We start from the raw sequence: 115,343 nt of genomic DNA on the forward strand, positions 1-115,343 counted from the left end.
AACAATAATTTTTCATTGAGTTTTTGTAAGTTTAGTTGATATTTTCCGTTTTCATTTTCCTTATAAACAGACGCATCGTCAAATCCAGCAAGAGCTGCTTTCACTTCGCTTATTACTCTGTCATCCACTTCATAACAGCAATCACCAATGGAAGGGCCAATCGCAGCTTGTATGGTTTGAACATCAGCATTTTCTTTTTCACACCATGTCTCAACCATCTTTGGGCCGATCTTAGCTACAGTTCCTTTCCAGCCGGCATGTGCAAGTCCTACTAATTTTTCATTAGGTGCGTAAAAATAAAGAGGTACGCAGTCCGCATATAAGGATGTTAAAAGAAGGTCTTCATCAGCAGTGTACAAACCATCTGTATCCGGAATAGCACTTTCAAAATCTAAAGAACCTGCTCCGCGAACATTCTTAGTTACCTTTACAATGTTTGCTCCATGAACTTGTTTAGAACCGACCCAGTTTTGAACGGGGAAATGAATCGTCTCCGCAAATTGAATTCGGTTTTTTTGAACCATTATTGGGTCATCATTGACATGAAAGCCCATGTTTAAGGATTGAAAGGGCATTGAACTATTCCCGCATTCACGTGTTGTGAAACCCGCTACAAGATTAGGATTTTGAACCTGCCATTTCTGTAAGCTTAAATGCTTTCCAGTTTGTTTAAAAGTGTGCATGGTATGTATTCCTCCTGGAAAGTTTTATCTTTATTTTACCACATTTTCTGATGAGAAAGAAAAAAAGAACCGTTATTTCAGCTGATCAAACGGTTCTTTTACATATTCATTTAATTCGCTTGTTTCCATATGTCTCACTAGTATGACGTCAGCACCTATCTTTACGATATTTCGCCAAGGAATTATGATGTCATTCTCTCTTGCAAAAAAACCAAGCATCTTGCCAGCACCAGGGATAATAATCGCATCTATCTTACCTGTATTCAAGTTAATCTCAAGATCTGCTATGTGTCCAAGCTTTTTCCCATTTGCTACATTTACAACATCTTTCACTTGGAAGTCTGATATCTTATTCATACTGAAATCCCCGCCCTTCTGTTTCCATTATATGAGGGACAAAGCTGTTTCATGTTTATCTAAAGAAATAAAAAAACCCGTATTATAACGGGTTTTAACTGCTTTGAATATTTTTATTCATTTGTGAGATCGCTGCTTTTTCCAGTCTGGAAACTTGCGCTTGTGAGATCCCGATCTCATCTGCCACTTCCATTTGCGTTTTGCCTTGGAAAAAACGCATGGTCAGGATCATTTTTTCTCTGTCATTTAGACGGCGCATTCCTTCTTTTAATGCTATTTCTTCAATCCATTGCATATCTTTCGCCTTATCATCACTGATTTGATCCATTACAAAAATTGGATCTCCGCCATCATTATAGATCGGTTCAAATAATGAAACAGGGTCTTGGATCGCATCCAGTGCAAACACAACTTCTTCTTTTGGAACATCAAGCGCTTCTGCAATTTGTTGTGCTGTTGGCTCCCGAGATAGTTTGTTCATAAGCTGGTCACGAACCTGCAATGCTTTATACGCGATATCCCTTAAGCTTCTTGACACACGAATAGGATTATTGTCTCGAAGATATCGGCGAATTTCTCCGATTATCATTGGCACTGCATAGGTAGAAAACTTAACATTCTGACCTAGATCAAAATTGTCAATAGACTTCATAAGTCCAATACAACCTACTTGAAATAAATCATCTACATGCTCTCCGCGGTTGTTGAATCGCTGAATCACGCTCAGTACCAGCCTGAGGTTTCCGTTAACCAGAGTTTCGCGTGCATCTGGGTCACCCTTATGCATTTTATCGAAAAGAATACGCATCTCTGGATTTTTTAAAACAGGAAGCTTTGATGTGTCAACTCCGCAAATCTCAACTTTATTTCTTGTCAAGTCTTTTCCCTCCTGCCGGGAGCTAATTTCAAATTAAGTATCACCGAACAGAGGGAAAATTATGCAATTGTCAATTTAGAGAAATATGGAAATAATTCTCAAAACCATTATAAATACGTGCTAAACCATCTTATTAAATTCTTTTTGAAGTCTCTTTATAATCCTTTTTTCCAGCCTTGAAATATAGGATTGGGAGATGCCTAGCATGTCAGCAACATCTTTTTGTGTTTTTTCTTCTCCTCCAGAAAGTCCAAAGCGAAGTTCCATAATTTGTTTTTCACGGTCATTAAGCGTAAATAAAGCTTTTAATAATAGTTTGCGATCAACATTCGCCTCAATACGGCGAGTGATGATATCGTCATCCGTTCCAAGGACATCAGAAAGCAATAGTTCATTTCCATCCCAGTCGACATTGAGAGGCTCATCAAACGAGACTTCTGACCTTGTTTTATTATTGCGCCGCAGATACATTAATATTTCATTTTCGATACATCTAGATGCGTACGTTGCCAGTTTGATCTTCTTTTCTGGGTTAAAGGTATTGACCGCTTTAATAAGTCCGATCGTTCCAATACTGATTAAATCTTCAATGTTAATTCCTGTATTCTCAAATTTACGTGCAATATAGACAACAAGGCGAAGGTTTCGTTCGATTAAAAGAGATTTTGCAGCTTGGTCACCGGAAGGAAGCTTTTCCAGCAGAATCGCTTCTTCTTCTTTGCTTAATGGCGGAGGAAGTGCTTCATTCCCGCCAATATAATAAATTTCATCCGACTTTAAACCGAGCTTAAATAATAGCTTATACCAATACATCGTTAACTTAAGACGCCACTTGTTGAACATATGAACTCCCCTTTCACCTTATCATGATTTCTATGACGCTTGTACATGTTGAAGGTACATCTTCGGGTGCACAATCGCATCAAATTGACCTTCACTTGATAACACCGTCCAGCTTAAACCGATTAAACTTTGCGGTGATACTTCTGTCGTTCCATCCTTCTCGATCTCGATTCGATCTGGTTTTAAACAAGCTAAAAATTGCTGATGTCCAACTGCACGATAAGGAACGATACGAAGCCGGTTAAGCCATGGGTGTTCATTTTCTTCCGTACCAATTGACATTACATCCTTAGCTGCAGATTGAATGACTTCTGGAAATGATTCCGCATGCATGTTCATATCGAGAATCATCACGGGCATTTTTGAAATTGGATCGTATAATTTATTTCCGGTATCAATAAGTCCAATTGCAGAAATAATGACTTCGCCTATAGAGATCTTCACAGTGACAAGACTGTTGGAATCCATTTTTTCCACAGAAATGTCATCCACTCTCTTTTTAGAAAAATACCAGAGAACAGGAACACCCGCCACAACGAACAGCCAGCTTACAGGATCTCCCATACCTGAACTTTTTGTTGAGATCACACCATTCATAATCGCAACATCACTCTGCATAAAATAATGAAGGGCAAAGATTCCTCCACCCGTTACAAAAGAAACAAAATAAAACATAGCCGTATTTTTGAGGATAAATCGAAATCGTTTAAAGCCAAATGCGACGATCATGATCACAATAGATAATAGAAATTTTATGACAGGCTGTGAGAATATCATTAGTTCTGGGTACACCACTAAAAACACATAACTGGATGCTAGCAGAGAAGCAAGAAGGATTCTTGTTTTCGATGCATTGCGCTTTAGTACATACGCTGTTAACGAGATCAACACATAATCAATGCAGAAATTAAGAAACCAAATGACATCCAAATAAAGGGTCATTGGTTTTCTCCTTTCTTAATTTTGAAAATAGTATACCGTATAGGTTGTTTGAAAGTCTGTCAGTTTATGAGAGAAGTATTGTTCTTATTTTCTCTTTTTTTGTCAAAAAAACTTATATGTTAAATATACGCTTTAAGGACAAGGATATGACAACTTTAAGCAAGGAGGGGCTAAATCCCGCTACAGGATGCTCGCTTGCCGCGGGCGTGCGGTGATCCTCCTCGGCGCTTAGCGCCTGCGGTGTCTCGCACCTTCCGCTCTAATCAGATTCTTCACCAACGGGTTGTTTTGAAAAACATATTTAAAAACCACAATCTTTTAGAAAAAAGCCAAAACAAAAAAGCATCCTCTCCAAGTAGGAGAACATGCTTTTATAGTTGCTCTTATCTTCTTCTATTACGACTGCGGTTACGCAGGAACGTTGGAATATCCAGCGTATCTGAATCAGCGTTTGTGTAAGATGTGCTTCTTGATTCTGATTGGCTCTCTTCACGAGACTTTCCTTGAGACTGACTTTGTGGTTGCGATTGGTTTTGTGAAGAATGAGACTGGTTAGATGCAGGAGACTGCTGCATTCTCGGACGCTCAGCTCTCTGTTGATTGTTCACCATTTTTTCAGTTTCATCGAATCCAGTCGCGATAACTGTTACTAAAATTTCGTCTTTTAGTTCTTCGTTAATTACGGAACCAAAGATCATGTTTACTTCAGGGTCTGATGCAGAAGAAACGATGTCAGCAGCCTCATTAACCTCATAAAGGCTTAAGTTAGCTCCACCCGTAATATTCATCAATACACCCTTTGCTCCATCAATAGAAGTTTCAAGAAGTGGAGATGAAATAGCTTTCTTCGCAGCTTCTGCAGCACGGTTTTCACCTGTACCTACTCCTATACCCATAAGTGCAGATCCGCGTTCAGTCATAATCGTCTTTACATCTGCAAAGTCAAGGTTGATCAACCCTGGTACAGCGATCAAATCAGAGATACCTTGTACACCTTGACGAAGTACGTTATCAGCTTCACGGAAAGCTTCAAGCATCGGTGTATTTTTATCAACGATCTCAAGCAAACGATCGTTTGGAATTACAATAAGCGTATCTACTTTTTCTTTAAAAACTGAGATCCCGCCTACAGCTTGTGTAGAACGTTTACGACCTTCAAACGTAAAAGGCCTTGTTACAACACCAACCGTTAGGGCGCCTAGGTCTTTAGCGATCTCGGCTACTACTGGTGCAGCACCTGTTCCAGTACCGCCGCCCATTCCAGCTGTTACGAAGACCATATCCGCACCGCTAAGTGCTTCTTCAATCTGCTCACGGCTTTCTTCTGCAGCTTTCTTCCCGATATCAGGATTTGCACCTGCACCTAATCCTCTGGTTAATTTCGTACCGATCTGCATTTTCACAGGTGCTTTTGAAAGGTTAAGTGCTTGAGCATCTGTGTTTACACAAATGAACTCAACCCCTTGTACACCGTGTTCGATCATTCGGTTAACCGCGTTGCTTCCTCCGCCGCCAACACCAATTACTTTGATTGTAGCCAATTGATCCATATTCATATCAAACTCTAACATGAGCGTTCCTCCTAATGACTAGTTCCTTACTGTTATTCGAAAAATAAACCGAACCAGTCTTTGACTTTTGATTTCATGCCGCCGGATTGTTTTTCTTGTGCCGGCTTTTGGCTGGATTGTTGTTTCTTTTTAGGCAAAGGTTCCCCTGCATTTTCAGCTAATGCAGAAGCAACTTCTTTTCCTTGTACTTTAATATTCTTGTGAGTGAATTGAATCAAGCCAACTCCTGCTGTGAATTTCGGCTCTCTAACTCCGATATAGTCCGGCAATGATACTCTGACATTTTGCTGAAAAATATCTTGAGCTAGTTCCAGTACTCCTGGAATAGCAGCAACCCCACCTGTAATTACAAAACCGCCAGGAAGCTCGGAATATCCGCTCTGATGCAATTCATCGTCAATCATCTCGAAAATCTCAGCCATTCTGGCTTCAATGATTAAAGACAGTTCGTATTGAGATATTTCCTGTTCCTGCGAAGATCCAATTTGAGAAACGGTAAACGTTTCATCTTTTGAAGCATAATCCACGAATGAATGACCGTGTTTCAGCTTGATTTTCTCTGCATCTTCAGCAGAAGTCCTTAATCCGATCGATATATCTTTTGTAATAAAATCTCCGCCGATTGGAAGAACAGATGTTAGTTGCATCGTACCTTGATCAAAAACAGAAAGTGTCGTCGAACCTCCGCCAATATCGATCAGTGCCACTCCAAGTTCCATTTCATCTCGTGAAAGGGCGATCGATGACGTAGCCAATGGCTCTAAACAAATATCGGCTACCGTTAATCCTGCTCTTTCAACGCAACGCAGTAAGTTATGTAAGATTGTTTTGGATCCAGTAATTACTGTCCCTTCCATCTCTAAACGTACACCTAACATGCCTCTAGGATCAATAATCTCATCTGTTCCATCGACAATAAATTGTCGTGGAATTACGTCAATAATTTCTCGTTCTGGCGGCACAGACATCACTTGAGCTGCCTCTATTACTCTAGCAATATCATCATCACCGATTTCTCGGTCCTCTCTTGATACTGCTACTACGCCATGACATGGCTGAAGTTGTATATGGTTTCCTTTCACTCCTACAATAACAGCGTTAATCGGAATGCCTAACATTCTTTCTGCCTGTTCTACGGCTTTTCGTATGGAACGAACAGTTTCATCAATATCTACAATGGAACCTTTTCTGATTCCAGCTGATTTTGCATGGCCAACACCAATAACATTAAAGGACTCACTGGTCATTTCTCCAATGATTACTTTAATATTGGATGTACCGATGTCTAAACTTACATAAATTTCATTGCTGTTCATTCTGTGGCACCTCCTAACCTTTCATCCATTAAATCTTTACCTTATAAGTTGAACTAATTCCTTGATTCTCGCTTAATTATGGAATAAATTCCACAAACAACGGGTTATCCCTCTTTTTTTTTACCGTTTTTTCAAATTTTTAGGCCTTTTTGCGTGAATCTGACCATTTTGAGATGATTAAACGTCTAATAACAGCAATATTATTAAACAACCTTACCCCAAACGCAAAAATTGCAGCTAAATACAGGTCGATACCGAGATGTACACCTAAATATGCGAGCCCGGCAGCCAGTAAAATATTAAAGAAAAAACCTGTAATGAAAACTTTATCTTCAAAGCTGCCTTGCAAGTGGGCACGTATACCACCAAAGAGGGTATCAAGTGCTGCCAAGACAGCTATCGATAAATAATTTGAGTATTCAGGAGGGACCCGGATATCAGACATGAAACCCAATAAAAGGCCTAGCAGCAGTCCAAGTACCGGTAACCACATCTTATGTTTCCTCCTTTGCCGGTTTCATAAACTTCACTTTCATATCTTTATCAAAAGCTGGCAAGATTACTTTCGCTGAAGGAGTCGATTCTACGAGGAAATTTTCACGTACAAATTCTTCTACAGCTGGTGAAGCGATAATCTTTTGATGCAATTTTTCATTGTTTTTTGCCAACACTCTGATTTCGATTGGAAACGAGGAAACTGGCTCATTGTTTATATAAATGTTTCCATTTACTTCCCGGATCGGTGTTTTAGAAACGATACGCTGATCATCAATACTGATTTCTTTTGCATCGTATCTGTTTAATTCATTAACAAGTCTTCTCATCATATCTGGGTCAATCGTTGGCAGAGGGCGATCTACTCCAATTAGCTCGTTATTAAAAGGTTCGATCGTTATTACGATTCCTTGTCCGCTAACAGTCGTTAATCCTGCCTGTTTTTTTAAATCTGCCAGTGCTTTTTCCATTGCTTGGATTTTTTCATCTTTTCCTTCTGTTTGGTATTGATCCAGAAGTTCACTATAACGTTCAAGTTCCTCATTAAGCTCCTGCTGACGCTGTTTTTCTTTTTCCAAATCAGCTCTTAATTCCCATAGATCTCTTGTATCCCGAACGATAGGATTATTAGTGGTCTCAAATTGTATCGCCAGCATTCCGCCTATTATGAGGGCTATTGTTGCAAACATGAATTGTCTTTCTTTCAACTAACTCATCCCTCTTCTGTAATAAATGGCTCCATCTCGATCGCGCTTTCCTTTTCCACCCTTACTTCAACACCATCATTGACGATCTTGTTTACTAAATATAGATTCAAAGATTTTTCCAATGTGAAGGAGTTACCAATAGCGGTTATGACAAACGGAGCTGGATATTGGTTTCCATCTACAGAAACAACAGGACCGATACAGGCTATATATGTGTCATGAGAGATTCTCTGACCGTTAATAGCGATCGCTTCTGCCCCAGAAACGTGAAGTTCATCTATAACACTTCTAATATGTTCTTCATGGACAATATAATCGTTAGGGTTCTCCCCTTCCGGTATATAAGAGGAGTCTTGAAGGGTTACTTCAACACCCTCCCCTTTCACTTTTACGTTTCCTACTACCATTCTGAGCTCTTTTAAATCTTCTACAAGTTTAGAAGATATCTCTTCTTGATCAGCCAGATTGTTTTCCTTGCTCTCAACATTTTGCTGCAAGCCTTGAAGCTCGCTTGCTAATTCACGATTTGTTTTCTGAAGCCTTAAAATCTGACTCCGTAAAGAATCTTCCTTCTTCCATTCATCGGTTTGAACCGCATCTTGCTTTTCAATCTGTGCTCTTTGATAGGAGAAAGATAAAATGAACCCGGTGACGAGAAGGATTAAAGACAGAAAAAGATGCTTCCCTTTAATTTTGCTCATTCTTTTCCTCCGTAACTGCTCGGTTGTATCTTTCAAAATGCGTGCTGACTCCTAAATAAAACGTTCCTTTTTCATCCGGCTTCAACTTATCAACTAATGAAGGATAAATAGAAAGCCTCTCAGAAAACTTAGAGATAGCTGTAACTACTTTGTTCCCATCTGTCATGAACAAGGTCAGCTGATTCGTGTTGTTTCCATTGGGAGTATGTGTTATTTCCGATATCCGATGGATGATTCCCTCAGGCAGCTTCTGCAGTTCTTGTGCCATAGTCTCCAGCTGTTCGGGATCCTTCCAGCTTACAATAACAGGTGCATTTACAGGTCTTTCATTCTTTTTAAGTGGTTCAAGCATCTTTCCATTTTGCAGCATCGGATAATATGTACTATCTTTCCTAAAATAGCCGACACGCTGAAATTCTTTAACCTCTATCACAACATGATTAAAGAACTTCTTTTCAATAGATACAGAACTGATCTCAGTAATGTCATCTAATCTCTTGACAATTTCATCCTCTGAGACATTTAAGTATTTAGTCTTTGTTGAAACCATACTCTTCTCAAGAATTTCATTATCGGTCACAAAATAGTTACCAGAAACCGTGATCTTTTTTACATGGCTTAGATCGGATTGAAAATAAACAACGACCATCAATAACAGGAAGAAAAAGGACAAGTAAAAAATAAGACGGCGATTTGCTTTTTGTTTACGGTGTTCTTTCAGCTTCGGAATTCGGTCCTCAATCTTGACAACCTTTACCTTGTCCATCCTCTTCCTCCGATTTATAAATATAGTACAAGAAAACTTTTAGCCTCTGACAGAAAGAAAAGAACTTGGCTGTAAGACGCCAAGTCTTCATTAAAGGCACTTTTAACAGCCCGGCTATCAGAAGATAACGAAATCAATAGTCCGTTTTAGAACGTCATTAGATAATTTTTTCTTGTTCTCTGTATTATAGCACGGATAAGTACCAATTCAGCATTATTTATCCAATTTTTTGTTAATCATTTCGGCCAATGATCTCAACTTCCGTATGAAGGTCAACACCATGCTTCTCTTTTATCGTTTTTTGGATAAAACTGATAAGTTCCAAGACATCTTTAGCTTCGGCATCTCCCGTGTTCACAATAAAATTAGCATGCATCTCAGAGATTTGAGCGCCTCCAATCTGTGTACCCTTAAGACCGGATGATTCAATAAGCTGTCCTGCATAGTTTGGCAATGGATTACGGAACACACTTCCACAGCATGGGAAGTTCCAAGGCTGCGTATTTCTTCTGTAGTCCTTATTTTTCTTGAGCTCTGCCATGATCGTTTCTTTATCACCTTTTTCTAGAACAAGAACGGCTTCTACGCAGATGCCCCCTTTTTCTTGAAGGATGGACGTTCGGTAAGAAAAACCAAGTTCTTCAGTTGATAGCCATTTTAACTCACCATCTGGAAATAGGATCAAAGCTTTTTCAACGATTTTGGACATATCCGAACCATGTGCTCCTGCGTTCATAAATACAGCACCGCCTACAGAACCAGGAATACCAGCTGCAAATTCAAGACCAGTAAATGCTTCACGAGACATTAAAGTCGCTAGGGTGATGAGAGAATATCCTCCCCCTACCCTGATCGTGTTATCATTTTTTTCTAGGTGGTTAAGCCCCTCCCCTACTTTGATAACAACCCCTTCAATGCCTCCGTCGGCGACAAGCAGGTTTGATCCTCTTCCGATCGCACGAATCGGAACGTTGACTTCATTTATATACGATAATGCTGTTTTCAGACTTTCAATGTTTTTAGGTTCATAATAAAGATCGGCAGGACCACCAATTTTTAAAGTGGTGTGATTCTTTAATGGTTCATTTAATAATACGGTTCCTAAATCTTCATCTTTTAATTTTTCCGCTAATTGGTTAAGCATCTTAAAACCCCCTACGTTCATACGCACCATTCTATTTATATGCTATGCGTTAATCTTTTCCATGTTTAATCGATCCATAAACATCGACTAAGTAGTATTCGAATAAAATATACTTTTTTTATCTATTATTTGAAAAAGAAAAAGAAGATACCCTGCCATAATTGACAGGGTAACGTCTTAAAATCGCTATTTTTAGAATAAGAGAAATTCCTTTTAAACTCAAGTATTAATACCTTGCATAACGGCTAATATTCAAAATTACTCCAATTGAAGCAAGCATCAAGGTTAGCGATGACCCTCCATAGCTTAAAAAAGGAAGTGTTATTCCTGTTACCGGCATCAATCCTGTTACTACTCCAATATTGATCATGACTTGAATCGCAACCATACCGATGATGCCAATCGCTAAAAAACTGCCAAAAAGGTCAGGAGCTCCAAGGGCAATCCTGATGCCTCTCCATAACAGCAAACTAAACAGAATGAGTACAAAAACAGCTCCTATAAATCCTAGCTCTTCAGAGAGAATCGCAAATATAAAATCGGTTTGAGGTTCAGGCAAATAACCAAACTTTTGTCTGCTCTGACCGAGCCCTAATCCAAGTAGGCCTCCTGGTCCTAATGCATAAAGCGACTGGATAATCTGAAATCCGCTGCCCAAAGGGTCACTCCACGGATCAAGAAAAGACGTGATCCTTTTAATACGATACGGTGCAGAAATGATTAATGCTGCAAGTCCAGCAAGTCCGATCAATCCCATCCCTACAAAATGAGAAATTCTTGCACCTGCTACAAATACCATAACAATACTGGTACCCACCATGACAGCACCCGTACCTAAATCGGGCTGAAGCATGATCATGCCGAACGCTACCATTACAAGTCCAAGAGTAGGCAACAAGCCCTTCTTCAATGATGTGATCTTCTTTTGATGCTCTGATAAGTATTTTGCCAAAAAGGTTATCATAGCGAGTTTCATAAATTCGGAAGGCTGAATGGAGAAAGCTCCAACACCGATCCAGCTTCTCGCACCACCGCGAACCATACCTATGCCAGGAATCAGCACAGCGATTAACAAAACAAAACATATGATCAAGAGAATTTTAGACCATACTCTCCATGTCATATAATTTATGTTCATGATAAAAAACATCGCTGCAATTCCTACGCCGGCAAATAATAGCTGCCTTTTAGCAAAAAAGAATGAATCATCAAATTTGTATAGCCCCAAATCAGCACTAGCGCTATAGACCATGATAATTCCGATGGATAACAACAAAAGCGTTACAACAATCATGATAATATCAGGGGTTGATCTCGTTGCAGGCAAAGGGAAACACCTCAACTCTTATTATTTGTACAAACCTTATTTAAGTTTATGCACGGAGTTGATAAACATGTCCCCTCTTTGTTCAAAAGTCTTATATTGATCCCAGCTTGCACATGCAGGAGAAAGCAATATAACGTCTTCATCTTCTGAAAGGCCGTATGCCAAGGGAACAGCTTCTTCCACATTATCAGCACGTTTAATCGTTTCTATTCCTGCTTGTTTTCCTGCTTCAGCCATTTTTTCTGCTGTCTGCCCAAACGTAACAAGAGCTTTAACATTTTTTAAGGAAGGGATTAATTCGTCAAACGAATTTCCCCGATCAAGTCCTCCTGCTAATAGAATAACAGGCGTTTCAAAAGCTGAGAGTGCTGCATTTGTCGCTAGTATGTTCGTAGCTTTAGAGTCGTTATAAAAACGTCTGCCGTTGACATCCCCCACATATTGAAGGCGATGTTTCACACCAGGAAATGTTGTTAAGACTTGATTAATCTGCTCTAATTTAGCACCTGCTAAAAGTGAAGCGGCGACTGCAGCCATAATATTTGAGAGATTATGTTTTCCAGGAAGGACTATATCTTTTAGATCGATCACTTTTTGCTGTTTAAAATATAGAACCTCTTCTTTTATGTATGCTCCTTCTTCACACTCTTCCTTAACAGAAAAGGGAATATGCTGTGCTTTAGAGCTCTTCATTAAAGCTGTAACCTGATGGTCATCAGCATTATAGATCACAAAATCAGATGAATCTTGGTTCTCTGTAATCTTTGCTTTTGCTTTTCCGTATTCATCTAATGAACCGTGGTAATCCAGATGAGCTTCAAACAGATTGAGGAACACAGAGATCTGCGGCTTGAAACGCTCAGTTCCCATAAGCTGAAAGCTCGATAATTCTGCAACTAAAATATCTTCTTCTGTAGACTCAGCAGCAACTTCAGAGAAAACCGTTCCGATATTACCTGCAACAATTGGAGTTTTGTTACTATTTTTCAGCATTTCACCAATCAATGTAGTGGTTGTTGTCTTACCATTAGATCCAGTTATCGCTATGATAGATGCCTCTGAGATCATGCCAGCAATTTCAACTTCCGTATAAATTGGAATGTTACGCTTAACTGCTTCATCAATTAATGGATTGTGATAAGGAATACCAGGATTCTTAACAATAAAATCAAGATTGTTATTGAGTAAACTTAATGGATGACTGCCGCAAACAACCTCCATTCCCAGCTTTTCAAGTTTCTCTGCTTCCATATTTCCTTCTCTGGGGCTTTTATCATTTACGAAACAATGTGCACCAAAAGAATGAAGCAGTTTTGCTGCAGCAAAACCGCTTTTGGCTAAACCAACAATCAGTATATTCTTACCTTTAAAGAAATCAGTGTTTTTCATTTAAACCCACACCTCTAAATAAATTCCTAAAGCTGCAAAAACAAGTCCCACAAGCCAGAACGTCACAACGATACGCCATTCGCTCCAGCCTGAAAGTTCGTAATGATGGTGAAGAGGACTCATCTTAAACACACGTTTCCCTGTCAGTTTAAAAGACGCTACTTGAATCATAACGGAGAGTGTTTCAATAACGAAAACTCCTCCAATGATAACAAGAAGAATCTCAAGTTTTGTTAAAATGGCAACTGCACTTATCGCTCCTCCAAGAGCGAGTGAGCCTGTATCACCCATAAACACTTTTGCGGGGTGTGCGTTGAATACTAAGAAACCAAGAACTGCACCAACTACCGCAACACAGAAAACGGCAGCTTCAAACTGAAGAATCGTTGAAGATAATACAGCAAATGCTCCAAAAGCAATAGCAGATGTACCTGCGAGCAGTCCATCTAATCCATCCGTAAGGTTTACTGCGTTAGAAGCACCAATAAGCATGAATACAACCAAAACGGGATAGAACCAGCCCAGGTCGAACTTAAACTCAGTTCCTGGAACAAAAATTTCAGTTGAGAAATCGATTGCTCTTAAACCTAAGAAAAATAGTGCAGCGATAATCAGCTGCCCTACGAGCTTTTGCTTAGATGTTAATCCTAAGTTTCTCTTTTTTACTACTTTAATAAAATCATCTAAAAATCCTATTAGTCCATATCCTAAAGTTACAAGAATAAGCAGGTGCGTTTCTGCAGTAACAGCGAAAAACTTGGCAGTCATCGCGTATGTAGCAATCACTAGAGCCAGCACGATAACGATTCCGCCCATCGTAGGTGTTCCTTGTTTCTTTTGGTGAGATTTCGGGCCTTCATCACGAATGCTCTGCCCAAATTTTAGCCTTCTTAAAAACGGAATAAAAAAAGGTGAACTTAATACCGCGATTAAGAAGGATGCAATTAATGTAAATAATAAGACTTGCTCAATCATTTTTTCGACTCCTGTTCTTCTTCTATGAATGTAGATATAAGGGTTTCTAGAGCCATCCCTCTTGATGCTTTAAAAAGAATAGCAGTGTCTTTCGATAACAATCTTTCAATTGGTGTTTCCGCTTCTTCTTTTGTTAGACATTGAACAACCTCAAGGTCTATACGCTTTTGCTTCTTTAATTCGTCTGCAATCCAAGAACCTTTTTGACCTACACAGATAACATGATTGATAGAGCTGTCCACATGGTTTGCGATGGATCTATGCATTTCTTCTTCATTAGGCCCGAGTTCATACATATCTCCAAGGACTGCTGCTTTTCTGGAATAATCCTTTAATTCAGCCAGAGTTTCAAGAGCTGCAATCATACTTGTCGGACTTGCATTGTAAGCATCATTTATAAGCAGTGTTTCCTTCCTGCCTCTTTTCATCTCCAGTCTCATGGATGTTACATTTAAGTTCTCGAGCCCTTCTAGAATTTTATTTTCTTCTATATTCAAATAATGCCCAACAGCAATAGCATATGCAGCATTTTTAATATTATGGCGACCAAGCATTGGAATTTGGTAGACTGTCGTTCCCTCTTCTAGTGTAAAAGAGACACCTTGTGTATCCGTTTTGATGTTTGATAACTTTAGAGTTGAATCATCACCAAAACCTACTTTTAGGACGTTTTCTCCCTTAACATGAGAAAGAAGCGGTTCGTCTCCATCAATGATGAACAGTCCGCCTTGCTTTAAACCATCTGCAATCTCTAGCTTAGCCTTTGCTATTCCTTCACGGCTGCCAAGCTGTTCCAAGTGGCTTTCGCCGATATTTGTTATAACGGCTACATCAGGTTCTGCAATCTTACTTAAAAGTGAGATTTCGTTAAAATTACTCATCCCCATCTCAAGGATCAAGACTTCTGTAGTTTCATCCATTGCCAGAATTGTTAAAGGCATTCCGATATGATTGTTGTAGTTCCCTTGTGTTTTAAAGGTTTTAAAATTAGCAGAAGACACGCATTCTATCATATCTTTTGTTGTTGTCTTACCGTTACTTCCTGTTACTGCAACTACGACGGGATTGACCTTTTTTAAATAGTATTTAGAAATTTTCTGTAAAAATTCAATTGTATCAGAAGTGAAAAGTACCGGGAAATCTTCAGGCAATCCCACTGGAAGTTTTTTTCCTTCTTGCCATATCGTTGCTGTACAACCTTGTTTTATCGCATCTAACAAGAAGTCATGACCATCAAAACGTTCACCGGCAATCGGCAAGTAAAGAGCATTTACACTTTTTTTTCTGGTATCCTTTGAGACCCCATCTAAAAGTAAATTTTCTCTTTTTCCTGTTGAGCGGTCTGCTAATGAGACCAGTTCCTTTATATCTAGTTTCATTTTTTCACCGCCTTAATTGCTTCCTTTGCAACAATCCTATCATCAAATTCGAAGACGTCTTTACCTATGATCTGGTAGGTTTCATGCCCTTTACCGGCAATCAGTATTACATCATCTGTTTTTGCACGTTCTACTGCATATTCAATCGCCTTCTTACGATCTGGTATGGTTACATAATTTCCTTCATCAGTTCCTTCTTCCATATCTTTTAAGATTTGAAGAGGATCTTCTGTACGAGGGTTATCGCTTGTGAAAATTGCTGTATCTGCCAGGTCGGCTGCAATTCCAGCCATCAACGGTCGTTTTGTTTTATCACGGTCACCGCCGCATCCCACGATAGCTGTTATCTTTCCTTTCGCAAACTCTTTGATGGTTCTTAAGACATTCTCTAAACTGTCTGGTGTGTGCGCGTAGTCTACGATAACTGTATAATCCTGGCCTGCTAGTACAGGTTCAAATCTGCCAGAAACACCTGTCACTTCCTGCAGTGAAGAAATGATCTCATCAAGCTCCAAACCTGATAATAAACAAGCAGTTATGGCTGCCAGCACATTGTATACGGAGAACTTACCAATCAGCTTAAGTGTAACTTCTCTTGACCCTCTAGGTGTTTGGAGTGTAAATGACGTTCCCTGTGAACCAATTGTTATGTTTGTTGCGCGAATATCACTCTCATGATCAATGCCATAAGAGATCACTTGTGCAGATGTCACTCTCTCAAACATCTTAGAAGCAGGATCATCATTATTCAAAACAGCTACTTTTCTGTCTGTTTTATGATAAGTATTTCCCATTTGAGAGAACAAAAGACTTTTTGCAAACTGGTACTCTTCCATATTTTTATGGTAGTCCAGGTGATCTTGTGTAAGGTTTGTAAATACCGCGATATCAAAATCACATCCCCACACTCTCCCTTGATCCAGTGCATGCGAAGACACTTCCATTACAGCTGCATCTACGTTTTCTTCCGTCATTTGATAAAACGCGTTCTGCAAAAATAATGAATCTGGTGTCGTGTTCGCTACTTTAAATTTGCGATCTTTAATTCTCATCTCAATAGTGCCGATCATACCTGTGCTTTTACCTGCATCCCGAAACACTTTTTCAATTAAATGAGATGTTGTTGTCTTTCCGTTAGTACCTGTAATACCTATCAAATGCAATTTTTGTGAAGGATGTCCGTAAAATGCATCAGCTAAAACAGCGAGTGCTTTTTTTGTGTTTTTAACTTTTATCACGGGAACGTTAACATCAATATCTTTTTCGGCTAAAATGGCTGCTGCACCATTATTGGCAACAGTTTGCGCAAAGTCGTGACCATCAAAGATCAGTCCTTCCATACAAACAAAAAGACAGCCAATACCCGCTTTCCTGGAATCCATTTCAATGGAGGTAATTTCAGGATTGGCTTCAATATCCATTTCATAGTTCACTAAATATGTAAGCAGTTCTCTTAATTCCATTAATCCTGATCTCTCCTCTAATCATCGTTCAAAATTACTTTTAAGAAAAATAAGCCAAGGCAAGATTCCGCGCTTGGCTATTTGTACATCCTTTATTTTAATCCTCTACTTCTTTTTTGTCACCCAAAAATAAACGGATTGTCTTGCCTGCTTCAAGCTTCACCCCAGCCTGAGGGGCTTGTTGAACAATGTAATTCCCCTCACCGGATGTTTCAATTTTTAAATTGTACAGCATATTGGTTAAATCTTTTGTTTTCTTTCCAACTAGATCCGGAACCATAACTTCAGGTGCATCCAGCCACGTTTTTTCCTTTTCAATCTGACCGTTTTGCTTCTTAACTCCCATAGCAGAAAGACTGTCTTCTATAATATTACCAACGATTGGCGCGGCTACGATACCACCAAATTGAAGGGTTTCTTTTGGATTATCAATTGCCACATACACCACGATCTCAGGATTATTGGCGGGTGCCATTCCGATAAAAGAAACAATATGGTTATTCTTCAAGTAAACGCCACCCTCAGCTTTTTGAGCAGTTCCCGTTTTCCCTCCAACACGATAACCATCTACAAATGCATTCTTCCCTGTTCCTTGTGCTACTACACTTTCTAAAGCACGTCTGACTTCCTTTGAAGTTTCTTCTGAGATCACTTTTCTTTTTAATTTAGGTGTCTGTTTACTAACCACTTTTCCTGTGATCGGATCTACAAGTTCTTTAGCTATATATGGTTCGTATAAATACCCCCCATTTACGGCCGCAGATACGGCTGCTACTTGCTGAATCGGGGTAACGGAAACCCCTTGGCCGAATGCAGTTGTCGCAAGTTCAAGTGGACCTACGCGATCTAACGGGAATAAAATACCCTTTCCTTCTCCTGCAAGATCTACACCTGTTTTCTCCCCAAAACCGAAGTCTTTTATATATTCAAAAAGCTTATCTTTTCCTAAACGCTGACCTAATATTACGAAACCAGGGTTACAGGAATTTTGTACGCCTTCAAGGAAAGACTGACTTCCGTGTCCACCGGCTTTCCAGCACTTTAACTTCCGGCCAGCAACTTCAATAGAACCTGGATCATGGAAGTGGTCTTTATCTAGATCCACTTTCCCTTCTTCTAATGCTGCTGCAAGAGTAATAATCTTAAATGTAGAACCTGGCTCATACTGTGCCCAAACCGGCAGATTCCGATTGTATACCTCTGGTGAGACGCGCTTATACTCTTCCGGATCAAAATCAGGTCTCGAGCTCATCCCCAAAATCTCTCCAGTGTTAGGGTTCATTGCGATGGCTATAGCACCATCTGGATTGTATGTGGCTTGAGCAATATCCAATTCCCTTTCTATGATCGTCTGAACGCGGGAATCTGTCGTTAAACGCAGATCATACCCATCTTTTGGTTTTTCATATTTATCAGACAGAGATGGCATCCTGCGCCCACGTGCATCCGAGAAGAACGATATGTGTCCCTTCTCGCCGTTTAACTGTTCATCATAATACAACTCCAACCCTGTCAGACCTTGGCTGTCGATACCTGCAAAACCTAGTACATGAGAAAGATAAGAGCCATAGGGGTAATGCCGCTTGCTGTCCTCAGCAACAAATACTCCCGGCAGGTTGAGAGCTTCCACTTCTTTCGCTTTAGAATTGCTTATTTTGCGTCCACCATTGTCAATCCTTACGATCGACTCTCTTTTGGTAATCCTTTTATAAACATCTGTTTTTGAAATATTTAGCAACGCAGCAAGTTTTTCAGCAGTTTCTTCGGGTTCCTTCACTTGTCGAGGTACAACAAACACTGTTGGAGCACTAATGTTTGTGGCAAGAACTACGTCGTTTCTGTCTAAAATCTTACCTCTCTTCGGTTCAAAAGGTATGTCACGGCTCCACGAATCAAGTGCTTGATCAGTAAGCATATTACCAAGCACAAATTGAACATAACCGAGTCTCACGGAAATGACAAAAAAGAAAGCCAGTCCAAAAACAAGAACAAAAATTAAGCGCCTGCGTACTGTAACATTTGAAACTCGCACACACAATACCTCCCCTGTATGGTTCGTTTCAAATATATGCTTGTACACAGGCGCATAGAACATTTAGTCTGTTACTGTCACATCTTCTTCTAAATTCTCCTCAGAGTCCTCTTCAGCAGTACCATCCGATTCTTCTTCACTGTTATTCTCTTCAGGTTCTGGTTCAGTCTCTTTTGGCGGTTCTAGCTGAACCACGAGGAAGTCACCTTCTTTGACGGGATTTCCAGGCTTGATACTTTGCTTAACCGCAAAACCGCTGCCTGTAATCGTTTCTTTTAACCCCAGCAGCTTGCTGATCCTTAAAATATCCATGTAAGACCAGTCTTTTATATCGGGCATCTTAACATCTCCAGAAGTCTTGAGGATAACCCGCTCACCTTTCATTACATAAGCTCCCTCATAGGGCTCTTGCTTCGTCACATCATCTCCAGACCCAAGTATGGAAACTTGCATACCTAATTTTTCCAACTCGGTCTTAGCTTGTTCTGCAGATTGACCTGTATAATCAGGCAATTCTTTTCCGTATGTTTTCTTAGCTTTTTCAGTACTCTTCATTCCCTTTGCCTCTGGCTGAATGTTCAAGTACTGTAAACTGCTTTTCATGACGCTTGTGAAAATATTTGCTGTCGGAGTCGAACCCATTTCTGGAAACTCAACTTTAGGCCGTTCTACCGCAACATATACCAATAGTTTCGGATCATCTTTTGGTGCCATACCAATAAAAGAAAAAACGTTCTCTCCCCAGCCTGAAATGTACTTTCCATCTTTTCCTGGAATCTGTGCTGTTCCTGTCTTACCTGCCACGCTGTACCCGTCAATCGAGTAAGACTTACCCGTCCCATCTGTAACGACTGTTTCTAATATATCTCTTACTTGCTTAGCTGTTTTTTCAGAAATTGGGTTACCCTTAATTTTTGGCTCATTCGAAACAACTGTTTTCTTTGTTTCAGGATCCATGATCTTGTCGATGACATAAGGCTGCATCATCTTACCGTTGTTCGCAATAGCAGTTGCTGCCTGAATCTGTTGAATCGGTGTAATCGTAGATCCTTGCCCAAATGCAGTTGTTACTTTTTCAATTTCATAGTTATAGAGAATGGAACCGTTCTTCTCGTTTGGAAGATCAATATTCGTCTTTTGATCTAATCCAAATTTGGAAATATAGTTTCTGAATTTCTCATAACCTAGTTTTTCTCGTACCAGCTTTGAAAAAGCAACGTTAGAAGAGTTCTGAACACCTTCGTCGTACGTAATAGTTCCCCAGCCTCTACGATTGTGGTCATAAATCGGTCTTCCGATATTCGGTAGCTTGTATGAACCAGATTGGAACGCTTCATTACCGTTATAAACACCCTCTTCAATCGCCGCAGCCAGAGTAAAGATCTTCATCGTAGATCCTGGCTCAAACGGATATGAAACAGCAAAGTTTGTATAGTTATCAATCTCTTTTTGGTTCGGATTAAAACTTGGGTAGTTGCTCATCGCTAAAATTCTTCCTGTTTTAGGATCCGCTACAATACCAGTTATCTTTTCGGGTTCGTACTTTTTAGCTGCCTCCTGGATCGCCTCGTCCAAATATAGCTGTACCTTCTCATCTAATGTTAGGTAAACCTCCTTGCCATGCTTTGGAGGAGTAATGGACTCTTTGTTGGCAGGAATTGCGCGGCTGAATGCATCACCTAGGAATGTTACCTTCCCATCCTTTTCCTGCAAATATTTATCAAGGGATTTTTCTAATCCCATCAGTCCAGTTTGAACACCATCTTCTCCCTTTCCCGTATAACCTAATACATGAGCGGCAAAGGTTTGATTCGGATAATATCGTCTGGACTCCCTTAGGAAATCGATACCAGGGATATTCAACTTTTCAATCTGTTCTTTTTTACGATAGGATACTTTTCTTCCAGACGGTATCTCTACTTGAAATCTTCCTTCTTTACTTAGCAGAGCTTCTAGATCGCCTTTGTCAGTTTTTAAAACCTCAGAAAGCTGTTCAGCGGCTTCTTCTGGATCCTTAATATGGTTAGGATAGTTTTTGTCCAAGATGGCAATTACACTATATGAAGGGATATCTTGTGCGATCACTTCACCGTTTCGATCAAACATCGTTCCTCGTTTAGCGTCCAAAACATCACTTTTTAACCATTTTCTTTTTCCGTACTCGATCAAATCCACCCCTTCTGCCGACTGAGAAGAGGCAACAACAAAAAACTTACTCGTTAATATAAAAAAGAGCACGGTAAACAAAATCATCAGGATACCTGCTCCAACATTTTTTCTTTTTAATTTCATAACAACACCTGCTTTTTAGTCCTGAACCACTTTTACGTTCTTATCATCAAAGATAAATCCTTGTTTCTTTGCCAATTTCATGATGCGTTCTGGATTGCTAAGTTCGGTTACCTGGAGATGATAGTCTTCGACAATCTTTGTTTCAGCCGAGATGTCTTTTTGAATGGTTTCAACTTTAGCGGTTGCTTGGTATACGGATGCATAAAGAGAAATGAGCCAAATTAATCCGGCTATTAACACAACCCCCATCGCTCCCCATAATACCACTTCACCTTTAGTAAATAATTTACGGGACGGCTGCTGTACCGGTTTAGGACTTCTAGCTGGCTGTGATTGAATTTGTTGTTTTTGTACTTGATAGGCTAAATTGCTCACATTAGCTCTCCTCTCTATTTTTGTTTTTCAGCAATTCTCAGTTTTGCTGAGCGTGATCTTCTGTTTTCTTCAAGCTCGTTTTCTGTTGGTACGATAGGTTTTCTTGTAATGAGCTGTAATTCGGGTTTGTATTCTTCTGGTATAACCGGCAGTCCCGGAGGGAGTTCCGGACCTGTACTTGCTTTTTTGAGTATATTTTTACACGCACGATCTTCTAATGAATGAAACGTAATGACTGCAATTCTTCCACCGATATTCAATAATTCTATAGAATCATGCAATGCATCTTCAAAGGCGTTCAGTTCATCATTTACAGCAATACGTATGGCTTGAAATGTCCGTTTTGCCGGATGGCCGCCTGTTCTTCTTGCAGGAGCTGGAATTGCCTCCTTTATTATTTCGACAAGTTCACCCGTAGTTTGAATCTCTTTTTTCTCTCTCGCCGCTTCGATCTTACGGGCGATCTGTTTAGCGAACTTCTCTTCGCCGTATCTCGAGATAATCTTCATCAACTCATTAAACGACCATTCATTAACCACTTCTTTTGCTGTAAGTTCGCCTGACTGATCCATTCGCATATCAAGTTCAGCATCGTGCTGATAACTAAACCCTCTATCCGCTTCATCCAGCTGTGGGGATGACACACCTAAATCAAAAAGAATACCATCCACCTTATGTACGCCGCGTTTAGAAAGCTCTTCCTTTATGTAGCGGAAATTGCTGCGAATAATCGTAAACTTACCTTCATGTTCCTTCAGCACCTGACGTGCATTTTCAATGGCTTTGTCATCTTGATCAAAAGCATATAAATGACCCGTTTCTAATTGAGACAGAATTAGCGCACTGTGGCCTGCTCCACCCAACGTACAATCAACATAAATACCATCTGGTTTAACGTGTAAACCATCTACAGATTCTTGTTTTAAAACAGTTATATGGTCAAACATGGAAAATTCCTTTCTGCTGTAAACTTAAGGGTTTATAAATCAAAATCCATAAGACTTTCTGCAATTTCACCAAAAGAGTCTTCAGACTTTGAGAAGTATTCTTCCCAAATTGATTTGCTCCAAATTTCAATTCTATTCGACACACCTATAACTACGCAATCCTTTTCTAGTTTTGCATAATCTCTGAGCGGTGATGCAATGTTAACTCTTCCCTGTTTATCCAGCTGACATTCCGCTGCACCTGAAAAGAAAAAACGGGTAAAAGCTCGTGCGTCCTTCTTCGTAAATGGCAAGCTCTTGAGTTTTTCTTCAATTACTTTCCATTCACTTAAAGGATAGCCGAATACACATTGATCCAACCCGCGAGTCAAAATAAACTCTGTGCCTAGTTCTTCACGAAATTTAGAGGGGATGATCATACGTCCTTTTTCGTCGATGCTGTGCTGATACTCTCCCATGAACATATGATCACCCCACTTTCTCCCCTAAATCTACCACAACGCTCCACTTTTCACCACTACAAGTATTATTCGTGTACAAAAAAAAAAATCCTGCTGTCTCACAGGATTTTTCCAAAATTATTTTAGTGTTTTTATAAATATAATATCTTATGTTTCTCATTAAATTCATAAGGGTATTGTACTAGTTGATTTATAAGATCAGGACCATTTTCATTCGTAAATTGATAGATGTTCCAGACTCTTTCTTGCAAGATGTTGATGGGTTTTAATTGAAGCATAATCTCATCAAATTCAGCTAAGGGTTCTTTTACTTTTCTTCGAACACGCTGCTCCATTTTTTTTTCGATATAATCGATCTCCGAAATGATTCGATTAAGATTTTGTTCAGCAACAGGCAGCAGCTTTTTATCAATTTCCTCTGCAAGCTGCAACAGCTTCCCGTATGAATTTGTGAACTCTGCTTTTACAGTTTCAATTGACTCATTTGTTTCAATCGGTCTGTTTTCTGAGAACCACTCTCTTTTGTATTTATCCGTTCCATCTGTTAAAACTTGTTCTATTGTTAACCCTTTAGAAAGTACTAGCTGATTAATCCGATCTGAAACAAGTGTAAAAGAAAGCCTTGGTGTTAAAATAGGCATTTTTCTTTCAAAATGGTTAAAGACCTTCCCAAGAACTGCCCAATAAGCGATCTCACCAGGTCCCGCAATAAAGGAAAGAACAGGCAATAAGAACTCTTGCATCAATGGACGTGTCACTACATTGTTACTGAATCTTTCAGGATGTTGAGCTGCTTCTGTTAACAGATCAGCCTCGGATATAGAAAAATCTTTTTCTTTTGATGAAAAACCGTTACCATTACGATACAAAAGAATTCTTTCATTATCTTTCGTAAAAAACAAATGTGCGTTATCTTTTTGAACTTCAATCGGGTCTTGGAATCCGATATTGTTTAACTCTGTCGTTTGAGCGATAAAAGCTTTATCTATATCTTTATTGTTTGTTATCATTTTCTTTAAGATTTCTGATTGTAGCCTTTTAAATTCAGGATCACCTGAATCCAGCAGTATGAGGCCTTCATCAGAAAACCACTTAGAAAGAAGCTTTGCAAAGAAAGTGACAATAGAATCGGATTGATCAAGAATCCGCTCAGTTTCCACAAGAAAATCACTCGTATATGCCGTTTCTCCAAAAGAACGGAATACTTCTTTTAACCATGGTTTAACATCTTCCGTTTTCCATTGCCATAAAGATGCCGAAGATTTAACAGCTGAAGCGGCTTTCAGTGATATTTTTTTAGCTGTATTATTCTTCGGTACCATAACATGATTAATTTCATCCATATCATGATCTTCGCCAGCGATCCAAAATATGGGTACGACAGGTACGTTTAATTCTTTTTGAGCTTTCTTAGCCAACTGTATTGTGCTGATGCACTTGTAGATGACTAAAAGCGGTCCGCTTAATAAACCCGCTTGCTGTCCGCCAACAACTGCTAAACTCTCTGGCATAGATAATTTCTGTATGTTTTCCATCGTATTGGACGAAGAGCCTATCTTGTGATTATACGAAGACAAATATTCCGTAAGTCCCTGCCTCGGAAATGAATAACGCTTCAGTTCCTGCTGTCTTTTTGTCCATTCACGCTTATCATAAGGTGCTTTATATTCAAAAAACCGGACAACATCCGTATCTCCTTTGGAATACCTTTCAAGAAAAGGTGAAGTATGAAGCTGCATTTCCTCCAGTCTCATTTATGTACTTCCTTTCTGCATATCGATTACATCCTTAACGAGTATAGCAAAGAACTGTTAAAGACCATAAGAGATTTGCTCTAAGCATCAAAAATACGTGAAATTACTCCATACGTAATTAAGGAAAAATAACCAATGGAGAGAATTAAAAACTGAAGACGCCAGTTTAGCCTAAGGATTTTGCTTATAGACAATTCCAGATCTTTTTTCCAGATGACGTATGTAAATAATATGCAGCCTCCCAAAAACAATAGAAGGAGGATCCAATAATAAGATTGGCCCCAAATTTCAATTGTCATTCTCTCAATAGCAAGAAATAAAAAGAAGGTCGTACTATCTGTTCCCGCCTTAATTGCCTTACTTTTCTTTTTTGTAAGTTTATATATACTCTTGTTCACAAGAAAATAGACGATATAAGGAACGGTTATTAACGTAGCAATAAACGCACCTATAACATTTAACAATCATTCATCCTCTCCAATCCAATGCTTTAACAGCTTCATAGACAAACCTTGAATAGGGAATCTGTATAGATTTAAGATTCGCACGATTAATAATCTCCCCTGTTATGCTGTCAATTTCGGTTTGCTGTCCGCTCTCAACACTCTTAAGCATTGAGGAACGGTTCAACGAAGTATTTCTGCATAGGATTAGCAATTCCTTCCATAGTTCATCTTGTCTATCAGCCATATTTAGAGCTGTTATTGTTTCTTCAAATAATCGTTTCATTAATCTAAATGCATGTTCATTTGAAAGCAATTCCCCGTTTGTTAGCTTTAAAATAGCTGTTAGCGGATTAATAGAAGCATTCATAATCAGTTTTTCGAATAGCATCTTTTCCCAGTTCGTTTCTGATTGAATAGGAAAACGTTCTGAGTGGAGCAGCGTCTCCCAAGCATGAAGAGAATCTCCGCGATAGGAAGATAGCTTTATTCTGCCTTCTCCTAGATGATGAACAGTCGAATAACCTTCTTTTAGAGCACCATGTTCGACCACTCCAACACATACCTGATTGTTGGGTAAATTATCAATAAATGAAAGGTGACTGATCCCGTTCTGAAGAAAAAGACAAGAAACTTCACTAAGAGCTTTTAACTTGTTTAATTCTTTTATTGCTGTTTGTTTAACAGCTATCACGGAAAAAGGTTCATCACCTTTAAAAGTTTCTATGGGTTTTACTTCAACTGAAAAAGTAGCTTTATACCCCTTCATATTTACATATGTAAGTCCTGACTTCTTAATATTCTCAGCTTGTTCAATGGTTCTTGTATATATAACAGGTTCATTTCCATTACTTTGAAGAATATAGGAAACTAATAAACCGATCGCTCCTCCGCCAATCACACTGACTCTCATGGTTACCCCCATAGTTTTTATTAGATAGATATTACCATATTCTTTTGGCCAATCAAAAAAACCTCCCTATTAAAGGGAGGAGATTCTTATACTGGGTATACCGGATGTTTTCGTTCGCTGAAAACCATTTCTTTGTTTTCATAGAACGCAAAACGATTCATCAGTTCGTCTCTTAATGATGAAGGTGATACGATATCGTCAATGATCATCTCAGATGCAAGCTTGTAAATATCAATATGCTCTTTGTATTCTTGTTGCTTCTGCTGCACAAATTGAATACGTTCTTTCACGTCTTCGATCTCATTGATCTTGTTGGAGTATACTGCATTTACTGCCGCTTCTGGACCCATAACAGCAATTTGCGCTGTCGGTAAAGCGATACAGCAATCAGGCTCAAATGCAGGACCAGCCATCGCATAAAGTCCTGCACCATATGCTTTACGAACGATGACAGAAATTTTTGGAACAGTAACATCACTCATAGCAGCAATCAATTTAGCCCCATGCCGGATGATTCCAGCTCGTTCTACTTTCGTACCAATCATAAAACCTGGTACGTCCGATAAGAAAAGAAGCGGTATTGAGAAAGCATCACATAACGTAATAAAACGAGCTGCTTTATCTGCAGAGTCTACAAACAATACGCCGCCCTTGACCTTAGGCTGGTTAGCAATGATTCCAACAGGCTTTCCATTAATACGCCCAAATCCAGTAACGATCTCTTGAGCAAAAAGCTTTTTCATCTCAAAAAAACTTTCTTCATCAATAAGCCCATCAATAAATTCATACATATCAAAAGGCACGTTTTGATTTTCAGGGACGATTGCTTCTAGCTCTCTTCCTGCTTTAGGTGACAACGCTTCTGCAGCAGGGGCTTTTTCTTTGTAGTTGCTTGGGAAATAAGACAGATAACGACGTGCTTCTTCAATTGCTTCAGTTTCATTAGCGGCTAAAACATCACCACATCCACTTACAGAGCAGTGCATTCTTGCTCCGCCCATCTCCTCGAGCGTTACTTTCTCGCCGATTACTTTCTCTGCCATTCTCGGGCTTCCTAAATACATCGAAGCATTCTGATCCACCATGATTACGATATCACAAAACGCTGGAATATAGGCACCTCCAGCTGCTGATGGTCCAAACAAAATACACACTTGCGGTATCATACCAGACATTTTTACTTGGTTGTAAAAAATCTTTCCTGCTCCACGCCGGTTTGGAAACATATCAATCTGATCAGTTATTCTAGCACCCGCGGAGTCCACCAAATAAAGCATCGGTACTTTTAATTTTTGTGCCGTCTCTTGAATGCGGATGATTTTTTCTACTGTACGTGCTCCCCACGACCCAGCTTTTACAGTGGAATCATTGGCCATGACACACACTGTTTTCCCGCCTAACTTTCCGATTGCTGTTACGACTCCATCTGCAGGCAGATCGCCTGCTTGGTTGTTAGCAAATTTAGCATCTTCTACTGTATATTCACCATCATCAAAAAGCAGTTTTAGGCGATCACGTACAAACATCTTATTCTGCGCGCTGTTTTTTTCGTGATATTTTTGTGCACCGCCTGCTTCGATCTTATCGATTTTTTCCTTTAACTGATTCTCTAATTTCGCAACCATCGTATACCTCCTTCAAGAGAGTGAGCGCTCGCTCAGATTATGTGCAGACTTCTTATTTTAATGTAACGAGCACATCGCCCTCATTAACAAAGTCTCCAGACGCAAACTTAATACTTTCAACAGTTCCAGCGTCTGTAGCATCAACCGGAATCTCCATCTTCATAGATTCTAAGACGATAACCGTTTGCCCTGCTGTTACTTCATCACCTTCACCTACTAATACTTGCCATACTGTGCCTGCCATAGATGCTGTAATTTCTTTCATTTCTCTCTCTCCCTTTTATTTTACGATTTACTTGCGGATCTTTTGCTTAAATAATCTGTGGTGTAGTCACCTTTTACAAAGTCTTCTTCTTCTAACAATCTTTGAAATAAAGGAACGTTTGTTTTTAGCCCTTTTATTTCGAGACTTCCAAAGAATTTTAGTGCGGTTTTAATACACTCTTCACGATTGGAATCGCTTACAATTATCTTTGCGATCATAGGATCGTAAAACGGTGTAACCGCATTTCCACTTTCATATCCAGAATCAATTCGTACATTCGTTATTTCTGGCCAGTTCAGCTCTTCAATTTTACCTGGTGAAGGAAAGAAGGTTACTGGATCTTCTGCATATAATCTAAACTCCACAGCATGACCATTGCTTAAAATCTCGTTTTGCATGAGAGGCAACCTTTCACCTTTAGCAATTTGTATTTGCCATCTTACTAGATCAAGCCCTGTAATACTTTCAGTTACGGGATGCTCAACTTGAAGTCTTGTATTCATTTCCAGGAAGTAATAGTCACCATTTTCACTGACGACAAACTCAACAGTCCCTGCATTTACATAGTTTACGGCTTTAGCAGCTTTTACTGCTGAAGCTGTAATCTTTGAACGGAGACTTTCCGTTAAAAAAGGCGAAGGAGACTCTTCAACTACCTTTTGATTTCTGCGCTGAACACTGCAATCACGTTCGTATAAATGAACGATATTTCCGTGTGTGTCACCCATAACCTGAACTTCTATATGTCTTGCATTCTCGATACATTTTTCAATAAACATTCTGCCTGAACCAAAGTAATTCTTAGCACGCTGTTGAGAAGAAACAAAATGCTTACTCAGATCATCTCTGTTTTCGCATTTTACCATTCCTATCCCGCCACCCCCGCTGCTCGCTTTAAGCATGACAGGATATCCGATCTGTTCAGCAAGCTTGATACCTTCTTCAACATCTTCAATAGGCTCTATGGTTCCTGGAACGATAGGAACTCCAGCTTGCTGCATCGTTTTACGAGCCTTGATTTTATCGCCCATCCACTCAATAGTCTGAGGAGAAGGTCCGATAAATGTTATTCCAGCTTCCTCTATCCTTTTTGCAAAGTCATCATTTTCAGAGAGAAGACCATATCCAGGGTGGATACCGTCCACCTTATGTTCGATTGCTGCTTTTAAGATTTCTTCACTCTTTAGATAGGATTTAGCAACTGGCGGTTCTCCAATATGTACGGCCTCATCCGCAGCTTTTACAAAAGGGAGGTCTTTATCTGCTTCAGAATATACAGCTACTGTTCCAATGTTCATCTCTTTGCACGTTTGAATGATGCGCAGTGCAATTTCCCCACGGTTGGCGATTAAGATTTTTTTCATAGTTCCATCCTCCTTCCTGTTGTCAACGTTACGTTTTTCGACAAAAAAGCGAAAAATCCTTTTTTGTAAGCGTAAACTAAACGAATATTTTATTTTTAAAGAATTTTTAGCCTAATTAGTATATACTATAACTATAGAGAAAAGTACAGAACGACTGGGGGAGAGAAGATGTCAAAGTATGAAGTGAAAAAATTGTTAGTTAATTATAAAACGCTCGAAGAGTTTAAGCAGTTCAAAGAGTATGGTGTACAAGAACTGTCAATGCTCGAGGATCTTCAAGAAAATATGATTGAAAATGACAGTGAATCTCCATTCTATGGCATTTACTATGGTGATAAACTTGTAGCACGTATGAGTTTATATCGAATCGAGGCTGCATATGATCAGTATTTCGATCCGCCGCAAGATTACCTTGAACTTTGGAAACTAGAAGTACTTCCTCATCATCAAACAAAAGGTCTTGGCAGAGCGTTGGTAGAGTTTGCAAAGACATTTTCGTTGCCGATTAAGACGAACGGCAGACAACAATCTGGAAGTTTCTGGGAAAAGATGGACTTTGAAGCTGTAACATATAATCAAGATCGTGACCGCGGTCAAAACCCTTATGTCTGGTATCCAACAGGTGTTAGTGAACAGCGCCTGGCTTAAATTCCAAAAGGAAAAAAGATGGCTAATTAGCCATCTTTTTTAATTTCTCACAGGTACTTCAACGAGTTTCCTCGCTCTATCCATAATCTGCAGAACTTCTTTATAGTCGCGGTAAACTGTTTCATACTCTTTGTTTACCTTACTTAGCTTAGTCTTTAACGATCCGTTTTCCTTTTTCAGATGCTGCAGTCTGGATAATAATGCTTTATTTTCTTCTTCTAGGTTTTTTGCAGAAGGTTCTTCAGATTGCAGGTGCTGCAAGAATAATATGATTTCGTTTAGAGTAAGTGGCTTCTCACTTTGATAACTGCTCTCGTAGTCATTTTTTTGAATGATAATATTATCTTCTGTTAGAGAAACTTGCGGTTTGATTTTTCTTTTATTACGATCTTTGCGTACTTTTTTAGCTTCTGATATAGCTTTTTCATATTGCTTTCGAATCAGTGAATTCCATCTGAATCCACAGGCTGCAGGCGTTCTCGAGAGTTTTTCTCCTACTTCTTCAAAAGCAACCAGCTGGGTGCTTCCTTCACGGATATGCCGGAGTGTAACCTCTGCAAGAATGGCATCTTCGTCTTTAGTCCAGGCATCCTGGCGCAAATTTGTCATTTAGATCCCCCCATTTTAGTGGTTTGTAATATGAATATGCTAGTGCTAGAAAAGATAGACTGTTTATTCTACTAAAATGAGGGAAATACTTATTTCTTTAAAAATTCCTCTACTCTTCTATGATGATCATCAGACGCCCAGAGCTTTGCACACCTTTTAATCTCGAGCTGTACATTATTCTTGATCTTCTGTTGATCATATCTTTGAAGCTGGAGGGTTTTATATGATGATATGACTCCCAAAGGCTGCATTGTATAGCGTTGCAAGTAACGTTCAGCCTCTTTTTTGCCGCTGCTTTTGATCACATATTGTATAAACCCGCGATCCATTCCTTGTTTTGCAGTAACAGGAGTTGAACTGTACAAAAGATCCATGGCTTCGGTCTGGCCAATCCTCTCTAGCAGATAAGTTCCCCCGCCCCAGCCTGTTGTAATTCCTAATCTCCCTTGAATGAAACCTACTTTTGCCTCTGCCCGTGCAAGTCTAATATCACAGGCAGCTGCAATCTCACACCCTCCACCTACTGCTGAACCATTTAAAAGCGCAACGGTAGGCTTTGGAAAGAAGAATATATCCTGAAGGATTGATCCCATTTGAGAAAGCATTACATAGGCTTGTTCTTCTGTCTTAAGAGAATGAAAGGCAGTCAGGTCCCCTCCTGAGCAAAAAGCTTTTGGACCTGTTCCTGTTATAACAAGCACTTTTATTTCCTCATCACTCTTGGCATGATCCAAAAAAAAGGATAATTTTTTCATCACATCATAGTTTATAGCATTTCTTACTTCTGGCCGATTTAACGTAATCCAGCCGATCCCATTCTTTTTTTCCCAAATTACAGGTTGTTCACTCACTATCTACACCTCCGGGTCAAAGAAAACGCTTTATTTATGTATATGAAAAAACAGGAAGCCTATAGCTCCCTGTTTTTCATTACTTGCTTACTACTTCTTTACCTTTGTAAGATCCACACTCACGGCAAACGCGGTGAGATAACTTGTATTCTCCGCACTGTGGACACTTTACCATACCAGGCATGGAAAGCTTGTAGTGTGTACGACGCTTCGCTTGGCGAGTTTGAGAAGTTCTGCGAAAAGGTACTGCCATTTTGTATCCACCTCCTTAAAGGTCTTGAAAGAATCATTATAACCCATTCTTTCACTATTTGTCTTCGTCAAAAAATTTAGCCAGACCTGCTAAACGGGGATCAACCCGGTTATTTCGGTCTTCATCCGTAACCCTCTGCCATCCTTTTCCTTCATTTGGAGCAGGACTGTCTGTCACATCAGCAGCCGTAATTTTCAACGGTTTTTCAAGCAAAATATGCTCTTCGATGACAGGCAGAAGGTCAACGTAATGTCCTTCAACTTTATGAAGGCTTTCTTCATCTTCGTATTCCGTATAGTTCGGATCGAAAATAAAAATTTCCGTCGTTTTTACCGAGAATGGAAATTCCACATCCACCAATGTGTTTGCACAAGGCAACACCATTTTTCCTTTTATATTTAAGTAAAAAGTGGCTTTCTGTTGGGTTACATCTGCATGACCCTCAACGTGCACGGGTTCAACGCTTCTGATTTCCGGGTCTTTTTCCATCACACCGCTCGCATCAACATTTTGTTCAAACGTTAACGGTTTACGGTAAAAATTTTTTAATTCTTGTAGTGACCATTTCATGTCATTATCACCTCAAGGCAACAGTAGTAATTATATCGGTCAAAATATAAAATGTCAATATATTATCTTTACAGTGACACTTTTGATTCTAAACTCTTTTTAGTACAATGTAAACAAGTATATCACTGCATGTAAGGGAGTGGAACTGTTGAAAGCAACAGGAGTTGTTGTAGAATATAATCCGTTTCACAATGGACATTACTATCATTTGCAGGAAACTAAAAACGTTTCAGGAGCAGACTGCGTAATCGCTGTTATGAGCGGTAATTTTCTTCAACGAGGAGAACCCGCACTTCTATCTAAATGGAAACGGACAAAAATGGCCCTTTTGGGAGGTGCTGACCTTGTTATAGAACTTCCCTATTCTTTTGCAACAAGTCATGCACCACGCTTTGCGTATGGCAGCATTTATTTGCTGCAATCTCTTGGTGCAGAATCTTTTTGTTTCGGAAGTGAATCAGGTGATGGAGCTTTATTTAACGAGACACATGACCTGGTGAACTCACAAAATTATACCTATCAAGCAAAGCTTCGTGAATTCATAGATACAGGGTTGTCTTACCCTTCAGCTGCTGCAAGAGCCTATGAAGCGTTAGAAACACCACTCGCACTTGATCTAAGCAAGCCAAACAACATTCTAGGCTTTGAATATGTTCGAGCAAGCCGTGAGCTCGGATTCCGCATTAAACCACTTACGATAAAAAGAAAAAATGCAGATTATCATGATGTTCTGCTAGGAAAAGGAGATATCGCAAGTGCTACAGCCATAAGAGAAGCTGTTTTTTCAAGTGATATACGGAAAGCCAAACATTATATGCCTTCTTTCACGTTTGATTTACTGGCTGAAGAGCAATCTGTGAAAGGCACATTGATGAACTGGGAGCGGTTATACCCATTGCTTCGTTACCAACTATTATCTTCAAGTCCTAGCGAAATAAACACATTTTATGAGGTTGAAGAAGGATTAGAGTACCGAATGATTGATGCCATGAGGTCATGTGATTCGTTTGAATCCTTTATGAAGCAGTTAAAAACCAAAAGGTATACCTGGACAAGACTGCAGCGTGCATGCCTCCATGTTCTAAATAAAATTCGTAAAGAAGACATGTTAGCTCTATTGGAATCACCTCCAGGCTATATACGTGTTTTAGGCATGACTGGGAAAGGACGGGAATATTTAAGATCCGTTAAAAAATCAATAGATCTTCCTTTGGTAACAACCGTTTCTAAACATGACTTTGCAGGATTGGAAATGGAAGCCAAGACATCTTTAGTGTATGCGCAAGGCGCTGTTAGGAATGTTCTGAGAGCTGAGAAAGAAGAGTTTAACACACCGCCAGTCATGGTGGAGTAAGATTGAGTTAAGCTGAGGAACCAGTGAGGTAAATAGGAATAGCTCAAAAACTCGGATTGCGCTCGTAAATTCCGGATTGCGCTCGTAAATTTCAGATTGCGCTCGTAAATTTCAGTTTGCGCTCGTAAATTTCAGTTTGCGCTCGTAAATTTCAGTTTGCGCTCGTAAATTTCAGATTGCGCTCGTAAATTTCAGATTGCGCTCGTAAATTTCAGATTGCGCTCGTAAATTTCAGATTGCACTCGTAAATTTCAGATTGCGCTCGTTCAGCGAGCATAGATGCCGCTGAACGAGCAAAAATATTATCTAGAACCTACATACACTTTATAAAACTTCGCATAACGATAAAAATGGATGCAGAAAGAAGCTTTGGCTCTTCTGCATCCATTTCTTTTTACAACTTTTCTAAATAATTTAATGCATCATCTAATGTTTTAACAGGAACGATCTTCATCTTTGATCCTATGTCTTTCTGTGCTTTCACTGCATCCTCATAATTGTTCCCGTCAACAGGTGCAAAGAAGATTTCAGCGCCCGCTTCATCTGCAGCTACAATCTTTTGCTGAATGCCACCGATCGGCCCTACATTCTTTTGCAGGTCCATCGTTCCGGTACCCGCAATTTTCTTGCCATGTGTCAGGTCATCATCTCTCAGCTGGTCCAATATTTCCAGCGTAAACATCAAACCTGCAGAAGGTCCTCCGATTTGGGAAGTATCGATTTTCACTTTCGGATCTGTTTCGATCGAAACATCTGCAACAGGAGAAGTTATACCAAGACCCGCTTTTGGCCCCTCATCTTGAATATATTTTTTCGGAAACTGTTCTATGTTCAAGCTTACATCCATTTTTTTATCACCGCGAAGAATGGTTAGATCAACCTGATCACCAGCTTTTTTAGGAGCAAGGACATCAAGCAGCTTTTTAGTTTCCATAACAGGATTACTGTCAACTGCGACAATCTTATCTCCTACTTTTAATTTTTCTTCTGCCGGCATCCCTGACATAATTCCCGTTACATATACACCATGATATTTAATATCGACCTTTTTACCAGCTTCTTGATACGCAACGATTGTTGCAGCGTGCTGTGAATCTTCCATCATCTGCAGCTGCCTCTGATTGTACTCTTCATCCGTTTCATCTTCACCTCTGATCTCTTCAGCGGGTATGACTTCACGGTAGTCGCTCATTTTTGCCCATATGTATTGCGGTATGTTAGCTGTACCTACTGAAACGGTTGTCAGCATAAACACTCCCTCGTCCTCATCTCCATCTTGTACTGAAATGATTGGATCCAGTTCACGTGCATCACCTGGAGAGGTTATATAATAAGGGAGTGGATAAAATGCGATGAATGCAAAAACTAATAAAAACAGGATGATAAATTTGTTCTGTGAGAAAAAATTTCTTTTATTTCTTTTTTCTTCAATGGTCATGCGATGACTCCTTCCACTTGTTGATCTTTTCTAAGATTTTGGGTACTTGTTTTCTTCCGGCTTCTTCTCCAATAGCGATTATATCATTTACGTCCTTAAAAGCTGTAGAACTGAACTGTTCAACCATGGGCCGGATCATGATATCCGCAGAGATTTCATGCCAGCGAACCATCTCACGCTGCATAATATCAATGCTTTGAATGATAACATCGAAGATAGAAGATACCTGGTGTTCTGCTTTAAAATGAGATATATCTACAGCGATGACTAGATCCGCTCCCATTTCCCTCGTCACTGAGACAGGAACACGATCAATGACTCCTCCATCCACTAAAAGTTTCCCGTCTTTTTTTTCTGGCACCAGTATTCCTGGAATAGAAATGCTTGCACGAACGGCATCTGCAATTGAGCCGGTTCTAAATACAACTTTTTCACCCAGCAATAGATCAGTAGCAACGATCGCCAAAGGAATATCTGTTTGCTCTATACGTTTTTGTTTGGTAAGAAGTCTCACTAATTCTTTTATTTTTTTCCCCGTGATAAATCCCATCTTTGGAACAGTATAGTCCATGTAATATTTACGTTTGAAAAGTGTTGCCATACGGTATAAGTTTTCATCGCTATGGCCCATGCAAACCATCGCACCAACTAAAGCTCCCATACTGCTACCTGCTACCATATCAATCGGAATTTGAGCTTCTCTTAATGCTTTTACTACACCAAGATGCGCAAACCCCCTGGCACCGCCAGAACCTAGAGCAAGTCCGATTTTCGGTTCTTTCATCCATTGCTCCTCCTTTAGTAGCACCGTCTTTTTTTAACATATGGTCTAAAGAGATTGGCTATACGTATAAATAAGGATGAGGACAAGTAAGTAATGTGGAATTTAGCGAGAGGAGCACTCCCCTTATGAATAAAGACTATTTTAAAACATTTGTAATGTCATCATCTGCAATCATCATTGCGATCTCCATTATAATATACCCTAAAGAAACGTATACAGCTTCTGTAACCGGTCTGAAAATGTGGTGGGATGTAGTATTTCCTTCCCTTATGCCTTTTTTTATCTTATCTGAAGTGCTAATGGGATTTGGGGTCGTACATCTTATAGGTGTATTATTCGAACCCCTCATGCGGCCTCTTTTTCGTGTACCAGGCTCAGGAGGGTTTGTTTGGGCAATGGGAATATCATCTGGATTCCCTGCAGGAGCTAAACTTACAGCGAGATTATGGCATCAAAAGCAAATCTCTACACTTGAAGCAGAACGGCTCGTATCGTTTACAAATTGCTCAAACCCTCTATTTATGTTCAGCGCAATAGCAGTTGGGTTCTTTCATAATGCGGCACTAGGGATTGTACTTGCAGTGAGTCATTATTTAGGCAACTTTTTTGTCGGTCTGATCATGAGGTTTCACGGGTGGAAAAAAGATCCGAAAACACATAAAGAGCTCTATAGAGGCAAAGGATTAAAAAATGCTTTTAAACATATGCATGAAGCTCGGTTGGCGGATAATCGTCCTATCGGACAACTGCTCGGAGATGCTGTACAGCAATCGACCAAAACACTGCTCATGATCGGTGGTTTTATCATTCTTTTCTCTGTGCTCAGTAAAATGATGGACCTGCTGCATGTTGCAGAGCTTCTTTCAGATCTAATGAAGTTTGTGTTTGTCTTCTTCTCCTTGTCTGAATCTTTAAGCTTACCTCTCATTAAAGGAATATTTGAAATAACGTTAGGAAGCAATTTAACAAGTCTTGCACAATCCACCATCTTGCAGCAAGCAGTTATTACAAGCTTTATTCTGGCTTTTAGCGGTCTGTCCGTACAGGCACAAGTAGCTAGCATTCTTGCTGATACTGATATTAAATTCAGACCTTTTTTCATTGCAAGAATCATTCACGGTTTTCTTTCTGCATTTATCTGTCTTATAGTATTCCCGTATTTGTATCACGTTAAAAGCAGTGCGGCTCCAGCTTTTGCCTTTCTTACAGAAAAAAGTGAAAGCCTTGGAGAATTTGGAATGCTCGCCCTTGCACAAAGCCACTACGTGACCCTTGGTTTTTTGTTGCTGTCGATCATATTGTGGAACAGAAATCTTATAAAGAAAAACAGCCTCCGTTATTAACGGGGGCTGTTGTATTTTTCCTTTAATGCTTCTTCTACAACTTCGGGTACGAGATCTGAAACATTTGCATGGTATTTGGCGGCTTCTTTTACGATGCTTGAGCTTAGGAAAGAATATTGATTATTTGTCATCATAAAGAAGGTCTCAACTTTATCATCTAGCTTCTTATTGATAGAAGCTATTTTCATTTCATATTCAAAATCTGAAACGGCACGTAAACCTCTTAAGATCACGTTAGCTCCGATATTTTTTACATAATCAATCAGAAGTCCATTGAAAGAGTCTACTTTCACATTAGGAAACTGCTTAGTAACTTCTTTTAGTAATGCGATTCTTTCTTCAACTGTAAATAATGGGTCTTTGCTTTGGTTATTCGCTACTACTACAATAACTTTATCAAATACTGTTGCACCGCGTTTTATAATGTCCAAATGACCTCGGGTAACAGGGTCAAAGCTACCAGGACATACTGCAGTCGTTGGCATAATCTTCACCTCATATATATTCTTAATGGCGTCTAAAAATTGTAATCGTTGTTGTTTTACCGTACGTTTCCTGTCTTATTCGATGGAAGTTCCCAATATGCTCAGGCAAAGAAACATCTGTTCCATGCTCAGCCACAATTCTTCCGTCGATAGAAAGGAGCTCTAGTTTTTCAATTTCCTCCATATCTTTTATAAGCATCTGCTTTGCATACGGAGGGTCCAGAAAAATCATGTCAAACTGAGCCTCTCTTTTGTGAAGCGCTTTCAATGCTCTTTTCGCATCATTTCTAAAGACTTCTGTTCTGTCTTCATAGTTGCATTGTTTGATATTTTCTTTAATGGTATGTATCGCTTTTTGATCTTTATCAATAAAAATAAAATGATCCATTCCTCTGCTTAATGCTTCTAGACCTAGCCCGCCGCTGCCGCCATACAAGTCTAACCCATTCCCGCCTTCGAAAAAAGGACCGATCATGTTGAAGATTGATTCTTTAATCTTATCGGTAGTTGGCCTTGTATTTGTCCCTGGTACAGCTTTTAATGGCCTTCCCTTACATTCTCCTGCTATTACTCTCACGTTTTTTCACCTGATTCTTTATCCGTTTTCCATTACCTATCCTATCACAAGTATTCCTTATATCAAACAATCAAATCTTTAGTTATAAGTATAAGGCAAAATAAATGAGGTCATACTACTTATAACAACATCAACGAACGATGTTGTTGCCAACCGCGGAGAAGACTTACTCCCCATAAGTTCTTCATCCGGTTTCTCCTCTCCCATCGCCTTTAAACAGAAGTGATTTTGTTTTAAAGGCAACCTGCAGTATTTTGCTGCAGGTTTTTTTTATTGTTTAAAGCTCTTTATGCTAGTTAGCTATTATGCTACATTGAGGTAGTAGAAAGGGGGATGAACTTATGATCCAACGATTTATTGAGCTTGGAGAAGGGTATTCAGATTTATATGAACTTCTTGAGATCATGGAGTCCAATAAACACCGAGTTTCACAGCTCTTGTGTCTGAAAGTAAAAAAAGAAGATAAAATATTCGCATCATTCGTAGCCGTATTGCAGCCTGCTTCTGAAGGGAAATTTCAACCACTATACATTTGCAGAGAGGGAATCCCATTCCCATCAAAACGGTACGGACTATTCGAATCAAAAGCAGCTCAGATCAATAAAGATATTATATCGTTTGATGTAAAACCTTCAACTGATTTTGCGGAGACCGAACTTTTCTTTCATTATCTGATTGGGATCTTGCGATTAAATTACTTAATTCCTCCATTAACGTAAAAAAACAGGCAGCTGCTACATTAGCCTGCCTGTTTTTTAAATACCCATCTTGTAGTCATACTCTTTTGCTTTATCAACAATTTTACTTTCATACTCTGTTTTAATTTCTGGTTTATGAGACCTTTTTACTTCTTTAACGAAATGTAAAGATTGAAGCTTTGCTGCTATCTCATCAACTTTGTTTCCATCACAGTACAACACAGCATATTTAAGTCTTCTTGAAACATAATGAACATTTCCATAGCGTCTTAATTGCTTTGAAAACTTTAAAGAATGAAGAAAAACTGAAAGACCGCGACGATTACCTATCATTTTGAAAGCCCCTTTTATACTTAATTCATACATCAATATATTACTCAGAAATTTACTATCGTTTAATAGGATGTGATGTATTTTGGACTTGAATGACATTTGGGAGGATTTTCTAAATCGGATAACCCTTGATCCCGCTATCATTTTTATTGAAAAAAAATTAATGGCCGGAATCCCTTTCGTTTATGTAAATGTACTTCCACATGTGTCTTTAGATGAGTCAACAGATGCTGTCAAAAAACACGCTGTAAAAGCAATGAAAGGGAAACGGCTCACATTAAACCTCCACTTTGTGAGATCAGAGGAAAATCTGTATGTCTATCGAATGCGTTTTTTAGTTCCTCAGGAGAAAATGTTCTGCTGTGGAAACTTATGCTTCGACTGCATACGTTTTAAAGAAAATTAGTATTGCTATGCACACCCGCATGATCCGCCAGAACCACAACCGCCACTGCATGAACTCTCATCAAAGAATGGATTTCCGGTAGGGACTTTAATCTGCTCAGACACACTATCAGCAATTATCCTGCTGCATTCCATAAGAAGTTTTTCTAGTTCTCTTTCTGCTTTTTTAAACTGAGCTATCTTTTCATGAAAATCCAGCTCTCGTTTAAATTTGCGAATCTCTGTTGACACGGTGTGATAGTCAGGATGGTATCTCCCGAATCGCTGGACTTCATCATACTTCTCTTTCATTTGTGCAAAACGGGCAATCATATTCTGTGCTTCAGTATCCTGCTCCAAAATATTTTTTGATTCTCTATATGCGATTGCAATGCTTGAATTCGACACCATTTCAGCTAATGATAAAGATTCTTCAAACAATACAACTTGATCTAAACTCATACGTCACACCTCCCTTTAGGTATGAGGTTTCCTATCTATTATAGCGGATATTGGGCGGACTTAAAAGTATAGCTGTTTTCATTCACAAAATAAAAAACTCTTCTTAATATAGAAGAGTTAACGAATGTGTACCACTATATTTTTCTTTATACCGTAGTCTGTTCCATCCTTTTTCTTCAACTGCAGGGTGATTTTTTGTTTTCCCTGATTCATTTTTTCTAAGATAAACATGGATTGGTTAGCATTCATTCTCCATTTTCCATTAACAAAAACGGCAATATATCCATCTTTATTACCAGGTGTTTTTGTCAGACTGCCTTGAAAAGAAAACCTTGGGATAATATTTTCAATATAGATCCGATGTTTTTTAACATGATAGTTTACAGCCCAATCTTTTTCCATTAAAGGATACGAAGATGCCTCTAAAGCCGTTTCGGATTGATTTACTTGTGCATCTCTTTTGCTTTTTGTTTCTATAGTCATTGTAAATAACGAAATAACGAGTACGACTAGTAATCCTGCAGCAGCATAGATCATTCTTTTCTTTTTGTTCATGAAAAAAACCACTCCTTCTAGAGATAGTTTTTTCCATTTTTTATAATAATATCCCTTATTATCCGTTATTTAAAGGTTCTTGCATAGGCGGAAAATCATCTTGCGGTGGAATGTCGTCTGGTTTTACCTCTCCCATCACTGAGATCAGTTCCATCAGTAAACCAAAATTTTGCAGCTGCTGGTGAAAACGATCTACTCTTTGACCAAAAGTACGGCCGTAAAACACCTTCGCGTTCTCTTCCAGTTCAGAAACCGAAAAAGGGTTACGGCAAAGCTTTCTATACCATTCTGGTTTTTCTCTAATATAATATTTGAGGTCAGGTCTAGTGTTTAAGTAATCCAGAATTTCTCTTCGCACACCACACACATCCTTTTAATCTTTGTAAGAAGGATAATCATTCATTCTATTTTCCGGCAGCTGGTTTGGTCTGTCAGACTGATGATTAAATTGCTGTAACAGTTCTTGAACGGCATCCATAAGACTTCCGAATTGCGATAAATATTTTTGTACATCAGTAATTTGAATTTTACTTAAACCTGTTATTATATCTCCTACTGTAAGCTCTGTTTTTTCCCTTTTCGTTTTTGACCGCTCTTCTTGTTTGTTGTCTTTTTCATTCGTATACTGATTCCAGCTTTCGTGTTCTTCCCCTAAAACGATCCAATCCTGATAAACTTCTTTCCAGGGCCTATTATTTTTCTTAACTTCTTTTATTAATTCAGGATGTTTATGAACAAACTCCTTGAAACTTTCAATATCAGTCTTTACCACAGAATCCACCCCCAGCCATCCACTAACGAATCATGTTTTACTACATGATACATAAGTGCCCATAAATTGGTGCGCCCATTTTTAAAATTAATCTAAAGTTAATTCTGTTTACTTTATTCTTAACCGCCTAAAAAGGTACAATAAAATAAAAAAAGATCGAGGGATACAGATTTGGATATAAAAAAAGAGTGGATTCATTTCATAGAGAATAGTACTGAACAGGAACAAGAAGCACTCCAAGTATTCTTGAACAGCTTAAAAATGAAAAGAGAAAGAAAAAGTCTTACGCATATTGCTTCGTTATTACAACTTAAGACAAATCTTGTGGAAGATAAAATGCTTGAAATGGAAATGCCCAATTCACCTCTCCTTGATAATTCAATCGGCATCGTACATGGCGGTCTTACAGCAACACTCTTAGATACAGCGATGGGAACGATGGCCAGCCTCGTTCCCGGTAATAAAAGAGGAGCAGTTACTGTTGAATTAAAAGTTGACTTTCTAACTCCAGGAACAGGCGAAAAATTCATCTGCCGTGCAGAAGTTGTTCATAACGGCCGCCAGTTGGTCCGTATGGAAGGAAAGGTAAGAAATGAGAAAGGTGTTTTGATCGCATCGGCGACTGGTACATTTTTCAAACTTGCTGATTAATAAAAAGAGCTGAATCAAATAGGTTGAATCAGCTCTATCTTTTATTTCATCGGTACTAAAAAATTTTGAGTATAATATTTATTATGGATTCCAACTCCAAGATGTGTATACTCCTCATTTAACAAGGTATTTCTATGTCCTTCACTGTTCATCCAGCCTTCAACAGCTGCTATGCCATCTGTATAGTTTGCTGCAATATTCTCTCCTGCTTGCACAAACATTACTTCTTTTTCCTGAAGCCTATCCGAAAGAGTTCTTCCGTCTTTGCTTTCATGTGAAAAATATTGCTTTTCCAACATATCTTTTGAATGTCCGAAAGCCACTTCAGACGATTGTTCATCCCATGCAAGCGGGCTTTTATTAAATTTGATCCTGATGATATTAGTTAACTCAAAGACTTGCTGCTCTTCTGATTGATCTACTTGCTTTTGCTCTTCTGCAGAAAGTTTTGCAACAGCAGGGAGGTTGCCTCGATACACGATCGAGTATGGCCTTTGTCTTAACAAGACGTCAGATGTAGTATACCTGACACTTGATAACTTATTGGTAAACTTGTCAAAATAAAGTTGAACCCAAACATTCTCACCAACTTTAATAAGCGGTCTTAGCATTACTTCTTGTTCAGACAGTTCAAACCGGAAGAAATCTTCTCCATCGTTAATTGTTATATCACTTTCGATCGGATACTTTTGAATAATACGATTTGATTCCTCTCCAATAGTAAAAGGGTTTGTGTTAACTTCAGACCCTATCACAAACAATGTAACAATCTTTCCCTCTTCTACACCAGCTTGAAGGTAACCTTTTGGACTCTTGTTTCCATAGATATGCCATTCATACCCATAGCTTGAGGGGTCAATTCTTTCGGGTTTCCCCCATTCTTGCTGAAAGGCGTCAATATCTTTGCCTATCCAATTCGAAACAGCATCGTCGGGAATCTTTAAAGGTTCTTCTATGTATTCTACTTTGGTTTTAGTCTCTTGTTCTTGAATCGAGAAATCTGGCAATACATCATAAAAAAATAATCCAATTAATATAAGTACGGATAGGAAAAAAGTAACCAATCCTCTCATAATGGTTCCCCCTATGTCTTTCATCTAGTAATAGTTTAGCATATAGGGAAGTGTTTGGATTTATTAAACTTGTGAAGTTTTCTCTAAGGAATAATTTTAGTAAAGCAAGGGGTGCATTTCGTAGAGAATCAGTTAATGTGTCATTGTGAAAAAGATTATAAAAAGGAAAAAGAGGTCTTTCTCAAAAGTGTCATTAGTTTTTGAGTAAACCTCCTTAAACTTTTACTTTAAGATTTCTTTATTGAAGCTGATCTCTATGTTCTGATACTTCTGATAAAGCACGTCCTGCAGCAGAATCACTTTCTTTTGTAAGTGATAAGTCACCTAAAGAAACAATGCCTACAAGTTTGTTGTTCTCAACGATTGGCAGTCTTCTAATTTGTTTTTCTGCCATTAGTTCAGCTGCTTCTTGCACCGACATTTCTGGTGTTCCTGTGTATAAATTTTCACTCATAACATCTGTCACTTTAGTTGAACCTGGACGCTTTTCAGCTACACCTCGAACAACGATGTCACGGTCTGTAATTACTCCTAAGATTTGCTCATTCTCACAAACCGGGATAACTCCAACGTTATCATCCTTCATCTTAACAGCCACTTCAAATACGTTGTCTAAAGGCGTTACAAAATCCACATTCCTTGTCATGATGTCGCTAATTTTCTTCATCTTTCATACCTCCAAAAATTCAATTTACTTCTTCTTTATGCTTTACGAAAGAAAAACAAATATGCATACTTTCTACAATGATTGCATCTTTAGCGCTTTCATAATATCATTAAGAAGTGATTATTATTTCTTTATTGAATTCCTAGGAGGTTTCACAATGAAATTTGAAGAAAGCGGCTTAAACGGGAAGGTACTTGAATTCTCACTCTTAGAACATGTGATGGAAAACCATGGCATGATCCGCGCAGGCCAATGGGACTATGAGCGTATTACATATGATTACAAATTTGAAGATATGACAAATGGTGATGTATATTACTTCCGATTCCCATGTCATGTAATTGAGGCAGAAACAGAAACACCACATGCAAAGGTGGAGCTTGGAACACCTTATTTAGGTAAACACTATTATCCACATGGTGTAGAATATGATGAAGACTTCCCTAAGCACGTTGTTAACCAATGCAACAAACTGATTGAAGCACTTCACAGTGAGTTGCATGTATAAAAAAACCCCTCAGCGATTGAGGGGTTTTTCTTTATTCTGCAGCACTTTCTGTCGAATGAGATGAATACCCTTCAAAGAGCCTGCCGCCATACGGAGCAATGACTTCATCTACAAAATGAATGACTCCAGCTTTTGAACGGCTTGAGTAGTACTCATCAAACACTTTTGCGAATTGTTCAGCAAATATTTCATTGTACTCTTTTAATGCTCTTAAAATCCATTTTCCTTCCCCAATCCAATGACCATTTACACGCAATACAAATTCATGGGTTAAATCTGCAAGTTTAGAAACAATAAATAGATCTTCTAAAGGGCTTGTTGAACCTTCCAAATCGTTTAGAAGATCTGTTAGATGGTAACGGGCTTGTTCGATCTCAATGGTCTTCCATGGTGTAGGTCCTGCTTTTAATAATTGCAGGGCTTCGTTTTTAATTTTAGATGCATATCCGGTATCTCGCAAAATTATGCCTTCTGCACACATCTGTGGAAGTGAAGGTCGTGCTCTATCTATGTTTTGTTTGAAAAAATTCTTATACGTAAACATATTATGAACAAAAACTTCTATGGGCCAATCATACTCTGAAAGAGATTGTCGATAAGAATCCCCAACAGAACTATCAATAATAATAATGTCTAAATCTGAACTCTCCGTTTCTTCCCCTCTTACGACACTTCCAGCCAAATATGCCACTTCACAATTAGGAAAGTATGACTCTACAAATTTTTTGGCTGCTTGTCTGGCGCTGATTCTCATATAGATTCTACTCCTTCTTCACCTGGCTTTTTGTATATATTCGACATGAACTTCTGTTTTTCATTTTTTATATATAAAAAAAATAACCTGCACAAGGCCGGTTATTTCAATTCAGGATTTAAGCGGTTGTTTTGTCGTTTAATCATTTCGAGATCTTCTTTATCACGAACACGTTCTTTTTTGACCCATCTGTAAAAAATCAAACCAAGTACAAACGCATAGATCACTTCTTGAAAAATTTTCATCGTAACACCACCGACGTGCTGATCTTCTTTAGGTGGCATCGAAGCGAATAATTGAGGTACGTTTCTATACGTTTCATATAGCTGAAAATCAGCAAACATGATTAACGCACATGCGGGTGTCATCAACACACCATTCGCAAAAACATAACCAATTTTTTTTATATCTGATAACGAATCTAGCTCTTTAACTGGACAAAGAATAGGCCACCACATAGTGAAAGCAGTTAAAAGCAATAAAGCATGATACCCATAATGAATATACGGATTCGATACTGCTGCATCAAATACTAATGGAATGTGATACAAAGAAAATACGGTATTAAAAACGAGTAAAGCAATTAAGGGTTTAGTGAGAAAGTGAAAAACTCGTGTTAAAAAAGATTTTACACTCAACCAATTTTTCCACTGTTCTTCAGGAACAGAAAAAATAATTAGCGGGGCAATCATTAAGTAAAGCACTGCCATCTGTACCATATGTACACTGAACAAATAGTTGTGTCCCAATATTTGTACAGGCGTTCCTTTAATAATGATCATTAATACAAGCGCAGCGACCATCGCTGCTTTTTGCCATCCAGTTGCTATGTTCTGACTGTTCCTGCCACGAATGACCCAGCGGAAATAAACAACAGCAAGGATGACTGCCAAAATATATATAGAAGGTGGATAAAGTTCGTACCAGCTATAATCACTTAAACTAGTATGATGTGTGTGGTGATTGTGATGCATGTCTGTCATCTCCTTAACAAAAGTACCCCATTCTACTATAACAATATCTTTAGTTCTTGTAATGGAATACAGTGACAATTCGTTATTTTGTAACATATAAAAAAGGCTGCATACTGGATGCAGCCCTTTTATACTTATGATGTCCAAATAAGTCCCATTAATGATGCTACTGTAATGGCTGCAACAAGTATACCACTAGCCATACCCCAGATTGGGAAATCATGTCCTTTGTGGCTTAAGTGCATCCATACATAAAGCTGGAAGAATACTTGAACAATTGCCAATGTAAGGATAAACAAGACAGCAAATGAGTCACTGATCTTGTCACTCCAAATAGCGAAAAATGCAACAATCGTTAAAAGAATCATCATTACAAAAGAAACGTTATGATGCTTGCGTTCCTCTTTTAAGGCAAGTTTACGCTGAATCTCCTCATGGCGGTGCACGGTAGTTTCAGGATTCTTTTGGTGATTAGCCATCGGTTTAACCTACCTTTCCCATTAGATAAACAACTGTAAAAATGAATACCCATACAACATCGACAAAGTGCCAATATAGAGCAAACAAATAATACTTAGGTGCATTAGCTAATGTGATACCTCTGTTCCAGTTTCTGCCCAATAAGGTTGCGATCCAAAGAATACCGAACAATACGTGGGCTCCGTGGAAACCAACTAATGAATAGAAAGAAGAACCAAATGCAGAACTAGTAAATGTATGTCCTTCATGAACATAGTGTATGAACTCGTAAATTTCTAAGCCAAGGAATCCAAGGCCTAATAGTAAAGTTACGATGAACCAGCCTTGTAAAGAGCGTACTTTGTTCTGTTTTAATGAAAGAACTGCATACACACTCGTAAGTGAGCTAGTTAATAACAGCATCGTTGCTAAAAATACTAATGGCAGTGAGAATAATTCTTCCCCAGAAGGACCATCTAAATGCATGTTTCTAAGACCAAGATAAGTCCCAAAAAGTGTTGCAAATAGGACAGTTTCTCCACCTAGGAAAAGCCAGAATCCTAAAAATTTATTTTTACCTTCAAGGGTAGCTTTTTCAGGATGAGCAGGGAAATTAGCATCTGTTAAACGTTCTCCAGCATTCATTAAGCTCTACCCCCTTTAATGTCTGCTTCAACTTCTTCTTTATGAATATGATAACCATGATCATCAATTACTGAGCGAAGGAACATTGTGATCAACACGAGCCCTAATCCAGCTATTGCCACGATCCAGTTAGCATAAATGAAGCCGAACCCAGCAATGAACATGCCTAAAGATAAGATAAACGGCAGGATTGATCCATTTGGCATGTGAATTTCTCCTACAGGTTCTGCAGGTGTCATTTCTCCATTACCAGCTGTTTTCTCAACATACAGTGCGTCAAGACCACGTACAAGTGGAGTTTGGGCAAAGTTGTATTCTGGTGTTGGAACTGGCATAGCCCACTCTAATGTACGGCCATCCCAAGGATCTTTAGTTGTTGCATATTTAGATGAAGCTGAGATTACAATGTTGATTAAAAGAACAATTGTTCCAGCACCCATCAAAATCGCACCGATTGTACTTACAAAGTTTGCCCCATCAAGCTCTTGTCCAGACATATATGTATAAACACGTCTAGGCATACCCATAAGTCCTAACCAGTGCTGAGGGAAGAACGTTAGGTGGAACCCAATAAAGAACAACCAGAAATTCCATTTTCCAAGTGTTTCGTTTAATACACGGTTAAACATACGAGGGTACCAATAGTATAACCCTGCGAACAATCCTAAAATCAAACCACCAACGATTACATAGTGGAAGTGAGCTACTACAAAGTAACTATCATGGTACTGATAGTCAGCTGCAGGAACAGAAAGCATAACTCCTGTTACCCCACCCATTACGAATGTTGGGATGAAACCAACTGCAAAAAGCATTGCTGTGGTAAAACGAATCTGTCCGCCCCACATTGTGAAGATCCAGTTGAAGATCTTAACACCTGTCGGGATAGCGATTGCCATTGTTGCTACTGCAAAGATTGAGTTTGCTACAGGTCCTAGACCAACTGTAAACATGTGGTGAACCCATACCATGAATCCGAGGAAACCGATTAGTACAGTTGCGAATACCATCGCACTATATCCAAACAAACGTTTATTTGAGAATGTTGAAACGATTTCAGATATAATACCAAACGCTGGCAAAATCAAAATGTAAACTTCAGGGTGACCAAAGATCCAGAAGATATGCTCCCAGATTAGTACGTTTCCACCCATATCTGGATTAAAGAAATTAGCATCAAATACACGTTCAAACATAAGAAGGAAGAATCCAACTGTTAGTGCTGGGAATGCAAATAGGATAAGTCCAGATGTTACGAATGAAGCCCATGTAAACAAAGGCATACGCATAAATGTCATACCTGGTGCACGCATATTAATAATCGTTACAAGGAAGTTGATCCCCCCTGCAAGAGTACCTGCCCCAGCAATCTGAAGACCCAGAACATAAAAGTCTACCCCTGTATCTTCTGCTACTGTAGATAATGGCGCATAAGCTGTCCATCCAGCTTCAGGTGCACCGCCTAAGAACCAGCTTAGGTTTAATAACAATCCACCGAAAAAGAATAACCAAAAACCAACAGCGTTCACGTATGGAAACGCTACGTCACGTGCTCCTAATTGTAAAGGAACAATGGCATTCATGAATCCGAAGATGATCGGCATGGCTGCAAGGAAGATCATCGTCGTTCCATGCATTGTTAATAATTGATTGTAAAGTTCCCCAGTAAAAATTTTACTGTCTGGTTCCATTAATTGAATACGCATTAAAACAGCTTCAAGTCCTCCGATTAAGAAGAAGAACCCACCAGCCAAAAGATATAAAATACCGATCTTCTTATGGTCAACGGTAGTAAGCCAATCCATTAACCCACTTCTCTTTTTGTGACTTTCGTGAGTTGCCACGGTGTAACCTCCTTTTTTGCAATGCTTAAGACTATTTCAATTTAAGACCTAACAAGTAATCTGCTACAGCATCAATTTCCTCATCAGAAAGGTTTACCTTAGGCATGTTGTTGCCAGGCTTCACTTCTTGAGGATCTTTAATCCATTTTTCCAGATTTTCTTTGTCATGATCTAATATACCTGCTACACGGTCCTTATCCCCAAAACCAGTTAAGCTAGGCCCTGTGTTTCCGCCTTCTTGTCCAACTGCGTGACAAGATAAACAGTTCTTTTCAAAGACTTGTTGTCCGTTAGCATTTGCAGAAGATTTGCCATCAGTAGCTTTATAGCTGGCAACCCAATCCTTATAGTCTTCTTTAGAAACAACTCTTACTTTGAAATCCATTAAAGCATGTGATGCACCACAAAGCTCAGCGCATTTCCCTTTGTACACAACATCTGTCTTGCTGCCAGTGTCAAACCACATATAGTTCTTGTTCTTATCACCTGGATTTGTATCGGTCTTCCCCGCAAGAGAAGGAATCCAGAATGAGTGAATAACATCAGCAGATGATAATTCCACATGCACTTTCGTATCCGCAGGCAGTACTAATTCCTGAGACGTGATCAGCTCTTCTTTCGGATACTCAAATTCCCACCAATATTGGTGTCCAGTTACTTTAATGCTTAACTCATTCTTTGAAGCTGGTTTAGCATCTGCAGAGAATTCAAACGTTCTCATAACCGTTGGCACAGCTAAGATGATCAGCAACAGAATTGGAATAACTGTCCATAATAGTTCAAGCATGTGGTTCCCTTCCACTTGCTTTGGTGTAGACTCATCGCCTTTTCTCTTTCTAAACTTCAATAGTACGAATGCATAAAGAACGAAAACTACCACTAGTACCAGAATCATAATACTAATTGAAATCAGCATCAGCTGGAACTGTTTGTCAGCAACTTCACCTTGTGGAACTAAAGCCGATAGAGTCGGATCTCCGCACCCCATCAAAAGAAGAGCCAACATGGCAAATAAGGAAAGAAAACGTCCTTTTTGTAGCCATTTTTTCATCACTACATATACCCCACTTTCTCGTTGTAGTCTGTTTTGACTGAATGTTCTTTCTATTCAATTCAAATAAAGGATTATTTGAATGGAAATAGCTAAAATAGCTTTTATGAAAGCCCTTTTATGTAAAGGCAATTACAGGAACAGCACAAATGAAGCGCTGTTCCGGTAAGGATTTCTATATGTTTACTAGAATCATGGCTACAAACATAATGGTTAGATAGTTCAAAGAATACACAAACATCATGCGAGCCCATTTCATATCGTCTTTTGTCTTCAAACCAGATAGTGCCAGTATTAACCAGCCCGCTCCTAGTACAGAAGCTAAGATTAGATAGACAATACCGAAGTCGAACAGATAAAGAGAGACTGGAATCAAAGCCGCCACATACCAGATCATCTGGCGTTTTGTAATCGCGAAACCAGATACAACAGGCAACATAGGAATTCCGGCTTTTCGATAATCCTCACATCGTTTCATGGCAAGCGCGAGAAAATGCGGCGGCTGCCATAAGAACATGATCAGAAATAAGATCCACGCAATCCAATGAAGGTTTGCATCAACCGCAGCCCATCCGATCAGAGGCGGAACTGCACCTGAAACACCTCCTACGACGGTGTTAATGGAGTGTGTCCGCTTTAACCACATCGTATAAACAAACACATATACAAAAAGTCCAATAAGTCCCATAACAGCAGCGGTTGGAGTGGTCAGAGCCAGCATAAATGTTCCGATCGCTGATAAAATGATACCTACCCATAACACTTGATTTGGAGGGATTCGGCCAGTTACAGTCGGTCGCTCAATGGTCCGTTCCATCAGTTGATCAATATCTCTATCAATATAGTTATTTAAGCAGCAGCCTCCTGCTATAACTAATGCTGCACCAAGTACACAAAGAATTAACGTAATAATATTCTCTGAAAATAAATAGTCATTATATTTTAAGGCCAAGAAAAATCCGGCAAACGTTGTAATGAGGTTGCTCATAACGATTCCGAGTTTTGCTATGGTCAAAAAATCTTTCCAGGTTCCTGTAGGATTTGCTTCTGAAAGCGGTCCGGGTTCCATAACTTTGTTAGCGGCTTCATATGCAGTTGGAATCTTGCTCAACAAGATACACCTCCTTTACAGAGTAAAATGTTCCAAATCTTTCTTTAGTTGTTATTTAAGCCCTCATTCATTCTATATGGGCTTGTGCCTAAAATCAACGGTTAAAAAATGTCCTTATCTGTTCACAATATGTAAAGTAGAACGTTTTACCTATATGTTAGGATATAAATATATAAAGAAAATGTCCTTTAACATTATAAAACAAAACAAGTGCTTTGTATACTTCGACTAATATAGACACTATCTTATATTATTTGTACTATCAGGGTGATTGTAATACTAGTTGAAAATATTACAAATTTGTGAAATGTTACTGGGGCTAAAAAGCAGGTGAATAAATTGAAAAGAGCTTATCAAATCTATTCTATTATTACTTCTTTTGGTATGCTTCTCGTATTACTCATGGGTGCAGTTGTTACAAAAACGGACTCTGGAGATGGCTGCGGTAATTCCTGGCCGCTTTGTTATGGAGAGCTTCTGCCAACAGCACCTAAACTTGAAACGATTATTGAAGTGAGTCACCGGTATGTGTCAGCATGGCTTGGAATTCTAGTTATTTTATTAGCAATATGGGCTTGGAGACGAGAACCGCATAAAAAAGAGATTAAAATTCTCGCAGGATCTGCAGTGTTCTTCATTGTTCTCCAGGGTTTACTTGGAGCAGCTGCAGTAATTTGGAGCCAATCATCAGCAGTCCTAGCTTCACACTTTGGATTTTCACTTGTTTCATTTGCAAGTGTTTTGCTATTAGCTATTTTATCCTTTGAAGATCGTGAAAGGCCATTCATGGGAAAGGTAACTCCAGCATTTAAGAAGAACATTTATTGGCTTTTTGCCTATCTCTATGCCGTAGTATACACCGGAGCACTTGTAAGACATACAGGTTCCAGTATGGGGTGTGGACCTGAATTCCCGTTATGTAATGGTTCACTTTTAGCAACGATAGGGTCGCAGGCCAGCATTCATCTGATGCACCGAATAGCAGCTATCGTATTATTTTTGTGGATTGTTTATTCATGGTATCATGCCAAAAAATATTACCGAGATCAAAAGGTTCTCAATAAAGGGTTTCAATTTGCATTATTATTTGTGATCCTTCAAGGTGTTTCAGGTGCTCTGATTGTTTTATCGAACCTAAACTTGTTTGTTGCTTTATCGCATGGATTGATAATTTCTTTCTTGTTTGGCACTTTAAGCTACTTAGCATTAATCGTATATCGAAAATGAAAAAATGACCAAGCTGCATATCCATGCACCTTGGTCATTTTCATGTTTATTTGATTAATTCAATCAACAAATCTCCTGCTGAGATTCCTTCACCGTTTTGAACAGAAATTTCTTTTACTGTGCCGTCAAAAGGTGCTTGTACCGTCGTTTCCATCTTCACGGCTTCTGTAATCATCAAATGATCACCTTTTTTAACTTTCTCGCCTTTTTCAACCAAGACTTTTATCACCGTACCTGGCATACTAGCACCGATTTGTAAAGGATTTGAAGGGTCAACCTTTTGTTTTGATGAAACTGTTACTTTTGCACTCTCATCCATAACTACGATCTCACGAGATTGACCGTTCAGCTCAAAATAAAGAACTCTAGAACCATCGTTTTGTGCTTCTCCAATAGAAACAAGCTTTACAATAAGAGTCTTTCCTTGTTCAATCTCAACTTCAATCTCCTCACCAAGGCGCATTCCATAAAAGAAAGTAGGTGTATCAAGAACGGAGATATCTCCAAATTGAGAATACATTTTCTCGCGGTCCAAAAAGACTTTCGGATATAATGCATAAGCCAAAACATCAAAACTTGTAACTTGACGATTGATCTTGTGGAACAGTGTTTCTTTAATATCATTAAAATCTGCTGCATCTAAGAGTTCACCAGGTCTAACTGTTAAAGGCTCTCTGCCTTTTAGTACAATGCGTTGAAGTTCTTTAGGGAAACCTTGATAGGGTTGGCCAAGATACCCTTGGAAGAACTCTACAACAGAATCAGGGAAATCTAGTGACTCTCCTCGATCGTATACACCATCTTCTGTCAGGTTGTTTTGCACCATATAAAGAGCCATGTCCCCTACCACTTTTGAAGAAGGTGTTACTTTAACCACATCACCAAACATATCATTTACTCTTCGATACATTTGCTTCACTTCATCCCAGCGGTCTCCAAGGCCTACAGCTTTTGCCTGCTGCTGCAGATTGCTAAACTGCCCCCCAGGCATTTCATGTTCATAGACTTCTGGATCTGGTGCCGCCATGCCGCTTTCAAACCCAGAATAATATTTACGTACATCTTCCCAGTAAGATGAAAGTTGTTTTGCATGGTCTATATTCAGATCAGGTTGTCTTTCGTTACCTGCTAGTGCATAGTACAGCGAGTTTGCACTCGGCTGGGAAGTTTGTCCAGCCATTGCACTTACTGCAACGTCAACAATATCTACACCTGCTTCTGCTGCTTTCGCATAGGTATAAATCCCATTTCCACTCGTATCGTGGGTGTGCAAGTGAATCGGGATATCGATAGCTTGCTTTAATGCTGAAACAAGATCATAAGCAGCCTGAGGTTTTAAGAGGCCTGCCATATCTTTAATCGCTAGGATGTGGGCACCCTCTGTTTCAAGTTCTTTTGCCAGATTCACATAATAGTTAAGATCATACTTTGTTCTGCTCGGATCTAAAATATCCCCTGTATAGCAGATAGCAGCTTCGGCAATCTTACCTGTTTCACGAACTGCTCTTATCGCAACTTTCATTCCTTCTACCCAGTTCAAGCTGTCAAAGATTCTAAAAACATCAATTCCTGCCATAGCAGACTTTTTAACAAACTCTTCAACAACATTGTCCGGATAATTCTTGTAACCTACCGCATTTGAGGCTCTTAAAAGCATCTGAAATAGTATATTAGGTGCTTTCTCTCTAAGTTTGATCAGACGATCCCAAGGATCCTCATTTAAGAAACGGTAGGAAACATCAAACGTCGCTCCACCCCACATCTCCATTGAGAACATATTTGGCCATAGTCTGGCTGTCGGTTCAGCGATATGAAGAAGATCATTTGTTCTAACACGTGTAGCAAGCAAGGATTGATGTCCATCACGGAAAGTAGTATCAGTGAGCAGCAATTTCTTTTGATCCTTTATCCAGCGGGCAACAGCATCTGGCCCTTCCGTGTCCAATAGCTGTTTTGTGCCATTTGGTATCGGCTCGGAAAGTTTTAGCTTAGGGATACGAGGTTTATCAAAATTAGGCTTTTCTTGTTTGATTAATCCAGGGAATCCATTGATGGTAGTTGCACCAATATAAGAGAGCATTTTCGTTCCTCTATCTTTTCGCTTAGGAAACACAAACAGCTCTGAGCTTGTATCAATAAAGGAAGTATCGTAATCACCTGATAAGAACTTCTCATGAGTAACAACATTTTCAAGGAACGCAATGTTTGTTTTAATACCGCGAATACGGAATTCTTTTAAGTTTCTTAACATTTTAGATGCAGCCTGTTCGTAAGAAAGTGCCCAAGTAGAAACTTTAACGAGTAAAGAATCATAGAATGGGGTGATGACTGCTCCTTGGAATCCGTTCCCTGCATCTAGCCGTACTCCGAAACCGCCGCCGGAGCGATAAGCCATGATCTTACCAGTATCCGGCATGAACTGGTTAGCTGGATCTTCTGTTGTTACACGGGATTGAATCGCGTACCCATGGCAATAAATGTCTTTTTGGAGCGGGATCCCCAACTCTTTTCCATGCAGTGAGTAGCCTTCTGCGATTAATATCTGCGATTGAACGATATCTACTCCAGTTACCATTTCAGTAATGGTATGCTCAACCTGAACGCGTGGGTTTACTTCAATGAAATAAAAATTCCCATCTTGAGTGACAAGGTACTCTACTGTTCCTGCATTTAAGTATCCAACGTGTTCCATCAACGATACGGCCGAATCGCAGATAGCGTGGCGTAACTCTTCTGATAATGAAACACTTGGAGCGACTTCTACTACTTTTTGATGTCTTCTCTGAACAGAGCAGTCGCGCTCATATAGATGTATAAGGTTTCCTTCTTTATCTGCTAGAATTTGAACTTCGATGTGCTTTGGTTTCTCAATAAATTTTTCAACATACACTTCATCTTTTCCAAAGGCAGCTTTCGCCTCAGATTTAGCACGGTCATAGCTTTCTGCAAGGGAGTTCTCACTTCTTACGATTCGCATTCCACGTCCGCCGCCTCCCATAGCAGCTTTAATGATAATAGGAAAACCATGAGCGTTTGCAAAATCCCTAACTTCCTCAAGACTGTTTACAGGTCCGTCACTGCCTGGAATGACAGGTATATTGGCATCAATTGCGGCTTGTCTTGCCTTAACTTTATCGCCAAATATATCGAGATGCTTTTCATCTGGTCCAATAAAAATTATGCCTTCTTCCCGGCAGCGTTCTGCAAATTCTTTGTTCTCTGATAAAAACCCATAACCAGGATGAATGGCGTCCACATGATTTGTTTTGGCAATCTCAATAATCCCCTCTATATCGAGATATGCATCGATCGGTTTCTTTCCTTCACCAACAAGATAGGCTTCATCTGCTTTATAACGATGATAGGAACCCGTATCTTCCTTTGAATAAATAGCTACAGTGCGAATATTCAGTTCTGTACAGGCTCTGAAAATCCGGATTGCAATTTCTCCTCGGTTTGCTACTAAGACTTTGCTGATTTTTCTGCTCATACAAGTTCCTCTCCTTTTACCGTTACATGATTGCTCTAATCTTTTTATTTACTTCCGGCTTTGTATCAGGTACTTTTTTATTCAGTTTTACTTTTGCAGATATGTTTATAAGAATCCCCATTGATGTTAAAAACAAGAGAAGGGATGAACCTCCGTACGAAATAAATGGCAGTGGTACTCCAGTTATCGGCAATAAACCTATGGCTGCACCCAGATTGACAACAGTCTGAATGCCGATCATTCCCGAGATGCCAAACGCAAGCAAGCTTGAATATGTATCATTACTCTGCATACCAATCCAGAAGCCTTTTAATACGATATACCCCAATAAGGCAACAATTAAAAACACGCCTATGAAACCTAATTCTTCAGCGATGATAGCAATAATAAAATCCGTGTGAGGTTCAGGCAAGAATCCATACTTTTGAATGCTTTCACCCAGCCCAGACCCCGTTATACCACCTGCAGCTATAGAAATATAACCATTAACAAGCTGATAGCCATCACCAGCAGGATTCTTAAAGGGTGCGTATGCCGCATCAAATCGTGAGAGCTGCTCTGGACTTAGCTGAAAGAATAAAGTTAAACCCACTATTGCTCCAAGTGCTGCCATTGAAAAGATATGTTTAAACTTGATGCCTGAGCAGAAGAGAATAATTCCCGCTACCCCAGCAACAATTAAGCCAGTTCCTAAATCAGGCTGCATGAGAATTAATAGGAACATAATCGCGAAAATACTTAACGGGGGAATGATCCCTTTTTTAAAATCATGCATCTTACCTTGTTTTTTCGAGTAGATCGCAGCAAGATAGATAGCCACTGATAACTTGATAAACTCGGCAGGCTGGATACCGATCGGTCCAATGTAAAGCCAGCTTTTAGCGTTATTAACTTCGCGTCCAAACAACAAAACAGCTATTAAAACAAGGATTGAAATAAGGACAATAGGCATCATAAGCTTTTTATAGATCTGCACGTTAAACCTCATCGTAAAATACATAAGTCCTAATCCAGCAAGCAAAAAGATAAACTGTCTGGTAAAGAAAAAACTGCTGCTGTAATCGTACTTGTTAATCGTTACCCCTATACTCGCGCTGTAGATCATGACTAATCCAGCGCTGCACAATAATAGTACGGCTACTATTAAAGAATAGTCATAGGGTCTTACTGCTTTTTTCACGTTGTTCACCTTTCTCCTCTCTCTTAAGAAGTCTTGAAAGTGCATCTTTATAATTATTAGATATTGTAACACAGAAACCTTTTTTATTTCTGATTCAACTGTGCAGCACCTCTTCTTATAATGTTTCGAAGAAACTTATGACTTTTTGATTAAAAATGTAAGCTTCTTTATAAATATAAAAAATCCAGTCCAACAAAAATCTCGGACTGGCTGTGTTTCATTTTTTCATTGAAGCATCGTGCAAAGCAGTAAGCTGCTTTTCGAGTGATTCTAATAACTTCTTACCTGCGTCTTCTTCGACCAGGTTCAAACGGACTGCAAAATCTATTTCACGGGATAAACCAAACATTTGCGTATCCAATACTTCCTCATAGAGGGGACATTGTGGCATTGTTAAGTTTTCCATTTGAACTTCAATTAGTTTCAGGATTTTATCTGCATCTGCTTTTAAGAGTTCAAATGCTCTTTCCCGATGTCCAGTTGCCATCTCAGCTGACAATGATCATCCCTCCGTTCGCCACGATTTCTACCTTTAAATATAAAGGTTTGCATAAAAAAAATCAACATATTACAGTATTCATATAATTCTGCTATGCTTTTAATAGCGTTTTCAATTTCAAGGAGGTTCTTATGGAATTTATTATTGCACTTAACGGGAAAGTGAACTATCCCCTGACACTTGATCCAGGCGTCTGGATTTTCGATGATAGAAAAGAGGATTTAAACACGTTATTCGATCTAAATAAAACAAAGGAGAATGAACAGGAAAAATATTTAAAAGATGTTTCTGCGCATTGGGACCGAGAACTCCAGGAAGGTGCAGTTCCACCTTCTGAAAAAGAAAAGCAAAAACCTAAAACAACATTAAAGGAAACATTGCTGACAGGTTCATTTGCTATTTCTCTTTCTTATTTTATCTATAATGCACAACCGCACCCTGACGCAGATTCCGTAATCATCAAGTCAGGGGACGGTAACGTAGAGATCACATTGGAAGAAGCTCAGAACGGGTATTTTGCTTTCTCTAACAACGGAAAGCCACTAAAAGAAGATGGTCCTGTACATTTTTATTATGGAGATGGCCGAAACAAGGATAACCCTATCAAGCATATCTCTTCCATCATCATTCAATAATCCACAGACAGCTCTTTTATGGGCTGTCTTCTTTTTATAAAAGGTCTGCTGCAATTTGTGCGAGCGATGAGCGCTCTCCTTTTTCTAAACGAACATGACCGCTGACTGCTTGGTCTTTAAATTTCTCTACTACATATGTTAAGCCATTTGTATATTCATCAAGATAAGGATGATCAATTTGTTGAGGATCTCCAAGCAAAACAATCTTACTTCCTTCCCCTACCCTCGTCAGAATCGTTTTAACTTCATGCTTTGTTAAATTTTGCGCTTCATCAATAATAATAAATTGGTCTGGCAAACTTCTGCCTCTGATATATGTGAGAGCTTCAACATGAATGGAACCTATACCTGCAAGAATCTTTTCTAGCTCCCCTGATTTTTTGGTGTTGAACAAATATTCCAGATTGTCATAGACAGGCTGCATCCATGGCTTTAACTTTTCATCTTTTTCGCCCGGAAGATACCCGATATCCTTTCCAACAGGAACGATAGGGCGTGCAATAAACAGCTTAATATAATCTTTCAAATCCTCAGTTTGGAGGAGTGCAGCGGCGAGGGTGATCAGTGTTTTTCCGGTTCCGGCTTTCCCGATCAGCGTAACTAACGGAAGATCTTTTCTTAACAACAACTCAAATGCCATTTTTTGCTGAACGTTTCTAGCACGAATCCCCCATATCTGTTCAGAGTCATAGCGAAGCGGTTTTAACGTTTTTCCGTTTTCGTCCACCTTACCTAGAGCCGAAACGGATGATCTGAATACGTCTTTTAGAATCACAAACTGGTGTGGATAAAAAGAATGACCCGAGAGTTCGATAAGCTTAAGTTCATTTTTTTCATAGAACTTATTTAAAAGATCTCCTTGAACATAGATTTCTTTATAACCCGTATATGTTTGGTCATTCTTATCAATCACTCTGTCGCTCAGAAAATCTTCCGCTTCAATTCCTAGTGCATCAGCTTTTACTCTGACGAGCACATCTTTTGAAACCAAAATGACATTTACCCCGCTCTTCTTTGCCTCTTCTTCTTGCTTCAGGTTTAGCGTAACGGCTAGGATACGATTATCATTTGTCGGTTCTACAAACGTTTCCTGGAGTCTCTGAAAAGATTTATGATTCAGTTCAACGCGAAGACTACCTCCATTTTCAAGCGGTACCCCTTTATGAAGCTGACCTCTTTGTCTTACACGGTCGATTAAGCGGGATACTTCACGTGCGTTCCTTCCAATTTCGTCCATATAGCGTTTTTTAGAATCCACTTCTTCTAGCACAACAGCAGGAATGATCACTTCACTATCTCCAAAGGATTGTATCGAATAAGGATCCTGCAACAAAACGTTCGTATCTAGGACGTATCGTTTATTCAACATTTAGCCTCCTGACTTAATGTAGTTCTATTCATTCAGCTCTTATTTTATGGACTGCCTATTAAAAATGTATGTGGGAAGGAATAAAGTTAGAAGAATGTACAAAAAATAACGGAAATGACTTAAAAGGAGCGATTTTCATTGAAAATATTCCGCATTGCTGCCGTGCTGAGTGCAATATTCGTGCTTTTTGGCTGCATGAACAATAATAATGATAATGCACAAAACGATCAGAATACCCCTCGTCTGACGGAAGTTAATCAAACAGCAAACAGCAAGAAGCCTGATCAGCCTAAAGGTTCACAAGAAATATCAAGACACCTTGTAGGCCTTGCAACTGGAATTCATGGTGTAGAGGACGCAACTGCTGTCGTTATAGGGCCTTATGCAGTTGTAGGAATCGATGTAGACCGTAAACTTGATAATTCTGAAGTGGGATCCATTAAATATTCAGTTGCTGAGTCTTTAAAAAACGATCCTAACGGTAAAAACGCTGTTGTGACAGCCGACCCTGACACAGTGGAAAGGCTTCGTCAAATGGGCAGACAAATTCAACAAGGGCATCCTATTGCAGGAATCGCAAAAGAGTTAGCAGGTATTGTCGGACGCCTCATGCCGCAAGTCCCGCATAGCATCCAAACGAAAAAGCCTTCACCAACTGAGACAAATGACAGTCAGCTTTCTGAAGAAGAAAAACGGGAACTTAAAAATCAACAACAAAAACAAGAGAAATCAAACAATAATCAGCCACAGCGATTAAACGAGGGCAGATAAGAAGACGACTCATAATGGTGTACCTTAGCCATTATGAGTCTTTTTCATTGAGGTAATTGTCGAACCATGATAACAAATGATAAAAAGCTTTACAGTTTTTCCTTCATTTAAATTTCCATTTTCTTTATGGTATACTGTCTGAAAGAGGTGAAATACGATGCGTGTAAAATGCGTATTATGCGACACAATTGAGGTTATTGAAAACGAATGTTCCCTAGCAAAAAAATTAAGAAATAGACCGATACACACGTTCATGTGTGATCCATGCAGAGAGCGTATTACAAGAAAAACAGCCGAGCGCGAAGCTACTGGTAACTTTACTTTATATCGAAGCCCGGATACGAACAATGATTGGTAAGAAGTTTTTGGATTGGACACTATATGGTACGATTGCCGGCGTTCTGCTGGCATGTTTTTTTTATGGTTTAGAAAAGATATATAGGATTAACCTGTACACTTTCCTCTTAAATATTGATTTTTTGCCACTACCTGATTACATCCTCCTTCATACACCTTTTCAATTCATATTACATGTTATCATCGCTATTATCATAACCGCTTTTGTTGACCTAGTTTGTATACGTTTTTATTATCCTTATTCAATACCTATTTCAATTAATGCAGTTATGGCATTTACCTTTTTCCCTTTGTATCAAATTGCTGTGACAAAACCCTTTCAACCCCCGCTAACCGTACCATTTATTCTTTGGATTACCGGCCACCTTCTCTTTGCTTTAATAATCGGTTATTTTGTAAATCTAATGTACATAAAAAGGAGTGCTGAATAATCAGCACTCCTCATTAAATCTAGGTTCATTTTGAATTCCTTCGTATAGAGCATCTATCACATCTGTAAAGAATCTTTCTGAGTTCTCTACACCATCCACTTCAAATAATACAATGTAAAATGGTCCAGAGTTAGAAACAGATTGTATCTTCACATGATGATCTTCCGTAAGAATCTCACTAAAAAATTCAAAAGTTTCTTTAGCTGCCAGGTCATAGGGTCTTTCTTCATGAACTTTCTTTATGCTCAGCCAATTGGATAGAGCGTCCACCAGTTTCATTGCAGAATCCCCCTTATCAGCTTTTTTCCTTCTTGCTTTGATGTAATCTTACTTTATAGATAATAAGTATAAGCGCAGCTACAATAAGTCCTTCTGCTACGGGAAGTCCAATACCGAAAAAGGCAAGCGGCATACACCCGATTATTAAGAATAAATAGATTACTGCTGACTTTAACGGCGGCAATTTTTTGGCGAATCCTAATTTAAAAACAATGATACTTAATAAAGTAATGATCAAATATAAAAGCAGAAAAGCTCTGACAGGGTCGTTTTCGATCCCTAACAGCAATGCCATAGAAGATGAATCTTCCCCTGTCGCTTTCATGATTTCTTGTTCTTCCACGATTCCCACTCCCGGTCGTTAAAGAATTCGTTTAGCCTTGAGCAAGTTTCTTTTTCTTCTCTACTCTTTCACGTTCGTTCTTATCTAAGATCTTTTTACGCAGACGAATGCTCTCAGGAGTTACTTCACAATACTCATCATCATTCAAGTATTCCAGCGCTTCCTCAAGAGTCATGATACGAGGTTTTTTCATTGTTACGGTTTGATCTTTGTTAGCAGATCGCATATTTGTCATCTGTTTTACTTTAACAATGTTCACCGTAATATCGTTTTCACGAGTATGCTCCCCAACGATCATACCCATGTAAACTTCTGTACCTGGTTCAATAAAGATTGTACCACGGTCTTCAACGCCCATGATTCCGTATTGAGATGCTTTACCATTCTCCATAGATACCAGTACACCCTGACGGCGGCCGCCAACATTTCCTGCAACCATTGGCTTATAGCTGTCAAATGTATGGTTTAAAATTCCATATCCACGTGTTTGTGTTAAGAATTCCGTTGTGTAGCCGATTAATCCGCGAGCAGGTACCATGAACTCTAGACGCACTTGTCCTGATCCGTTGTTGACCATATTCAGCATTTCACCTTTACGGTCTCCAAGTGATTCCATGATTGCCCCTGTGTATTCTTCAGGGATATCGATCTGAACTCGCTCAACCGGCTCACATTTCACGCCATCAATTTCACGAACGATAACTTCAGGTTTTGAAACTTGAAGTTCAAATCCTTCACGACGGAGGTTTTCAATCAAGATAGAAAGATGCAGCTCACCACGGCCAGAAACCGTCCAAACATCTGGTGAATCTGTGTTCTCCACACGTAAACTTACGTCAGTTTCTAATTCAGCCATCAAACGTTCTTCAATTTTACGGCTAGTTACCCATTTGCCTTCACGACCTGCAAATGGAGAGTTGTTTACTAAGAATGTCATCTTAAGTGTTGGCTCATCAATACGAAGAACAGGAAGGGCTTCTTCTTGACCTTCAGGACATACTGTTTCACCAACGTTAATCTCTTCCATTCCGGAAACGGCAATCAGATCTCCAGCTTTTGCTTCTTCAATTTCAATACGTTTCAAACCTAAGAAACCGAAAAGTTTTGTTACACGGAACTTCTTTACAGAACCATCTAGTTTCATAAGTGATACCGCTTGTCCTACTTTGATCGTTCCACGGAATACACGTCCAATTCCGATACGGCCCAAATAGTCATTGTAGTCAAGCATCGTAATTTGGAACTGAAGCGGATCTTCACTGTTATCCACAGGTGCAGGGATCGTGTCAATAATTGTATCAAGCAGCGCGGTCATATCTTCATCCTGCTTGCTTGGATCCATAGAAGCTGTTCCTTTTAATGCGGATGCATAAACAACTGGGAATTCAAGCTGATCTTCTTCTGCGCCAAGATCGATGAATAGATCGATTACTTCATCTACTACTTCTTCTGGACGAGCAAAATCGCGGTCAATCTTGTTTACTACAACGATTGGTGTTAACTTTTGCTCAAGTGCTTTTTTCAGTACGAAACGAGTTTGAGGCATACATCCTTCGTATGCATCTACTACTAAAAGAACACCATCAACCATTTTCATGATACGTTCCACTTCGCCACCGAAGTCAGCGTGTCCTGGTGTATCCATGATGTTAATGCGTTTGTCGTTATAGTTAATTGCTGTATTTTTGGCAAGGATCGTGATTCCACGCTCTCTTTCTAAATCGTTGGAATCCATTGCTCGTTCGTGTACTTGTTCGTTTTCACGAAACGTTCCTGATTGATGTAAAAGCTTATCAACCAATGTAGTTTTACCGTGGTCAACGTGGGCAATGATTGCTATATTACGTAAATCATCTCTTAAGTTCAAATGTATTCTCTCCTTATATCCTATCTCTTTTTCCTATTTTTTTGCTCTCTTTTTTGTTCAACTTGACTATTATATCACAAATTTGTTGAAAGGCTTTTTCTTTTTATGTAAATTCGGTACACTTACAATATAGTATAGACAAGTTTTTGTCGTGGAGGTCATCATGAATATTATTTTCTTCATCATTGCATTTTTAACCGCATTAGCCATTTGCGGAATCGGAATTGCCATCGGTGAAAAAAGCTGGATCATTGCGGCTATTTCCATCGTTTCAGTCTTTATCTTAATGGGATATGGGTTTTCTCTAAAGAAAAAACAAAGAGAGCGTTCAGAATGAATGCTCTCTTTCTCTTTGGCTATTCGGTTAAATGGTCGACTAGCTCTCTATGCAAACCAGGTTTAGCCGCCAGTATGCTATTTTGTTCAAGGAGCTGAACAGGCTGGCCGTCTGTTCGAGTTACAACTCCTCCAACTTCATTTAAAAGGATTAGACCTGCCGCAAAATCCCATGGTGATAATCTCATTGTCATGTATGCATCCAATTTGCCTGAAGCGACATATGCAAGTTCGATTGCAGCTGAGCCATATGAGCGGGTTCCTCGTGAATTTCGGACGATGTTTTGTACATTTTCATGATTCACCCGTCTGTTCGGACCTGCCCATGTAGCATTAACTCCGATAACTGCTTCAGAAAGTGTCACTTCCTGTAGACATGGCAATTTCTTCTCGTTTAAATAAGCCCCTTCTCCTTTTTTTGCAAAGTAAAGGTTACTTCCGCCTACATCATAGATTAAACCCATCTTTCCTTCGCCGTTTTCATATATACCGATCGATATTGCAAAATTGGATTGTTGATGGATAAAGTTAGTCGTACCATCAATTGGATCAATAATCCAGATGATACCCGATTTGTCTTGGACTTGATCACCGTATCCTTCCTCACCAAGTACTTTGTGAATAGGAAACGTATTTTGTATTTTATTAATAAAAAACTTTTCAATGCTTTTATCCATATCTGTAACAAGATCAGCGATATGTGATTTATATGTAATCGTTAACGTATTCTCAAAGGAATCCTTTAATAATTGAGCTGCTTCAAGTGTCCATGTTTTGAGATGCTCCTCAACTTTATTCCATTCCTCTTTTTTCATGTGATCACTCCTTGCGTTTCCTATTAGTATATGTCAAATTCAAGTTCTTCACAAAAAAACGAACCATCCGTTCATGATGGATTCGTTCTTCCTATCCGCTATCTGTTTGAATCATGCTTCTAATCTCACGAGCTCCAGCCTTAATCGTTCGAGCTTTCGCTTAGATTCATTGATTTGTTTTTGGTCTTTTGATTTTAAAGCATCAAACAAAGTAGCTAATTCGTAATCAATCTCAAGTCTTAAAACTGGAATTCTTCTTTCTGCATCCGTTCTTTTTAAGGTATTCATTACTTGTTTCATATCACCGGCACATCCTTTCTTTTCTCGTTTTATTCGTTTATTTATTTTATGAATGACTGATGTATAGTGAAACGGCACTTTACTGAATCTAATGCAAACATTTTTTTAAAAGTCAATTAGTATGATAAACTTCTTTGTAGCAATTGATAATCAGGAGGAAATTTTCATGACATTCAATGGATTTAATACCCAAGATTTTAATGTTTTCCAGACCAATGGCCTCGAAGAGCGTATGGACCAAATTATTAATCAGATACGGCCGAAGCTTGAGGCACTTGGAAATAAATATGCCGAGGAACTTACTGCTTTAACTGGAGAAGAGATGTTTTATCATGTAGCTAAACATGCTAGAAGGACAGTAAATCCTCCAAAGGATACATGGGTTGCTTTTGCTCCAAATAAACGAGGGTACAAGATGCTCCCACATTTTCAAATTGGACTTTGGGAAACACACGTTTTTATCTGGTTTGCATTGATTTATGAATCACCAATCAAGGATTCTTACGGTAAAGTTTTTCTAAAGAAAATCAATAAAATCAAAAAGAGCATTCCTAATGACTTTGTTTGGTCTGATGATCATATGAAACCAGAAAGTTATACTCATCGCGAGGTCAAAAAAGAACGATTAGAAGAAATGGCAATCCGCCTTAGCACTGTAAAAAAAGCGGAATTGCTTTGCGGCGTTCGCGTTGAAAAAGACGAAGCTGTAAAGATGAGTGAAGATGACTGGTATGACCGTATTAATGAAACCTTTAAAACTCTCTTACCCCTTTATAACCTAAAGAAAATACTGTAATCAAAAATAGTGGCATGAAGCAGATGTTTAGCTGCTTCTTACCACTAGTATATTGCCGTACAACTTAAATGTATGGGTATGTATCACTATTGTTAGAAAAGTGTTAGAAAACCTTGTTTAATTTATGTTGAACCGTTTCCGCTTCTTTTTTTATCTGCTGAAACAATTCTTCTACGCTCGGTATATCTTTTATCCTTCCAATGACTTGCCCAGCCCAGCCAAATCCTTCATCAATATTTCCTTCATATATAAATTTCTGATTTGCTTCTCCGCTTATATATTCCTTTAAATGATCGTACGTTCCATTTTTTTGTTCTTCTTCTAAAATTCTTAATGCAAAGTCAGTCCGCAAGGTTCTCCCCGGCATACCTAGCTTTCTTTTGATAACAACTGTATCCAGTTCAGAACTTTCTACGATCAATCTTTTGTAATAAGGATGTGCATGAACACATTCCTTCGTTGCAATAAATCTTGTTCCCATTTCAATACCTTCTGCTCCAAGAGCAAGGGCTGCCATCAACCCTTTACCATCCCCAATACCACCTGAACCAATAACCGGGATAGACAAACTCTCAGCTACTTGCGGAATTAAGACAAAAGTTCCTGTATCTTCCTTTCCGATATGTCCTCCGCCTTCTTGACCTACCGCCATTACAGCATCTGCTCCTAATTGTTCTGCTTTTAAAGCTTGTCGTTTACTGGAGACCAGGACAAGCACTTTAATAGCCGTACTTTTTAGACGATCAAGAACTGGAGCTGGGTTCCCTCCAGTTATGGTAATGACTTCAACACCCTCTTCAATAGCAGTCTCCAGCATGTCTTCATATGACCTGCCATGCTGACCAATCGCAAAATTCACTCCAAAAGGACGAGAAGTCAGCCTTTTCGTTTTCTGAATCTCTTTTCTTAGTGCATCACGATCAGGAAGTGACATGGCTGTTATCTGTCCCAATCCTCCTGCATTAGAAACCGCTGATGCAAGTTCTGAATAAGCTAAGTAAGCTAAACCTCCTTGTATAATAGGAAGTTCAATATTCAATAATTCCGTTATTCTTGTCTTCAATTCAATTCCTCCCTGAAAATTAAATCATTTACTTACATCTTCATGCATTTTCTGTTATACTTCTTTTGTTTTATAAATTAATAATAACAACTAATCGTTCAAGATAGATGAGGTGTATTATAAATTGTCTCAACACGAAACTCCTTTATTTACTGGTTTGCGTGAACACGCAAACAAAAACCCGCTTCAGTTTCACATTCCCGGTCACAAAAAAGGACAAGGAATGGATGAAGAATTTAAAAATTTTATTGGAACTAACGCTCTATCCATCGATTTAATTAATATCACACCACTTGATGACCTGCATCATCCAAAAGGTATGATCAAAAAAGCCCAAGCTTTAGCAGCACAAGCGTTTGGAGCAGATCATACATTCTTCTCTGTTCAAGGGACAAGCGGAGCCATCATGACGATGATCATGTCGGTGGTATCGCCTGGCGACAAGATTCTTGTACCGAGAAACGTTCATAAGTCCATTATGACTGCCATCGTTTTTTCAGGTGCAACTCCAATCTTTATTCATCCTGAGATTGACGCTGAATTAGGCATCTCGCATGGAATAACTCCAGATAGTGTTGAAAAAGCATTGAAGCAGCATCCTGATGCAAAAGCAGTACTTGTTATCAACCCTACTTATTTTGGTTTTGCAGCAGATCTAAAAGGCATCGTAGATATAGCTCATCGTTTCAATGTACCTGTGCTTGTAGATGAAGCACATGGTGTGTTGATCCATTTTCATGATCACATGCCGTTGTCAGCTATGCAAGCTGGAGCAGATATGGCTGCAACAAGTGTCCATAAATTAGGGGGATCTTTAACAGGTAGTTCAATTCTAAATGTTAAAGAAGGACTTGTCTCGCCTGAGCGTGTACAAACCATCTTAAGCATGATGACTACCACATCGACATCATATATTCTTCTGGCTTCACTAGATGCTGCTCGCAGGCGTCTAGCCACAGAAGGATATACGCTAATTGAAAAAACGATCCGCCTAGCCAATGAAACGAGAGCGAAGATAAACGAAATCCCTAATCTTTATTGTGTGGGTGAAGAAAAGCTAGGCACATCTGCAACATTTGATTATGACCCATCAAAGCTCTTAATATCTGTAAAAGATTTAGGGATTACAGGGTATGAGGCAGAAACCTGGCTTCGAATTAGATACAACATAGAAGTTGAGTTATCTGATCTGTATAACATATTGTGTCTGATCACAACAGCCGATCATGAAAAAGATACAATGATTCTTGTTCAAGCCTTAACAGAGCTTGCAGAAGAAAAAGCTTCTTCTAAGAATGAAGAAATAAAATCATTGCCCGTACATGTTCCAGATATTCCTGTACTTGCACTCTCACCACGTGATGCATTCTATGCAAACACTGAGAGTGTTCTGTTTGAAGAGTCAGCAGGAAGAATTATCGCCGAGTTTGTCATGGTCTACCCGCCAGGGATTCCGATCTTTATTCCCGGTGAGATTATTACAAAAGAGAACCTGGACTACATTAAGGAAAACCTTGAAGCAGGTCTACCTGTTCAAGGACCAGAAGATGCAGAGTTAAAGTATTTAAAAGTTATTAAAGAACAAGTTGCTATTCGCTAACAAAAAAAGAAGACCTTTTCAGGTCTTCTTTTTTACTTTTCTAATTTAGCTTGCTCTTGGCAATGTGGACATTTGTTAGAATACAATGTAGTTACTTTTTCCTCTTCAAAATGTTCTATTGTTGTCTCACACGTTTGGCAAATGATTACTCCCATCCGTTCCATCTCCCTTCACATTTTGAAAGCGTTTACTTTTATATTTATATATTATTATGTCACATTTAGTTTGTCAACACATTTAGTATGACACATTAATAAAATGTGTGCATCAATCATATTGTTCGATAACAGGAATATTCGGGACGGCTTCTTCGAAGAAAAGAGCTAGATCTTCTGCTTCCTTCATCGTTTTAATATGGAAAACCTGCTTAATATACTCCAGATTTCGCATATCATTTGAATCTAGCAACGCTGATCTCCCTGTTTGCATACAAACAACCAAAGGCTTACCAAAAAACATGTTCGTATAGACTATACCGAAATCATACCTAACAGCTTCAGTTGTAAACCCTACAAATCTTACCTTAACGGACTCACTCTCGTCATACAATTTTTCAAACCATTCCATAATACCCCTCCTCGTATGATTTTACTGTTCATCGATCGGGTCATTATACCTTCATTTTTTTCAATTAGGCATACTACTAGAACTGTAAATGAATGTAAGAGCAATTCCCGTTATTTTCTCTAAATAAACCTATATTTTCAAAATCTTCTTAAAATATGTTACACTATTCTATGTATAGGTTACATTAAAAATGACAAAATGGAGTGAGTTACATTGTCTCTAAATGCTTATATAAAGCTTGTTCCTGCATCTGAAAAACAAGTAATCTCGGTAGAAGAAGTAAAAGACATGCTCATCTATTATCGTTCCATAACCGCAAAAACAGGTGAACAGTTATCTTGGGGCTATTCTGAAGCCGCTTTCCCTTACACAATTGAAGAAAAAGAAGAAGCTGATGGTGATTGGTTCTATTTAAAAGGCATAGATCCAAGGAAAAATAAGTATATCCTAATTGGTGTCGGTGCAGAGAAAGAAGCTGAATCAGAAGAAAAATCAAATTATATTCAAGTCTCTTTAACGGATATTTCGACACACGGGGATAAAGGAAAAGCCAATGAGTTTTGTAAGTTTTTAGCTTCAAAACTTAAAGGGGAACTTCATCTTTTTAACGGCAGGGTCATGTACTATTATCCTAAGAAATAAGGTTTAGTTAGCTTACAAGAATGCTCTTCCCCCAACATAAACGATTGTTAAAAGAACAGTTATTTGCAATGCTGAGCTTTTATTTGAAATCAACCGCTGAGATACGAGCAGGTTAAAATATGAAAACATCACTAATAATACTGTTTCATAAAAGCTATGATCATGGTGAGAAAGATAAAGAACAAAGGAATATCCACTCCACATGATGATATGGATTAGCACACAAAGTAATACTTTCATCTCGTCCTCCAGGTACATGTCTATAATAAATGGTATGAGATGTTTTGTAATATATGATTGCGCGCAAAAACCCCATGTAAGCCTTTTTAGGCTACATGGGGTTTAGTTATAATTATTTTACGATATGAACAGGTAGTCCGATTGCTACTTCAGCTGCTTCCATAGAAATCTCACCAAATGTTGGATGAGCGTGAATTGTCATTGCAATGTCTTCAGCAGTCATACCTGCTTCAATTGCCAATCCAAGTTCAGCAATCATATCTGATGCATTTCCACCAGCAATTTGTGCTCCTAGAACTAATCCATCTTCTTTGCGAGTGATGAGTTTCATGAAACCATCGGTTTCGTTCATAGATAGAGCGCGTCCGTTAGCTGCAAATGGGAACTTAGAAGCTTTAACGTCAAATCCAGCTTCTTTAGCTGATTTTTCATCATAACCTACTGTTGCAAGTTCTGGATCTGTGAATACAACAGCCGGAATTGCCATGTAATCAATCTCAGAAGCATGTCCAGAGATTACTTCTGCAGCCACTTTTCCTTCATAAGAAGCTTTGTGAGCAAGTGCTGGACCTTCAACTACATCACCGATCGCATAGATGCCGCTGATGTTTGTTTGAGCTTTCTTGTTGATCTTGATCAGACCGCGTTCAGTCATTTCAACACCAACTTGCTCAAGACCTAATTCTTCCGTGTTTGGACGGCGTCCAACTGTTACTAATACGTAATCTGCTTCAAATGTTTTGGACTCACCTTTGATCTCAGCAGTTACTGTTACTCCGTCTTTAGTTTCTTCTACGCCTTTAGCCATTGCTTCAGTGAATACTTCTACATTGCCCTTTTTCTTCAGACGCTTAGAAACCACTTGGCTCATTTGCTTTTCAAAACCTGGAAGGATCTGTTTGCTTCCTTCAAGTATTGTTACTTCCGTACCGAAGTTAGCATAAGCTGTTCCTAGTTCCATTCCGATATATCCGCCGCCGATTACTACCATCTTCTTAGGAATTTCTTTAAGTGCTAATGCACCAGTAGAAGAAATTACACGGTCGCTCCACTTGAATCCAGGGATCTCGATCGGACGAGAACCTGTAGCGATTATTGCATTTTTAAACGTATAAGTTTGAGAGTTTTTCTCGTCCATGATACGTACAGTGTTTTCGTTTACGAAATAAGCTTCACCACGGATGATCTCAACTTTATTTCCTTTTAGCAATCCTTCAACACCGCCAGTAAGCTTCTTAACGATGCCCGCTTTCCAGTCTTGAACTTTACTGAAATCGACTGTTACGTTATCTACGGTAATCCCCATGTCTTCTGAGTGATTAGCATGTTCTACACGGTGACCTGCATTAATTAAAGCTTTTGATGGAATACAACCAACGTTCAAACAAACGCCGCCCATTTCTGCCTTTTCCGCAATAGCCACTTTTTGTCCTAATTGTGCTGCGCGGATCGCAGCTACATATCCCCCAGGACCTGAACCAATGACAAGTGTGTCTAACTCAATTGGAAAATCTCCTACTACCATCGAATTACGCCTCCATTACTAATAGTTGTGGATCGTTCAATAAACGCTTAATGTGATTCAATGCATTTTGAGCTGTTGCACCATCGATCAGACGGTGGTCAAAGCTTAGAGATAGTGCTAATACAGGAGCAACTGCAACTTCTCCGTTTTTAACAACTGCTTTTTCAGCAATACGGCCGATACCTAAGATGGCTACTTCTGGGTGGTTAATAACTGGTGTGAACCATTGGCCGCCAGCAGAACCGATATTTGTAATCGTGCAAGATCCGCCTTTCATCTCTTCACCTGACAGCTTACCATCACGTGCTTTAGTAGCTAGCTCATTGATTTCAGAAGAGATCTTGAAGATCGATTTACGATCAGCTTCTTTAACTACTGGTACCATTAAACCGTTATCTGTATCTGCTGCGATTCCGATGTTGTAATAGTGCTTGTATACGATTTCTTCGTTTGCATCATCGATGGATGCATTAAGCACAGGGAATTCGCGTAGTGCAGATGTTAATGCTTTTACCACGTATGGAAGATAAGTAAGCTTGATGCCTTTGTCCATAGCCACTTGCTTAAACTTCTTACGGTGTGCAACTAAATCTGTAACGTCCACTTCATCCATTAGTGTAACATGCGGAGCTGTATGTTTGGAATTAACCATCGCTTTAGAGATCGCTTTTCTGATTCCTTTGATCTTTTCACGAGTTTCCAGTTCCCCAGCTGGAATTGCTTTAGGAGCTTCTTTCTTCGCTTCTGCTTTTGGAGCTTCTTCAGCTTTTGTTGCTGCTGCAGCTTCCCCGCCGCCGCTTACGAATTTGTCGATATCTTCTTTAAGTACACGCCCATTGTCACCAGAACCTTGTACTTTACGGATATCTACTTCTTTTTCACGAGCATATTTTCGTACGGAAGGCATTGCGATTACACGCTTAGATTCATCAGCAGGTTCTTCTTTTGCTGTATCTTCACTCTTATCTGTTTTAGCTTCTTTTGCTTGATCTGCAGTAACATTTTTCTCTTCTTCAGCTTTGGGCTGTTCGGGAGCAGCATCGCTTCCGCCGTGAGCGTCTGCTGGAATTTCACCTTCTGCTTCGATTGTTACTAACACATCACCAACTACAGATACTGTTCCCTCATCTACTTTAACTTCTAGAATTTTACCGTCTACAGGAGATGGGATTTCTACAACAGCTTTATCGTTTTGAACTTCAAGCAGAATATCGTCTTCTTTAACAGTGTCTCCTGCTTTAACAAACCACTTTACGATTTCACCTTCGTGAATTCCTTCACCAATATCGGGAAGCTTAAATTCATATGCCACGACTAACGCCTCCTATAATGTTTCTATCTTTTTATCTAATGATGTGAAAGAGCTGAAAGAAATAGTCAATGTTGACTCTCCTTTCAGCTTACATTCAATTTAATTTTAGAAATTGTAGACTTTCTTTGCTTTCTCTACAATATCACGATGATCTGGAATCCAAACATCCTCAGCAGATGCAAATGGGAACACAGTATCAGGTGCAGCAACACGCAATACTGGTGCTTCTAAACTAAGAATAGCTCGGTCGTTGATTTCTGCTACAACGAACGCACCAATACCAGCTTGCTTTTGCGCTTCTTGAACAACGATTGCACGGCCTGTTTTTTCAACAGATGCAATGATTGTGTCAATATCAAGCGGACTGATTGTACGAAGGTCGATAACCTCAGCAGAGATTCCTTCTTTTTCAAGCTCTTCAGCAGCTTTTAATGAAGCGTGGACCATCGCACCGTATGTGATGATTGAAACGTCTTTTCCTTCACGTTTCACATCAGCTTTTCCAATTTCAATTGTGTACTCTTCCTCAGGCACTTCACCACGGAAAGAACGGTATAACTTCATGTGCTCCAAGTATACAACAGGGTCGTTATCACGAATTGCAGAGATCAATAGACCTTTAGCATCGTAAGGAGTTGATGGGATAACAACTTTAATACCCGGTGATTGATACATTAGACCTTCGAGGTTATCTGCATGCAATTCAGGTGTCTTAACTCCTCCGCCAAATGGAGAACGAATAGTAACTGGAGAGTTATACACTCCGCCAGAACGGTATCGCATACGAGCCATTTGAGCAACAACAGAATCCATTACTTCAAATACGAATCCGAAGAATTGGATTTCCATGACTGGACGGAATCCAGTAAGCCCTAGACCTAATGCAAGTCCCCCAATTCCAGACTCTGCAAGTGGAGTGTCAAATACACGGTCTTCACCAAATTCTTTTTGAAGTCCTTCAGTCGCACGGAATACTCCTCCGTTTTGACCTACATCTTCACCAAAAACAAGTACATTTTCATTGTTTTTCAATTCAGTGCGCATTGCGTCTGTAATTGCTTGGATCATGGTCATTTGAGCCATATTATTTCGACTCCTTTGCTGTATATTCTTCTAATTGTTCACGAAGGTTGTATGGAAGCTCTTCAAACATAAAGTTGATCAGATCAGTTACTTTTTGTTTCGGTGCTCCATCAGCTTTCTTAATAGCCGCTTTAATATCTTCCTTCGCTTCTTCAACTACTTTATTCTCTTGATCTTCAGACCAAAGATTTTTCTTTTCTAAGAACTTGCGGAAGCGAACTAATGGATCTTTCTTTTCCCACTCGTCATCCAACTCTTTTGTACGGTAACGTGTAGGGTCGTCTCCTGCCATTGTATGAGGCCCATAACGGTAAGTTAAAGTCTCGATCAATGTAGGACCGTCTCCAGCAATTGCACGCTCACGAGCTTGTTGTGTTGCAGCATAAACAGCAAGTACATCCATTCCATCTACTTGAATGCCTTCAATACCAGCTGCAACTGCTTTTTGAGCAATTGTTTTTGCAGCAGATTGCTTCTCAACTGGAACAGAGATTGCGAAGCGGTTGTTTTGAACAACAAAGATTGTGTTGGCGCCATATGCACCAGCAAAGTTTAGTCCCTCGTAGAAGTCACCTTGAGAGGCTCCACCGTCACCTGTGTAAGTGATACAAACATTTTTCTTACCGTTCTTCTTTAATCCAAAACCAACACCAGCTGCTTGAATGATCTGAGCACCGATGATGATTTGCGGCATTAACACATTAACACCTTCAGGGATCTGTCCGCCTTGGAAATGTCCGCGAGAATATAAGAATGCTTGATATAATGGAAGACCGTGGAAAACGATCTGTGGAATATCACGGTAACCAGGAAGAATCCAGTCTTCTTTGTCTAAAGCAAATTGAGTTCCAAGCATAGAAGCTTCTTGTCCTGCTACTGGTGCATAGAAACCAAGACGTCCTTGTCTGTTTAAAGAGATTGCACGCTGATCCCAAATACGAGTGTAAACCATGCGGCGCATTAATTCTTGCAGTTGCTCATCAGACAATTTCGGCATTGCTGATTCGTTAACTACTTCTCCATCTTCGGAAAGAATCTGAAACGTTTCAAATTGATCTTGTACAGCATCAATTGTTTTCGTCATGAAAAGTCACCTCTTCCTTTCTTTTACCCTGTCAATTTTACCTGATCTTAAAAACACACACATATTTAATAGGTTGTCCAAAGTGAACCATTTTTAAGACAGGTTTATATTATTAAAAGGCTATTAGGTATACCTTTTTGTACCCATACAAGTTTTCCCTTGTGTACAAGAGCTAAACCATCTGGCGGCATCCTAACTGTATTACTATTTTATGTAACTAGAGTAACACAACAATCCTTTTCACGTAAAATAGTTTACACCAGCCGATAAAGACAGTCAATCTATAGGATTAATATAGTAGAAACAACTTAACGATTTATCACAATTTAAACTATGAACTGTAAAATATAGAACTGTTTCATATCCAAAACCCATCTGTATTAGTCATTATTCTACCATCACATTTCAACTATTTACTTTTGTTTTAACTGAAATAAACAATAAAATTCATATTCCCGTTCTTTTTTATTAAAAATCCTCTATGTTATGATAAGAGGAGATTAAGATTTAGTTAAAAGTTTATAAGCACGGAGGTTTTGCTTGTGTTAACCATGAAAGATATCGTACGAGAAGGACACCCTGTTTTAAGACAAAAAGCTGTCGTGGTAACATCTCCTTTTTCTGAAGAAGATGTAAAGATTGCTGAACAACTACTGGAGTTTGTGAAAAACAGTCAAGATCCTGAGATTGCTGCCAAATATAATCTGAGACCTGGAATTGGATTAGCAGCACCACAAATAGGCGTTTCAAAACGGATATTTGCATTCCATGTAACAGATGAGAGCGGTAACCTTTACAGTTATGCTTTATTAAACCCTAAAATTATCAGTCACTCCGTTCAGATGACTTATTTAGATGGAGGAGAAGGCTGCTTATCTGTCGACAGAGACGTACCTGGTTTTGTACCACGTTATGCAAAAATAACAGCAAAAGGTTTTACACCTGACGGTTCGGAAGTAGAACTTAAATTAAAAGGTCTTCCAGGGATTTGTTTTCAGCATGAATTAGATCATTTAGACGGCATCATGTTTTATGACCGAATCAATGAAAAACAGCCTTTTGAACCGCCTGCAAACTCTGCTGTTCTTCGTTAAAAAGAAAAAATGACTCAAGGGATGCAATGAACATCCTTTTGAGTCATTTTTTCTTATTAAAGCTCACTTATTAAAGAAATTATTATTAACTTAGTGTTTATGCCGTTCGGTCTTGTTTTATTTTTAAGGCATTTGTCCGTTTTTTCTTACTTGTTAAATAAACGCCAGCAAAAATGAATAAAAGACCTAAATATGCAATCGGTGGAACTTTTTCATTTAATAACACACTTCCCCAAAATACAGCAGATACGGGTACAAGATATGTTACGAGTGTAGCAAACTCCGCTGAACCCGCTGAAATCATATAATAATACAAAAGATAAGCTAGACCTGAACCAAAAATACCAAGGCCAATTAAAGAGAGGATTATGTTTTGACCAAGAACACTCTCTGGCATACTCCACCCTCCCGTAAACAACATCATTATCCCGCTAAACATTGAACCTGCTAAAAGTGTCGTAGAAGCTGTAATCCAAACAGTGGTATTCTGCAGATGTTTTTTTGCGTACTGTGAACTGTACCCATAACAGCATGTGGCTGTCAGCATTAATACAAAACCTAATAGGAGTTGATTCTGTGTAAGTCCTGGTGCGTCAATATCCATCAGCAAAAGAATACCGATAAAACCAATGATAACTCCGATCCACTGCTTCCATTCCATTTTAACAGAGAAAAAGAATACACCCATCATAGATGTCCAAATCGGTGTTGTTGCATTAAGGATAGCTGTATAACCGCTGTCTAAAAATGTTTCACTCCAAGCGATAAGTCCCCACGGTATCCCCGCATTTAAAAAACCTACTATTGCTAACTGTTTAACGGGAAGCGATCTCCAACTCACTGTTTGCCTGCTTAATAGAAATAGTGGAATAATCGTTATAATTCCAAGCAAACAACGGATGAACACGATTTGCCACGGATCAAAAACACCTAGTAATACCTTTATAAACAAAAAAGACATTCCCCAGATCAGACTCAAAACAAATAGTGCTGAATAAAGTTTCATAAATGTTCCCCCTTACAAGATAAGTCCGGCATCCAAAAATGTCACAAATTCCCTCTAAAAATTCGGTTTCAGATTACACATACTATGTAATAAAAAATGAAACGGAGGGTAATAAATGAAGATGAGAATGCGCTTATTAAAGAAATTAAGGAAATGGGTAAAGCAGCAGAATAATAACGGCAAACTGATTCTTAACTAAGTAATCATTTAAGACTACAGTCATTATAAGGGATTTTCCCTTACCTATAACAGTTATTATTTTTCTATTTTCATCGGTCTTAGCACGATCCGTAATGAAAAAACATGAAAAACATGTCACTTTACTTTATAATAGGACAAAGAAACTCAAAAACTACAGACCGGTAAGGAGACATGAAACATGATTTTTAAAGTATTTTTTCAAACTAGCTTAACTGAGGTTCCTGTGCGCGAACATACTCAAACAGTTTATGTGGAAGCGGAAACAATTAATGACGTGCGTAAAAAACTTGCTGACCGCAAGTACAACATTGAGTACATACAAGAAATTAACGGTAAATTTCTTGAGTACGAAAAAGAAACGAATTCATTGGAATTGGAGAATGTATAATTTATGAAATTTGTAAAAAACCATCAAGCCGCCGTATTTGCACTTGGCGGTTTAGGAGAAATCGGTAAAAATACGTATGCCGTTCAATTTCAAGATGAGATCATCTTAATAGACGCAGGAATCAAATTTCCAGAAGACGAGCTTTTGGGCATTGATTATGTAATACCTGACTATACGTACCTTGTTAAAAATGAAGATAAAATTAAAGGTCTATTCATCACACATGGTCACGAAGATCATATCGGCGGTATCCCTTATCTATTAAGACAAGTTAATATTCCGATCTATGGAGGTAAACTTGCACTTGCACTTATCAAGAACAAACTCGAAGAACATGGTTTACTTCGCCGAGCACAATTGTACGAAATTACTGAAGATGATGTGATCAAATTCAGAAAAACATCAGTGAGCTTCTTCAGGACGACACACAGCATTCCTGACGCATATGGACTTGTCGTAAAAACACCTCCTGGCAACATCGTTCATACAGGTGATTTTAAGTTTGACTTTACGCCTGTTGGTGAACCAGCAAACTTAACAAAAATGGCTGAGATCGGAAAAGAAGGCGTACTCTGCTTGCTTTCTGATTCCACAAACAGTGAAGTTCCTGGCTTTACATTATCAGAAAGACGTGTTGGCGAAAGCATACAGGATATCTTTAGAAAGATGGAAGGAAGAGTGATATTTGCTACCTTCGCATCAAATATTCATAGATTGCAGCAAGTTGTTGAAGCATCTGTTGCAAACAACCGTAAGATCGCAGTATTCGGCCGCAGTATGGATTCAGCCATTACAGTTGGACAAGAACTTGGATTTATTAAAGCACCTAAAAATACATTTGTAGATGCGAACCAGATCAACCGTCTGCCTGATAACCAAGTAACTATCCTCTGTACCGGGAGCCAAGGTGAACCAATGGCCGCCCTGTCGAGAATCGCAAATGGCACGCACAGACAAATTCAAATCATTCCTGGAGATACAGTCGTATTTTCTTCCTCACCTATCCCAGGAAATGCACTAAGTGTAAGTAAGACAATCAACCAATTATATCGTGCAGGTGCCGAAGTTATTCATGGCTCACTTAATGATATCCATACTTCTGGACATGGTGGCCAGCAAGAGCAAAAACTGATGCTTCGTTTAATGAAGCCTAAATTCTTCATGCCAATCCATGGTGAGTACAGAATGCTGAAGATGCATACTAAACTTGCTTCTGACTGTGATGTTCCTGCTCAAAACTCATTTGTTATGGATAATGGTGAAGTATTGGCCCTTTCACAAAACGAGGCGATGATCGCTGGGAAAATTCCTTCTGGCTCTGTCTATGTAGATGGCAGCGGGATTGGAGATATCGGAAACATCGTCCTTCGTGACCGTAAAATCCTTTCTGAAGAAGGACTAGTTGTTGTCGTAGTGAGCATGGACATGAAAGAGTTTAAAATTGAAGCCGGCCCAGATATCATTTCACGTGGTTTTGTTTACATGCGTGAATCCGGCGATTTAATCCATGATGCCCAAAGCTTATTATCTAAGCATCTTGAGACAATTATGAATGAAAAGAGAACGACTCAATGGTCCGAAATTAAAAATGAAATTACAGACACATTGGCACCCTTCCTTTATGAGAAAACGAAAAGGCGTCCTATGATCCTTCCGATCATCATGGAAATTTAATAACTATAACAAAAACCGTTCCCTTTTCAGGGTAACGGTTTTTTTATTCTTCATTTGCCATTTGTTTTTCCAGGCGATTGATATCCTTGTCTCCGCCGATTACAATTAAAACATCTCCCTGGCGGATCGACTGGTCAGCCTGTGGTGATACAAAGATTTCTCTGCCTCTTTTCACAGCTACCACGTTACAGCCGAACCTCGCTCGGATATCAAGTTGAATCAATGATTTCCCATCCATCTTTTGCGTGGCAACCAGTTCAACGATACTATGTTCATCCGACAACTCCAAATAATCCAAAACATTGTTTGAAACGATTTGGTGAGCTATCCGCACACCCATATCGCGCTCCGGATGAATGATCTTATCTGCTCCGATCTTTTTCAGCACTTTTTCATGATAGTCGTTTTGGGCTTTTACTGTTATTTTTTCAACGCCCATTTCTTTCAAAATCAGTGTTGTAAGTATGCTGGACTGAAGGTTATCTCCAATTGCCACTACAACATGTTGAAAATTTCGGATACCCAGACTCTTTAATACACCTTCGTCCGTTGAATCAGCTATGACCGCATGTGTCACTATATTAGAAAATTCGTTTACTCTATCTTCATCTATATCAATAGCTAAGACTTCCATTCCTTGATCTGATAAAGCTTTGCACATACTTCCGCCAAAGCGCCCTAGACCGATAACAGCAAATTGCTTCTTCAACCTCTTCACTCCAATCCCTTACGTTATAGCCTTATTTTACCACAAAATTGAATTCTTCTAATCTAATCATGAAGCATAATATGTATAAAAATTTGAAAAGTTTTTATTATTGCAAAAATAACCCAAGAGCATAGTCTTGGGTTATTGCATTAAAACTACTATTAAAATTATAGAGTCTTTTGTCCAGGCTTCCAGTTAGCTGGGCAAAGTCCGCCAGTTTGAAGAGCTTGAAGTACGCGTAATGTTTCTTCAACATCACGGCCGATGTTGTTATGGTTAACTACAGAATACATTAATTCTCCTTCTGGAGAAATAATGAACAATCCACGAAGAGCAATACCTTCTTCTTCGATTAGAACACCGTAGTCACGTGCAACAACGTGGTTTGTGTCAGCTGCTAATGCATAGTTTAACTCTCCAAGACCATTCATGTCACGTGGAGTGTTGATCCAAGCTTTGTGTGTGTGAATTGTATCAGTTGATACACCGATTACTTCTGCATCTAAGTCTTCAAACTCGTCATAGCGGTCGCTTAGAGAAGTAATTTCAGTTGGACATACGAATGTGAAATCCATTGGATAGAAGAAAAGTACTGTCCACTTATCGTTCTTCATGTTTTCTTCAAGGCTTACTTTTCCAAATTCTTTATTTGGTAATACTGCATCCATTTCAAATCGAGGTGCTTGTTTTGCTACCATACGTTCTGCCATAGGTAAAATTCCCTCCAAAAAACAATTTTATTTACATGGGTAATTATAGTACAATCCTTATTTTGAGTCAATATTAAATAATAATTAATTTAAATAAGGATTTTCGCTACCACGTTTTAATTTCTCCTTAATGATAGCAATTTAAACCCAAAAAGTGAAATAATCCGCTCATTTTTGACAAGTTTCATTCTCAATGCACTTGTTTAAATTGAGGATTGCTCGGGAAATCATATCTAAAAGGAGGGATTCAAAATGCTATATGAATCATTAAAAGAACTGCCTGAGGGAGTTAGAGATCACCTCCCACACCACGGACAAGAAATTTATAAAGAGGCCTTTAATTCTGCAATTAAAGAGTACAAAGAGGAAGAGACTGCACATAAAGTGGCTTGGAGTGCTGTAAAACACAAATATGAAAAAACAGAAGACGGAAAATGGAAAAGCAAAGACTCCTGATTATTCAGGAGTCTTATTCATTGGTTCGGAACTAGTTTCCTCATTATGTTTTTCAATTACAATTTTTTTTATTTGTCGACCATCCAGCTCTAAGATCGTAAAACGATAACTCTCATAATTAAATGAGTGATCCTTTTCAAGATCAATGGACCTTGTTAAGACCCATCCTCCAATCGTATCTATTTCAGAGTTATCAATATCAAGTGCGAACAATTCATTGATTTGAGAAATCAAAACCTTACCATCAACCACCGTCTTATCACTGGAAATTTGCTGGATCTCTGGTTCTTCATCAACGTCAAATTCATCTCTAATTTCCCCTACAATTTCTTCTAAGATATCCTCAACTGTTACGATTCCAGCAGTGCCGCCATACTCATCCACTAAAACGGCCATATGGGTTTGATCTTTTTGCATTTTTACCAGCAGTTTTTGAATGGGAATCGTTTCATGAACTGTTATGATTGGACGAATGTATTCTTCTAAATTAAAATCTTGTCTGCTGAAATGTTCATTAAAGAACTCTTTAATGTTCACCAGTCCCACAATATGATCTTTATCGTCATTCCCTACTGGATATCGTGTAAACTTTTCTTCCCGCATGATGGCCATATTTTCTTCAGACGTGTTTTCTAAGAATAAACAAACCATCTCCGTTCTTGGAATCATGATTTCTTTCGCTATCCGATCGTCAAATTCAAAGATTCGATTCACATAACGGTACTCTGATTGATTGATCTCTCCACCCTGTAAACTTTCTGAAAGGATCAGCCGTAACTCTTCCTCTGTATGTACCACTTCATGCTCGCTTGCAGGACTGATTCCAAAGATTCTTGTTAATAGATTAGCCGATCCATTTAATAAAAAGATAAAGGGATACATCACTCTATAAAATCCGATGATGGGTTTTGCCGTCGCCAGAGAGATGGCCTCTGCTTTTTGAATCGCAACTGTTTTTGGCGCCAGTTCTCCTAACACGACATGAAGGAATGTAATCAGAATAAAAGCGATCGAAAAAGATAAAGTATGTGTCAGACCTTCGTTTAGACCGGCTCGCTCAAAAAGCGGCTTCAAAAAGATTTCAACGGTTGGTTCACCTAGCCATCCGAGTCCTAGCGCGGTTATTGTTATCCCTAATTGGCAGGCGGAAAGATAACCATCTAGATTTCCTATTACCTTCTGGGCAGCAATGGCCTTACTATTTCCTTCTGATGCTAGATGATCGATTCTTGTTTTACGCACTTTAACAATTGCAAATTCAGCTAAAACGAAAAAGGCGGTTAGAACAATAAGTATGATAATCATAAGGACATTAAATATTGGCATAATAACCTCCCCATCAGCATTTTTAATGATTGGTCAACTAATTCCCTGTTAAAACATGGGTTAAACAGAAATAAAGGGGCAGCATGGCTGTCCCCAGGAGTGCTATGATTGTAATTTGCTCTCAACAGCCTGACAAACTTCCTCTGCTGACATACCATGAGCGTTCAATACAGAACCTTGAATTACTGCATCTTGTATGCCCATAACGTTCTGATCTTGCCCAGTAATTACACAGCAATCACAGCCATTTGCGTCTTGTTCTTGACGAAGTTCTACTACTTCATGCCCTTTCGACCGCAAAGCATCCGAAACATTTGTTAATGATTGTTCTACACCAATTCTAGCCATATTCCCACCTCCTTACCTTTTTTTAATCTTTCCAACTCACAATGGGAATATGTAACGCAGGAAAAATGGCCTGAGTGAAAGTTGTTGCGGGGTAAAAAAGGTGAAGACCATAAATCTTCTTGAAGACTCATAGCTGTTCTCATTCTCTATATTTTTAAGCAAACAAAAAAACGGCTATCGCCGTTTTTTTTACTTATGTTTACCTTTGAAGGTCAAATATTGAATTAAGAGATCGACTGCGTATTGAATTGCTCCTTCTTGAGGCTTTAACTTGGAATGATGCAGACCAAATGCTGTATCAACTCCAAGCCAGAACATAAAGCCCGGTACTTTCTCTAGGAAGTAACCGTAGTCTTCACCTGTCATTGCCTCTTTGCATTCAATAACCTTCACTTTTGAATTTTGTTGAGCAAATTGAATAAATTCACGAGTTAACTCTGGTTCGTTATCCACTTGCCTATAATTAGAACCATAATCAATAACTGCATCACATTCAAAACTACTCGAAATACCCTCAATAAGCGATTCAATACGTTTTTTTACCTTTACCATAGCTTCGGGAGAGAGTGTTCTGATCGTTCCCTCAAGTCTGGCTCGTTCGGCGATAATATTTTGCTTCGTTCCGCCTGTTATCTTGCCTATGGTGATTACAGCAGAATCCAGAGGATCTATGTTCCGTGAAACGATGGTCTGCACCTGTGTTACGAGATGACTTGCTGCGACCACCATATCGTTACTAAGGTGGGGGTAAGCTGCATGACCGCCTTTTCCGATAAGATCAATAAACAGTTCTGATGTATTGGCAAACAAAAGGCCTTCTTTTACAGCAATCGTTCCTACTTCATACTCAGGTGCAATATGCAGGGCCGTTATCATGTCAGGTTTTAACTGTTGAAAAAGCTCACTTTCACGCATAGGCAGTGCTCCACCGGGTCCTTCTTCTGCTGGCTGAAAAATAAATAACAAGTTGTCATCTATAGGGTTCTCAACAAAATGAGATAAAAGGCCAATCGCGATGGTCATATGAAGATCATGACCACACGCATGCATCATTCCATCGTGCAATGATGAAAATTCATAACCTGTTTCCTCGGCGATCGGAAGCCCGTCCATATCCGTACGATACGCAATCGTTTTAGACGGATTCTTTCCGTTTACTTTAACAAAAATACCAGTCTCCCACGTATGAACCTCTAGATTCTTCTGATGAAGTGTGGAGATGAGATCAAGGATATACCTTTGAGTCTTAAATTCTAAAAAGCCAGGCTCCGGTATACGGTGCAGGTCTTTTCTAATCTCAAGTAATGATTTCATCTTTTCCACATCCCCTATTTGTTAATCGTTTAATTGACGAAGCTCTTGCCTGATCTCTGTTTTTGATTTTGTTTTTTCGTCGATCTTCTTTAGAACCCGTGCAGGTGTTCCACCGACAACTGTATATGGTTCTACATCTTCGATAACAATTGCACCTGCAGCAACTACAGCTCCCTTACCAACTGTAACTCCTTCTAAAACAACTGCATTCGCACCGATTACTACATCGTCTTCTACTACAACAGGCTTAGCAGATGGCGGCTCAATAACACCTGCAAGAACAGTACCTGCACCAATGTGACAGTTCTTTCCTACTGTTGCACGCCCACCTAATACAACGTTCATATCGATCATCGTGCCTTCACCGATTACAGAACCAATGTTAATAGAAGCTCCCATCATGATAACAGCATTGTCACCAATCTCAACTTGGTCACGGATAATCGCGCCAGGCTCGATACGTGCTTTAATGTTTTTCATATCTAATAAAGGAATCGCCGAGTTGCGGCGGTCGTTTTCAATCACATAGTCTTCAATGTTGCTTTCGTTCGCTTGAAGTGCTGCTTCGATCTCTTTCCACTCACCAAACAATACTGCTGTATTGCCTGAAGGAAATACTTTTGTTTCTTTCCCGAAGTCAATGTTTTCAAGATTTCCTTTTACATAAACTTTTACAGGTGTAGATTTTGTGCTGTTTTGAATAAATGAAATAATTTCGTTTGCATCCATCATTTTCATGTTTGCTAGTTCCTCCTTAAAAGTCATTCTGTATTGTATTAAACCACTAAATATAGAAAGATTCAAACCTTATTCACCAGTGAATTTTCGAATTAAATCCATAAAAACATTCACTTGTTTAAGTTCAGATCCTGTTCCATGATGAATCAGCCAAGTATCACGCTTAATGGCGTTGCCTTTCTTATCGGTAAGCGGAATTTTAAATACGTCATCCTCTGGTCTAAGACTGATTGAAGGAAGTATCGCATAGCCGATTCCGTTAAGCGCCATCTGCTTGCACGTTTCAATCTGGTCGACCACTATTGTTTTTTGCGGTGTTGTTTTGAAATGAGTATGCCACCAATCCTGAATCTCTTGGTAATAGGTTGAATGGCTTTTAAATTGGATAAAAGGTTTTGAAGTCTCTGGCAGTTCTTCAATTGAAGAAATCGTTGTATCCACTAAGAATAAGTGATCAGATAGGATATGCTCCTTGCTGCCACGCCACTCTGGATTTCCTCTTACAATACCTAGATGAATCCTGTCTTCATACAGATGTTTTATAATTTCCGAACTCCACCCCGTAATTAAAGAGACATTTACATGGGGATACAATCTCACATATTCTTTCAAAACATGCGGAAGCCAGTATTGCCCAATTATTGACGCAACTGCCAGTTTCAACGTACCGTGAACATGCTCTGAAAGTGATTGAAGTTCTTCTTTAACTGCTTCTTCTTTTTGCAATACATCCGATACAAAAGAAATTATTTTTTCCCCGGCTGGCGTTAATCTTAATCCTCTTTGTGAACGGATAAAAATATTGGTTCCCCAATTATTCTCGATCGATTGCAGGCGCTGGCTGAGAGCAGGCTGGGAAACATAAAGCCTTTCGGATGCTTTTCTCATGTTTAACTCTTCAGCAAGAACTTGAAGTATACGAAACTCTGATAATTGCATGATTAGCCCTTTCTTATCCTTGATAAGTTTTACTTATTAAATGATGTCCATTTTATGTAATTTATTTTAAGTATACCGTAACATAGGATAGATATGTAAAGAGAAATGAAAGGAAGTGAACGGCTATGTATATTCTCATTGTGGTAGGTTTTGTTGCTACTTTTATCGGTACCCTTTCTGGAAGCGGAGGTATGATCAACTTTCCAATCATGCTCTTGTTAGGTGTTCCGGTACATTCAGCCATTGCATCCAACAAATTTGCTAACATGTTTAGTTCTTTTTCAAGCTTTTTTGTACTTTTACGAAAAAATGATACAAAACTTACACCTTATTTTATGTCAGGAGCTATAAGTCTAACCGGCGGCATATGCGGGGGATTGATAGCTTCATCGATCTCCAGAGAAAACTTAACTGTAATTGCGCTTATCCTTCTGACGGGTGCTTTATTTTTGACTTTTGTAAAAACAAAAAAAGAGGCTGACCCTGAAAACGAAATACAACAACTGCCTCCTGCCAAATACCCTTACCTTTTTGGTATAGGCGCATATGATGGCATGTTCGGTCCAGGGCAAGGAACTCTGCAGATGCAGCTTTTCTTAAGAAGCGGTTTTACTTATTTACGAACAGTTTCGTTTACAAGGTTCAACACGTTCTTAAGCTGTACAGGCGCAGTATTTACTTATTTATGGGCCGGCCATTATATGTGGGATGTTGCTATACCACTTACGATTGGAAGTATTTGCGGAGCACAAGCAGCGATCAAACTTGCACCAAAGCTAAAAACTAAACAAGTTACAATCCTGATGAGGACTGTAACTGTTCTGCTTATTATGCAATTAATTATACAATGGGGGTAATCCATATGAACATTATTGGCATTCATCACGTACAACTATGTATTCCGCACGATAAAGAGAAAGAAGCAAGGATCTTTTATCGAGACGTTCTTCAGCTTAAAGAAATTCCAAAGCCTGATTCACTCAGTAAAAATGGCGGTATGTGGTTTCAAGCAGGCAATCAAGAATTGCACATAGGGATTGATAGCCAGATATTAAAAGGAAAACATCATCCCGCTTTCTTAGTGGAAGGACTACAAGATCTTCATAACCATCTGGCTGAACAAGAAATAACTATTCAGCAAGAAATACCGATTCCGGGCTTTAACCGATTCTCCATTCGCGATCCATTCGGCAACCGAATCGAGTTTATCGAACGGGAATTACTTTAACGTGTCTTCCTTGTCCTTCCCATCTTCTGGTTCAACGTGCACTTGAATACTTTCAACATTGTAAGCTTCTTTAATGGTATCTTCTATTTTTTCAGTGATCTCATGACTTTCAACTACATTTAAAGAAGGATCTACCTTAATCGTAACATCAATGATTGCTCGATTACCGTGTTTTCTTGCTTTAAGATCTCCAACGTTTTCAACACCTTCAACATCGAGAATCTTGTGCTCCATTTCTTTTCCTTCTTCATAATCAAAACCATCGGATAAGTTGTGAGAAGTTTCGGTGAAAATCTCCCAACCGGTCTTGATGATGATCAGGCCGACCAAAACAGCCGCAGCAGGATCAAGCCATGGTAAACCTACCTGCGCGCCAAAAATCCCTACTGCTGCTCCAATACTTACAAAAGCATCCGATCGATTATCAAGCGCTGCTGCTTTTAGTCCTTGACTATCTGTTTCTTTGGCAACCTTTATATTATAGAAATATACGATAAGCATAACCGCGGCACCAAACAAGGCTATTATGGCAGCTGTTAACGAAGGTTCTGTTCCTACTCCGTTAACCATTTTTTTAATAGAAGAAATTAATACTTCGATTCCAATTACAACCATGATGAAGGATGCTACCATGGATGCGATTGTTTCTGCTCTTAGATGACCATACGGATGATCCTCGTCTGCTGGTTTACGGGAAATTTTTAAACCGATAAGTACTGCTATTGACGCAATGATGTCAGTTGCATTGTTCAATCCGTCTGCGACTAAAGCATCAGAATTATATATAAATCCTGATACAAGCTTGACGATAGAAAGAAAAATATAAGCTCCTAAACTAAAATAAACACCGCGTTCCACTCTTTTTTGCTGATCAGATTGCATTCTCTATTCTCCTTCATTCAATAATACCTTTTACATCATAAAGAATGGTTTCCGGGTGGGTCTAGAGCAATCTTTTTCCCTATAGGAAACATTAATGTTCATAGATCATTTTTTTTGTCATTCCGCCATCAATTGTAATGTTTTCTCCAGTGATAAAATTATTATCACTTTGAGCAAGGAATAAACAAGCTCTTGAAATATCTGCAGGCATTCCTACTCTTTTTGAGAGATGCTGTTCATGGTCAATTTCTCTTAATTCTGTGTATTCCCCCGTATGTATCCATCCTGGACTAATGGAATTGACCGTAATAAAGTCATCAGTGAAGGAGGCTGCAAGTGCATGTGTTAATGCTACTATCCCGCCCTTTGTAGCGGCGTATGCTTCAGAATGAGGCTCAGACATAAAGGCTCTCGTTGATGCCATGTTAATAATCGATCCGCCGCCAGATCGTGACATGTACTTCGCTGTTTCCCTAGAAAATAAGAAAACACTTCTTAGGTTGGTCTGTATGATTTCATCCCATTCGTCTACTGATAATTCATATGGAGATTTCCATTTAGAAATGCCAGCATTATTAATGAGACAATTGATTTCCCCCAATCTATCATGTGTTTCTGAAACAGCTTTTATTATTTCTTGTGGATCTTTTACGTCACAAGTAATAGCGGTAGATTGCGGCTGAATCTCTTTAACCTCCGCTAAAGTACTTTCTAATTCATTTGCGTTAAAATCGATTAAGGATGGAATCCATCCAGCCCTGGCAAAGTCGAGAGCAATTTGTTTGCCGATTCCCTTTGCTGCTCCTGTAACAATGACGACCTTCAATTCTTTACTCAACACATATTACCTCCATATATTTTATGTATTATCCTATTCATTCCCCTTCTTTGTTCATTATCAACAAGACGTGTAAAAGAAACAAAAAAAAAGAAAACTGCCGACAAAGTCGACAGCTTACAAATTATTTCTTTCGCCAAGGACCACAAGGCGGGCATGGTGGCGGACAAGGACAAGGCGGCTGGATGATCGGCTGAACTGTTCCGCAAAGGTTTTGCTGTGTTGCCTGGTTCACCACGTTCGTATTTTGCGGGAAGTAATGTACATATTTATAGTTCGTCTGATTTACTTGAGTAGTTTGTGTTGGATGAATCATTGGAACATATACATCTTGCTGGTTATATTGAACCTGTTGATTAGTAGGGCTATATTGGGCAGGCAAAACTTGCGGAGGATAGTATTGAGATGGCGAGACTGGAGGATAACCACAACCACCCATTTGAGGCAATTGACCCATCGCTCCCAACGTAGGGCCCATTTGAGGCATTTGCGCCATTGCTCCCGCTGCAGCAGCCGGCATACCCATACCTTTCTTAGCAAAGATCCCAGGGCGTTTAAAGATAGACAAAAAAATGTTCTCCTTTCAAAAAACATAAATCATATTTCTCTTTATTTTATGTAGGACCCCTTAAAAAGTTCGTCCAAATATTCCACTTGAAAGAAGGAATTTAAATATTGCAGAAGAACTTATGAAACTAAGTTGTTATAAAAAGAGAGGGAGAGATGACTTGAAGTTCTTAATATCTTTTTCAAACAAATTAATGCAAAAGTATATGCCTGATCCATTCTTATTGGTTATTCTGCTTACTTTTTTTGTCTGCGGACTTGCATTGATCACAACCAACAGCTCCCCTGTACAAATTATTGAATATTGGGGTACCGGCTTTTGGAGCTTATTGACGTTTTCGATGCAGATGGTCTTAATTTTAGTTACCGGACATGTTATGGCAAGCAGTCCATTATTTAAAAAACTCTTGGGCCGACTTGCAAAAATCCCACGAACACCTGGCCAAGCCATCATCTTAGTAACGGTTGTAGCTTTAATCGCTTGCTGGATAAATTGGGGGTTTGGACTTATAATCGGAGCATTATTTGCTAAAGAAATCGCATCAAAAGTAGACGGAGTTGACTATCGACTTTTGATTGCGAGTGCTTATAGCGGATTTATTATTTGGAGTGGAGGATTATCTGGCTCAGTTGCCTTAACAATCGCTACTCCTGGTCATTTTTCAGAGGAAATAATGGGAGTTGTACCTACCAGTGAAACCATCTTTTCACCATTTAACTTCGTTATCCTAGGAGGACTTTTTATATTAGTGCCTATTATTAATCGATTAATGGTGCCTCCAAAAGATAAAGCATTTGTAATTGATCCGGCTTTGTTAAAAGACAATGAATCTCTTGAGGCAGCAACAATCGAAGCAACTTCAGCGATCACACCGGCTGATCGGTTGGAAAACAGTCAGCTTCTATCCATACTTATAGGTTTATTAGGACTATCGTTCCTAGTCTATTACTTCGCAAAGAACGGTTTTGCTTTAAATCTTGATATCGTTAACTTTTTGTTTCTATTTATTGGTATTATTCTGCACAAGACACCAAAGCAATTTTTGAAAGCGGTTTCTGACTCTGTAAAAAATGCGAGTGGAATCATTATTCAGTTTCCGTTTTATGCTGGTTTGATGGGCATTGTTTCATCCTCAGGACTTGTAGGCGTTTTTTCAAATGCCATCATATCTTTTTCAAATGAACATACCTTTCATTTATTTACTTTATGGAGTGCAGGTCTAGTTAATTTCTTTGTTCCATCAGGCGGAGGTCAATGGGCTGTTCAAGGGCCTGTCATGTTGGAAACAGCTCAAAATCTAGGTGTCTCTTTATCTAAAACGGCAATGGCAGTTGCTTGGGGAGATGCATGGACGAACATGATCCAGCCATTTTATGCACTGCCTGCATTGGCCATCGCAGGCCTGAAAGCAAAAGATATTATGGGATACGGTCTAGTCATTATGATCATTACAGGCGTGTTTATCTCTGGCGTGTTTTTACTCCTATAGCTAAAAAGCCTCCTTAATAATTAAGGAGGCTTTACTGTTTGCTTATATGTATGGCGACCCGAGAGGGGTTCGATCCCCCGTCCTCTACCCGGTCAATCTTATAGTGAAAATCAATTTCTGATTAAAAACCGATAATTACCACTAGTAACAGTTATTTTTAGTAATTCTAAAAGTTTATTTTAATTTTCATATGTACGCCTCATTTTGTTAATTTTATAGTCTTCTAATTATTACTTGCTACTTACATCATAATCCTGCCATTACATAAAAAAAGGCACTTCTCCAACTTGAAGAAATGCACCCGATTGTAGAATAAGAAAAGTTTACATTTTTGTTGTTTTATTAAATAACAAAATATTACATTAGCATTATTTACAGACTTCAATTAAAATGGAGAAAATTCAGGAAAGTAGGGGTGATCAATTTGAATAACAAGATGAACCAGTTGTTTAAGGAACAAAGGAGTGTTCATGTGCTGTATTCATACAAGGTAATGAAGAATTACATTGAACAGGTTGTTAGTTTTATTCATGATGGAATTGTAGCAGGAGATTACGTAATTCTTATCGAAAATGAACCTTTTTACCGTATAATTCACAAAGAACTTAATCAAAGGTTAACGAAAGAACAAATGGAGTTCGTTCACCGTGTAAACAACTTCGATTTCTATTATTCAAGCGGCAGTTATCATCCTCCTGCAATCACTGATTATTTTAATAAAGTGGTACAGCCGTACGCGGAAAATAAAATTTCTTTCCGATCATGGGCACATGTGGAGTGGGCTACTATGGAAGATCCGCTGCATCTAATAGAAGATTTTGAGAGAATAGTAGACCAAGCTGTAAACCATCTGTCGTTTCCATTAATTTGTGCGTACGACGGGAACAGAATGCCAGACTACCTCATAACGATTTTGATGGAAACACATCCTTATGTTCTAATGGAAGATGATTTCATACCTTCCGAACAATACAAGCCCTCGACTGATCTTAAAAAAATAAAGAAAACACTCTTATAGTTTCTTCTAAACAGATTTTTGCACCGTTGTTGAATAACTCATTACAGGAATGCTGCCATTCCTCAATCTGCCTGTTTGTGGAATATTTGTTGCTTAATAAATAGCAACCTCTTATTCTATTCATCTAATTATTAAAGAAAAGTGAGTCCCTCACCCAAAAAACTTATTTCTGTTTTAGATGATGTGATAGAAGTGAAATAAATTCATTTTGAGCTTCCAAAGGAGTGAAATGACCTGCACCCTGTATGATCTTATAGGAAGCATGAGGCAATTCTTCATTTTTTAGTTTTAGTCCGAGTTCGGGATTTATGAAGGTATCGTACTCTCCAAAAATGATTGTTACCGGTATTGAAAGAAATTCAGCTAAACGTCCTCGATAAATCTCAAGCTTATCCATATCTCCTGAGCGGTAAAGCTCTAAAGTAATTTTATCCTTGGCAGGATCTGTGAACAATTCATAAAAATCCTCAACAATGGCATTAGAAACATTCGGGATAGATTTTTTTATAAAACCTTCAAATACTGGTTTGCTTCGCAGATAGGCAACCCATTTCTCCCCAATGCCAAGAGAACGAATAATTAATGCGTCTTTATGCCACACAAAATCAGGACTAAAAGTAGCGTTTGAAATGATTAAACTTCGCACACGCCCGGGATGTATACAAGCCCATCTAGTCCCGATAAGGGCTCCCCAATCATGGGTGACAAGATGAAATTGCTCAATGGAAAGTTCGTCTATAAAATCACTTAAAAACTCCATATAACGTTCCCAAGTAGACGGTTCATCGAATGCCTCACTTTGTCCAAAACCAGGAAGGTCTGGAGCGATAGCTCTATATCCAGCCTCTTTAAGTGCCATAACTGCTTCTTCCCAAAGCAATGAAGATTCAGGAAATCCATGTAAAAATAGTACTGCTGGAGCTTCACTCTCGCCACAATCCAGATAGAACGTTTCTTTACCTCTAACTAAAACAGTTTTCTTTTGCATCATGAACAACTCCCATTCTTTTTAATACCGACCGGTCTGTTTTAAAATTAACACAGTATTAAACTCTTCTGCAACCTATTTTTTTCTTAGTTAGAATTCTTGATAATTTTTTAAAAGTAGTATAATATTTTGATACCAATCGGTATCTTTTTAAGTGGAGGGTTTATAATGCGCAAGGGTCAATTAACGAAAGAACATATAATCCGCGAGTCGGCTGGTTTATTTAATACAAAGGGATATACAGGCGCTTCTCTTTCAGAAATAATAGATCGTTGCGGTATACGCAAAGGTGGAATTTACAATCACTTTGAAAACAAAGATGAAATTGCTCTTGCAGCTTTTGACTATTCTTTTTCGCAAATTCTTAGTTTCCTTTCCAAAACATTAGAAAATGCCCCCAACTCAAAAGAGAGACTCTTGGCCATCTGCAGAGTTTATATTGATATCATTGAAAACAACTCTATAGAAGGAGGATGTCCGATATTAAATACTGCTATCGAAAGCGACGATGGACACCCTCTGCTTAAAGAACGTGCTCAGAATGCTATGAAAATGTTTATTGATAGATTAACCATGATTATTGTCAAAGGTATTGAGAATAAAGAATTTAGAAATGATATAAACCCTGAAGAGGTGTGTACCTATATAATTGCTGTGGTGGAAGGTGGCGTGATGCTAAGCAAATTATTTGATGATAGTAAATACCTACGACATTGTACAAATAATGTGGTTCAGTATATTGAGGTTCAGATGCTGAACAATAATATATAATTTTAATCCATGAAAAACCAGAGGCTCTTTGTTTTATTACGTTTTAACATGATACTCTCTTACTCCTCTTGTTTTTAATTCTCTTAAATATAGTCTCCCATATGCATGGATCTTCCGAAGATGCCGCGTTTATTGAATAAAAAAGAGAGCTGCTATCAGCCCCTTGGATCTTCAACTAACGCACCTGTTTGTTGAATATGACGAATTATTTTTTCTGTAATACCAAGAATATGCCCATTCCAACAACAGCAATTAATAAAATAAAAGCAAATGCAGGCATTCCCAGATCATTACCCCAAGCCAATGTTCCTTGTTTAGTTGTTATATAAGCCGCAGATGCTTTAAGGGAATCGGCTAATTGTGCTACTGTGTAAACCATTATCCCAGTTAACACTGCTTGAGCAATAAGAAAATACCTTAATACTTCTTTCATATTCTAACCCCTTAAAAATTTGGTTTTCTTCTATTTATTGTTTATCTAACCTGCCCTTTACTTCCACAAAAAAGAGCACTTCTCCTTCTTGAAGAAATGCACCCGTTGCCTTAGTAGTATATGGCTTAAGTAAACTCGAAAAACACTTTGATTAAATCAAAGTGTTTTTGAGGATTTTTCTTTTTTCTTTATTGTACTTGATTGTCTGACTGTTGTTGATTCTGTCCCTGATTTCCTGTTCCCATCCCTAACATATTAGATGCGATCGGAAGCATATTCTTCATGTTTCCACCGTTTTTGCTCATCATTTGATAAGTTGCAATTCCTACTCCAACTGAGGCAATTACCGGTAAGATTTTATCCATGGTTGTTCTCATTTTTATCACCCAAGTTTATTTATTGTTCACTAATTTTGGAACACTGTTAGTTTGGCTAAAACATTTAAGAATATAAAAGGGAATTAGTACTATTTAACCTTAAATTACTTCTTAAAAGACACGTTATTAACAAATACTAAACCCTTTTTCCAAAAATATTTCACGATATAAAAAAGATTTCAGCTTAGTTCATTTCAATCTTGGGAACTTTTATCCGATCATGAAGGGACATCTCTTCGTTATAAGAAATATATTCCGAAACAATACCTACTTCATCAAAAACTTGACACATGAGTATATAGTTATTATCTTTTCCTTTTGTTTCAAGACTAAAAGAAAATCTTCCGATTCGTAGCTTGTAAAAATGAAAAGTTAAACCAAGCCATTCCTCTCGTTTTATTTCTGTATCCGGATGGAACATAATAATACTCGCTAGGTCACTAACTGATAAAGAAGGATGAGTTTTAAGTTTTTCGACTACCCCTTTCATGCCTTTCGGAATTTGCTTTCCTATTGTTTGTGCCCATTCAATTACTGGTCTAACCCATTCTTTCATTTCGTCTACCTCCTTTATCATTTTATTTATTTTATTTTTTGATTGGTAGTATAGAAAAAACGTGTTAAATATTCTCAGATTAAAAAAGGGCTTTTAGGTCATACGGGGGATTTAGCATGAATACGAACATATTTTTTTCCTCATATTAACTTAAAACAAGTCGAACAAAATTTATACTCTGGACTTGGAAATCCAGAAACCTCAAACCTTCAAAGCTTTGTATGTATCCAGATATTAAGGGCATAGTAATTGAAGACGTTAAGTCATAAATAAATTTAAGAAAGGATAATTTTCATGCATAAAAAATTGCTTCTCAAGTTAACAACGATATTTTTATCTTCTATGATAATAGTTGGTTGTAACTTTGACCAAAATGGTCCCGAAGATCAAAACCAAATGAATGAAGATATTGAGGAAACCAATTTTCCCAATGATGGTAGGGATAACGACAATCTACCTGGCGTAGATGAAAATGATAACATGTTAAGAGATGATGAAAAGGATAGAGACCCAGATCAAGAAGATCCGATTGAAGATCCAAGAGATATGGGTGATGAAGATAGAAGAGACGAATAATTAAGCGAAACGTTCCCCAATAGGTTTCTGACTCTTTGTTAACTAAATATAGGAGTTTTATTAATAAAACCTGAAAATCAGAAATGATCTTCAGGTTTTTTATGGTTTTTTGACCCAACAAATGCCCTTTCCTCAACAAATGCACTTGTTAAAGGTGGTATATTAAGAACAATAAAACCTCAAAATATGCCTTTAAAACAAATTTGAGGAAGGTGACTTTAAATGCCCTCTATTTTTTTGTGATCTATAACATAAAATGTGTATTTCCTCCTCTAATGAAAGACACCCGCGTATTGAACATACTTTAAATGTATCCTTACGAAAGATTAACTGATTCAAAATGTTCTACTATTGGGAAAGGATCATAAAAATGATGGAGCTGTTCTTTCCACGCCTGGTATTCTATTGATTGTCTAAAACCTACTGTATGATCTTCTAAACTCTCCCATTTAACTAAAAGTAAATACTTCCCTTTTACCTCCATACATCGTTGTAATTCGTGTGATATGTAACCTTTCATTGATGAAATAATCTTAGAAGCATTATAAAAGGCTTTTTCATATTCCTCTTCCATTCCTTGTTTGACTTGCAGCATTACAGCTTCCAATATCATGTAATCACTCCTCAATTAATGTATAACCACAATAAGTTAGAAGGATCACATATTGCAAGTTTTATTTCACTAACTAGCCGCTTAATATAAAAAATGGACATTTCTGCTTAAGAAATGCACCCGTTTGTAGAACAAGCAATATCTTTACTAATGGGTATTAAAATAAAGATGGACCCCGGAACAATCAGTTCGAAAAATCTTTATATTGTAAATAGAATTCCTATATAGATAATATATTCTGGAACTTTTTCTTTTTTAATATTTTCTCCAAACCTCCACTGGAAGAGCTTTCTAAGAAAAACCAATCCGCTTAAAACATGTACACTATACCTGTGTTATCGTCCATACGTATTCAGCAAAAAACCATATAAATATGGAGAATAAAATATATTTTAAAAATAAAGGATGGATTTTTTTGTTTCAGCGTAAAAGAGCATACTTAGTACCCGGGGGGACCATAAAACAATATGTAGGCCAATATATTACAACAGCTATTACAGGTTATGGTCAGGTTGTTGCACAAGTTGTTAAGTTTGATGATTACACTAAGATGGCAACACTGAATGTTTTTACACCAAGCGGGGTAAGAGCATTACAAGTTCATGAAACTGACATGTACGGAATTGCTCCATATCAGGGACCAATTCCTCCTGTTTTCGGATCTGGCATGGGTGGTCAGCAAATGGGTATGGGTCAAATGGGTCAAGGTATGGGGCAAATGGGTCAAGGCGGACAACAAGGCGGGCCATGGGGCGGTCAATGGTTTCCTCCAGATGGAGGATGGGGCGGCGGCGGCTGGGGTCCTTGGGGCCAATAATCGAGATAGATATAAAGTGACTAAACAAGCTAGGATCACTTTTTTATAATGATATAATCTCAAAGGAAAAATGCTGCATGAATCAACTCTTTTAATGAACTCCATTCTCAGAATCCCAGTTGACTTGTGTTTTATTCACTTTTCCAAATAAGAACTAAAAGGCGACCTTGAGAAGGTCTTGAAGATCCTTATGAGGTCGCCAAAATTTAGATTTTTGTGTTTTTCTTTTTCGCACGATTAGCTAGATCGGATACAGGTTCCTTGCTGAATTCAACATCAGGACTCATTCCCTGTGGATTTACACTCGATGCCTTTCGACCCTTTCCTGTGCTCTTTTTTGCCATATTTTTCACCCCCTGTATCTATAGGATTTGCCATAGGATAAATTTATATTTTACATAATTCTGTCTGCATACATTTGAAAATATTGGATCCTATATCACCCTTAAAACTTTTTATTCCAAAAAGGCACATTTCTTATTACAAAAATGCACCCGATTGTTAGACAACGATAAACTTACTTTAAAATGATATTATCACCGATATTTATATCACCAAGACCTTCAACCTTTGCCCATACACCAAAAGTTGATTTATGATTATTTACCAAATATCGGAGTAACCGAGTATCATGTGTTAGTTCTTCTTGAGGAATGTTCACCATTATACATCGCTGTAGTGGAGCAACAACTCTTAGGGTAACTGACGAACCGACTAGGATTAGTTGATCCAGCCAATTATCTTCAAAGTATTCCGTTGATTCTGTTTCGACCAATAAATTTGCTCTGAAACGTCGATGGTCAATTGCTTCGCCTAGATCCTGACTCACCTTGCGTAACGCAGAAGTAGTAATAATACTTATTGGACCCTCATCAAAATGTGATATTGACTCTTCTCGTGCCAAAATTACTTTATATCCGAGCCACTCAGACAACTTCTCATTAATGGTATTATCATCACTTCGAAAGTCTTTTCCATCAGGCATTGTTATAATTGGAGTATTATCCTCATATCTTGCTTTATAATTAAATAAACCATCCATTTGTTGAAAACGACGTGTTGTCTTACCGCTACCAATCTTTCCATCCATGTTCTTTATTGCCCACAGACGATCTCCAATGAGTCCTCTTTTATCAATTGAAACGGATTGTAATGTCTCTCCTAAAATTGATTTGACTGGAAATCGTCGAATTTCTTTCACTTTACCTATGTTCATTGTTACCCTCCAAAGTTTTTACCCCCCTTTTATAACTTATCCCCTTTCACTTCAATAAAAAAATACATTTCTCCTTCTTGAAGAAATGCACCCTAATATGGAAGATCGTTATTAAAGTAAAGCCCACTTTAGTTCAATAAGAAATTACTTTTATTTGCATTTTTGTAGATTTCTCTTCATAAGAGATGCAACTTGTAAAAAAGTTATATGAATGTTTTGGTCATTATAAAGTCCATTTGTTCTTCATCACCCATATAAAAAGAGTGGGCCCCAGTTTGAACAAACCCCATTTTCTTATAAAAAGCAATAGCATTTTCATTTTTTTCCCATACGCCTAGCCAGATTTTCTTTTTATTACGTTCCATCGCAATTTCCATAGCCTTATTTAGCAGATATTTACCAAGCCCATGATTTTGAAATTTGTTCTTTATATAAACCCTCTCGATTTCAAGTGATTCATCACCCATTTCTTCAGACTGAGCATCATTGGTATTTACTTTTAAATATCCAGCGACTTCATTATTAAAATAAACAAAAAAGAATTGCGAAGAAATATTGGATAATTCTTTTTCTAATTGATTTAAGTTAAATGCCCTTTCCAAATAGGCATTCATATTTTCAAGTGAATTCTGATGCTTAAATGTCTCATTAAATGTTTCATAACTAATTTCTTGAAGTTTGCGAGAATCTTCAAGTGTACACTTTTTTATGTTTATAGTCATTTAAATATGTCGCTCCTTTATATAATCAATAATTTCTCTTGTTTCCTTTTTTTACAAATTCCCAGTCTTTTTCTATATTTTTTCTTACTCTTTGAAGAAGATTGAAAATGGTTTCTACTTCTCTTTCGGAAAATCCCTCTAATGCAACGAAATTAGAATAATCATTTTCTCTTTTTATAAAAGGAAAAACATTTTTCCCTTTCTCTGTTGGAAAGAGTTTTTTTATTTTTTTGTTATGTTTATCTTCTTTCTTTTCAATAAAGCTATTAATTTCAAGTTTTTTTATAGCACGAGCTGTTGTTGTTCGATCTACTTTAATCATCTCAGCTAACTTTTCTTGAATGATTCCTGGGTTTTCACATATTCGCACAAGGTACAAATACTGCCCTTTTGTAAGGTCATATTCTTTAAATTCTATATTACTTATAGAATCTAATGCCCTTGCTATCATTCCAATTTCACGAAGAATTTCCTTCATAATTAGCTCCTTAGTACATATTTTTGTTGCGAGTACAATAAAAACGGCATATTTTTAATCTAACCTAATTTTGTTGCATTTGCAATAAAAATAATGATAAGGGGGCGAGATTTTATGTATTAGGAATTTTAATATTAACACTTGGTATTTCTTTAACTATTCAATCAGACCTTGGAACTTCACCTTTTGATGCACTTTTGGTAGGACTGTCCATAAATGTGGGGCTTACTGTAGGAAGTTGGGAAATCTTAATAGGTTTAATATTGATTTGTTGTAATTCATTTTTAAAAAGCACAAAGACCAGAAGTTTTGGTGTTGTTAACAGCATTTATAATTTGCATAATACCAATTATTTCGTAACACAATCCTTTTGTCTAAAGAGAAGACACTTAACTTTTAACAGTTAAGTGTCCAATAGTTGAGGAACCATGACAAATTATTTTATGAAAAATTAGCGGTTAATAAATTTGTCTTCAAAAACTTTTTATTAGTTTGTAGCACCTTGTTTAATTTTCAAGCTCTTTTCTTGAGGAACGGATCTTTTTATAAATAATGAAACTATCCATGCGATGGCCACTAGTCCAAACGCGAGTAAGAATGCGTTTTTCATTCCAGCAATCATCGCTAGAATTTGTAATGTAGCCCCGTCTTCCTTAACCAGTGTATTTTCCATAAAACGAGTAGAGCTATTGGTCATGATTGATACAAGCAATGCCGTCCCGACAGCACCAGCTACCTGCTGAAGCGTACTGATTATAGCCGTTCCATGGGGATATAACGGCGGCGGCAGTTCATTCAAAGCGTTGGTCATAATCGGCATCATGACCATTGAAATTCCCAACATTAATAGCGTGTTGAAAATCATAATCTTGATGTATGGAGTCGTCAATGTGATAAAGGCAAATTGCCATAACGTATTTGCGACCAATCCTAATCCAATAAGGGCAAGCCACTTGGCACCAAACTTATCAAATAAGCGGCCAGTTATCGGTGACATGATCCCCATGACAATACCGCCTGGCAACATGACCAATCCTGCTTCCAACGGACTGTACCCTAACGCATTCTGGAGAAAAATCGGCAACAACATCATGGCTGAAAACATCGCCATCATGATAATCATCATGATTAATGTCGACATTCTAAAAATGTTGTATTTAAACGTCTTTAAATCTAGTAACGGTTGTGAAATCGCTAATTGTCTCCAGGTAAACAGCACTAAAGATACAATCCCGATTGCAATGGGAAGTAAAACATCATTGCTTGACCAGCCCCCATGTCCTTCACCAGAACTGCTGAATCCGTACACAATTCCTCCGAAACCTAAGGTTGATAGTAGAAGCGAGATCAGATCAATTTTCGGATTAGTCGTCTCCGTAACGTTTTTAAGTTTCGAATAGGCAAATACAATAACAAACAGTGCAATTGGCAGAACTCCGTAAAAGAGAACACGCCAGCTGAAATGCTCTACAATGATCCCTGATAAAGTGGGTCCAATCGCGGGGGCAAACGTAATGACAATACCAATTGTCCCCATTGCCGAACCTCTTTTTTCAAAAGGAACGATAGAAAATACCACATTTGTTAATAAAGGAAAGAGCAGTCCGGTACCCGCCGCTTGAAGCAGCCTTCCGATTAATAAAACCTCGATCCCTGGAGCAATAGCTGCTACAAATGTCCCCATGGTAAACAAGAACATAGCTCCGAGAAATAAACTTCTTGTTGTAAACCGCTGAATGAGATAAGCAGTGACCGGTATCAGAACACCAATCACAAGCAGGTATCCCGTAGTTAGCCATTGAGCGGTACTCGGTGTGATTCCGAAGTCATCCATAATTTTTGACAATGCTACGTTGAGGAGCGTTTCATTTAAAATGGCTACAAACACACCTAGAATCATAATCATAACCAACAAAAAGTTGCCTTTGTTCCCGAATGTCCCACCATTTTGAGTCGATTCATCTTGATTTTTCAATTTTTTCTCCCTTCGTTCAATTGGTGTGCAATTTCTCTTGCAGCCCTTTGAAAATAGATTAACTAATTACTTTGTCTACTTTTGAAATATGAAAAAGAAACTCTTTACTGCGTCAGTGAAGCATTAAACAAGCATAAACAGAACAAACATTCGCATTAATACTACCATATTCATAAAGAATCTGCCACTCTTAAAGGAAGAATTAATTAATTCTGGTACAAAATTTACAAAAAAGCACACTATATGAAGAACATATTTTTCACTTATCCTCTAGGTTACCAAAAAACTGCATTTTAAAAACTACTCAGCTTTTAAGCATTTTTACTCCACAATCTGGCCCGTCGTTTGTTGAATAAAAAAAAGAGAGCTGGATCAGCCCCCTTGATCTTGAATTAACGTAGCCAAGTCTACTCTTATAAGAATTAATGTTTATTATTATGTGTGTATGATACGCTCTACATTTGTAAAAGTTTTAAACTGGAAATACAATTTGATAAAACCGTGCAAATACACTTTAGATCTTTCCGTTGTGCAGGTCATTTCTCGTTGCAAACTGTTTAAACTCCATGAGCAAGAAAAAACATTAATATTCTTCTACTTTGTTTTAGCTTACGATACCTGAGTTCGAGGGTATACCCCTTTCTTGCAAAAACGTGTTCATAATGTCCTTTTGAAACATTTCAGGTTGAAAATCAATCGCAACTTTATGCCTAACATATTCGGGACTATACATATATCTATAGTCCGCTATGCTTTGTCCAAACGCATCCCCTTTATCATCGATTATCCTTGTTGGAATTTCACTTATTTTAACTTTGTCTTTATTTAACAAATACCATATAGGAAAAGCATCATGTAATGGGCTTCCCTTTATCCCTGGGACGCTTTGAGAGTAAAATTTATAATAATAATCTAACAGTGGTTTTATGATCATCCCAAGTGGATCTCTGGTTTTTTGATGGAATAAGTCAATTTCATCTACTTGTCTGGGTGTTATTAAAGCCCGCTGAGTAACATTTAGAGGAAAAATCGTTAAATTTTTTGCATATGTTAAAATAATGTTTGCAGCGTATGGGTCTCCATAAAAATTAGCCTCAGCTACTGCTGTTACATTTCCTGGATAAAAAAAGGCTCCACCCATTACTAAAAATTCTTTAACCCGTTGCATTACTTCGATGCCCAAAATGAAGCATACTGATAAAGATGACAGCCTTCCTACACTAACAATGACTAAGTCCTCTAAATTATTTGTGATTACTTCTAGTATTTTGTGTATAGGCTGAATTGGAAAATGGATGGTTGGTGGAATGATCGGTCCTAAACCTTCAACACCATGGACCTCAGGATAATATTTAGTTGAAATACCTGTTAACGGAATAGTGGCTCCTTCGAAAAGTGGAATATTATGATGACCAGAAATATATTTTAAATAATTTACATTTCTTAATACTTTCTCCCGTGATACATTTCCGTAATCGGCTACGATTCCAACAATTTCGATATCCTTTGAAAAGAAACTAAAAATGAGAGCTAGCGTATCATCTATTCCGAAATCTGCATAAAGGAGAATTTTATACTTCATTTTTTGTCCCCCTAGATATTCAGTTTGATAAAAAAATTAACATCTAATTAAAAAACTATGAAAAATGCGAAATGATTATAACAGGGTTTAAAATATGAACTCACAGAATGGAACTATGAGTTCTTTTTCATTTACTCATAATTCGGGTCCTTTTGTGTGTCTTATTGAAATAGCGCATCCCCTTTAGTTGAAATACAATATTTCACAACTTTCCTATGTAAAATGAAAAAAAGCATCCAATAAGTTCATTTGGATGCTTTTTGTATATAACCTGAGACGAACACATATAAGATGTTCTTTGAGAAAAATTATTTTTCAGTTGCTGTATTCCCCATTGCAATAGAAATTCTATTCCAACTGTTAATTTGATTAATCATTAGAACAAGATCCACATATTCTTTTTCACTGAAGTGGTTGCGTATGCGATTATACAATTCATCAGGTACACGCTTATTCGGAATCAATGTCACATGTTCAGTTAACTCCAAAGCTGCTTTTTCTGCATCTGTGTAAAACGTACACTCTTCCCAAGCACTAACACAATATATTCTTTGTTCTGTTTCACCCATTTTTCGAGCATCTGCTGTGTGCATATTCAAACAAAATGCACAGCCGTTAATTTGAGAAGCACGAATTTTAATAAGCTCACGAAGTTTACGGTCTATATCTGTAGTCTTCGTATACTTCTCCATTTCCATCATAATTTTAAGTCCTTCTGGTGCTACATTGAAATATTCAATTCGTTGTTTCAATTTAATTACCTCCTAATAATTAATTAAAGATAAGTTAAATCGACGATTAACTTTGTCTTTAATATAATCTCTTTTATAGTGTATGTCAAAGGAATTTTATGTAAGTTTGACATTGGAAATAAATACTTCTAAGATAGACTTAATGTAATTTAATTCATGTAATAGAGGCGGTTCAGATGCAATATAGTGTTGGAGTAGAGTACAGTCTTCATTGCCTTGTTTATTTGATTGATATCCCTCCAGATTCAAGTATAGGTATTAAAGAACTCTCCACGTTTCAAGGTGTCTCTGAGACATACCTTTCAAAAATGTTTGGCAAACTTTCAAAAGCAGGTATTGTTAGCTCTGTACCAGGTACAAAGGGCGGTTATAGATTAGCGAAAGATCCCGCTGACATTACGTTTTTTGATGTTGTAGAAGCCATTGAAGGATCTAAACCTATATTTCAATGTAAGAACATAAAAGAAAAAGGTTATTTCTATAGAAATTCGGAACAGCCAAATTTGAATACAAGAGCTGATGACTGTACATCCTGCCATTCTTTTTGTTCCATAAATAATGTAATGTTGGAAGCCGAAGAAAAGATGAGAGAATACTTGCGCTCTAAAACTTTATTTTGGCTTAACGAAGAATTGGATTCCGTTTTACCTAAAAAGTTACGTGAAGAAACACGCTTATTTTTTAGAAAAAATAAATAAGATCTTTTGTTTCGAATAAAAGCCACTGTGTTTTTATTCGATTTTTTTTGCCCACATTTGCCTTCCATTATTATGGCCTGCAACTTATTTCACATACAAAAAAAGCTAATGAATACATTTTTTTCAGCAACCATACTAAAAGTTGATACTTGTATAGGAAGAAACATTTTCGAAATGGGCATATTTTGGAAATTTACATACAGTGCTGTTTACGTTAAAAAAAGATGACTCAATTCAATGAGTCATCTTAACTTTCTCAATCGTTTATTCTAAAAATATGGTATCTGTCGTCATAATACATTCCCCTACTTACCTTTTTATCGATCTTCATTAAATTTCTTGAATACTAAAACAGCATTATGACCTCCAAAACCAAATCCATTGGAAACCGCGTAATTTACTTCCGTATTAATTGGATTGTTTGGTACATAATCAAGGTCACAATCCTCATCAGGATGTTCATAATTAATTGTTGCAGGAATCAAACTTTCTGAAATGCTTTTAAGAGTGATAATGGATTCAACTCCTCCTGCTGCACCGAATAAATGTCCCGTCATTGATTTGGTTGAACTAATTTTTATCTTGTAAGCATGTTCACCAAATACATTCTTAATCGCTTTTGTCTCTGATTTATCGCCTTCTTGTGTACTTGTACCATGTGCATTTATATAATCAATGGCTGTTGTTTCTATGTTCGCCATTTCAAGCGCTAGCTTCATTGCTCGAACTGCACCATTATAATCTGGTGAAGTAATATGATAGGAATCTGTTGTAGATCCATACCCAATAATTTCTCCCAATATTGTTGCCCCTCTATTTTTCGCATGTTCATATTCCTCAAGTAACAAAATTCCTGACCCCTCAGACATTACAAAACCGTCTCGTGTCTTATCGAATGGTCGACTCGCTGTGATTGGTGAATCATTATTCGTTGACATTGCTTTCATTCTAGAGAATCCCGCGAAAGATAATGGATTGATAGACGCTTCTGTTCCACCTGCTAAAATGGCATCGGAATAACCATGGCGAATATTTAAAAATGCTTCACCAATCGCATGATTACCAGTTGCACAAGCGGATACCGGTGAAAAACTTGTACCTCTAAATCCCGTTTTAATCGATACAACTCCAACAGCCATATTTATAATCATCATTGGTGCCATAAATGGAGATACTTTTCTTGCACCTTTTTCTAATAAGGTTTGATGATTCTCTAGAACTGTATCTAATCCTCCAATTCCTGAACCGATGAATACCCCTAGGCGATTTTCATCCTCATTTTCAATGTTTAGTCCAGATTGATCTAAAGCTTGTTTTGCAGCGGCATAGGCATATTGAACAAATTTATCAAACTTACTTAACTCTTTTTTATCTAAATAATTTTCAGGTGAAAAATCATCAATCCTTCCACCGATTTTAGTATTTATGTCTTCATAACCTTCAAATTCAATATTTTTAATGCCTGATTTTGAGTTCTTTATGTTACTCCATAATGTTTCGACATCATTTCCTAATGGTGTGATTGCACCATAACCTGTAATAACGACTCTACGATTCATTTAAATCCTCCAACATTATTGTAATGGTATATCTTGTTAAAGAAATGCACCCTTTAATGAAATATATATTTATTTAATTTCTAAAATGATTTGAATAGTAGTCATTAAATTTGATTGAATACATGAGAATATAAACAATGAAAATTGCAAGAAACAAATTAATAAGAATCAACGAGAGGTTTAAATTAACAAATTGCGTCAACACTCCGACGCCAACAACCGGAAAAATGAAACCAGAGTAAGCGCTTAAATAAAATGCCGAAATAGCTCCTGGACGCTCTTCTGGCTTCGGCAATTGGCTGGCAAACCTTAAAGAAACTTGAAACGTCCATCCGGCGCCAATTCCTTGAATAAATATGCCTGCCCAAAGCAAAAATAAATTCGCTGTCTGGCCAGAAAAAACAATAACCCATGATCCAAAGGCAAGAAGCAGGATCCCTATACGAATCCGTGTAACGGGATTACGCGGCCAGGGAAAGAACTGCCATAAAGCCCCCCCGCCTAAAAGCAACAATATTAACAGCCCGGAAATAGAGAGATTGGCGGTTTGAATGATGTTCTTAGTAAAAGAAGGAATAAGAGAAAACACAATACCGCCAAACGTAAAAACAGTAAATATCGGAAGTCCAATAAATGACCAAAAATGGGAACGAATATTGCTTGGAACACCGAGTGTAATCTTTGTTTTAGCCGGTTTTTGCGCTTGGGGATCTTCGTGCTTCGGTAACATCTCCAGAAATACCAAGGAACTAAATAACATGAAGAGCAAAACCCAATATGGCAAACGAAGCGGTAGAAAATGCACATATTCCACAATTAATCCTGCAATAGCCGGGCCTAATCCAAACCCAATGAGTACCGTAATTCCCGATAATTTGATAGCTGTGCTTATTTTTTCAGGTGGAGTATTTTTTATTAAAAAGGCAACAGCAGTACCGGTAAAAGCTCCATATGCAATGCCTTCTAAGATCCTTGCTGCATAAAGCATCCAAACATCGAAACTCACAAGAAAAATCAATGTCGATACAATCGAGATCCATATACTGTAACGAACGACTCTTTTTACTCCCCAATAGTTACCCCGTGCACTTACTATAAGCAAAGAAGGTATCAAGAAAACAGCATAGATTGCAAATAGGACGGTAATTTGGAAACTATTTAGTTCATAATACTGACTGTATACAGGAAATAATGATGAAATAAACGTTGCTCCACATGACATCATGAGAATAACCCAAAGCATTCTTTTCATTTCAGCAATTCCAACCTTTCAATAATAAAAGCTCATAAAATTTAAAAATATTTTATCCATCTTTAAAAATTAAAATGATATATCCTAATAACTTACTAACTAGAAGGTAAGTTTTCTTTAAAATTTTGATGGTACTAAATGTCTAGGGAATAACAAAGTATAAACATTGCTCCACGTGAAATCATAATGTAACCCCAAAATATTTTTTAAATTTGCAATCACTCCTTCGATAATTTAATTACTAAAATTTAATAATCACATTAAAACCCTACTAACTAGTAGGTAAGTTTCGTGCAAAAAACCGATCTTAAGATTTTCTTAAGATAAGGTTTATTTGGCTTATTACACCGGTTAATATATCATCGCCCAAAACTCGTCGGTATAATAATGCTCCCTTAATGCTGGATAATATAGTTACCGCAACCGAGTGTATGTCATCTGTATCGTTTAGGATTCCTTTGGTTTGGGCCTCTGCAATTAGGTCTTTCATTATTGAGAGTTCCAGTCTGCTGACTTCCTCAATTTTTTTTTGCACGACATCTGGTAAAGAATTAAAATCTGTCTGCAATGAAGAAATTGGACAAATTTCAGTACACGCGAAACGTTCTGCCTGTACCTGAATGAATTTTTTTAGCTTCTCTTCCACCGAAACTGAGGCATCCTTTTTAATCAATAAAAAGTTTTGCAAGAAGCTTTTAGCAATACGTTCAGTAATGGCAACTCCTAAATCCTCCTTCTTTTCAAAATGGTAGTGAATACTTGCCTTGGTTACGCCTAGTTGTTTAGATATGTCATCATAGCTGAACCCTACATACCCTTTTTGTTGCACTAACTTTATTGCTAAATCTATGATTTGTTTTTTTCTATTTTCCATATCCGAATATTAACTTACTAATAGGTAAGTGTCAAATTAAAGTCCTCAGTTTTCGTACCTCAAAAATGATTTGATTTTTGATTGTTTGAAAATGGAATATAATGCATAGTTTTTTTTCCAAAACCCATACTAAATTTGTTTAAATCTTTAACTCTGGATGGACTTTTTCTTATATTCATCCATATTTGCGGAAAGGATAAATCTGATGAACAAGAATGATTTAACGCTTGAAGAATTATTAATAGCCGCAAAGAAATCAAAGGATTTTACTAGGATAGAAAGGTCTATCAACGGTACAAAAATATACCTCTCATATTTCAATACATTAGTGGACCATGAAATCATTCAAAAATCTCTTCTTCCTTACTTAAATTCTCCTTTTCTGAAAAATATAGATGATATTTCTGATAAATTGCCTATCGAGGATATTACTTTTACTGAAGATGTTAATGAAATTTACTTAAAACTATATAAAGGCCATGTCATTTTACAAAATGAGCATTCGCCAAACGAGTGTATTTTACTAAATATACATAACGCAACTTTAGGTTTACGACAAAATAATGATGCTGAAAATGAATTTAGCGTAATCGGCCCTAAAGTAGGTTTTGTTGAAGATTTAGACACCAATTTAAATTTATTACGAAGAAAAGTTAATTCCCAAAAACTCATAATTGAAGAAATGATTATTGGTAATATGTCAAAAACTAGAGTTGCAATCGTCTATTTAGACGGGATTACGAACGAACAGCACATTAACACTGTTAGAGAAAGGTTGAAAAATTTAAATTTTGACATTATTTGGGACACATCAGTTTTGGAACAAATAATAAGGGACCATAAACACACGCCATTTCCGTTACTATTATCCACAGAAAGAATAGATCGCATTGTTTATACACTTGTCAATGGACAAGTTACTATTTTTAGTGATGGTTCACCAAATGCGATATCTGGACCTGCCACTTTACTTGATTTTTTTATTTCTCCAGAAGATTATTATTTGAATTGGGTATTAGGTTCATTTTTTAGAGTGATACGAATATTGGGTATTTTGTTTTCAGTATTCTCGTCATCTATATATGTAGCGGTATTAACTTTCCATTATGAAGTTATTCCTAAAGACCTCTTAGGTCCTCTCATTGAATCAAGAGCCAATGTTCCTTTTCCACCTGTTCTAGAGGTCTTGTTTCTTGAAACTACCATTGAACTTTTAAGAGAAGCGGGAGCGAGACTACCTACAAAGGTAGGACAGACTTTAGGTATTGTTGGAGGTATCGTAATCGGTCAAGCAGCTGTAGCTGCCGCGCTTACAAGTAATGTTCTCTTAATTATTGTATCCTTATCTGCATTGGCTTCTTTTACTACACCTATAATCGTTATGGGAAACACTATTCGGATACTTAGATTTTTTTTCATTGTATTTTCAGCATTTTTAGGAGGCTTTGGTATTATCATAGGAATTATGTTTTTATTGGGGCATCTGTTTAGATTAAAATCTCTTGGATCACCGTATATCGTTCCTTTATATCCATTTAGACGTAATTCTTTGGCGGATTCCTTCATTCGTTCACCTTTAAGTACACTTAATAAAAGGGCTCCCTATCTTCGTCCTAAACAATTAATGAAATTCTATGTTAAAGAAATGCGAATACATAAAGGAGATCTCAACGATGAAGAATAAAATCTCTAAACAAAAGGGTATTTTAGGGAGAGGGATCTTAACTTTTTTATTAATAATGGGTGTTTCAGGCTGTGCTCCTCAGAAAGTCATTGATGAAATTGGCATTATGCATACTATCGGAGTAGATCTTGTTAACAACAAAATCATGGGAAGTGTTTTGTATCCGGATTTTACAGATGATAAAAATTTAATGTTAGTAACAGCAGAAGCAGATAATCTTACTACTTTAAAGACAAATCTGGATTTGAAATTACAATATCCAATGGAACTCGGACAGTTAAGGGTACTTGTTTTAGGTGATACTTTGAGTAAAGCAGGGTTCTCAAGGGTATTAGAATCGTTGAATAAAGATCCTTCCGTAGGGATGATAAACGTAGTTGTCGCTGATCATTCTTCTAGACAATTCCTTCAGTCTATAATAAAAAGCCCGCCTTTATTTTTATCTGATTTGATCGAACAAGCTACTGAATATGAGGGTCTTCCTGATACTTCAATACTCACCATGCAATATCAATATTTTGGAGAAGGTATTGATGTTTATCTCCCAAATGTAAAGTTAGATAACCAGAATAAAGTTGAATTAAATGGGATGTCTATATTTAAGAAGGATAAGCTGAAACTTCGTTTATCACAAAAAGAAACATTTCTATTTAAAACAATTAATGAAAAAAATAAAAAAGGAACGTATCCCTTTAAGATTAGAAAAAATGAAAAAGAGGCCAACATTGGTATTCAGTCTTTATCTGGAAAACATAACATTGACATTAATCTTGCCGAAAATGAGGTATTAATAAAACTTAATTTAAACTGTGAATTAAAAGGACTGCCAAATTGGATGGATATAAGGAAAGTAGAGGAACTTCAACAAATAGCAGAAAAATCTATGACAAATGATATTGAAAATATGTTAGTTAAGCTTCAAAAAAATCAAGTAGATCCACTTGGATTAGGTATGATATATCGAAGTAAAAGCAAAATTTGGTCAGAAGATGATTTTTATAAAAGAGTATATCCAGCTTTCCGTTTTAAAGTGAGAACGAAGATAGTCTTTAGCCAATATGGAGTGGTAAAATAGTGAAAACTACAATAAAAGAGCAATATCTTGTTTCAACCTTTTTCACTTTTTTTCTGGTGCATTCTTCTCAAACTGGATTAGCTTTATTAGGTTTCCAAGATAATATTAGTAAAAATGCACAGCAGGATGCATGGGTTTCAGTAATACTGACTGGAATTGTAATCCACTTTATACTTTGGCTAATCTATAAAATACTTGATGAAAAACATCCTGATCTAATGGCTATTCATCATTATTGTTATGGAAAAGTAATAGGCAATTGTTTATCCTTTTTTGTCCTTTTATATTTTTTATTACAATCCCTCACCGTTTTTTGGGGATATATTGAAATTATTCAGGTATGGGTTTATCCGACATTGAAAACTTGGCAATTAGGTATAGTTTTAGGAATTTTGATCTATTATTTAGTTTCTGGTGGTTTTCGCCTATTAACTGGATTCAGTTTTTGGGGAGTGGTTCTTCCTTCTTTCTTATTAATCCTGATCTACTTTCCCATAAAATATGCAAAAACAACTATCACTTTATTGCCTATTCTTAATCATTCAATTGGAGACATTCTACTATCTGCTAAAGCATCTACTCTTCTTTTTCTTGGTTTTGAATGGATTTTAATTTATTATCCGTTCATAAAAGATGCTAACAAAAGTCAAAAATGGGCTCAGTTTGGAACGCTTTATTCAACTATACTTTATTTAATAATCACTCTGATTAGTTTTATATTTTACAATCAAGAGGCTTTACAACATACACCTTGGCCTACTTTAAAAATGGTAAAAATCGTACATTTTCCTTTTGTAGAAAGATTTGAGTACATTTTTATATTTATATGGTTATTAGTAATCATTTCACCCTTATGTATTTCTATATGGGCTTGTACAAGAATAACGAGAAGACTTACTAGAATACCTCCTAAAATTTCATTATTTGTTTTTTTAATTATGATAGTCACAGCTACGACCTCAACAAAGGACTTCAGAAGCGTTGAAAAAATTAGTACTATTACTTCTGAAATTGGATTCTACTTTATTTATACGTATATTCCACTTCTATTTTTAATTAAACATATTAAGATGAAAAGAAACAAAAGCTTTTAAATAAAGGACCCAGTATTGATAGCGATAACAAAAAATTTTAATTCTGCTACGCGGTCTTCCAGCTCTAATTTAAAAAGTACATCATCAAAGTATAAAATAAAGCCAAGCAGCAAGAAAGGCATCCAATTTAGTCCTATTGGATGCCTTTTAATATAAACGTACTTCAGCAAAAGCATAATTTTTTTTAACAATTACAAAATTGATTGGTTAACAATCATATCCACTTTCTTTTAATAATAAAATTATTCTTCTGTATTCTTTTTCAATCTCTATACTTCGAGTCTTTATATCCTTTATTAGTGAATCAATGTATTTTTCATTTACTCCAAAAAATTGTTTCATCTCTAAATACCTCCCAAAATTATCCTAATGAATCTCTGAACAGTACTTGTTCATATAAAAGCCAAAAACAGCATATAATATTAATCTGTTATTGCTTTATGTTTCATTAAATGGAAATAAAGGATTATTTGTTTTGTTTTTGTAATCATAATGGTACATGATTTAAATCGCTCTTCGTTATTCAATTTTTAACTTTGTGGTCCTATACGTATACATTTGTTTTTCATTAATTTTCATATGATAACCATTTTGTTTTGCTATAAGAGCAAAATTGTTTTTTGTTTTAGTTATAATTACTGGTACTTCTGTGTCAATACGTTCAAATAACCAATCAATATCACCATTGTACATGCGCACACAACCAGCTGAGACATGTTTTCCGATTGACTTTTTATTATTGTTTCCGTGTATAGCATAGGTGGTCCCCCATGTTCCATTTATGTTAAGTCCTAACCAGCGTTGACCAAGGGGATTATTTGGTGCACCTCCGGGAATTTTACCTTTATAATAAGGTCGATTCTTAATTTTATTTACAATTTTAAAGGTTCCTGTAGGTGTAGGAGTTAAAGAAGAACCTGTCGCCACTTTATATATTTTTATTAACTTTCCTTTTTTTATATAAGCCATCTTATTCCTATCTATATTGATTATAATTAAGTCTTTTGCTTGTAATTGTGCTCCTTGTACCCATTTAGGATAAAAAGAAATAAAGATAAAGGTAAGAAGAACGATAAGAATAGATAGCTTTTTCAAATGATCCACTCCTGTTTCTAATTAAAAGTAATTAACTATTTTTTCATTGTATAGTGATTATATTAATTAATCTATTGGATATTAAAGGTATTTCGCAGAAAAGATCTTGTGGAAAGCTGTACTTACATCTAACAATCACTAAGGAGGTGGACTCTCAAAAGAAGAATAAAAAAATAATCCCGGTTCAATACCGGGATCAATTGTTATTATAAAAAGATGAGCAACAGGTCCTTGTAAAAAAATTAATCACCCGTTATAAGATTTTGATGGATTATAAATAGCTCCATATACTTAAACCTATGAATAAAATAAAGTTTTTCCACAATGCATATTCCATCTATTCACATGTGAAATCAATAATTCAATAAAACCTTTTGCGGCTGTCCCAAGGTGCTTTTGTTTATGGTGCACAATGGTGACTTCCCTAATAATAGCTGGATTTATAATCCTTATCGCTTTCAATACCCCTTCATTTTCCAGAGAAAAAAGTGTATCAGATATAATAGTAGCCCCTATTCCTTTCTTTACTAGATTTAAAATTGACTTTGAATCCGTTGATTCAATGATTGGTTGGATTTGAATTCCTGCAACACTACACGCAGCATCAAGTGATTGCCTAAAACTGTGACCTTTAGGATTTAATATTAAGGGTATGTGCTCAATCTCTTTAAAATCTATGGCATTTCTTTCTGACCAAACATGATCCCTTCGTACAGCTAAGAAAAATTCTTCTTCGTATAATGAAATATTTGTTAACCTTTCATCTTTTCCAGGCATAAGCGTCAAGGCCAAATCAATTTCATTTTGTATAACCTTTTCAACCACATCATCTATAGAGAAAATCTGTATTTGTACATCTGGATATTTGGAATGAAATTCTAACAATACCATGGATGCAATATGATTTAAATCTCCTGGCAAGGTTCCAATTACTAGTTTTCCTCTCTTTACATTTTGAAGCTCTTCTATTTGATCTTTAGCACTTTCTAAATTAGCGAATACCATTTTGCAGTGTTCAAGGAGAATTTCACCAGCTTCTGTAATTGCTATTTTCTTCCCTAAACGATCAAATAAGCGAACACCAAGTTCGTCTTCTAACGCTTTCATTTGGTAGCTTAAAGTAGGTTGCCCAATTCTTAGTTTTTCAGCAGTCTTCGTAAAGTGCATTTCTTCACAAAGAGCCATAAAATGTTCTAATTGTCTCAATTCCAATATTTCACACCCACCCCTTAGATATCTGTAAATCCATTTTAAAGTTAAACACATAAAATTTACTATTCAAAATATTTTACAAAACTTCTATTAATTTCATTTTATCAATTCCATAAAAAGGATTTCATTACCTTGATAGTAAAGTAGATAATAGAATAGTTCAATCAGTCTAACAATCTAATGATAAAGAGACAGTCACCTATTCTTACATGCGTGAACTGTCCCAAATCAAATTATATCTTTCCCTTTGTTTTAATAATTTTCAAACTGCACAACAATCAATTTGACTTGAACGTGAATCGATTTTCTCTCTATGTTTCCTGCTTTATCTGTCGCCAGTATTATTTTGTGATTTTTCAGTGACAGGTGCTGAGATCGCATTGTTCATGACCGCGCGAATCATCATGTTTCCATATTGTGGATCCGTATTGTGACCCCAAGTTCCATTTTCCAGAAACCAATTTCGGTCATGGAAAGGGCTATTTTGATCACTTTCGAGACTTGGCATTGTCCCTGTGGCAGAAGCCTCAGGCTGTACATAGACCAAATAAAAATCTCCAGTGACAAAAATGTTTTTATCCGTTAAATCGACATGAGTCCACTCCCCATCAGTCCGCGCAGCTGCTTCAAAAGGACCTGTGATTCTTTTACCAGGAGCTCCGTTAACACCTGTGGAATCATAAATGGCTACTTGAAATCTAGTTGAGCCCGGGCTTGGCCATTCTGTATTAACTTTAAAGAGTCCGCCTGTCAGCCAAGATTTCGTGACTCCTTCTTCCAATGACATTCTAACAGCAAAGCCATTTTTAGCACCGTGCCAAAACCATGAATTTTCCGAAGTTCCATCATCATAGCCGATTTCTCCGGGAATTCCCAGGAACCTTTTTAATTCAATTTTCTGTTTGGTTTTCTTATTCGACTGGAGTGTGATCGAGTAATCATTATAAA

128 protein-coding genes and 1 pseudogene (2 of these 129 only partly in view) are annotated in these 115,343 nt (G+C 37.9%); 31 read left to right on the forward strand and 98 right to left on the reverse strand.

Features of this window, described 5'->3' with window-relative positions; all coding sequences use genetic code 11:
* From pgeF to IEV52_RS12090, 28 genes are all read right to left on the reverse strand, one after another.
* On the reverse strand, positions 1–683 hold the 5' portion of the coding sequence (gene pgeF / locus IEV52_RS11955; protein WP_188402760.1) for a peptidoglycan editing factor PgeF. It extends 139 nt beyond the left edge of the window; only the first 683 of its 822 coding nucleotides appear in the window; the start codon lies at positions 681–683; its stop codon lies beyond the left edge, outside the window.
* A 72-nt stretch (positions 684–755) separates the two neighbouring features.
* Positions 756–1,040: a YlmC/YmxH family sporulation protein gene (locus IEV52_RS11960; protein ID WP_188402761.1), complete on the reverse strand. Its 285-nt coding sequence runs from the start codon at positions 1,038–1,040 to the stop codon at positions 756–758.
* Between the two features lie 94 nt (positions 1,041–1,134).
* Positions 1,135–1,917, reverse strand: a complete 783-nt coding sequence (gene sigG / locus IEV52_RS11965) for an RNA polymerase sporulation sigma factor SigG (RefSeq protein ID WP_066240567.1) — start codon at positions 1,915–1,917, stop codon at positions 1,135–1,137.
* A 120-nt stretch (positions 1,918–2,037) separates the two neighbouring features.
* The gene (sigE, locus tag IEV52_RS11970; protein ID WP_188402762.1) at positions 2,038–2,760 is read right to left on the reverse strand and encodes an RNA polymerase sporulation sigma factor SigE; all 723 of its coding nucleotides are present in this window, start codon (positions 2,758–2,760) and stop codon (positions 2,038–2,040) included.
* A gap of 30 nt (positions 2,761–2,790) precedes the next feature.
* Entirely contained in the window at positions 2,791–3,702 is a 912-nt protein-coding gene (gene spoIIGA, locus IEV52_RS11975) for a sigma-E processing peptidase SpoIIGA (RefSeq protein ID WP_188402763.1), read from the reverse strand.
* Between the two features lie 383 nt (positions 3,703–4,085).
* Positions 4,086–5,273: a cell division protein FtsZ gene (ftsZ, locus tag IEV52_RS11980; protein WP_188402764.1), complete on the reverse strand. Its 1,188-nt coding sequence runs from the start codon at positions 5,271–5,273 to the stop codon at positions 4,086–4,088.
* A gap of 32 nt (positions 5,274–5,305) precedes the next feature.
* Positions 5,306–6,589, reverse strand: coding sequence for a cell division protein FtsA (gene ftsA / locus IEV52_RS11985; protein ID WP_188402765.1), 1,284 nt, complete (start codon positions 6,587–6,589; stop codon positions 5,306–5,308).
* A 139-nt stretch (positions 6,590–6,728) separates the two neighbouring features.
* Positions 6,729–7,082 (reverse strand): small basic family protein, encoded by a 354-nt coding sequence (locus tag IEV52_RS11990; RefSeq protein ID WP_066240553.1) that lies wholly within the window; start codon positions 7,080–7,082, stop codon positions 6,729–6,731.
* Between the two features lies 1 nt (position 7,083).
* Positions 7,084–7,773 carry a DUF881 domain-containing protein gene (locus IEV52_RS11995; protein WP_188402766.1) on the reverse strand — a complete coding sequence of 230 codons (690 nt, stop codon included), beginning with the start codon at positions 7,771–7,773 and terminating at the stop codon, positions 7,084–7,086.
* A gap of 23 nt (positions 7,774–7,796) precedes the next feature.
* Positions 7,797–8,492: a DUF881 domain-containing protein gene (locus IEV52_RS12000; protein ID WP_188402767.1), complete on the reverse strand. Its 696-nt coding sequence runs from the start codon at positions 8,490–8,492 to the stop codon at positions 7,797–7,799.
* Positions 8,479–9,258, reverse strand: coding sequence for a cell division protein FtsQ/DivIB (locus IEV52_RS12005; protein ID WP_188402768.1), 780 nt, complete (start codon positions 9,256–9,258; stop codon positions 8,479–8,481). The genes IEV52_RS12000 and IEV52_RS12005 overlap by 14 nt, the downstream gene beginning before the upstream one ends.
* 232 nt (positions 9,259–9,490) lie before the next feature.
* A complete protein-coding gene (murB, locus tag IEV52_RS12010; protein ID WP_188402769.1) occupies positions 9,491–10,402 on the reverse strand; it encodes a UDP-N-acetylmuramate dehydrogenase in 912 nt (303 codons plus the stop codon).
* A 226-nt stretch (positions 10,403–10,628) separates the two neighbouring features.
* Positions 10,629–11,696 carry a stage V sporulation protein E gene (gene spoVE / locus IEV52_RS12015; RefSeq protein ID WP_373869432.1) on the reverse strand — a complete coding sequence of 356 codons (1,068 nt, stop codon included), beginning with the start codon at positions 11,694–11,696 and terminating at the stop codon, positions 10,629–10,631.
* Between the two features lie 69 nt (positions 11,697–11,765).
* Positions 11,766–13,118 carry a UDP-N-acetylmuramoyl-L-alanine--D-glutamate ligase gene (murD, locus tag IEV52_RS12020; RefSeq protein WP_188402771.1) on the reverse strand — a complete coding sequence of 451 codons (1,353 nt, stop codon included), beginning with the start codon at positions 13,116–13,118 and terminating at the stop codon, positions 11,766–11,768.
* Entirely contained in the window at positions 13,119–14,093 is a 975-nt protein-coding gene (gene mraY / locus IEV52_RS12025; RefSeq protein ID WP_188402772.1) for a phospho-N-acetylmuramoyl-pentapeptide-transferase, read from the reverse strand.
* Entirely contained in the window at positions 14,090–15,472 is a 1,383-nt protein-coding gene (locus tag IEV52_RS12030; protein WP_188402773.1) for a UDP-N-acetylmuramoyl-tripeptide--D-alanyl-D-alanine ligase, read from the reverse strand. Before IEV52_RS12030 ends, mraY begins: the two co-directional genes overlap by 4 nt.
* Positions 15,469–16,935, reverse strand: coding sequence for a UDP-N-acetylmuramoyl-L-alanyl-D-glutamate--2,6-diaminopimelate ligase (locus tag IEV52_RS12035; RefSeq protein WP_188402774.1), 1,467 nt, complete (start codon positions 16,933–16,935; stop codon positions 15,469–15,471). Before IEV52_RS12035 ends, IEV52_RS12030 begins: the two co-directional genes overlap by 4 nt.
* 97 nt (positions 16,936–17,032) lie before the next feature.
* Entirely contained in the window at positions 17,033–18,967 is a 1,935-nt protein-coding gene (locus tag IEV52_RS12040; RefSeq protein WP_188402775.1) for a stage V sporulation protein D, read from the reverse strand.
* A 63-nt stretch (positions 18,968–19,030) separates the two neighbouring features.
* Positions 19,031–21,259, reverse strand: coding sequence for a penicillin-binding protein (locus IEV52_RS12045; protein WP_188402776.1), 2,229 nt, complete (start codon positions 21,257–21,259; stop codon positions 19,031–19,033).
* A 15-nt stretch (positions 21,260–21,274) separates the two neighbouring features.
* The gene (gene ftsL / locus IEV52_RS12050; protein WP_188402777.1) at positions 21,275–21,634 is read right to left on the reverse strand and encodes a cell division protein FtsL; all 360 of its coding nucleotides are present in this window, start codon (positions 21,632–21,634) and stop codon (positions 21,275–21,277) included.
* Between the two features lie 14 nt (positions 21,635–21,648).
* Positions 21,649–22,581, reverse strand: a complete 933-nt coding sequence (gene rsmH / locus IEV52_RS12055; RefSeq protein ID WP_188402778.1) for a 16S rRNA (cytosine(1402)-N(4))-methyltransferase RsmH — start codon at positions 22,579–22,581, stop codon at positions 21,649–21,651.
* Positions 22,582–22,613: 32 nt separating this feature from the next.
* On the reverse strand, positions 22,614–23,045 hold the full coding sequence (gene mraZ / locus IEV52_RS12060; RefSeq protein ID WP_066289146.1) for a division/cell wall cluster transcriptional repressor MraZ: 432 nt from the start codon (positions 23,043–23,045) through the stop codon (positions 22,614–22,616).
* Positions 23,046–23,173: 128 nt separating this feature from the next.
* Positions 23,174–24,796 carry a bacillithiol biosynthesis cysteine-adding enzyme BshC gene (gene bshC, locus IEV52_RS12065; protein WP_188402779.1) on the reverse strand — a complete coding sequence of 541 codons (1,623 nt, stop codon included), beginning with the start codon at positions 24,794–24,796 and terminating at the stop codon, positions 23,174–23,176.
* 80 nt (positions 24,797–24,876) lie between these two features.
* Entirely contained in the window at positions 24,877–25,260 is a 384-nt protein-coding gene (locus IEV52_RS22785) for a DUF3397 domain-containing protein (RefSeq protein ID WP_188402780.1), read from the reverse strand.
* A gap of 4 nt (positions 25,261–25,264) precedes the next feature.
* Positions 25,265–26,152, reverse strand: coding sequence for a ketopantoate reductase family protein (locus IEV52_RS12075; RefSeq protein ID WP_188402781.1), 888 nt, complete (start codon positions 26,150–26,152; stop codon positions 25,265–25,267).
* 86 nt (positions 26,153–26,238) lie between these two features.
* The gene (locus IEV52_RS12080) at positions 26,239–27,777 is read right to left on the reverse strand and encodes an acyl-CoA carboxylase subunit beta (protein WP_188402782.1); all 1,539 of its coding nucleotides are present in this window, start codon (positions 27,775–27,777) and stop codon (positions 26,239–26,241) included.
* A gap of 52 nt (positions 27,778–27,829) precedes the next feature.
* Entirely contained in the window at positions 27,830–28,042 is a 213-nt protein-coding gene (locus IEV52_RS12085) for an acetyl-CoA carboxylase biotin carboxyl carrier protein subunit (RefSeq protein WP_188402783.1), read from the reverse strand.
* 20 nt (positions 28,043–28,062) lie between these two features.
* The gene (locus IEV52_RS12090) at positions 28,063–29,406 is read right to left on the reverse strand and encodes an acetyl-CoA carboxylase biotin carboxylase subunit (protein ID WP_188402784.1); all 1,344 of its coding nucleotides are present in this window, start codon (positions 29,404–29,406) and stop codon (positions 28,063–28,065) included.
* 168 nt (positions 29,407–29,574) lie between these two features.
* Between IEV52_RS12090 and IEV52_RS12095 the strand changes: the two genes are divergently transcribed.
* Positions 29,575–30,054: an N-acetyltransferase gene (locus IEV52_RS12095; RefSeq protein ID WP_188402785.1), complete on the forward strand. Its 480-nt coding sequence runs from the start codon at positions 29,575–29,577 to the stop codon at positions 30,052–30,054.
* A gap of 39 nt (positions 30,055–30,093) precedes the next feature.
* Here IEV52_RS12095 and IEV52_RS12100 read toward each other — a convergent pair whose 3' ends face one another.
* The 4 genes from IEV52_RS12100 to IEV52_RS12115 all read right to left on the reverse strand — a co-directional run bounded on the left by IEV52_RS12100 (position 30,094) and on the right by IEV52_RS12115 (position 32,337).
* Positions 30,094–30,663, reverse strand: coding sequence for an RsfA family transcriptional regulator (locus tag IEV52_RS12100; RefSeq protein WP_188402786.1), 570 nt, complete (start codon positions 30,661–30,663; stop codon positions 30,094–30,096).
* A gap of 89 nt (positions 30,664–30,752) precedes the next feature.
* Positions 30,753–31,514: an enoyl-CoA hydratase/isomerase family protein gene (locus IEV52_RS12105; RefSeq protein WP_188402787.1), complete on the reverse strand. Its 762-nt coding sequence runs from the start codon at positions 31,512–31,514 to the stop codon at positions 30,753–30,755.
* Positions 31,515–31,593: 79 nt separating this feature from the next.
* Complete coding sequence (gene rpmF / locus IEV52_RS12110) at positions 31,594–31,767, reverse strand: 50S ribosomal protein L32 (RefSeq protein WP_066240492.1); 174 nt, start codon at positions 31,765–31,767, stop codon at positions 31,594–31,596.
* Positions 31,768–31,821: 54 nt separating this feature from the next.
* Positions 31,822–32,337, reverse strand: coding sequence for a YceD family protein (locus IEV52_RS12115; protein ID WP_188402788.1), 516 nt, complete (start codon positions 32,335–32,337; stop codon positions 31,822–31,824).
* Positions 32,338–32,485: 148 nt separating this feature from the next.
* Here IEV52_RS12115 and IEV52_RS12120 point away from each other — a divergent pair, with 148 nt between their 5' ends.
* Positions 32,486–33,691 carry a nucleotidyltransferase gene (locus tag IEV52_RS12120; protein ID WP_188402789.1) on the forward strand — a complete coding sequence of 402 codons (1,206 nt, stop codon included), beginning with the start codon at positions 32,486–32,488 and terminating at the stop codon, positions 33,689–33,691.
* A 394-nt stretch (positions 33,692–34,085) separates the two neighbouring features.
* On the opposite strand, the gene IEV52_RS12125 is transcribed toward IEV52_RS12120, so the two are convergent.
* Together IEV52_RS12125 and IEV52_RS12130 are read right to left on the reverse strand one after the other, a co-directional pair.
* Complete coding sequence (locus tag IEV52_RS12125; protein WP_188402790.1) at positions 34,086–35,129, reverse strand: SepM family pheromone-processing serine protease; 1,044 nt, start codon at positions 35,127–35,129, stop codon at positions 34,086–34,088.
* Positions 35,119–35,913: a patatin-like phospholipase family protein gene (locus IEV52_RS12130; protein ID WP_188402791.1), complete on the reverse strand. Its 795-nt coding sequence runs from the start codon at positions 35,911–35,913 to the stop codon at positions 35,119–35,121. The genes IEV52_RS12125 and IEV52_RS12130 overlap by 11 nt, the downstream gene beginning before the upstream one ends.
* A 125-nt stretch (positions 35,914–36,038) precedes the next feature.
* On the opposite strand from IEV52_RS12130, the gene ylbJ reads away from it, so the two are divergent.
* On the forward strand, positions 36,039–37,256 hold the full coding sequence (gene ylbJ / locus IEV52_RS12135) for a sporulation integral membrane protein YlbJ (protein ID WP_188402792.1): 1,218 nt from the start codon (positions 36,039–36,041) through the stop codon (positions 37,254–37,256).
* On the opposite strand, the gene coaD is transcribed toward ylbJ, so the two are convergent.
* On the reverse strand, positions 37,253–37,741 hold the full coding sequence (coaD, locus tag IEV52_RS12140; protein WP_188402793.1) for a pantetheine-phosphate adenylyltransferase: 489 nt from the start codon (positions 37,739–37,741) through the stop codon (positions 37,253–37,255). The two genes, ylbJ and coaD, sit on opposite strands and share 4 nt — an antisense overlap.
* Positions 37,742–37,763: 22 nt before the next feature.
* Positions 37,764–38,318, reverse strand: coding sequence for a 16S rRNA (guanine(966)-N(2))-methyltransferase RsmD (gene rsmD, locus IEV52_RS12145; RefSeq protein WP_188402794.1), 555 nt, complete (start codon positions 38,316–38,318; stop codon positions 37,764–37,766).
* A 341-nt stretch (positions 38,319–38,659) separates the two neighbouring features.
* Between rsmD and IEV52_RS12150 the strand changes: the two genes are divergently transcribed.
* Positions 38,660–39,037 carry a DUF7147 family protein gene (locus tag IEV52_RS12150; RefSeq protein ID WP_188402795.1) on the forward strand — a complete coding sequence of 126 codons (378 nt, stop codon included), beginning with the start codon at positions 38,660–38,662 and terminating at the stop codon, positions 39,035–39,037.
* A 36-nt stretch (positions 39,038–39,073) separates the two neighbouring features.
* Here IEV52_RS12150 and IEV52_RS12155 read toward each other — a convergent pair whose 3' ends face one another.
* The 5 genes from IEV52_RS12155 to ylbD all read right to left on the reverse strand — a co-directional run bounded on the left by IEV52_RS12155 (position 39,074) and on the right by ylbD (position 41,522).
* Positions 39,074–39,349 (reverse strand): YlbG family protein, encoded by a 276-nt coding sequence (locus tag IEV52_RS12155; protein WP_188402796.1) that lies wholly within the window; start codon positions 39,347–39,349, stop codon positions 39,074–39,076.
* 411 nt (positions 39,350–39,760) lie between these two features.
* Positions 39,761–40,195 (reverse strand): YlbF/YmcA family competence regulator, encoded by a 435-nt coding sequence (locus tag IEV52_RS12160; protein ID WP_188402797.1) that lies wholly within the window; start codon positions 40,193–40,195, stop codon positions 39,761–39,763.
* Positions 40,196–40,312: 117 nt separating this feature from the next.
* On the reverse strand, positions 40,313–40,750 hold the full coding sequence (locus tag IEV52_RS12165) for a hypothetical protein (protein WP_188402798.1): 438 nt from the start codon (positions 40,748–40,750) through the stop codon (positions 40,313–40,315).
* 58 nt (positions 40,751–40,808) lie between these two features.
* Positions 40,809–41,108, reverse strand: a complete 300-nt coding sequence (locus IEV52_RS12170) for a YlbE-like family protein (protein ID WP_188402799.1) — start codon at positions 41,106–41,108, stop codon at positions 40,809–40,811.
* Positions 41,109–41,123: 15 nt separating this feature from the next.
* Positions 41,124–41,522: a spore coat protein YlbD gene (gene ylbD / locus IEV52_RS12175; protein ID WP_188402800.1), complete on the reverse strand. Its 399-nt coding sequence runs from the start codon at positions 41,520–41,522 to the stop codon at positions 41,124–41,126.
* A gap of 171 nt (positions 41,523–41,693) precedes the next feature.
* Here ylbD and IEV52_RS12180 point away from each other — a divergent pair, with 171 nt between their 5' ends.
* On the forward strand, positions 41,694–42,173 hold the full coding sequence (locus IEV52_RS12180) for a PaaI family thioesterase (RefSeq protein WP_188402801.1): 480 nt from the start codon (positions 41,694–41,696) through the stop codon (positions 42,171–42,173).
* Between the two features lie 41 nt (positions 42,174–42,214).
* Here IEV52_RS12180 and IEV52_RS12185 read toward each other — a convergent pair whose 3' ends face one another.
* Positions 42,215–43,246 (reverse strand): CAP domain-containing protein, encoded by a 1,032-nt coding sequence (locus IEV52_RS12185; protein ID WP_188402802.1) that lies wholly within the window; start codon positions 43,244–43,246, stop codon positions 42,215–42,217.
* A gap of 238 nt (positions 43,247–43,484) precedes the next feature.
* A complete protein-coding gene (locus IEV52_RS12190; protein ID WP_188402803.1) occupies positions 43,485–43,913 on the reverse strand; it encodes a CBS domain-containing protein in 429 nt (142 codons plus the stop codon).
* Positions 43,914–44,070: 157 nt separating this feature from the next.
* Between IEV52_RS12190 and IEV52_RS12195 the strand changes: the two genes are divergently transcribed.
* Positions 44,071–44,421 (forward strand): YugN family protein, encoded by a 351-nt coding sequence (locus IEV52_RS12195; protein ID WP_188402804.1) that lies wholly within the window; start codon positions 44,071–44,073, stop codon positions 44,419–44,421.
* A 31-nt stretch (positions 44,422–44,452) separates the two neighbouring features.
* Here IEV52_RS12195 and IEV52_RS12200 read toward each other — a convergent pair whose 3' ends face one another.
* The 7 genes from IEV52_RS12200 to cyoE all read right to left on the reverse strand — a co-directional run bounded on the left by IEV52_RS12200 (position 44,453) and on the right by cyoE (position 51,217).
* Positions 44,453–45,169 carry a nucleotidyltransferase domain-containing protein gene (locus tag IEV52_RS12200; protein WP_188403898.1) on the reverse strand — a complete coding sequence of 239 codons (717 nt, stop codon included), beginning with the start codon at positions 45,167–45,169 and terminating at the stop codon, positions 44,453–44,455.
* Positions 45,170–45,276: 107 nt separating this feature from the next.
* Positions 45,277–46,245: a cytochrome c oxidase assembly protein gene (locus IEV52_RS12205; protein ID WP_188402805.1), complete on the reverse strand. Its 969-nt coding sequence runs from the start codon at positions 46,243–46,245 to the stop codon at positions 45,277–45,279.
* Positions 46,246–46,283: 38 nt separating this feature from the next.
* On the reverse strand, positions 46,284–46,628 hold the full coding sequence (locus IEV52_RS12210; RefSeq protein ID WP_188402806.1) for a cytochrome C oxidase subunit IV family protein: 345 nt from the start codon (positions 46,626–46,628) through the stop codon (positions 46,284–46,286).
* 4 nt (positions 46,629–46,632) lie between these two features.
* Positions 46,633–47,253, reverse strand: a complete 621-nt coding sequence (locus IEV52_RS12215; RefSeq protein ID WP_188402807.1) for a cytochrome c oxidase subunit 3 — start codon at positions 47,251–47,253, stop codon at positions 46,633–46,635.
* A complete protein-coding gene (gene ctaD, locus IEV52_RS12220) occupies positions 47,253–49,097 on the reverse strand; it encodes a cytochrome c oxidase subunit I (RefSeq protein ID WP_229754273.1) in 1,845 nt (614 codons plus the stop codon). Before ctaD ends, IEV52_RS12215 begins: the two co-directional genes overlap by 1 nt.
* 31 nt (positions 49,098–49,128) lie before the next feature.
* On the reverse strand, positions 49,129–50,148 hold the full coding sequence (gene coxB / locus IEV52_RS12225; protein WP_188402808.1) for a cytochrome c oxidase subunit II: 1,020 nt from the start codon (positions 50,146–50,148) through the stop codon (positions 49,129–49,131).
* Positions 50,149–50,323: 175 nt separating this feature from the next.
* Positions 50,324–51,217, reverse strand: a complete 894-nt coding sequence (gene cyoE / locus IEV52_RS12230; protein ID WP_188403900.1) for a heme o synthase — start codon at positions 51,215–51,217, stop codon at positions 50,324–50,326.
* A gap of 381 nt (positions 51,218–51,598) precedes the next feature.
* Here cyoE and IEV52_RS12235 point away from each other — a divergent pair, with 381 nt between their 5' ends.
* Entirely contained in the window at positions 51,599–52,486 is an 888-nt protein-coding gene (locus IEV52_RS12235; RefSeq protein WP_229754274.1) for a COX15/CtaA family protein, read from the forward strand.
* A 46-nt stretch (positions 52,487–52,532) separates the two neighbouring features.
* On the opposite strand, the gene pyc is transcribed toward IEV52_RS12235, so the two are convergent.
* From pyc to IEV52_RS12250, 3 genes are all read right to left on the reverse strand, one after another.
* Complete coding sequence (pyc, locus tag IEV52_RS12240) at positions 52,533–55,976, reverse strand: pyruvate carboxylase (protein WP_188402809.1); 3,444 nt, start codon at positions 55,974–55,976, stop codon at positions 52,533–52,535.
* 22 nt (positions 55,977–55,998) lie between these two features.
* Positions 55,999–57,165: a putative lipid II flippase FtsW gene (ftsW, locus tag IEV52_RS12245; protein WP_229754275.1), complete on the reverse strand. Its 1,167-nt coding sequence runs from the start codon at positions 57,163–57,165 to the stop codon at positions 55,999–56,001.
* Positions 57,166–57,373: 208 nt separating this feature from the next.
* Complete coding sequence (locus IEV52_RS12250) at positions 57,374–57,643, reverse strand: Fpa/YlaN family protein (protein ID WP_373869433.1); 270 nt, start codon at positions 57,641–57,643, stop codon at positions 57,374–57,376.
* 143 nt (positions 57,644–57,786) lie between these two features.
* On the opposite strand from IEV52_RS12250, the gene IEV52_RS12255 reads away from it, so the two are divergent.
* The gene (locus IEV52_RS12255; protein ID WP_188402812.1) at positions 57,787–58,290 is read left to right on the forward strand and encodes a peptidyl-prolyl cis-trans isomerase; all 504 of its coding nucleotides are present in this window, start codon (positions 57,787–57,789) and stop codon (positions 58,288–58,290) included.
* A 34-nt stretch (positions 58,291–58,324) separates the two neighbouring features.
* Here the strand turns inward: IEV52_RS12255 and IEV52_RS12260 are convergent, their stop codons facing one another.
* The gene (locus IEV52_RS12260) at positions 58,325–59,659 is read right to left on the reverse strand and encodes a PhoH family protein (RefSeq protein WP_188402813.1); all 1,335 of its coding nucleotides are present in this window, start codon (positions 59,657–59,659) and stop codon (positions 58,325–58,327) included.
* 144 nt (positions 59,660–59,803) lie between these two features.
* Between IEV52_RS12260 and IEV52_RS12265 the strand changes: the two genes are divergently transcribed.
* From IEV52_RS12265 to IEV52_RS12275, 3 genes are all read left to right on the forward strand, one after another.
* Entirely contained in the window at positions 59,804–60,430 is a 627-nt protein-coding gene (locus IEV52_RS12265) for a YhcN/YlaJ family sporulation lipoprotein (protein WP_373869434.1), read from the forward strand.
* 157 nt (positions 60,431–60,587) lie between these two features.
* The gene (locus IEV52_RS12270; protein WP_188402814.1) at positions 60,588–60,788 is read left to right on the forward strand and encodes a YlaI family protein; all 201 of its coding nucleotides are present in this window, start codon (positions 60,588–60,590) and stop codon (positions 60,786–60,788) included.
* Positions 60,778–61,218 (forward strand): hypothetical protein, encoded by a 441-nt coding sequence (locus IEV52_RS12275; protein ID WP_188402815.1) that lies wholly within the window; start codon positions 60,778–60,780, stop codon positions 61,216–61,218. Before IEV52_RS12270 ends, IEV52_RS12275 begins: the two co-directional genes overlap by 11 nt.
* Here the strand turns inward: IEV52_RS12275 and IEV52_RS12280 are convergent, their stop codons facing one another.
* The 3 genes from IEV52_RS12280 to typA all read right to left on the reverse strand — a co-directional run bounded on the left by IEV52_RS12280 (position 61,219) and on the right by typA (position 63,707).
* Complete coding sequence (locus tag IEV52_RS12280) at positions 61,219–61,497, reverse strand: hypothetical protein (RefSeq protein ID WP_188402816.1); 279 nt, start codon at positions 61,495–61,497, stop codon at positions 61,219–61,221.
* Between the two features lie 16 nt (positions 61,498–61,513).
* A complete protein-coding gene (locus tag IEV52_RS12285) occupies positions 61,514–61,792 on the reverse strand; it encodes a YlaH-like family protein (protein ID WP_229754344.1) in 279 nt (92 codons plus the stop codon).
* A gap of 79 nt (positions 61,793–61,871) precedes the next feature.
* On the reverse strand, positions 61,872–63,707 hold the full coding sequence (typA, locus tag IEV52_RS12290) for a translational GTPase TypA (protein ID WP_188402817.1): 1,836 nt from the start codon (positions 63,705–63,707) through the stop codon (positions 61,872–61,874).
* A gap of 163 nt (positions 63,708–63,870) precedes the next feature.
* Between typA and IEV52_RS12295 the strand changes: the two genes are divergently transcribed.
* Positions 63,871–64,044, forward strand: a complete 174-nt coding sequence (locus IEV52_RS12295) for a DUF5325 family protein (RefSeq protein ID WP_188402818.1) — start codon at positions 63,871–63,873, stop codon at positions 64,042–64,044.
* 19 nt (positions 64,045–64,063) lie between these two features.
* On the opposite strand, the gene IEV52_RS12300 is transcribed toward IEV52_RS12295, so the two are convergent.
* Both IEV52_RS12300 and IEV52_RS12305 read right to left on the reverse strand, forming a co-directional pair.
* Positions 64,064–64,858 carry an inositol monophosphatase family protein gene (locus IEV52_RS12300; protein WP_188402819.1) on the reverse strand — a complete coding sequence of 265 codons (795 nt, stop codon included), beginning with the start codon at positions 64,856–64,858 and terminating at the stop codon, positions 64,064–64,066.
* A 111-nt stretch (positions 64,859–64,969) separates the two neighbouring features.
* Positions 64,970–65,158, reverse strand: coding sequence for a hypothetical protein (locus tag IEV52_RS12305; protein WP_188402820.1), 189 nt, complete (start codon positions 65,156–65,158; stop codon positions 64,970–64,972).
* A 166-nt stretch (positions 65,159–65,324) separates the two neighbouring features.
* Here IEV52_RS12305 and IEV52_RS12310 point away from each other — a divergent pair, with 166 nt between their 5' ends.
* A complete protein-coding gene (locus IEV52_RS12310) occupies positions 65,325–65,954 on the forward strand; it encodes a YktB family protein (protein WP_188402821.1) in 630 nt (209 codons plus the stop codon).
* A gap of 103 nt (positions 65,955–66,057) precedes the next feature.
* Here IEV52_RS12310 and IEV52_RS12315 read toward each other — a convergent pair whose 3' ends face one another.
* The gene (locus IEV52_RS12315; protein WP_188403904.1) at positions 66,058–67,023 is read right to left on the reverse strand and encodes an NAD(P)H-dependent flavin oxidoreductase; all 966 of its coding nucleotides are present in this window, start codon (positions 67,021–67,023) and stop codon (positions 66,058–66,060) included.
* A 118-nt stretch (positions 67,024–67,141) separates the two neighbouring features.
* On the opposite strand from IEV52_RS12315, the gene IEV52_RS12320 reads away from it, so the two are divergent.
* Complete coding sequence (locus IEV52_RS12320; RefSeq protein WP_188402822.1) at positions 67,142–68,617, forward strand: aminotransferase class I/II-fold pyridoxal phosphate-dependent enzyme; 1,476 nt, start codon at positions 67,142–67,144, stop codon at positions 68,615–68,617.
* Between the two features lie 32 nt (positions 68,618–68,649).
* Here IEV52_RS12320 and IEV52_RS12325 read toward each other — a convergent pair whose 3' ends face one another.
* Both IEV52_RS12325 and IEV52_RS12330 read right to left on the reverse strand, forming a co-directional pair.
* Complete coding sequence (locus IEV52_RS12325) at positions 68,650–68,781, reverse strand: GapA-binding peptide SR1P (RefSeq protein ID WP_373869417.1); 132 nt, start codon at positions 68,779–68,781, stop codon at positions 68,650–68,652.
* Between the two features lie 103 nt (positions 68,782–68,884).
* A complete protein-coding gene (locus IEV52_RS12330; RefSeq protein WP_188402823.1) occupies positions 68,885–69,184 on the reverse strand; it encodes a DUF3055 domain-containing protein in 300 nt (99 codons plus the stop codon).
* 213 nt (positions 69,185–69,397) lie between these two features.
* Here IEV52_RS12330 and IEV52_RS12335 point away from each other — a divergent pair, with 213 nt between their 5' ends.
* Positions 69,398–69,826, forward strand: coding sequence for a DUF1885 family protein (locus tag IEV52_RS12335; protein WP_188402824.1), 429 nt, complete (start codon positions 69,398–69,400; stop codon positions 69,824–69,826).
* Positions 69,827–69,838: 12 nt separating this feature from the next.
* Here IEV52_RS12335 and IEV52_RS12340 read toward each other — a convergent pair whose 3' ends face one another.
* The 5 genes from IEV52_RS12340 to pdhA all read right to left on the reverse strand — a co-directional run bounded on the left by IEV52_RS12340 (position 69,839) and on the right by pdhA (position 75,070).
* The gene (locus IEV52_RS12340) at positions 69,839–70,066 is read right to left on the reverse strand and encodes a hypothetical protein (RefSeq protein ID WP_188402825.1); all 228 of its coding nucleotides are present in this window, start codon (positions 70,064–70,066) and stop codon (positions 69,839–69,841) included.
* A 112-nt stretch (positions 70,067–70,178) separates the two neighbouring features.
* The gene (gene lpdA, locus IEV52_RS12345; RefSeq protein ID WP_188402826.1) at positions 70,179–71,591 is read right to left on the reverse strand and encodes a dihydrolipoyl dehydrogenase; all 1,413 of its coding nucleotides are present in this window, start codon (positions 71,589–71,591) and stop codon (positions 70,179–70,181) included.
* Between the two features lie 4 nt (positions 71,592–71,595).
* Positions 71,596–72,903: a dihydrolipoamide acetyltransferase family protein gene (locus IEV52_RS12350; RefSeq protein WP_188402827.1), complete on the reverse strand. Its 1,308-nt coding sequence runs from the start codon at positions 72,901–72,903 to the stop codon at positions 71,596–71,598.
* Positions 72,904–73,008: 105 nt separating this feature from the next.
* A complete protein-coding gene (locus tag IEV52_RS12355; protein WP_188402828.1) occupies positions 73,009–73,986 on the reverse strand; it encodes an alpha-ketoacid dehydrogenase subunit beta in 978 nt (325 codons plus the stop codon).
* A gap of 1 nt (position 73,987) precedes the next feature.
* On the reverse strand, positions 73,988–75,070 hold the full coding sequence (pdhA, locus tag IEV52_RS12360) for a pyruvate dehydrogenase (acetyl-transferring) E1 component subunit alpha (RefSeq protein WP_188402829.1): 1,083 nt from the start codon (positions 75,068–75,070) through the stop codon (positions 73,988–73,990).
* A gap of 542 nt (positions 75,071–75,612) precedes the next feature.
* On the opposite strand from pdhA, the gene def reads away from it, so the two are divergent.
* Positions 75,613–76,164, forward strand: a complete 552-nt coding sequence (gene def / locus IEV52_RS12365; protein ID WP_188402830.1) for a peptide deformylase — start codon at positions 75,613–75,615, stop codon at positions 76,162–76,164.
* A gap of 97 nt (positions 76,165–76,261) precedes the next feature.
* Here def and IEV52_RS12370 read toward each other — a convergent pair whose 3' ends face one another.
* On the reverse strand, positions 76,262–77,170 hold the full coding sequence (locus IEV52_RS12370; RefSeq protein WP_188402831.1) for a DMT family transporter: 909 nt from the start codon (positions 77,168–77,170) through the stop codon (positions 76,262–76,264).
* Positions 77,171–77,549: 379 nt separating this feature from the next.
* Here IEV52_RS12370 and IEV52_RS12375 point away from each other — a divergent pair, with 379 nt between their 5' ends.
* Both IEV52_RS12375 and rnjA read left to right on the forward strand, forming a co-directional pair.
* On the forward strand, positions 77,550–77,759 hold the full coding sequence (locus IEV52_RS12375; RefSeq protein ID WP_066393272.1) for a DNA-dependent RNA polymerase subunit epsilon: 210 nt from the start codon (positions 77,550–77,552) through the stop codon (positions 77,757–77,759).
* A 3-nt stretch (positions 77,760–77,762) separates the two neighbouring features.
* The gene (rnjA, locus tag IEV52_RS12380; protein ID WP_188402832.1) at positions 77,763–79,433 is read left to right on the forward strand and encodes a ribonuclease J1; all 1,671 of its coding nucleotides are present in this window, start codon (positions 77,763–77,765) and stop codon (positions 79,431–79,433) included.
* A gap of 43 nt (positions 79,434–79,476) precedes the next feature.
* On the opposite strand, the gene IEV52_RS12385 is transcribed toward rnjA, so the two are convergent.
* Positions 79,477–80,142: a potassium channel family protein gene (locus tag IEV52_RS12385; RefSeq protein ID WP_188402833.1), complete on the reverse strand. Its 666-nt coding sequence runs from the start codon at positions 80,140–80,142 to the stop codon at positions 79,477–79,479.
* 167 nt (positions 80,143–80,309) lie between these two features.
* Positions 80,310–80,852 (reverse strand): peroxiredoxin, encoded by a 543-nt coding sequence (locus tag IEV52_RS12390; RefSeq protein WP_188402834.1) that lies wholly within the window; start codon positions 80,850–80,852, stop codon positions 80,310–80,312.
* A 252-nt stretch (positions 80,853–81,104) separates the two neighbouring features.
* Between IEV52_RS12390 and IEV52_RS12395 the strand changes: the two genes are divergently transcribed.
* The gene (locus IEV52_RS12395) at positions 81,105–81,308 is read left to right on the forward strand and encodes a ChaB family protein (protein WP_188402835.1); all 204 of its coding nucleotides are present in this window, start codon (positions 81,105–81,107) and stop codon (positions 81,306–81,308) included.
* Here IEV52_RS12395 and IEV52_RS12400 read toward each other — a convergent pair whose 3' ends face one another.
* From IEV52_RS12400 to ccpC, 5 genes are all read right to left on the reverse strand, one after another.
* On the reverse strand, positions 81,309–82,634 hold the full coding sequence (locus tag IEV52_RS12400; protein ID WP_188402836.1) for a hemolysin family protein: 1,326 nt from the start codon (positions 82,632–82,634) through the stop codon (positions 81,309–81,311).
* A 102-nt stretch (positions 82,635–82,736) separates the two neighbouring features.
* Positions 82,737–82,982, reverse strand: a complete 246-nt coding sequence (locus IEV52_RS12405; protein WP_188402837.1) for a YkuS family protein — start codon at positions 82,980–82,982, stop codon at positions 82,737–82,739.
* A gap of 189 nt (positions 82,983–83,171) precedes the next feature.
* On the reverse strand, positions 83,172–84,296 hold the full coding sequence (locus IEV52_RS12410) for an N-acetyldiaminopimelate deacetylase (RefSeq protein ID WP_188402838.1): 1,125 nt from the start codon (positions 84,294–84,296) through the stop codon (positions 83,172–83,174).
* Positions 84,297–84,317: 21 nt separating this feature from the next.
* The gene (gene dapD / locus IEV52_RS12415; RefSeq protein ID WP_188402839.1) at positions 84,318–85,034 is read right to left on the reverse strand and encodes a 2,3,4,5-tetrahydropyridine-2,6-dicarboxylate N-acetyltransferase; all 717 of its coding nucleotides are present in this window, start codon (positions 85,032–85,034) and stop codon (positions 84,318–84,320) included.
* Positions 85,035–85,103: 69 nt separating this feature from the next.
* Entirely contained in the window at positions 85,104–85,973 is an 870-nt protein-coding gene (gene ccpC, locus IEV52_RS12420) for a transcriptional regulator CcpC (RefSeq protein WP_188402840.1), read from the reverse strand.
* Between the two features lie 125 nt (positions 85,974–86,098).
* On the opposite strand from ccpC, the gene IEV52_RS12425 reads away from it, so the two are divergent.
* On the forward strand, positions 86,099–86,830 hold the full coding sequence (locus tag IEV52_RS12425) for a sulfite exporter TauE/SafE family protein (RefSeq protein ID WP_188402841.1): 732 nt from the start codon (positions 86,099–86,101) through the stop codon (positions 86,828–86,830).
* A 5-nt stretch (positions 86,831–86,835) separates the two neighbouring features.
* The gene (locus tag IEV52_RS12430; protein ID WP_188402842.1) at positions 86,836–87,201 is read left to right on the forward strand and encodes a VOC family protein; all 366 of its coding nucleotides are present in this window, start codon (positions 86,836–86,838) and stop codon (positions 87,199–87,201) included.
* Here IEV52_RS12430 and IEV52_RS12435 read toward each other — a convergent pair.
* From IEV52_RS12435 to IEV52_RS12445, 3 genes are all read right to left on the reverse strand, one after another.
* Positions 87,193–88,083: a cation diffusion facilitator family transporter gene (locus IEV52_RS12435; protein WP_188402843.1), complete on the reverse strand. Its 891-nt coding sequence runs from the start codon at positions 88,081–88,083 to the stop codon at positions 87,193–87,195. The genes IEV52_RS12430 and IEV52_RS12435 overlap by 9 nt on opposite strands.
* Before the next feature lie 91 nt (positions 88,084–88,174).
* Positions 88,175–88,921 (reverse strand): SDR family NAD(P)-dependent oxidoreductase, encoded by a 747-nt coding sequence (locus IEV52_RS12440; RefSeq protein WP_188402844.1) that lies wholly within the window; start codon positions 88,919–88,921, stop codon positions 88,175–88,177.
* A gap of 124 nt (positions 88,922–89,045) precedes the next feature.
* Entirely contained in the window at positions 89,046–89,489 is a 444-nt protein-coding gene (locus IEV52_RS12445) for a CotD family spore coat protein (protein ID WP_229754277.1), read from the reverse strand.
* A 160-nt stretch (positions 89,490–89,649) separates the two neighbouring features.
* Between IEV52_RS12445 and IEV52_RS12450 the strand changes: the two genes are divergently transcribed.
* Both IEV52_RS12450 and IEV52_RS12455 read left to right on the forward strand, forming a co-directional pair.
* Complete coding sequence (locus IEV52_RS12450; protein ID WP_188402845.1) at positions 89,650–90,978, forward strand: short-chain fatty acid transporter; 1,329 nt, start codon at positions 89,650–89,652, stop codon at positions 90,976–90,978.
* A gap of 436 nt (positions 90,979–91,414) precedes the next feature.
* Positions 91,415–91,996, forward strand: coding sequence for an MEDS domain-containing protein (locus IEV52_RS12455; RefSeq protein WP_308464579.1), 582 nt, complete (start codon positions 91,415–91,417; stop codon positions 91,994–91,996).
* Positions 91,997–92,159: 163 nt separating this feature from the next.
* Here the strand turns inward: IEV52_RS12455 and IEV52_RS12460 are convergent, their stop codons facing one another.
* A complete protein-coding gene (locus IEV52_RS12460; protein ID WP_188402847.1) occupies positions 92,160–92,984 on the reverse strand; it encodes an alpha/beta fold hydrolase in 825 nt (274 codons plus the stop codon).
* Positions 92,985–93,152: 168 nt separating this feature from the next.
* On the opposite strand from IEV52_RS12460, the gene IEV52_RS12465 reads away from it, so the two are divergent.
* Positions 93,153–93,755 carry a TetR/AcrR family transcriptional regulator gene (locus IEV52_RS12465; RefSeq protein WP_188402848.1) on the forward strand — a complete coding sequence of 201 codons (603 nt, stop codon included), beginning with the start codon at positions 93,153–93,155 and terminating at the stop codon, positions 93,753–93,755.
* 205 nt (positions 93,756–93,960) lie between these two features.
* Here the strand turns inward: IEV52_RS12465 and IEV52_RS12470 are convergent, their stop codons facing one another.
* The 3 genes from IEV52_RS12470 to IEV52_RS12480 form a co-directional block, all read right to left on the reverse strand.
* Positions 93,961–94,188 carry a hypothetical protein gene (locus IEV52_RS12470; RefSeq protein ID WP_188402849.1) on the reverse strand — a complete coding sequence of 76 codons (228 nt, stop codon included), beginning with the start codon at positions 94,186–94,188 and terminating at the stop codon, positions 93,961–93,963.
* Between the two features lie 188 nt (positions 94,189–94,376).
* Positions 94,377–94,553, reverse strand: coding sequence for a hypothetical protein (locus IEV52_RS12475; RefSeq protein ID WP_229754278.1), 177 nt, complete (start codon positions 94,551–94,553; stop codon positions 94,377–94,379).
* A gap of 196 nt (positions 94,554–94,749) precedes the next feature.
* Positions 94,750–95,121: a hypothetical protein gene (locus IEV52_RS12480; protein WP_188402851.1), complete on the reverse strand. Its 372-nt coding sequence runs from the start codon at positions 95,119–95,121 to the stop codon at positions 94,750–94,752.
* A 294-nt stretch (positions 95,122–95,415) separates the two neighbouring features.
* On the opposite strand from IEV52_RS12480, the gene IEV52_RS12485 reads away from it, so the two are divergent.
* Positions 95,416–95,697, forward strand: coding sequence for a hypothetical protein (locus IEV52_RS12485; RefSeq protein WP_188402852.1), 282 nt, complete (start codon positions 95,416–95,418; stop codon positions 95,695–95,697).
* A 316-nt stretch (positions 95,698–96,013) separates the two neighbouring features.
* On the opposite strand, the gene IEV52_RS12490 is transcribed toward IEV52_RS12485, so the two are convergent.
* Positions 96,014–96,310: an antibiotic biosynthesis monooxygenase family protein gene (locus IEV52_RS12490; RefSeq protein WP_188402853.1), complete on the reverse strand. Its 297-nt coding sequence runs from the start codon at positions 96,308–96,310 to the stop codon at positions 96,014–96,016.
* Positions 96,311–96,725: 415 nt separating this feature from the next.
* On the opposite strand from IEV52_RS12490, the gene IEV52_RS12495 reads away from it, so the two are divergent.
* Complete coding sequence (locus tag IEV52_RS12495; protein WP_188402854.1) at positions 96,726–97,127, forward strand: hypothetical protein; 402 nt, start codon at positions 96,726–96,728, stop codon at positions 97,125–97,127.
* 206 nt (positions 97,128–97,333) lie between these two features.
* Here the strand turns inward: IEV52_RS12495 and sspL are convergent, their stop codons facing one another.
* The 4 genes from sspL to IEV52_RS12515 all read right to left on the reverse strand — a co-directional run bounded on the left by sspL (position 97,334) and on the right by IEV52_RS12515 (position 99,543).
* A complete protein-coding gene (gene sspL, locus IEV52_RS12500; protein ID WP_188402855.1) occupies positions 97,334–97,471 on the reverse strand; it encodes a small, acid-soluble spore protein L in 138 nt (45 codons plus the stop codon).
* A gap of 173 nt (positions 97,472–97,644) precedes the next feature.
* Positions 97,645–98,343, reverse strand: coding sequence for an MOSC domain-containing protein (locus IEV52_RS12505; protein WP_188402856.1), 699 nt, complete (start codon positions 98,341–98,343; stop codon positions 97,645–97,647).
* Positions 98,344–98,546: 203 nt separating this feature from the next.
* Positions 98,547–99,065 carry a spermidine/spermine N(1)-acetyltransferase gene (gene paiA, locus IEV52_RS12510; RefSeq protein WP_188402857.1) on the reverse strand — a complete coding sequence of 173 codons (519 nt, stop codon included), beginning with the start codon at positions 99,063–99,065 and terminating at the stop codon, positions 98,547–98,549.
* A 25-nt stretch (positions 99,066–99,090) separates the two neighbouring features.
* The gene (locus IEV52_RS12515) at positions 99,091–99,543 is read right to left on the reverse strand and encodes a MarR family winged helix-turn-helix transcriptional regulator (protein ID WP_188402858.1); all 453 of its coding nucleotides are present in this window, start codon (positions 99,541–99,543) and stop codon (positions 99,091–99,093) included.
* A gap of 77 nt (positions 99,544–99,620) precedes the next feature.
* Here IEV52_RS12515 and IEV52_RS12520 point away from each other — a divergent pair.
* Positions 99,621–99,876: pseudogene (locus IEV52_RS12520) on the forward strand (DUF6198 family protein); the annotation flags it as partial.
* 154 nt (positions 99,877–100,030) lie between these two features.
* On the opposite strand, the gene IEV52_RS12525 reads toward IEV52_RS12520, so the two are convergent.
* The 3 genes from IEV52_RS12525 to IEV52_RS12535 form a co-directional block, all read right to left on the reverse strand.
* Positions 100,031–101,449 (reverse strand): DHA2 family efflux MFS transporter permease subunit, encoded by a 1,419-nt coding sequence (locus tag IEV52_RS12525; protein ID WP_373869435.1) that lies wholly within the window; start codon positions 101,447–101,449, stop codon positions 100,031–100,033.
* Between the two features lie 673 nt (positions 101,450–102,122).
* Positions 102,123–103,100: a nucleoside hydrolase gene (locus IEV52_RS12530; protein WP_188402859.1), complete on the reverse strand. Its 978-nt coding sequence runs from the start codon at positions 103,098–103,100 to the stop codon at positions 102,123–102,125.
* 308 nt (positions 103,101–103,408) lie between these two features.
* Entirely contained in the window at positions 103,409–103,852 is a 444-nt protein-coding gene (locus IEV52_RS12535) for a carboxymuconolactone decarboxylase family protein (RefSeq protein ID WP_188402860.1), read from the reverse strand.
* Between the two features lie 176 nt (positions 103,853–104,028).
* Between IEV52_RS12535 and IEV52_RS12540 the strand changes: the two genes are divergently transcribed.
* Positions 104,029–104,550, forward strand: coding sequence for an Rrf2 family transcriptional regulator (locus tag IEV52_RS12540; protein WP_188402861.1), 522 nt, complete (start codon positions 104,029–104,031; stop codon positions 104,548–104,550).
* Positions 104,551–104,867: 317 nt separating this feature from the next.
* Here IEV52_RS12540 and fabF read toward each other — a convergent pair whose 3' ends face one another.
* The 3 genes from fabF to IEV52_RS12555 form a co-directional block, all read right to left on the reverse strand.
* Positions 104,868–106,109: a beta-ketoacyl-ACP synthase II gene (fabF, locus tag IEV52_RS12545; protein WP_188402862.1), complete on the reverse strand. Its 1,242-nt coding sequence runs from the start codon at positions 106,107–106,109 to the stop codon at positions 104,868–104,870.
* 73 nt (positions 106,110–106,182) lie between these two features.
* Positions 106,183–107,361, reverse strand: coding sequence for an MFS transporter (locus IEV52_RS12550; protein WP_188402863.1), 1,179 nt, complete (start codon positions 107,359–107,361; stop codon positions 106,183–106,185).
* Positions 107,362–107,668: 307 nt separating this feature from the next.
* The gene (locus tag IEV52_RS12555; RefSeq protein WP_188402864.1) at positions 107,669–108,235 is read right to left on the reverse strand and encodes a TetR/AcrR family transcriptional regulator; all 567 of its coding nucleotides are present in this window, start codon (positions 108,233–108,235) and stop codon (positions 107,669–107,671) included.
* Positions 108,236–108,440: 205 nt separating this feature from the next.
* On the opposite strand from IEV52_RS12555, the gene IEV52_RS12560 reads away from it, so the two are divergent.
* The 3 genes from IEV52_RS12560 to IEV52_RS12570 are packed head-to-tail and all read left to right on the forward strand — an operon-like array spanning position 108,441 to position 112,088.
* Positions 108,441–109,919 carry a spore germination protein gene (locus IEV52_RS12560; RefSeq protein WP_188402865.1) on the forward strand — a complete coding sequence of 493 codons (1,479 nt, stop codon included), beginning with the start codon at positions 108,441–108,443 and terminating at the stop codon, positions 109,917–109,919.
* On the forward strand, positions 109,909–110,994 hold the full coding sequence (locus IEV52_RS12565) for a Ger(x)C family spore germination protein (protein WP_188402866.1): 1,086 nt from the start codon (positions 109,909–109,911) through the stop codon (positions 110,992–110,994). The genes IEV52_RS12560 and IEV52_RS12565 overlap by 11 nt, the downstream gene beginning before the upstream one ends.
* Positions 110,994–112,088, forward strand: a complete 1,095-nt coding sequence (locus IEV52_RS12570) for a GerAB/ArcD/ProY family transporter (RefSeq protein ID WP_188402867.1) — start codon at positions 110,994–110,996, stop codon at positions 112,086–112,088. The genes IEV52_RS12565 and IEV52_RS12570 overlap by 1 nt, the downstream gene beginning before the upstream one ends.
* Here the strand turns inward: IEV52_RS12570 and IEV52_RS22330 are convergent.
* The 5 genes from IEV52_RS22330 to IEV52_RS12585 form a co-directional block, all read right to left on the reverse strand.
* On the reverse strand, positions 112,085–112,279 hold the full coding sequence (locus IEV52_RS22330; protein ID WP_229754280.1) for a hypothetical protein: 195 nt from the start codon (positions 112,277–112,279) through the stop codon (positions 112,085–112,087). The two genes, IEV52_RS12570 and IEV52_RS22330, sit on opposite strands and share 4 nt — an antisense overlap.
* 16 nt (positions 112,280–112,295) lie before the next feature.
* Positions 112,296–112,430, reverse strand: coding sequence for a hypothetical protein (locus tag IEV52_RS22570; RefSeq protein WP_268234772.1), 135 nt, complete (start codon positions 112,428–112,430; stop codon positions 112,296–112,298).
* A 177-nt stretch (positions 112,431–112,607) separates the two neighbouring features.
* The gene (locus IEV52_RS12575) at positions 112,608–113,183 is read right to left on the reverse strand and encodes a L,D-transpeptidase (RefSeq protein WP_188402868.1); all 576 of its coding nucleotides are present in this window, start codon (positions 113,181–113,183) and stop codon (positions 112,608–112,610) included.
* A gap of 297 nt (positions 113,184–113,480) precedes the next feature.
* Positions 113,481–114,395, reverse strand: a complete 915-nt coding sequence (locus IEV52_RS12580) for a LysR family transcriptional regulator (RefSeq protein ID WP_188402869.1) — start codon at positions 114,393–114,395, stop codon at positions 113,481–113,483.
* A gap of 325 nt (positions 114,396–114,720) precedes the next feature.
* Positions 114,721–115,343: the 3' end of a S8 family serine peptidase gene (locus IEV52_RS12585; RefSeq protein ID WP_188402870.1), read on the reverse strand. It continues 2,797 nt past the right edge of the window; only the last 623 of its 3,420 coding nucleotides appear in the window; its start codon lies off the right edge, out of view; it ends in the stop codon at positions 114,721–114,723.

The sequence above is a fragment of the Fictibacillus barbaricus genome, assembly GCF_014635025.1.
GTDB lineage: Bacteria > Bacillota > Bacilli > Bacillales > Fictibacillaceae > Fictibacillus > Fictibacillus barbaricus.

Excerpts from the sequence above, each read along its gene's own strand:
- IEV52_RS11960 (WP_188402761.1), bottom strand. The coding sequence starts at position 1,040 with ATGAATAAGATATCAGACTTCCAAGTGAAAGATGTTGTAAATGTAGCA.
- sigE (WP_188402762.1), bottom strand. The coding sequence starts at position 2,760 with ATGTTCAACAAGTGGCGTCTTAAGTTAACGATGTATTGGTATAAGCTA.
- spoIIGA (WP_188402763.1), bottom strand. The coding sequence starts at position 3,702 with ATGACCCTTTATTTGGATGTCATTTGGTTTCTTAATTTCTGCATTGAT.
- ftsZ (WP_188402764.1), bottom strand. The coding sequence starts at position 5,273 with ATGTTAGAGTTTGATATGAATATGGATCAATTGGCTACAATCAAAGTA.
- ftsA (WP_188402765.1), bottom strand. The coding sequence starts at position 6,589 with ATGAACAGCAATGAAATTTATGTAAGTTTAGACATCGGTACATCCAAT.
- IEV52_RS11990 (WP_066240553.1), bottom strand. The coding sequence starts at position 7,082 with ATGTGGTTACCGGTACTTGGACTGCTGCTAGGCCTTTTATTGGGTTTC.
- IEV52_RS11995 (WP_188402766.1), bottom strand. The coding sequence starts at position 7,773 with ATGTTTGCAACAATAGCCCTCATAATAGGCGGAATGCTGGCGATACAA.
- IEV52_RS12000 (WP_188402767.1), bottom strand. The coding sequence starts at position 8,492 with ATGAGCAAAATTAAAGGGAAGCATCTTTTTCTGTCTTTAATCCTTCTC.
- IEV52_RS12005 (WP_188402768.1), bottom strand. The coding sequence starts at position 9,258 with ATGGACAAGGTAAAGGTTGTCAAGATTGAGGACCGAATTCCGAAGCTG.
- murB (WP_188402769.1), bottom strand. The coding sequence starts at position 10,402 with ATGCTTAACCAATTAGCGGAAAAATTAAAAGATGAAGATTTAGGAACC.
- spoVE (WP_373869432.1), bottom strand. The coding sequence starts at position 11,696 with ATGATTGTTGTAACGCTTTTGTTGTTATCCATCGGAATTATCATGGTC.
- murD (WP_188402771.1), bottom strand. The coding sequence starts at position 13,118 with ATGAAAAACACTGATTTCTTTAAAGGTAAGAATATACTGATTGTTGGT.
- mraY (WP_188402772.1), bottom strand. The coding sequence starts at position 14,093 with ATGATTGAGCAAGTCTTATTATTTACATTAATTGCATCCTTCTTAATC.
- IEV52_RS12030 (WP_188402773.1), bottom strand. The coding sequence starts at position 15,472 with ATGAAACTAGATATAAAGGAACTGGTCTCATTAGCAGACCGCTCAACA.
- IEV52_RS12035 (WP_188402774.1), bottom strand. The coding sequence starts at position 16,935 with ATGGAATTAAGAGAACTGCTTACATATTTAGTGAACTATGAAATGGAT.
- IEV52_RS12045 (WP_188402776.1), bottom strand. The coding sequence starts at position 21,259 with ATGAAATTAAAAAGAAAAAATGTTGGAGCAGGTATCCTGATGATTTTG.
- rsmH (WP_188402778.1), bottom strand. The coding sequence starts at position 22,581 with ATGTTTGACCATATAACTGTTTTAAAACAAGAATCTGTAGATGGTTTA.
- mraZ (WP_066289146.1), bottom strand. The coding sequence starts at position 23,045 with ATGTTCATGGGAGAGTATCAGCACAGCATCGACGAAAAAGGACGTATG.
- bshC (WP_188402779.1), bottom strand. The coding sequence starts at position 24,796 with ATGAGACTGGAGGAAATGCAGCTTCATACTTCACCTTTTCTTGAAAGG.
- IEV52_RS12075 (WP_188402781.1), bottom strand. The coding sequence starts at position 26,152 with ATGAGAGTCAGTGTGATTGGCGGAGGAGCGATCGGTTTATTAGTTTCC.
- IEV52_RS12080 (WP_188402782.1), bottom strand. The coding sequence starts at position 27,777 with ATGGTTGCGAAATTAGAGAATCAGTTAAAGGAAAAAATCGATAAGATC.
- IEV52_RS12085 (WP_188402783.1), bottom strand. The coding sequence starts at position 28,042 with ATGAAAGAAATTACAGCATCTATGGCAGGCACAGTATGGCAAGTATTA.
- IEV52_RS12090 (WP_188402784.1), bottom strand. The coding sequence starts at position 29,406 with ATGAAAAAAATCTTAATCGCCAACCGTGGGGAAATTGCACTGCGCATC.
- IEV52_RS12095 (WP_188402785.1), top strand. The coding sequence starts at position 29,575 with ATGTCAAAGTATGAAGTGAAAAAATTGTTAGTTAATTATAAAACGCTC.
- IEV52_RS12100 (WP_188402786.1), bottom strand. The coding sequence starts at position 30,663 with ATGACAAATTTGCGCCAGGATGCCTGGACTAAAGACGAAGATGCCATT.
- rpmF (WP_066240492.1), bottom strand. The coding sequence starts at position 31,767 with ATGGCAGTACCTTTTCGCAGAACTTCTCAAACTCGCCAAGCGAAGCGT.
- IEV52_RS12115 (WP_188402788.1), bottom strand. The coding sequence starts at position 32,337 with ATGAAATGGTCACTACAAGAATTAAAAAATTTTTACCGTAAACCGTTA.
- IEV52_RS12125 (WP_188402790.1), bottom strand. The coding sequence starts at position 35,129 with ATGACCATTGAAGAAAAAAGAAATAAAAGAAATTTTTTCTCACAGAAC.
- IEV52_RS12130 (WP_188402791.1), bottom strand. The coding sequence starts at position 35,913 with ATGAAAGAACCGAAAATCGGACTTGCTCTAGGTTCTGGCGGTGCCAGG.
- ylbJ (WP_188402792.1), top strand. The coding sequence starts at position 36,039 with ATGAATAAAGACTATTTTAAAACATTTGTAATGTCATCATCTGCAATC.
- coaD (WP_188402793.1), bottom strand. The coding sequence starts at position 37,741 with ATGCCAACGACTGCAGTATGTCCTGGTAGCTTTGACCCTGTTACCCGA.
- IEV52_RS12150 (WP_188402795.1), top strand. The coding sequence starts at position 38,660 with ATGATCCAACGATTTATTGAGCTTGGAGAAGGGTATTCAGATTTATAT.
- IEV52_RS12155 (WP_188402796.1), bottom strand. The coding sequence starts at position 39,349 with ATGATAGGTAATCGTCGCGGTCTTTCAGTTTTTCTTCATTCTTTAAAG.
- IEV52_RS12160 (WP_188402797.1), bottom strand. The coding sequence starts at position 40,195 with ATGAGTTTAGATCAAGTTGTATTGTTTGAAGAATCTTTATCATTAGCT.
- IEV52_RS12165 (WP_188402798.1), bottom strand. The coding sequence starts at position 40,750 with ATGAACAAAAAGAAAAGAATGATCTATGCTGCTGCAGGATTACTAGTC.
- IEV52_RS12185 (WP_188402802.1), bottom strand. The coding sequence starts at position 43,246 with ATGAGAGGATTGGTTACTTTTTTCCTATCCGTACTTATATTAATTGGA.
- IEV52_RS12190 (WP_188402803.1), bottom strand. The coding sequence starts at position 43,913 with ATGAAGAAAATTAGCGACATCATGACAAGGAATGTGGATTTTGTAACG.
- IEV52_RS12195 (WP_188402804.1), top strand. The coding sequence starts at position 44,071 with ATGAAATTTGAAGAAAGCGGCTTAAACGGGAAGGTACTTGAATTCTCA.
- IEV52_RS12205 (WP_188402805.1), bottom strand. The coding sequence starts at position 46,245 with ATGTTACAAAATAACGAATTGTCACTGTATTCCATTACAAGAACTAAA.
- IEV52_RS12210 (WP_188402806.1), bottom strand. The coding sequence starts at position 46,628 with ATGGCTAATCACCAAAAGAATCCTGAAACTACCGTGCACCGCCATGAG.
- IEV52_RS12215 (WP_188402807.1), bottom strand. The coding sequence starts at position 47,253 with ATGAATGCTGGAGAACGTTTAACAGATGCTAATTTCCCTGCTCATCCT.
- coxB (WP_188402808.1), bottom strand. The coding sequence starts at position 50,148 with ATGAAAAAATGGCTACAAAAAGGACGTTTTCTTTCCTTATTTGCCATG.
- cyoE (WP_188403900.1), bottom strand. The coding sequence starts at position 51,217 with ATGGAACCCGGACCGCTTTCAGAAGCAAATCCTACAGGAACCTGGAAA.
- pyc (WP_188402809.1), bottom strand. The coding sequence starts at position 55,976 with ATGAGCAGAAAAATCAGCAAAGTCTTAGTAGCAAACCGAGGAGAAATT.
- IEV52_RS12250 (WP_373869433.1), bottom strand. The coding sequence starts at position 57,643 with ATGGCAACTGGACATCGGGAAAGAGCATTTGAACTCTTAAAAGCAGAT.
- IEV52_RS12255 (WP_188402812.1), top strand. The coding sequence starts at position 57,787 with ATGGAATTTATTATTGCACTTAACGGGAAAGTGAACTATCCCCTGACA.
- IEV52_RS12260 (WP_188402813.1), bottom strand. The coding sequence starts at position 59,659 with ATGTTGAATAAACGATACGTCCTAGATACGAACGTTTTGTTGCAGGAT.
- IEV52_RS12270 (WP_188402814.1), top strand. The coding sequence starts at position 60,588 with ATGCGTGTAAAATGCGTATTATGCGACACAATTGAGGTTATTGAAAAC.
- IEV52_RS12275 (WP_188402815.1), top strand. The coding sequence starts at position 60,778 with ATGATTGGTAAGAAGTTTTTGGATTGGACACTATATGGTACGATTGCC.
- IEV52_RS12280 (WP_188402816.1), bottom strand. The coding sequence starts at position 61,497 with ATGAAACTGGTGGACGCTCTATCCAATTGGCTGAGCATAAAGAAAGTT.
- IEV52_RS12285 (WP_229754344.1), bottom strand. The coding sequence starts at position 61,792 with ATGGCATTGCTGTTAGGGATCGAAAACGACCCTGTCAGAGCTTTTCTG.
- IEV52_RS12295 (WP_188402818.1), top strand. The coding sequence starts at position 63,871 with ATGAATATTATTTTCTTCATCATTGCATTTTTAACCGCATTAGCCATT.
- IEV52_RS12300 (WP_188402819.1), bottom strand. The coding sequence starts at position 64,858 with ATGAAAAAAGAGGAATGGAATAAAGTTGAGGAGCATCTCAAAACATGG.
- IEV52_RS12305 (WP_188402820.1), bottom strand. The coding sequence starts at position 65,158 with ATGAAACAAGTAATGAATACCTTAAAAAGAACGGATGCAGAAAGAAGA.
- IEV52_RS12310 (WP_188402821.1), top strand. The coding sequence starts at position 65,325 with ATGACATTCAATGGATTTAATACCCAAGATTTTAATGTTTTCCAGACC.
- IEV52_RS12325 (WP_373869417.1), bottom strand. The coding sequence starts at position 68,781 with ATGGAACGGATGGGAGTAATCATTTGCCAAACGTGTGAGACAACAATA.
- IEV52_RS12330 (WP_188402823.1), bottom strand. The coding sequence starts at position 69,184 with ATGGAATGGTTTGAAAAATTGTATGACGAGAGTGAGTCCGTTAAGGTA.
- IEV52_RS12340 (WP_188402825.1), bottom strand. The coding sequence starts at position 70,066 with ATGAAAGTATTACTTTGTGTGCTAATCCATATCATCATGTGGAGTGGA.
- lpdA (WP_188402826.1), bottom strand. The coding sequence starts at position 71,591 with ATGGTAGTAGGAGATTTTCCAATTGAGTTAGACACACTTGTCATTGGT.
- IEV52_RS12355 (WP_188402828.1), bottom strand. The coding sequence starts at position 73,986 with ATGGCTCAAATGACCATGATCCAAGCAATTACAGACGCAATGCGCACT.
- pdhA (WP_188402829.1), bottom strand. The coding sequence starts at position 75,070 with ATGACGAAAACAATTGATGCTGTACAAGATCAATTTGAAACGTTTCAG.
- IEV52_RS12370 (WP_188402831.1), bottom strand. The coding sequence starts at position 77,170 with ATGAAACTTTATTCAGCACTATTTGTTTTGAGTCTGATCTGGGGAATG.
- IEV52_RS12375 (WP_066393272.1), top strand. The coding sequence starts at position 77,550 with ATGATTTTTAAAGTATTTTTTCAAACTAGCTTAACTGAGGTTCCTGTG.
- rnjA (WP_188402832.1), top strand. The coding sequence starts at position 77,763 with ATGAAATTTGTAAAAAACCATCAAGCCGCCGTATTTGCACTTGGCGGT.
- IEV52_RS12390 (WP_188402834.1), bottom strand. The coding sequence starts at position 80,852 with ATGGCAGAACGTATGGTAGCAAAACAAGCACCTCGATTTGAAATGGAT.
- IEV52_RS12395 (WP_188402835.1), top strand. The coding sequence starts at position 81,105 with ATGCTATATGAATCATTAAAAGAACTGCCTGAGGGAGTTAGAGATCAC.
- IEV52_RS12400 (WP_188402836.1), bottom strand. The coding sequence starts at position 82,634 with ATGCCAATATTTAATGTCCTTATGATTATCATACTTATTGTTCTAACC.
- IEV52_RS12405 (WP_188402837.1), bottom strand. The coding sequence starts at position 82,982 with ATGGCTAGAATTGGTGTAGAACAATCATTAACAAATGTTTCGGATGCT.
- IEV52_RS12410 (WP_188402838.1), bottom strand. The coding sequence starts at position 84,296 with ATGAAATCATTACTTGAGATTAGAAAAGACCTGCACCGTATACCGGAG.
- dapD (WP_188402839.1), bottom strand. The coding sequence starts at position 85,034 with ATGAAAATGATGGATGCAAACGAAATTATTTCATTTATTCAAAACAGC.
- ccpC (WP_188402840.1), bottom strand. The coding sequence starts at position 85,973 with ATGCAATTATCAGAGTTTCGTATACTTCAAGTTCTTGCTGAAGAGTTA.
- IEV52_RS12425 (WP_188402841.1), top strand. The coding sequence starts at position 86,099 with ATGTATATTCTCATTGTGGTAGGTTTTGTTGCTACTTTTATCGGTACC.
- IEV52_RS12430 (WP_188402842.1), top strand. The coding sequence starts at position 86,836 with ATGAACATTATTGGCATTCATCACGTACAACTATGTATTCCGCACGAT.
- IEV52_RS12435 (WP_188402843.1), bottom strand. The coding sequence starts at position 88,083 with ATGCAATCTGATCAGCAAAAAAGAGTGGAACGCGGTGTTTATTTTAGT.
- IEV52_RS12455 (WP_308464579.1), top strand. The coding sequence starts at position 91,415 with ATGAACCAGTTGTTTAAGGAACAAAGGAGTGTTCATGTGCTGTATTCA.
- IEV52_RS12460 (WP_188402847.1), bottom strand. The coding sequence starts at position 92,984 with ATGCAAAAGAAAACTGTTTTAGTTAGAGGTAAAGAAACGTTCTATCTG.
- IEV52_RS12465 (WP_188402848.1), top strand. The coding sequence starts at position 93,153 with ATGCGCAAGGGTCAATTAACGAAAGAACATATAATCCGCGAGTCGGCT.
- IEV52_RS12470 (WP_188402849.1), bottom strand. The coding sequence starts at position 94,188 with ATGAAAGAAGTATTAAGGTATTTTCTTATTGCTCAAGCAGTGTTAACT.
- IEV52_RS12475 (WP_229754278.1), bottom strand. The coding sequence starts at position 94,553 with ATGGATAAAATCTTACCGGTAATTGCCTCAGTTGGAGTAGGAATTGCA.
- IEV52_RS12480 (WP_188402851.1), bottom strand. The coding sequence starts at position 95,121 with ATGAAAGAATGGGTTAGACCAGTAATTGAATGGGCACAAACAATAGGA.
- IEV52_RS12485 (WP_188402852.1), top strand. The coding sequence starts at position 95,416 with ATGCATAAAAAATTGCTTCTCAAGTTAACAACGATATTTTTATCTTCT.
- IEV52_RS12490 (WP_188402853.1), bottom strand. The coding sequence starts at position 96,310 with ATGATATTGGAAGCTGTAATGCTGCAAGTCAAACAAGGAATGGAAGAG.
- sspL (WP_188402855.1), bottom strand. The coding sequence starts at position 97,471 with ATGGCAAAAAAGAGCACAGGAAAGGGTCGAAAGGCATCGAGTGTAAAT.
- IEV52_RS12505 (WP_188402856.1), bottom strand. The coding sequence starts at position 98,343 with ATGAACATAGGTAAAGTGAAAGAAATTCGACGATTTCCAGTCAAATCA.
- paiA (WP_188402857.1), bottom strand. The coding sequence starts at position 99,065 with ATGACTATAAACATAAAAAAGTGTACACTTGAAGATTCTCGCAAACTT.
- IEV52_RS12515 (WP_188402858.1), bottom strand. The coding sequence starts at position 99,543 with ATGAAGGAAATTCTTCGTGAAATTGGAATGATAGCAAGGGCATTAGAT.
- IEV52_RS12525 (WP_373869435.1), bottom strand. The coding sequence starts at position 101,449 with ATGATTATGATTCTAGGTGTGTTTGTAGCCATTTTAAATGAAACGCTC.
- IEV52_RS12530 (WP_188402859.1), bottom strand. The coding sequence starts at position 103,100 with ATGAAGTATAAAATTCTCCTTTATGCAGATTTCGGAATAGATGATACG.
- IEV52_RS12540 (WP_188402861.1), top strand. The coding sequence starts at position 104,029 with ATGCAATATAGTGTTGGAGTAGAGTACAGTCTTCATTGCCTTGTTTAT.
- fabF (WP_188402862.1), bottom strand. The coding sequence starts at position 106,109 with ATGAATCGTAGAGTCGTTATTACAGGTTATGGTGCAATCACACCATTA.
- IEV52_RS12550 (WP_188402863.1), bottom strand. The coding sequence starts at position 107,361 with ATGAAAAGAATGCTTTGGGTTATTCTCATGATGTCATGTGGAGCAACG.
- IEV52_RS12555 (WP_188402864.1), bottom strand. The coding sequence starts at position 108,235 with ATGGAAAATAGAAAAAAACAAATCATAGATTTAGCAATAAAGTTAGTG.
- IEV52_RS12560 (WP_188402865.1), top strand. The coding sequence starts at position 108,441 with ATGAACAAGAATGATTTAACGCTTGAAGAATTATTAATAGCCGCAAAG.
- IEV52_RS12565 (WP_188402866.1), top strand. The coding sequence starts at position 109,909 with ATGAAGAATAAAATCTCTAAACAAAAGGGTATTTTAGGGAGAGGGATC.
- IEV52_RS22570 (WP_268234772.1), bottom strand. The coding sequence starts at position 112,430 with ATGAAACAATTTTTTGGAGTAAATGAAAAATACATTGATTCACTAATA.